Source organism: Cupriavidus cauae (assembly GCF_026210475.1).
GTDB lineage: Bacteria > Pseudomonadota > Gammaproteobacteria > Burkholderiales > Burkholderiaceae > Cupriavidus > Cupriavidus cauae.
In genome coordinates this window covers 1,361,794-1,473,836 of the sequence record NZ_CP080293.1, presented here as the reverse complement: position 1 = coordinate 1,473,836, position 112,043 = coordinate 1,361,794, and the positions used below count along the sequence as shown (strand labels likewise).

The window sequence follows — 112,043 nt, the reverse complement described above, 5'->3', positions numbered from 1 at the left end:
GCCGCCTGCTTCTCGGCGTCGGTCAGGTCGTCCCACCAGCCCAGCTTCTTGAGCAGCACGTGGTCGAACTCGGGATAGCCGGTCGTGATCTCCGCGCCCAGGGAGTGCGAGCCGTCCTCGGCCAGCAAGTTGACGCCGTCGCGCTCCACGCCGAAGTTGGCGCGGAAGTTGCCGCCGCCGTCCATCACGTGGCGCGTGGTGTCGTACAGGTTCGGCGAGCCCGGGTGCTTGAGCTCCGGCGTGCCGTAGCACGGCCACGGCAGGCCGAAGTAGTCGCCGGTCAGGTCGTAGCCGGTGGCCGCGTCCTTGCCGCCCTTGCAGCGCAGCGTCTTGACGTCGAACATCTGCATATTCTTCATATGCGCCTTCAGCCGTTCCGGCGACTGGCCGGTGTAGCCGATGGTCCAGTTCGACCTGTTGATCTCGCGCAGGATCGACTCGGGCTCCGGCTCCATCCAGGTACGGCCGGCGCGCTTGACCTCGATCATCTTGAAGTTGCGCGACAGCTCCTTGCCGAAGCCGAGCTTGTCGGCGAAGGCCTGCATGATCGTGTGGTCGGGCATCGATTCGAACAGCGGCTCGATGACCTTCTCGCGCCATTGCAGCGAGCGGTTCGACGCCGTGCAGGAGCCCGAGGTCTCGAACTGCGTGGCGGCCGGCAGCAGGTAGACGGCGCGGTTCGGATTGACCTTGTCGCCCTCGGCGGGCGGCATGTTGGCCATCGCCGCGGTGGCCGACGGATACGGGTCGATCACCACCAGCAGGTCCAGCTTGTCGAGCGCCTTCTTCATTTCCAGGCCGCGCGTCTGCGAGTTCGGCGCATGGCCCCAGAAGAACACGCCGCGGACGTTGTTGTCCTGGTCGATCAGATCGCTCTTCTCGGTGACGATATCGATCCAGCGCGACACCGTGGTGCCGGACTTCTCCATCATCGCCTGCGAGGGGAACTGCGACTTGATCCACTCGTAATCGACGTTCCACACCGCGGCGTAGTGCTTCCACGCGCCGGTGGCCAGGCCGTAGTAGCCCGGCAGCGAGTCCGGGTTCGGGCCGACGTCGGTCGCGCCCTGCACGTTGTCGTGGCCGCGGAAGATGTTGGCGCCGCCGCCCGACACGCCGATATTGCCCAGCGCCAGCTGCACGATGCAGGAGGCGCGCACCATCGCGTTGCCGATCGTGTGCTGGGTCTGGCCCATGCACCAGACCAGCGTGCTCGGCCGGTTCTTGGCCATGGTCTCGGCGACCTTGTAGACCTCGGCCTCGGGCACGCCGCAGGCCTCTTCGACCTTGTCGGGGGTCCACTTGGCGAGGACTTCCTCGCGCACCTTGTCCATGCCGTAGACGCGGGTGCGGATGTATTCCTTGTCTTCCCAGCCGTTGTTGAAGATGTGGTACAGCACGCCGAACAGGAACGGGATGTCGGTGCCCGAACGGATGCGGACATACTGCTCGGCCTTGGCCGCGGTGCGGGTGTAGCGCGGATCGACCACGATCACCTTGCAGCCGTTTTCCTTGGCATGCAGCAGATGCAGCATCGACACCGGATGCGCCTCGGCCGCGTTCGAGCCGATATACAGCGCAGCCTTGCTGTTCTGCATATCGTTGTACGAGTTCGTCATCGCACCGTAGCCCCAGGTATTGGCCACGCCCGCGACAGTGGTCGAGTGGCAGATGCGCGCCTGGTGGTCGGTGTTGTTGGTGCCGAAGAACGACACCCACTTGCGCAGCAGGTAGGACTGCTCGTTGCTGTGCTTGGACGAGCCGATGAAGAACATCGAATCCGGGCCGGTCTCCTGGCGGATCTGCTTCATCTTCGCGGTGATCTCGTCCAGGGCCTGGTCCCAGCTGATGCGCTGGTACTTGCCGTTGACGAGCTTCATCGGATATTTCAGGCGGTACTCGCCGTGGCCGTGCTCGCGCAGCGCCGCACCCTTGGCGCAGTGCGCGCCCATGTTGATCGGCGAATCGAACACCGGCTCCTGGCGGACCCAGACGCCGTTCTGCACCACCGCGTCGACCGCGCAGCCGACCGAGCAGTGGCCGCAGACCGTGCGGCGCACGACGATATCGCCCTTGCCGTTGCCGGCGGCCTTGCCGTCGGCGGCATCGGCCTTGCGGATCAGCGACAGTTGCGAGGCAGCCAGGCCCGCGCCCACGCCGATGCCCGAGCGCTTCAGGAAGCTGCGGCGGTCCATGGTCGGCATCGCGCCGGCGAGGCTCGTGGCCAGCCGCGCCGACAGGCGTGCGGACGAAGCGGCGGCCGGCTGAGCGGACGCGAGTCGATCAACGCGCTGCGCAGGGGCGCCGCCCTGGGCCGCGTGCTTGCGGGTCAGAATCATGTGTCACCTCGGGAAAGGTACGAAGCAGGCAAAGGCGATATCGCGAGAGACGGCCGCGCCGGCATCGCGGCGGGCCGGCAATCGCGCGGCTTATACCAGCGTCGTCCGGTAATACTTCCGTACGTGTTCAGAGACACGGTAACCGTTGCTGTCGGCAGGAGTGGGTTCCGGCGCGGGGATCGCACCGGCGGGGGCGGCGGGAGTGCGCGCGGTCAGGGCCGCGGCACCCGCGGCGGCAGTCACGATGCCAGCACCGGCGAGGAAATGGCGACGTGCGACCCGGGTTTCCTTCTCTTTCATGGGGGGCTCCTCGGTAATATTTACCGATTACCAATCTAGTTATGCATTCTTTTGCGTATTGTAGATCGATCTGTACGCAATGGCCATGCTGACCGCGGGTTTATCCTGATTTTCCGTAATCATGGCGCTGTGCATCAAATGTCTTGAGACATGTCTTTGCACGCCACGCGAACCCGCATCGCGACATCTCGTTCTGCACGCCAACTGCGTTTATCGGCTCACCGGGCCGTGGGCTTTAGCGCTGCCACGCAATCCAGGCAATCCGCGCAATTCAGGCAATTCAGGGAATTCACGCAATTCAAGCAATCAATGCATCTCCATCGCGACCGCCTCGACGGCCGCGAACGACTTCAGCAGTTCCGCCGCGCGCGCATAGAAGCGCGCGCCCGGATGGGCGATGACCGTATCGCACAGCGATTCGACCCACGGTTGCAGATGGCGCGCGAAGAAGCGCTGCTGCTCGCCGAGGTTGGACACCGCGACATCGTCGCCGGCAATCAGGAAGCGCATCACCTCGCATAGCGTCGCGATATGGTCCTCGGGTTCGCTGACGCCTTCATGACGTTCGAGCCCGTAGCGCGCCAGATCTTCGCGCACCGCCACCAGCGGGCGTTCATGCAGGAAGCCGGTCTGGTAGTACGAGCCGTACAGGAATACATCGGGCTTGCCGATGCCGACGAACAGTTGCTGGTACTCGTCGGCGGCCTCCGCCTCGGTGGTGCCCGCCGCCGCTTCGCCCAGCGCGTTCCACGCCTGGCCCAGCGGGCTGGCGGCATCGTCGGCATGGGCGCGATTGGCGGCGATATGGTGCAGCAACGCCGCGTCGGGGGCGCGATAGAACAGCGTGGCCAGCAGGCCGTAGAGGTCGGCGCGGGCGGTGTCTTCGGCCTGGTCCGCGGGGGCGGCCTGGGTCAGCTGGATAGGCTGGAAATCGGTCATCGGATCGCGGTGAGAGGTGGCAGTACTACGTCAAGGGCCGCATCGGCCTGCGGCATTGGCTCGTGGCAATGGCCTGTCGCATCGGCTCGTGGCATCGGCTCGTGGCATCGGCCTGCGGCATCGGAAAGCGGCGCCGGCTGCCGCCGGCGCCCTGCTCATTGCAGCGTCGCGCCGGTCGCGGCCCCGGTGTCCTTCTCGATCATGTCGACGACCCGGCAGTCGCTGCACATCTTCAGGCGATCGGCGGCGGCGCCGGCAAAGGCCGGATGGCCGGCCAGCCGTCCCAGCATGGCCTCGACCATCTGCGCGGTGCCGAAGGGCTTGGCGCAGCGGATGCAGTGGAACGGCCTGGTCTCGTGCAGCGTGACGGGCTGGCGCACGACATCGCCGGTCAGCAGGCGCGGCACCAGCGTGATCGCGTCTTCCGGGCAGGTCCGCTCGCACAGGCCGCACTGCACGCAGTTGCGCTCGAGGAAGGACAGCACCGGGCGCTCGCTGTTGTCGCGCAGCGCCTGCGACGGACAGGAGCCGACGCAGGCCATGCACAGCGTGCAGCGGCCGGTGTCGACCTGCACCGCGCCCAGCGGCGCGCCGGCCGGCAGCGGCACGGTCTCGGCCGGCAGCGGCGCATGCGCGGCCAGGTGATCGAGCGCGAAGCCCAGCGTTTCCCGCTTGGCCGCGGCGGCATGGAAGGCAGCCGGCGGCAGCGCGGCGCCCTTGGCAGCAACATTGGGCGACAAGCGCGCCAGCGCGCGATCGAGCGAGCCGGCATCGGGCGCGTCGATCAGCGTAAGGAATTCGCCGCGATAGCCCAGGCCAGTAAGGATGGCCTGCGCCACCGCCATCTGCTCGGCCAGCGCGGTGCGATATTGCGGCGCTTCGTCGCCGGTCAGCATCACCGCGACGCGGTCCGCGCCCCAGGCGATCGCCGCCAGCCACAACTCCAGGCCGACCGAGGCCGGATGGAACAGGCCGACCGGAATCACGTTCGGTGCGATGCCGTCGAGCCGGCCCGCGCGGGCCTCCCTGCCGAGCGCCAGGATGCGCGCATCGCCATGCTCCTGCCCATGCAGCAGCAGCACGGCATCACGCCCGCCCGCCTGCCGGTAGGTCGACAGCAGCGTGCGCAGGCGCCGGCCCTGATGATCGGGCTTCGGATAGGCATAGCTGATCGCGCCGGTCGGGCAGACCGTGGTGCAGGCCCCGCAGCCCACGCACAGGTTCGGCGCGACCTCGATGCGGCCCTTGCCGTCCTGCCAGCGCGAGCCGATCGCCTCGGCCGAGCAGACGTCGATACACGCCGAGCAGCCCGTGGTCCGGTTGCGGCCGTGCGCGCACAGCGATTCCTTGTACTGGAAGAACTTGGGCTTCTCGAATTCGCCGACCCGCTGCGTCGCGGCGAGCGCCATCCGTTCCTGGCGCAGCGGGTCCGCGCCCGCGTGCAGATAGCCCTGCGGCGGCGCGTGCCGGCCGAAGAAGGGGCTGTCGTTCAAGTCGAAGACCAGGTCGAAACGCTCGCTGACCGTGGCGGCGGGCCGGTCGAAATCGATCGCCGCGGCGGCGCCGCAGGCCTTCACGCAATCGCGATGGGCGGTGCAGCGGCTCAGGTCGATCTGGTAGCTGAAGTCGATCGCGCCTTCCGGGCAGGCCTCGATACAGGCATTGCAGCGCGTGCACAGGTCCAGATCGATCGGATTGGCGCGGCCCGCGCCGGTCTCCCAGCTGGCCTCGAAGGCGCCGAGCCAGCCGCTCAACTTGTCGAGCCGGCCGCTGTGGACCGGATAGTCGCGCGTCGCGGGCGGCGTCGCGCCATCGACGGCGCCGGTGCCAGGGCGGGTGCCCTTGGACCCGCCGAGCAGAACCGTCACCTGCAGGCCCGCCTCGCCGAGGCGGTCAGCCCACGGCAGCGCGCGCGCGGCCGGGCCGAACACCAGCACGCTGCCGGCCGAGCGGTAGTCGACCACCGGCACCGGGTCCGGGTCGGGCAGCGCCGCGGCGGCCAGCAGCGCGGCGATCTTGGCATTGACCGTGCGCGGGTCCTTGCGCGCGCCGCGCGACCAGCCGCCGGTCTCGCGGATATTGACGAAGCGCACCGGCGCGGTGACGACGCCGTCGGCCTGCGTCTTCGCGGCCAGTTCGGTAAACAGCGGGCGTTCCTGCGTGCAGGCGACGATCACGTCTTCGGTGCCGTCGAGCGCGGCGGTGAAGGCGCCGACCTCGCGGCGGCACAACAGGCGGTGGACTTTCAGCGGGGCGGCGCCCGGCTGGGTGGAGGCATCCGACAGTGCCGCCCCGTCAAGCGGCATGGTGTCGTTGCAATTGCAGATCAGCGTCGGCATGGTCGGTACAGCTGGCCGGCTTGCCAGCCCGCTTCTTTCGAGCGGGTCCGCGCCGGCGGTTTGTGGGGGAGTGACATTGTAGGCCCGACGCGGGGCCGGGGCTACGCAGGTTTGTCCGTAGCTGGTTCGGTATGCGGCACGGCGGGGGTGGCATCGCCCCCCGGCGCGGGCGTGGTTTGCGCCTTCACGCCGGCATCGGCGCCGTCGTCCGGGGCGATGTGCGCGCCGGCCTGTGCGGTGCCATCCGGCTCGCCGGTACCGTCCTCGGGGACATCAACGGACGATTCGGCCCCGGCTTGAGCTTGCGCTTCGTCGTCCGGAGCCGAGCCCTGACGGCCGGCAGCGGTGCCGGGCTCTTCCACTTCCTCGATCGGATCGAACAGGCCCAGCGTCTCGGACTGGCGCAGGCGCCGCAGCACGTCGGGCGGAATCGGGTCCGGCTTGCTGTAGTCGTCGATATAGATATCGAGCCCGTCCATCACATTGAAATGCGGGTCGGCGAACAGCGTCTTCAGCGCGGCGCGCTTGACGGTTTCGTCGACGCCCCGGGCGACGAAGCGGGCCACGCTGTCGCCGGGCTTGAGCATCGCCACGTCGGCCAGCGTCGGCGCGGGCGGGGCTTCGGCCTCGGGCGCGACGGCACCGGCCGTTGCGTCGGCCTTCACATCGGCCTTTGCCGGAACGGCGACCGGCGCGGCGGGCGACGCGGCAGGCGGCGATACGGGTTCGGCTGCCACGGCCTTGCCCTCGCGCACGGCGGCCTTGCGGCGTGACCAGCGGGACAGGAAGGACGTTTCGGTCGAATCGCTCATGATGGAAAGTCAGGCGGCAAAGAGACGGGTAACGACATCCCTGCCGCGGATTTCAATGGCGTGCTCAGCAACGCGTTCAGTGGAGTGGTGCGTTCGGCCGTGCGCTCAATAGCGCGCCCGGTCCTGCGGCGACTTGAACGACTCCGGCCGCCGGCGCTTCTTCGGCTCGGGCCGGTAGTGCTCGGCCACATAGGCCTGCAGCCAGGCCAGCTGTTCGGGTGCGAGCGGCACGTTCTCGACCGTCTCGCCGGCATCGAGCCAGCGCCCCGCCTCGTTGTACGACAGCGAGACGGTCACCGGCAGCGGCCGGCGCCCGTCTTCCGGCTGGGTCTCGTCCATGCGCCACAGCACGAACCAGCACGGCGCCGTGGAGCTCAGGTTCAGATAGTAGCCCTCGGCTTCGTCGCGGAACAGCTCGACGGGGTAGCCGGGATAGAGCCAGCGGGCGCCCTGCTCGTCCTCGTGCAGGCAGTGCGGCTCGGTACCGAACGCGCCAAGGTCCGGCACCACCGCTTCGAGCTCCCACTTCCAGGGCTGCCAGCGGCTCGCCAGCGCGATTCTGCGCATCACCACCGCCATCGTGACGGCGGGGCGGCCGCCGGCCGGCGGCGGAGCCTCGGACTGCATCGGTTCCATGGTCAGGTGTTCTGCACGACGATGCTGGGGAACTTGCTGGTCATGTCGCGCGCCTTGTCGGCGACCTTGATCGCCACCTTGCGCGCGATGCCGCGGTAGAGCTCGGCGATCGGGCTGTCGGGCTCGGCGACCACCGTGGGCCGGCCGGAATCGGCCTGCTGGCGGATCGACAGGTTCAGCGGCAGGCTGCCCAGCAGGTCGACGCCATATTGCTCGCACATCCGCTCGCCGCCGCCCTCGCCGAAGATATGCTCGACGTGGCCGCAGTTCGGGCAGCAATAGACCGCCATGTTCTCGACGATGCCGAGGATCGGGATGCCGACCTTCTCGAACATCTTCAGGCCCTTGCGCGCGTCCAGCAGCGCGATGTCCTGCGGCGTGGTGACGATCACCGCGCCGGTCACGGGCACCTTCTGCGACAGCGTCAGCTGGATGTCGCCGGTGCCCGGCGGCATGTCGACGATCAGGTAATCCAGTTCGTGCCAGTTGGTCTGGCGCAGCAGCTGCTCCAGCGCCGAGGTCACCATCGGCCCGCGCCATACCATCGGGTTGTCCTGCTCGATCAGGAAGCCGATCGAGTTGGCCTGCAGCCCGTGGCCCTCCAGCGGCTCCATGGTCTGGCCGTCGGCGGACTCGGGACGGCCGTCGATGCCCAGCATCATCGGCAGGCTCGGGCCGTAGATGTCGGCGTCCAGCATGCCGACGCGCGCGCCTTCGGCGGCCAGCGCCAGCGCGAGGTTGACGGCGGTGGTGGACTTGCCGACGCCGCCCTTGCCGGAGGCGACCGCGATCACGTTCTTGACGCCCGGCAGCAGCTTGACGCCGCGCTGCACGGCATGGGCGACGATGTGCATGGTCACCGTCACGCTGACATTGGTGACGCCAGGCAGGGCGCGCAGCGCCGCGATCACCAGCTTGCGAATCGGGTCGAGCTGGCTCTTGGCCGGATAGCCGAGTTCGACGTCGAGCGAGACATCGCCGCCATCGACACGGATATTGCGGGCGGAGCGCGTGCTCACCAGATCCTTGCCCGTGTTGGGATCGATCACGGTACGCAAGGCTTCGGTAACCTGGTCAACGGTAAGGCTCAAGACAATCTCCGCTACTTGATATGTGGGGGAAGGCGCGTACTGTATCAAAGAGTGGCCCCGCGGCTCGGCGAGGGCCAGGAAGGCTTCGATTATCCCTGTGGTGCACAAGGGATTACACGTGCTTACAACTTTCACAGCGTGGCGCTTGTGCACGGGGCGCCATCTCCCTATTGTAGTGCCCCGAAACGTCGGCTCGCCCCGGATCCCGCCCGAGACTTCGGCGGTGCCCGAAAGCAGCCTGAATCGCCACTTGGCGCTTGCATTTTTTGGAAGCTGCTGGCGCAATTAGGCCAGTGCGTCACAATGCCTCAACCCGAGGCGCAGGCAGCCGCAGTTGAAGCACAACAATCGACAGAAGGAGAAAGCATGAAACTCAAGCTCGTCAGCCTTTCGATCGTCGCCGCACTGGCCGCCGGCTGTGCGACCGAGCAGGGTACGCACACCGCCGTGGGTACCGGTGCGGGCGCCGCCGTGGGCGCCGGCCTGGGCAACCTGATCGGCGGCAACACCAAGGGCACCGTGATCGGCGCGGCCGTCGGCGCCGCCGCGGGCGGTGCGCTGGGCTACAACTGGAACGCGATCCGGGGCAAGCTGAGCCGCGATACCGCCGGCACCGGCACCCAGATCACCGAGCAGCCGGACGGCTCGCTGAAGGTCAATATCCCCAGCCAGGTGACGTTCGATACCGACAGCGCGACCATCAAGCCGTCGTTCCGCTCGGTGCTCGACCAGGTCGCACAGACGCTGAGCCAGCATCAGGACGTCAACGCCACGGTGATCGGCCATACCGACAGCACCGGCAACCCGACCTACAACATGCAGCTGTCCCAGCGCCGCGCCCAGAGCGTGGCCGGCTACCTGGGCGACCGCGGGGTCGCGCGCAACCGCCTGAGCGCCGAGGGCCGGGGCCAGTCCCAGCCCATCGCGGACAACGCCACCGAGGCCGGCCGGGCCCAAAATCGCCGGGTCGAAATTTTTTTGAAACCAATTCAAGGGTGATGGAGTCATAGAAACAGGTACCGCTTGCCACCGTTGCTGGCTCGCGATGGGTGGCTGACCTCCCGGGCGGTACCTGATTTCTCCTCCTTTTCCGTTGTGGAAAGCTGCGCCGGCTCAGACCGGCGCTTTTTTTTGGGCCGCACCTGGTCACGCACCGGGCCGCGCGTTTGCCCGCACGCGTGGCCGCGCGGTCCGCGCCGGCGCCGCGGCCGGTGGCCGCCTCCCCCGCTTGCTAGAATGTCGGTTTTCCGCGCCGGCCCCGCCCGCGCCGCGGAACACCGATATCCAACCGCTTCCCGACCGGCATCCCCATGACAGCACGTCGCATCCTCGTCACATCTGCCCTGCCTTACGCCAACGGCCAGATCCATATCGGCCACCTGGTGGAATACATCCAGACCGATATCTGGGTCCGCTTCCAGCGCATGATGGGCAACGAGGTTTATTACGTGGGCGCCGACGATACGCACGGCACGCCCGTGATGCTGCGCGCGGAAAAGGAAGGCATCACGCCGAAGCAACTGATCGACCGGGTGTGGAACGAGCACAAGCGCGACTTCGACAGCTTCCTGGTCTCGTTCGACAACTACTACAGCACCGACTCCGAGGAGAACCGGCTGCTGTGCGAGAAGATCTACCTGGCGCTGAAGGCGGAGGACCTGATCGCCGAGCGCGACGTCGAGCAGTTCTACGATCCGGTCAAGAACATGTTCCTGCCGGACCGCTTCATCAAGGGCGAGTGCCCCAAGTGCGGCGCCAAGGACCAGTACGGCGACTCCTGCGAGGTCTGCGGCACCACCTATGTGCCGACCGACCTGAAGAACCCGTACTCGGTGGTGTCGGGCGCCACGCCGGTGCGCAAGTCCTCGACCCACTATTTCTTCAAGCTGTCCGATCCGCGCTGCGAGAGCTTCCTGCGCGAGTGGGTGGCCGACCTGGCCCAGCCGGAAGCCAGCAACAAGATGCAGGAATGGCTGGGCGGCGACGGCGAGGCTTCGACGCTGTCGGACTGGGACATCTCGCGCGACGCGCCCTATTTCGGCTTCGAGATCCCCGGCGCGCCGGGCAAGTTCTTCTACGTCTGGCTGGACGCGCCGATCGGCTACTACGCCAGCTTCAAGAACCTGTGCGAGCGCAAGGGCATCGACTTCGACGCCTGGGTCGGCCCGCATTCGACCGCCGAGCAATACCACTTCATCGGCAAGGACATCCTGTACTTCCACACGCTGTTCTGGCCGGCGATGCTGCGTTTCTCGGGCTACCGCACGCCCACCAATGTGTTCGCGCACGGCTTCCTGACCGTCGACGGCGCCAAGATGAGCAAGTCGCGCGGCACCTTCATCACCGCGCAGAGCTATATCGACACCGGCATGAACCCGGAATGGCTGCGCTACTACTTCGCCGCCAAGCTGAACGCCAGCATGGAAGACCTGGACCTGAACCTGGACGACTTCGTCTCGCGGGTCAACAGCGACCTGATCGGCAAGTACGTCAACATCGCCAGCCGGGCGGCGGGGTTCCTGGTCAAGCGCTTCGACGGCCGCGTCGACGACGCCGCGCTGTCGCACCCGCTGCTTGAGCAGCTGCGCCAGGCCGCGCCGCAGATCGCGCAGCTGTACGAGGGCCGCGAATACAGCAAGGCGCTGCGCCTGGTGATGGAGCTGACCGACGCCGTCAACGCCTTCGTCGATGCCGAGAAGCCGTGGGAACTGGCCAAGGACGAGGCGAAACGCCCGGCCCTGCATGCCGCCTGCTCGGTGTCGCTGGAAGCGTTCCGCCTGCTGACGGTCTACCTGAAGCCCGTGGTGCCCAACGTCGCGGCCGGCGTCGAGGCCTTCCTCAATGTCGAGCCGCTGGACTGGCGCGCGATCGACCGGCAGCTGAGCAGCGCCAGCCCGATCAAGCCGTACTCGCACCTGATGACACGCGTGGACGCCAAGCAGATCGAGGCGCTGCTGGCCGCCAACCGCGACTCGCTGCAGGCCGCGCCGGCGGCCGGCGCGGCCGGAGCCGAGGCCGGCAATGCCGCCCCCGCCGGCATCGAGCCCATCGCCGACACCATCACGATCGACGATTTCGCCAAGGTCGACCTGCGCGTGGCGCGCATCGTCGAATGCAGGAAGGTCGAGGGCTCGAACAAGCTGCTGCAGCTGACGCTGGACCTGGGCGAGGGCAAGACGCGCAACGTCTTCTCGGGCATCCAGTCGGCCTACCAGCCGGAGCAGCTGGTCGGCAAGCTGACCGTGGTGGTCGCCAACCTGGCACCGCGCAAGATGAAGTTCGGCCTGTCCGAAGGCATGGTGCTGGCGGCCTCGGCGGCCGACGAGAAGGCGGCGCCGGGCCTCTACATCCTCGAACCGCATGCCGGCGCGGTGCCCGGCATGCGCATTCGCTGATCGCCTCGCGCGTGCGAGGGCGGCGTCAGCCGCCCTGCACCTTCGACGGATCGTCGCTGCGCGAGGTATGCGTGACGAGCCCGTCCGTGCCGAAGTGCACGTTGAAGAAGGCCTTGTCCTGCGAGGTCTCCCACCAGCGGTAGCCCCACACGGTTTCCTGCTTCAGGCGGAAGGCCTCGATCTTCGTGGGCTTGCCCAGCATGCGGCGGACGCTGTCCTGGCTCATGCCGGCACGCACGCGCTGGAAGTTCTCCGCCGTCAGCACCTGTTCGATCGCGCCGACCTTGCCGTCGGCGCCGATCGTCACCATCCAGGTGGTGGCGCCCTCGGGCCCGCGCGGATATTCGAGGCGGCGCGCACCGTTCTCCTCTTCCCAGACGATCTCGGGCCGGCCGGCCTGGCGGCGCACGTCGTCCTCGCTGGAGACGCCCGGCTCGATCCCCTTGAACAGCTGGCTGTCGGGCTGGACCGACTGCCAGGCCGAGCGCGCGGCGTCGCCCGCCTTGTTCAGCGCCTCGTCGACCTTGCGCTGGTCGCAGCCGAACAGCGCCAGCACCGAAGCGATCAGTCCCATCGCTGCCACTCCGCGCGCGGACCGGCGGCCCGCACCCACGCCGTTGCCTCGCTCATCGCTTGATGGCCTCGGCAGGCCCCTCCGGTGGCGTGGGCGGATTGTCGACGTCGCCGCCGGTGCTTCCCGTACTTGCATCCTGCTCTCTCCTGGCGCCCTCGCGCCGTGGTGACGATCCTGAAAATAGCTGGCTCCAGCTGTCGAAACGCCGGTTGAACAGCAGCGACAGCCCGTTGATGGTGCCGCCGCGCGCGATCAGCGACCAGCGCCGCGAGAAGGCCCAGGTCACCTTGGCGACGTTGGCCGCCGACGTCAGGCTCTGCTCGTAGCCGACCGAAATCTTCTCGCTGACCGCCTTGCCGACGCTGACCACCTGCTGCTCGTTCAAACCCGCGGTGCTCGGACCGATCGAGAATTCGTCGATGCCGAAGCGCTGCACCACGCCCTTGCCGGCCTTCGAGCCCAGCATGCCCAGCGCCGCGCCGCCCAGCGCCGCACCGCCCAGCGCCGCCCCGCTCAGTTGTTGTTGCTGCCCGGCCGTGCTGCTGTCGGCGCCGTAGCCGAACATCAGCCACGACAGCTTGTCCTCGTCCGGCACGTTGGGCTCGGACACCAGCCGCACGCGCGGCAGCCGTACCGTGCCGGTGACCTCGACGCCCGCCTCGACCTCCTGGTTCAGCCGCATCGCGCGGATATTCAGATTCGGATTGCCGACCGGGCCATTGAAATTGACGATGCCGCGCGTGATCTGCAGCCGCCGGCCGAAGGCCTCGTAGGTGCCGTCGACCACCCGCACGGTGCCGGTGACCCGCATCGGCGTCAAGGGCTCGCTGTTGACGCCCAGGCGCCCGGCCAGCAGCAGATCCGCTCCCGCGCCGCGGAAGCGGAAGCGGTCCCCCAGGTCCACCGACAGGTCGATGACCGGGGCGAAGCGGCTGGTCGGCTGCGACTCCGGCACCGCCGGCGTGGCGGCGGTGCGCACCTCGCGCTCGGCGCGCCGGTCCGACTTGCGCACGATCACCACGTCGTCGCCCAGCACCGGCGCGCCAGCCTTTGGCAGGTCGAACAACCCGCGATCGACGCGGAACTTGCCGCGGATCACGAACTGCCGGTTCTCGTTGGCCATGTCGGCGTTGCCGGACACCACCAGCGTGCGCTCGGGACTGGCGAACAGCTCCAGCCGGTCGGCGACGATGCGGGCACGCAGCGTCGGATCGGTTTCGCCGAGCCGCACGTTGCCGCTGGCGGTCAGCGTCCCGTCGCCGCCGCGGAACAGGACCTGGCGCAGCTCGATCACGTTGCGGTCGAGCACGATGCGCACGATGCCGTCAGTCAGGCGGATGCCCTGGTCGTACAGCGTGATGGCCAGGCCGTCGCCGTTGATGGTGCCGGTCAGCACCGGCGCGCCGATCGTGCCGGCCAGCTGCATCGCGGCCGCCAGCCGGCCGTCGAACGCGTATTGCGGACCGGTCAGGGCCTCCAGCGCCTTGAGCCGCGGCACATCGAAGGCGACCTGGCCGCCCAGCGCCGAGGCCGGCGTCACCGTCAGCACGCCCTGCTCGGGCATCAGGCCGGCGAAGGCGTCGACCCTGGCGGTACCCAGGCGCGACGACACCACGTTGCCGCGCAGCTGCAGGCGGGTGCCGGCGGCTTCGGCGCGCAGCACGGTGTCGCCCAGCCCCAGCGTGGTGTAGCCCCGGCCGGCGTTGACCGACAGGTCGCCGCTGCGGCGCCGTAGCTCGGCAAAGCCGGATGCGGTCTCGGCCAGGTTCAGGTTCCACTGGCCGTCCAGTATCAGATCCGAGCGCAGCGGTGGCGCATCGCCGGTGAAGGCCTCCGCCAGCGCGAGCAGATGGCCGACCTGCAGGCCATTGAGCGCGCCCTGGGTCCGGATGCGGCCGCGGTCCCAATCCAGGCGGTCCAGGGCAATGGTGCCGCGGGCCAGCTGCAGCCGCGTCTGCCCCAGGGTCAGCTTCTGCGCGCCGGCGCTGACGGCGACCGGCGTCAGCAGCTTCAGTTCGACGGTGCCGCGCTCCTCCAGCGTGCTGACCGTGCCGGTCCAGGTGCCGTTCTTCCAGCTGCCCTGCCCCGCGGCCTGCAATTGCAGCGGCCGGCGCCGCATGCGGCCCTCGCCTTCGACGTTGAAGCTGTGCCTGGCCTGCGTGCCGTCGAGGCTCGCCTGCAGCGTGCTCATCGACAATTGCGGACCGCGATAGCCGCGCGCGTCCAGCCGCAGCCGCAGCGGACCGTCGATGCCGCCGCGCAGATCGGCGTTGCCGCTGGCGCTCTCGACGCGGTGCGGACCCATCGACAGCGTGCGGGCATCGTAGGTTGCCGTGATTTCCGGCCGTTGCCAGGTGCCGCTGACCTGGGCGTCGAGCTTGAGCGTGCCGCCGACGCCGAACTTGAGCCGATCGAGCTGCGGCGCGTCGACGGCCACTGTCATGCGGTCGCCGCGCGCGCCGAAGCTGCCGCGCAGGTCGGCGCGGTTGCCGGCCATCGACAGCGTCGCCTCGCTCGGCAGCAGACGCTGTCCGGCCAGCCGGACCTTGCCGCCGCCGGTCATCGGCAGCCCCGCGTATTCGCTGTCGCCGATCGAGAAGTCCGCCGCCACGCGCGGCTCGCCGGCCAGCGTGCCGGAGGCGTCGAAGTTCGCGTTGATGCGGCCCTTGGCGACGCTCGCCAGCCGCGCCGGGTCCAGATCGCTGATGCGGCCCTTGAAGCTGAACGGCTGCTGGTCCTTCAGCCCGAGCCTGCCCTCGGCGTGCAGGCTGCCCTGCGCGACGCCCAGGCGCAGCGCGGCCAGCGTGACGGCGTCGGCATCGATGCGCGCGTCGGCGAACAGCTTCAGCTCGCCGCCGCCGAGGTCCAGCGCGACGCTCTGGCGGCCCGGCTCCAGCCGCACGATTACGGGGCCCGACAGCTTCGCGCTGCGCAGCTTGCCGTGCAGCGCATGCGGATCGAGCCGGCGCACGTCCAGATCGAAGCCGCCGCGGCCCTCGCGCAGCGAACCGCTGCCGACGATCTCGCCATTGCCGGCCAGCGCCACGCGCAGGTCGCGGACATGCTGGGCGGCCTCGCTCAGCTCGACCGTGGCGCGCAGCGACTGCACCGGCAGCCGCTCCGCGTCGAGCGGTCCGGGCTCGTGATTGCGGATGGAGACTTCGCCGGCCACGGTCAGCGGCGCGGCGGCCGGTGCCGCCGAGGGCGATGGTTGCGGGGCCGACGCCGCCGGAACGCTGGCCGCAGGGGTCGATCGCGCCGACGTGGCCGGAACACTGGCCGCGGGAGCCGATGGCGTCGACGCTGCCGGAACACTCGGAACACTCGCCGGAGGAGCCGAGGGCGCCGGCGCCGCCGGAACACTGGCCGGCGCGGACGCGGCCTCCGGCGCAGCGGGCGCCGCCGCGCCACCGCTGCCGTCCACCGGCCGCAACTCCGCATGCACCGACAGGTTCGCCTGCGGCGCGGCAGGGTTGAACAGCCGCGGATTGATGCGCTCGCCGTCTACCCGCAGGCGCGTGAACGGCACCTGCCCGAACGGCGTCAGTTCGATCTCGCCGCGGCCGCGCAGGCGGTCGCCGCTCGCCTCGACGTCCGCCCGCAGCGCCTCCAGCGTGCCGTCGGCGCGCGCGCTGACGTTGTAGGCCTCCTTCTCCCACTCGCCTTCGAGCAGCGCCTCGCCGTTCAGCGCGAACGGCGCCTCGCCGGCGATCTGCGCGTTGGCCGACAGCTTGCCGTAGGGCGTGACCAGCCGATCGACGGTCAGCCGGTGCCGGGTGCCGTCCGTATGCAGGGCCGCCGACAGATCGGAAAACACCAACGGCGACGCGGTGGCCTCCGGCCCGCGCAGGATCGACAACCGCGCCAGCGTCAGCGCATCGACATCGATCGCCAGCGGCAGCGACAGCGACTCGGGCAAGGTCGGCGGCGGCTGGTCGGGCTTGTCCTCGGACGGCGGCAGCCGCACGTCGACGTTGCCCAGCCGCAGCGCGGCCACGTGCAGCCGCGTCCGGCCGGGGCCGAGATGCCAGGCCAGCGACCAGCTGCCGTCGAGGCGGTCCACGCTGACGCGGGTGTCGCCCTGCGCGAACACCACGTCGCGCAGCTGCAGGCCGCGCGCGAAGGTGCCGCCCTGGTACTGGCCGACCAGTACGCCGGCCGACAGCCGGGTCGCCAGCGACCACAGCTCGCGCGAGCCGCGCTCCGTGCGCAGCGCCGCGCCGAGCACGACCGCCAGCAGCACGATCAGCGCCACCAGCGCGAGCAGCACGATGCCGAACACGCGCAGCCAGCGCCGGCGGCGCGGCTGCGGCGCGCGCGGCGTCTCGCTGCCGCGGGCGGGAACGGAAGGCAGGTCGGGCGTGCTCATGCGCCGGGACTCGGGAAATCGGCGGGGACGGGGGCGATCGCAGCGGCCGAAACCATCGGAGCCATCGGCGCCATCAGAGGCATCGAAGCCATCGATGCAACCGGAGCTATCGAAGCGATCCAGGCGCCCCCGACAATCGCCTCATGCGCCGGTGCCGGCCGGCACGAAGGACGCATCGCCATCAGAATGCCACTCCCAGCGAGATATGCGGGCGGAATTGCCGCTCCTGGATGCCGTAGCCCACGTCGAGCTGGACCGGTCCCACCGGACTGCGCCAGCGCGCGCCGATGCCGACGCCGTGGTAGATCCGCACGCCGTCGAGGTTGTTGGTGGCCGTGCCGGCGTCCCAGAAGATCGCCGCGCCCCAGTCCGGCTTGAACCAGTACTGGTACTCCAGGCTGGTGGTGGCCAGGTACTTGGCCGGCAGCACGCTGGTGCCCCGCCGCGTGCCGATGGACTGGAAGCCGTAGCCGCGGATCGAATCGGTGCCGCCGGCGCGGAAGCGCAGCGTGGCGGGAATCTTGTCGGCGCTGCCGCTGGTCAGGTCCGCGCCAAGCTCGAGCCGGGCGACGATCAGGTCGCGGGTGCGCACCGGGATGTATTGCCGGATGCGGCCGTACAGGCGGACGAAGCTCTGGTCGGTCAGCAAGCCCTCCACCGCCGCGCCGATCTGGGTGTTGATGATATTGCCGCGGCGCGGGAACACCGGATTGTCGACATCGCGGCGGGTCCACGCGTATTGCGGCACCAGCGCCTTGCTCAGCTGGCGCGGCTGGTCGTACGGCTGCAGGTCGTCGTAGAAGAAATCGAGCGACAGCGCGGTGTCGTAGCGCTCGCGCGTGCGGGCGCGGCGCACGCCGGTACGCCAGCTCCGGGTGTCGGTATTCTCGATATCCAGCGTGCGCTCGTAGCTGGCGTAGACGCTGTTGCGGTAGGTCTTGCTGTCGGGCGGCATCGCCACCTCGGCGAAGGCGTATTGCCGCTTCTGCTCGATGCGGGCCTGCGAATCGAAGATCCAGGCGCGGTTGAACAGGTTGTAGTACGCGTAGCGCCCCTCGACCTGCGCGCCGGTATCGGTGTTGTAGCCGACGCCGGAGACGATCCGATGCACCGGATACTCGCGCACCCGCACATTGACCGGCGCAGTCACCGTGTCGCCATTGCCGTCGGCGTCCGGCACCGGATCGCCGAGCTCGACCAGCACATTGGAGAAGTACGGCTGGTTCTGGATCGCCCGCTGCAACTCCAGCAGCCGCTCGACGCGATAGGGCTCGCCGACGTACAGCGGATTGACGTTGCGCACGATCTGCTCGGGATAGCGCCGCGTGCCGCTGACCACCAGCGCGCCCATGCGGTAGGCCGGGCCGCTGTCGTAGGTCGCGCTCAGATCGGCGGCGCGCTCCTCGGGCTCGATGCGCGCCTGCGAGGCGGCCAGCTTCGCGCCGTAGTAGGCGTTGCTCTGCAGCTCGACCAGCGCGTCTTCCTTGGCCTTGTCCCAGTCGGACTGGCGAAACGGATCGCCGACCGGCAGGCCCCACTTCTTGCGCATCGCCTCGACCTGCTCGGGCGATCGCGTGGCGGCGGGCCCGCGCACATCGACATCGACGTGGCGGATCAGCGTGCGGGCGCCCGGGTCGACCGTCACGTGGATCACGCGGCTGTCGCCGCTGCCCTCGACACGGGTGGTGGTCTGCGGATCGAACCAGCCTTCGGTGGCGGCGAAGGCCCGGACCTGGTCGCCAACCGTTTCGATCATGTACGCGATCTGGTCCTCGCCCAGGTCGGCCCGTTCGCGATAGCGGACCAGGTCCAGATGCTCTTCGAGGATGTCCTTCAGCGGCTCGGGCGCCTCCACCTGGACCCGGTAGGCCGCCTGGACCGGCGCCGGCAGCAGGACGAACAGCAGCACGAGCAGCGGGGCCAGCAGCGGGGCGAGCAGAGGAGTCGGCGGGCGAGCCGGCGGGGGAGGCAGGTGGGGAGCCAGGGAGGGTGCCGGCTGCGCGGCCAACCGCCGGGCAAACCACCGCGACGCCTGCGCGGACGCCACCGCGCCGCTGCCCCGGGGGCGGCGGAATCCGATGCGCATGATCCCGAGGTCCAATATCATCCGTCGTTGCGATCCGACAAAGTCGCTATTTGACCACACCCCACGGCCCGATCCCCAAACCCCGAGCGCCCCAGGCCGGCAAAGCCCGCCCCGGCATGGCAATACGGTAGAATCGCGGCAGTTTTCCATTCCCCTATAGCATTCTGTATAGCTTTCCTGCCATGGCCATGTACGAATCCGAGATCACCCAGTTCCTGAAGGCGCTCAAGCAGGAGCGCCCGTCGCTGGAGGCGGAACAGCGCCAAGGCCGCGCCCTGCTGTGGGACAAGGCCCCGATCGACCTCGAGGAGCGCCAGCGCGCCGAGGCATCGCGGGTCCCGCAGAAGCCCTACGTCTACTCGCTGGACTGATGCCGGCACGCATCCCGGCGCCGCGGCCCCGGCCGACCGCCGCGATGCGTGCGCAACCGCCCCACTCATGAACCATAGCGAACAGGACAAGCTCGCGCTCGCGCTCGAGCTGCCCAGCGTGGCGCCCGAGGGCGCCTCGCCGGACACGGTCGACGGCATGGCGTTCGCGCGCCTGTACGGCGAGCCGCTGTTCCAGCTGCCGCAGGATCTGTATATCCCGCCCGACGCGCTCGAGATCTTCCTCGAAGCGTTCGAAGGGCCGCTGGACCTGCTGCTGTACCTGATTCGCAAGCAGAACTTCAATGTGCTCGACATTCCGATGTCGCAGGTCACGCACCAGTACCTGGCGTATGTCGAGCAGATCCGCAAGAGCAATCTGGAGCTGGCGGCCGAATACCTGCTGATGGCCGCGATGCTGATCGAGATCAAGTCGCGCATGCTGCTGCCGGTCAAGAAGGCCGACAGCGACGAGGACGCCGAAGACCCGCGCGCCGAGCTGGTGCGCCGGCTGCTCGAATACGAGCAGATGAAGCTCGCCGCGCAGAAGCTCGATCAGGTGCCGCAGCTGGGCCGCGATTTCCTGCGCTCGCAGGTCTACATCGAGCAGAGCCTGGCGCCGCGCTTCCCCGACGTCGACACCACCGACCTGCAGGCCGCCTGGGCCGACGTGCTCAAGCGCGCCAAGCTGAACCAGCACCACAAGATCTCGCGCGAGGAACTGTCCGTGCGCGAGCACATGAGCCAGATCCTGCGCCGGCTGCAGCATGCCCGCTTCATGGAGTTCACCGAGCTGTTCGAGGATGCGATCCGCTCGGGCAAGGGCGTGCCGGTGGTGGTGGTCAATTTCATCGCGATGCTCGAGCTGTCGCGCGAGTCCCTGGTCGAAATCACCCAGGCCGAGCCCTATGCGCCGATCTACGTGCGCCTGGCCTATACCCCCGCATAGCCCCGGCATCGCCGCGCGCTTTTCCTGACGAGCAGTACACCGCATCCATGAAAGTCATTTCCTCCATTCACGAGCTGCGCGACCAGTTGCGCGGCCAGAACCGGATCGCCTTCGTCCCGACCATGGGCAATCTGCACGAAGGCCATCTGTCGCTGATGCGGCTGGCGCGCCAGCATGGCGATCCGGTGGTGGCCTCGATCTTCGTCAATCGGCTGCAGTTCGGTCCCAACGAGGATTTCGACAAGTATCCGCGCACGCTGCAGGACGACATCGAGAAGCTGCAGAAGGAAGGCGTCTACGTGCTGTTCGCGCCCACCGAGCGCGACATGTACCCGGAACCGCAGGAATACCGCGTCGATCCGCCGCACGACCTGGGCGACATCCTGGAGGGCGAGTTCCGCCCGGGCTTCTTCAATGGCGTCTGCACGGTGGTGATGAAGCTGTTCTCGTGCGCGCAGCCGCGCGTCGCGGTGTTCGGCAAGAAGGACTACCAGCAGCTGATGATCGTGCGGCGCATGGCAAACCAGTTCGCGCTGCCGATCGACATCGTGCCGGCCGAGACCGTGCGGGCCGAGGACGGCCTGGCACTGTCGTCGCGCAACCGCTATCTGTCGCCGGACGAGCGGGCCGAGGCGCCGATGCTCTACCGCACGCTGCATCAGGTGCGCGACCAGGTGCTGGCCAACGCCGGCCGCGGTCTCGAACTGACCGCGGTCGAGGCGCAGGCGCTCGATGCGCTGAAGGCCCGCGGCTGGAAGCCCGACTACGTGTCGATCCGCAAGCGCAGCAATCTGCAGGCACCGAGCCGCGATGAATACGCGGCCGGCGAACCGCTGGTGGTGCTGGCCGCCGCCAAGCTCGGCGCCACGCGCCTGATCGACAATCTGGAAATCTAGCGGGCGAGGCCGGCGGCGCCAGGCCCGCCGGCCCTGTCCCCCTTTCCGCCTTTCCCCCTTTCCCGCCTTCCCCGCTCCCGCTTTCCCGACTCCGTGTCAGCGCCCGTCCCGCGCGCGCAGGGACCGGCACGGCTGCTGCCGGCCGCGCCCGGGCGAAATCGCAAGGGCGCTGCACGGCGTCAGCGGCGTACTGCCTGCCGCTGCTCGGTCTTCTTCAGATGGCGCCGGTGGCCGCGCTGGCGCTTCCACCAGATCAGCACGCCGGTCAGCGCAAACAGCAGCGGCGCCAGCCCGAACGCGGAGATGAAGATGCGGCCCGGCATGCCGAACGCCTCGCCGGTATGCAGCGGATACATCCAGTTCAGCACGGTGTCGCCGGCCGGCGCGGCGAGCGGATCGCGCACGCCGAGGCGGGCACCGGTATAGGCATCGAGCCACAGCCGGGTCGCGCCGCTGCCCTGGCGCACCTCGCCCCGCTGGCGCAGCCGGATCTCGTAGACATCGGTCGGCTGGCGCGGGAAGGTCACGCGCGACACGATCGCCTCCGGGTACAGCGCCTGGGCTGCCTGCACGGCCTGCTGCGTGCCCATCGGCATGGCCCCCTCGTAGGGCGGCGTGGACGCCGGCCGTGCCGGCGCGGTGACCGTCATCACGCTGCCGACCAGCGGCGTGACCCACTTCGGCAGATTCAGATACCAGCCGGAAAACGCGATCGTCGCCAGCACCGGCGCGGCCAGGATGCCGCCGGCGCGATGCAGCGAATAGTTCAGCCGCCACCACGAGCCGCCGTGCGTGATGCGAAACGCCTGCAGGATCGCGCGCGCCTTCAGCTTGGGCCACCACAGCGCGATGCCGGCCAGCACCGTGAACAGCAGCAGCATGCCGCCCACGCCGGCCACGGTCTTGCCGGTATCGCCGGCGAGCAGATAGTGATGCAGATGGAAGAGCGTGGGCATCAGCAACGGGCGCGACAGCCCGGGCTCGCCCCAGACGCGTTCGCCCTTGATCGCCAGCGTGGCCGGATCGATCATCACCTGGCGCGAGCGGCCCGGCACCGGGGCGGCCTTGCCCGGCTCCTTGACGTGATACCAGGCGATGAAGACGTCGCGCTCCGACACCGGCAGCATCAGCATCCTCGGCTTGCCGTATTGCGGATCGGCCTTCAGCTTCGCGACGACTTCCTGCACGGCGTCGGCACGCAGCGGCAGCGACACCGGCGCGGAGGCCACCAGCAGCTCGGGATTGAGCGCGGCGTCGATCTCGTGGCGCCACGACAGCACGGTGCCCGTCAGGCCCAGCAGCACGAACAGCACGCCGAGCCACAGGCCGATATACAGATGGAGTTTGACGAGCAGGACGCGCAGGCGGCCGGTAACCATGGTGTGGAACGATGGCGCGGCCGGCCGATACCGGCGCGCACTACGAGGCTGACAAAGCCGACAAGTGTAGCAGGCCGGTCTTGCGGGACGTCGGCCGGCGCCTCGATCTGGGCGATGCCGGCGCCGCGCTCGGACCGCGCCCGTGGCTTCGGCCGGCGGCTGGTCTCAGTTGGCCGCCTCAGGTAACGGCTGGCCTCGGCCGGCCGCCGGCTTCTGCTCGCGGCTTGCCTGTCGGTGGCCGCTTCACCGCGCGGCGCGCTTCAGGCCTCGGGCCGACCTCAGCTTGCAGCCGGCCGCAGCGGCGCCAGCAAGGCGCTCAGGTCCAGATGCGCGGCCATCGTATCGGCGAGGCGTTCGAGCGATGCTTCGCGCAGCGCGGCCAGGTCGACTCCGTCGGCGCCATCCAGACCGGCCCAGCGCAGCAACGCTGCACAGCCCGCCGGATCGTCGAACAGCCCATGCAGATAGGTGGCCAGCACCTGGCCATCGTCGGACAGCGCACCGTCGGCGCGGCCGTCGTCAAGCCGCAGCGCGGGCCGCGCCAGCGCCGGGCCTTCGGTGACGCCCAGATGGATCTCGTAGCCGGCAACGCTGGCGTCCGCCTGCGGCAGGGCCAGCGTGCCGCGCGCCTGGCGCAACTGCTTGTCGGCGGCCAGCACGGTGGCGTAGTCGAGCAGGCCCAGCCCGTCGCTGCCGCCGGGCGCACCCTCCCTTCCGTCCGGATCCTCGATGCGGCGCCCCAGCATCTGCATGCCGCCGCAGATGCCGACGACCTTGCCGCCATAGCGCAGATGCCGCAGCAGCGCGCGGTCCCAGCCCTGCTCGCGCAGGAACGCCAGATCGGCGCGCACGCTCTTGCTGCCCGGCAGCACGATCAGATCGGCAGGCGGGATCGGCATGCCAGGGCCGATCCAGCGCAGGTCCACGCGTGGATGGGCGCGCAGCGCGTCGAAATCGGTATGGTTCGAAATGCGCGGCAGCACCGGCACGATCACGCGCAGGCGCGGCGCGCCCTCATCCTTGGCCGACTGCGTGGCGGCCACCGCGTCCTCGGCATCCAGATGCAGGCCATGCAGATAGGGCAGCACGCCCAGCACGGGCTTGCCGGTGCGCGCACGCAGCCAGTCCAGCCCCGGTTCCAGCAGCCCGATATCGCCGCGGAAGCGATTGATGATGAAGCCCTTGACGCGCGCGCGCTCGCTGGCCGACAGGCAGTCCAGCGTGCCGACCAGATGCGCGAACACGCCGCCGCGGTCGATATCGGCGACCAGCACCACCGGGCAATCGACCGCCTCGGCAAAGCCCATGTTGGCGATGTCGCGCTCGCGCAGATTGACCTCGGCCGGGCTGCCCGCGCCTTCGACCAGCACCACGTCGTAGCCCTCGCGCAGGCGCCGGTGCGAGGCCAGCACGGCCTGCATCGCGACCGGCTTGTACGCGTGATAGGCGCGGGCATCGAGGTCCAGCCGGGCGCGGCCATGGATGATGATCTGCGCACCGGTGTCGCTGCTCGGCTTGAGCAGCACCGGGTTCATGTCGGTGTGCGGCGCCAGCCCGGCCGCCTGGGCCTGCAGCGCCTGCGCGCGGCCGATTTCGCCGCCGTCGGCGGTGACGGCGCTGTTCAGCGCCATGTTCTGCGGCTTGAACGGGGCCACCCGTACCCCGGCACGCGCCAGCAGCCGGCACAGGCCCGCCACCACGGTGCTCTTGCCGGCGTCGGAGGTCGTGCCCTGGATCATCAGCGTGCCGCGCAACAGCGAGGCGTAGGGAATGGGGACGGCCGGTGCGTGGTAGGCGGCGTCGGCTGAGCCTGCTGCTTCGGGGGGATCGGTCGGATCGGGATAGGCTTGCATCGCGGCGATTATCGCATCGGCCCATGCCCGGCCATCGCCATCCTGCGCCTGGCCCTGGGGCCGACCGCCGCACCGGTCCCCACACCGATCCGCCGCATCGATCCGCCACATCGATCCGCCGCATCGATCCGCCACATCGATCCGTCACATCGATCCGCCACATCGTTCTGCCGCATCGATCCCTCGCCTCGGTCCCCGCACCACACCGAGCCCCGCGCCGATCCGCCCTGGCAGCACGCGATGCGCCCGCTACAATACCCGGATGGAACCCAAGGCCCCTCCTCACGCCGGCACCGGCCCCGCCGACACGCCGTCCGACGTCGCGCTGCCCACCGGCGAAGCGGCCATCGCGGTGGCCACCCAGACGGCCGTCGGCCTGCCCAGGCCCGGGCCGCGCGAGCTGACGCTGGTGCTGGGTGGCGCGCGCTCCGGCAAGAGCCACTTCGCCGAGCAGCTGGCCACCGATCACGCCCTGGCCACCGGCGGTCCGGTGACCTATATCGCCACCGCGCGCGAGGACCCGGACGACACCGACGAGGAGATGCAGCTGCGCATCGCGCTGCATCGCGCGCGGCGCCCCGCCGACTGGAACCTGGTCGAGGAGCCGCTGCATCTGGCCGACGCGCTGTACGCGCATGCCCGCCGCGAGGGCTGCATCCTGGTCGACTGCATGACGGTCTGGCTCAACAACCTGATCTTCCTCGACAAGCGTGCCTATCCCGAGCACGGCGTCATCACGCCGCCGCCGGCCTTCACCGAGGAGATGGACGCGCTGCTGGCCGCGCTGCCGACGCTGCCCGGCCACGTGATCCTGGTTTCCAACGAGATCGGCTTCGGCGTGGTGCCGATGGGCGCGATCACCCGCTTCTACGTCGACGAACTCGGCCGCCTGAACCAGAAGCTGGCCGCCGCCGCGGACCGCGTGCGCCTGCTGGTCGCCGGCCTGCCGGTCGCGATCAAGGGACCGGACCCGGCATGGTGAGTTCGCTGTGGCCCGCGGCGCCGCTGGCGCCGGGCGCCGCCATTGCGCTGACGGCCCTCGCAGGGGCGGGACTCGACCGCTGGCTCGGCGAGCCGCGCCGCTGGCATCCGCTGGTCGGCTTCGGGCGACTGGCCAATGCCGCCGAGCGCGCGCTGAACCGGCCGGGACCTCGCTGGCGCCAACGTGGCATCGGATTGATGGCCTGGTCCGTGCTGGTGCTCGGACCCGCGGCGCTGGCCGCGCTGCTGATCGCTGCCGCCACCGAACTTGCCGGTGCCTGGCTGGGCTGGCTGCTGCATGCGCTGGGCCTGTATGCCACGCTGGGCGCGCGCAGCCTGTGCCAGCATATCGAACCGATCGCCAGCGCACTGGCCGACGGGAACCTGCCGCAAGCACGCCAGCTGACCGCGCGCATCGTCTCGCGCGACACCGCGGACGCCGATGCGCCCGCACTGGCCCGCGCGGCCTGCGAATCGGCACTCGAGAACGGCAACGACGCGATCTTCGGCGCGCTGTTCTGGTTCCTGATCGGCGGCGCCCCGGCGGCGATCGCCTATCGGCTCGCCAATACGCTCGATGCGATGTGGGGCTACCGGACCGAGCGCCTGCTGCATTTCGGCTGGGCCGCGGCCCGCCTCGACGATCTGCTGAATCTGATTCCCGCGCGGCTGACCGCGCTGTCCTATGCGCTGCTCGGCTCGACCGCGCGCGCCCTGCGCTGCTGGCGCGTGCAGGCCCCGGCGTGGTCCAGTCCGAACGCCGGCCCCGTGATGGCGGCGGGCGCCGGTGCCCTCGGTGTCGCGCTCGGCGGTCCGGCCCGCTACCACGGCCAGTGGGAAGCGCGTCCGCCGCTGGGCGAAGGCCAGCCGCCGGGCGCCGCCGACGTACTGGCCAGCCTGCGGCTGGTGCGGCGAACGCTGTGGCTTTGGCTGGCCCTGGCCGTCGCGTACGGCATCGTCGCCCAGTGTTTGGCGCTGTCGCGATGAACCATCCGCATCCCTTGCCCCCTCCGATCCGCCACGGCGGCAATCTGCTGGCGCTGACGCTCGCCTGCGGCATCGTCGCCCAACGGCTGGCGCTGTCGCGATGAACCACCCGCATTCCCTGCCCCCTCCGATCCGCCACGGCGGCAATCTGCTGGCCGCGGTGCGCCGCTACGGCCGCGACCCGGCCGACTGGCTCGACCTGTCGACCGGCATCAATCCGGACGGCTATCCGGTGCCGCCGTTGCCGGCCGACTGCTGGCAGCGGCTGCCGCAGGACGACGATGGCCTCGCGGAGATCGCCGCCCGCGCCTACGGCTCGCCGCATGCCCTGCCGGTCGCCGGTTCGCAGGCCGCGATCCGCACGCTGCCCGCGCTGCTGCCGCCGGGCCGCGTCGGCATCGCCGCGCTCGGGTACAGCGAGTACGCGCCGGCGTTTGCCGCCGCCGGCCATCGCGTGGTGCCGCTGGACGAGGCTGACTTCTCGGATCTGGCCCTTGCCGATGGCCTCGACCATCTGGTGGTCGTCAATCCGAACAATCCGACCGGCCGCATCGTGCCGCGCGAGCGCCTGCTGGGCTGGCATGCCGCGCTGGCCGCGCGCGGCGGCACGCTGCTGGTCGACGAGGCCTTCGCCGATGCGTGGGTTACCGATGAAGGCGGTGGCTCGCTGGCGGCGGACAGCAACCGTGCCGGCCTGATCGTGCTGCGCTCGCTGGGCAAGTTCTATGGGCTCGCCGGGGTGCGCTGCGGCTTCGTGCTGGCGCAACGGGATCTGCTGCAGGCGCTGGGCGAGCGTCTTGGGCATTGGACCGTGTCCGGCCCGGCACGCGCGGTGGCACGGCTGGCGCTGTGCGACACCGATTGGCAGGCCGCCACACGGGCGCGGCTGCGCGTGGCGAGCGCCCGGCTCGATGCGCTGCTGCGCCGGCATGGCCTGGCGCCGGTCACCTTGCCGCTGTTCGCGTGGGTACCGCATGCCGATGCCGTGCGGCTGCATCAGGCGCTGGCGCATGCCGGCGTCTGGACCCGGCTGTTCGATGCACCGGTGGCGTCCTTGGCTTCGCGGGAGGCCGCCGGCGGTCGCGCCGGGGATTTCGCTGGCGGTCGCCCCGGGGATTCATCCGGCGATTCCACGGCCAAGTCCCCCAGCGATACCACCGACAATACCGCCAGGCTCCCGAGCCTGCGCCTCGGCCTGCCGCCCGATCGCGAGGCCTGCTGGCAGCGGCTGGCCGATGCCCTCGCCACCATTCTTCCGCTCTGACATGCCCCTGTTGCCGTTCCTGTCCCGCCGACGTCGGCCGCACGCCGCCACGCGTTCCGCCGCCACGTGTTCTGCCGCCACGCGTTCCGCCGGGCCTTCAGCCACGCGTTTTGCCACGCGTTCTGCCGCCCACGGTCTTGCCGCCATCGCATGCCTTGCCACGGCGTTAGCGGCCGCCGTGCCCATCGATGCGCGCGCCGCGGTCTCCGTCGTCGACGATGCCGGCCAGACCATCACGCTGGCGCAGCCGGCGCGCCGCATCGTGTCGCTGGCCCCGCATGTCACGGAGATGCTGTTCGCTGCGGGGGGCGGCGACCGCATCGTCGGCACCGTGAACTACAGCGACTACCCGCCCGAGGCGCGCGCAATCGTGCGGGTCGGCGACAACAAGGCGCTCGATCTCGAACGCATCGCGGCACTGAAGCCCGACCTGATCGTGGTCTGGCGGCATGGCAACGCGCAGAAGCAGACCGAACGGCTGCGCGCGCTGGGCCTGCCGCTGTTCCACAGCGAGCCGCGGCGCTTGATGGCGGTGCCCGACAACATCGAGAAGCTGGGCGTGCTGCTCGGCACCGGCCCGACCGCGCACGCCGCGGCCGAACGGCTGCGCGCGCGCATTGCCGCGCTGGGCAAGGCCCACGCTGCGCGTCCGCCGGTGTCGGTGTTCTATCAGGTCTGGCAGCAGCCGCTGATGACGCTGAACGGCCAGCATATGGTCAGCGACATGCTGGCGCTGTGCGGCGGCCGCAATGTGTTCGCCGACGAGACGCCGCTGGTGCCGACGATTTCGGTCGAAGCGGTGCTCGCGCGCAATCCCGAGGCGATGATCACGGCCAGCATGGGCGCGACGCAGGCGGACCGCCCGCTGGCGGATTTCGCGCAATGGCAGCGCTGGCAGCAGCTGACCGCAGTGGCGCGGGGCAATCTCTTCACGATCGACGGCGATCTCATCAATCGGGCCGGACCGCGCGCCATCGATGCGGCGGAGATCCTGTGCCGCCAGCTGGAGGTGGCGCGAAGCCGGCGGCCTGCGCAGTAGCGCGGCGCCGGGGCGGCCGCCGCCCGGCCCGCTCTGCGTCCCCCGCTGCGTCGGTCTCTGCGGTCTACCTGTGGGTCGGCTTGCGACGGCTATGCGCGGTTATGCGTCGACCTTTGTGTCGGCTTTGTGCGTCGGCTTTGTGCGTAGGGCTGTGCATCGTCCCTCAGCCGACCGTACGGTTCCACCACAACAGGCGCCCCGGCCGCGCCGCGCCCGGATCGAGCCGGAAGCCGCAGCTGGCGCCCCAGCCCAGTTGCCAGTCGAGCGTGACCGACAGCGGCAGACCTAGGCAATGCGCGGCAAGCATCCGCATCGGCCCGGCGTGGCCGACCACCCACAGGCATGATTCAGGCTCGGGCTCGGGCTCGGGCTCGGACACGGACACGGACGCGGGCGCGGGCGCGAGCACGGACGGAGACGCTTGCAGCGAATCCGCCCACCCGGCCACGCGGGCGTATGCCCTGCGCGCCGATTCGCCGCCATGCGGGCAGGCATCCATCAGGTCTGCCGCCCACTGATCGAGCCCCTCCCGCGGCACCGCGTCCCAGCGCTGGCCCTCCCAAGCGCCGAAGTCCAACTCGTGCAGCCGGGCATCGCTGTCGATCGTCGGCGCCGTTCCACCGGCTTGCGTCATGAACGCCTGTGCGATGCGCTGCGCGGTAGCGCGAGCGCGCTGCGCGGGGCTGCAGACGATCCGCGCCGGTGGCGGCACACCGTTGGCGCGAGCCGCCGCCGATGCGGCATTCAGGATCGCATCGGCCGGCGGCGACATCGGCTCGACCAGCGGCAGATCCAGCCGCCCATAGCAGACCCCATCGTCAACCGCGGGATGCGCGTGCCGGATCAGGACCAGATCCATGCCGCCGCCAGCAGATAGATCAGCAGTTCGCCGAGCTGCTGCGCCATGCCGAGACAGTCGCCGGTATAGCCGCCGATGCGGCGCACGAAATAGCGCCCAAGAACCAGCCGCAGCAGCGCCAGCGCGGCGATAGCCGCGACACCGAAGCCGGGCGCGACGGCCAGCAGCGGCAGCGCGCCGCAGGCGAGCACCAGCGCCAGGCCGCGCGGCGACAGCCGCTGCGCGACCGGCTTGGCCTTGCCCTCGGGACGCACGTAGTCGAGCGTCGCCAGATAGCTGACCGCCATCGCACGGCTGGCGGCATGCGCGGCCACCAGCACCAGCAGCAATTCGCGCAGCCCGCCGCGCTGGCCGAGCGCCAGCAGCAGTTGCCATTTCAGCAGCAGGGCCAGCACCAGCGCCAGCGCACCGAAGGTACCGATGCGCGAGTCGTGCATGATGCGCAGCACGTCCTCGCGCCGGTAGCCGCCGCCGAAGGCATCGACGCAGTCGGCCAGGCCGTCCTCGTGGAAGGCCCCGGTCAGCAGCAGCGTGGCGCCGATGCCGATCAGTACCGCGACCGCGGGCGGCCACAGCAGCCACGCGGCCAGCGTCGCCAGCGCGCCAATGGCGCCGACCATCAGGCCGACCAGCGGGAAATAGCGGGCGGCGGCATGCAGGTAGTGCGGGGCGAAGCCGACCCAGGCCGGCACCGGCACGCGGGTGAAATAGCCGACCGCGGTCAGCAGGTAGCGCAGCTCTTCGCAGGCGCGGTGCAGCAGTGGGTGGGCCGGCCGCCGCGGCGGCGCGGGCGTGGGCTCGGTCGGCATCGTCGTCATGGGCGGATGGCGGAGAGGATGGCGCCAGTCTATCGCGCGGACGCGTCGGCGCCGTCGTTCGCGTCCGCGGTCGCGCTGGCCGTGCTGACACCCGCCGCGCCGAAGGTCGCCATCTCGCGCAGGAAGGCCACCGCCGATACCACCAGCGGATACGCCAGCGCGGCGCCGCTACCCTCGCCCAGCCGCAGGTCCAGCGCCAGCAGCGGCCGCGCGCCGAAGTGCTCGAGCAGCGCGCGATGGCCCTGCTCGTGCGAGCAGTGCGAGAACACGCAGTACGGCAACACCTTGGGATCGAGGCGGCTGGCAACCAGCAGCGCCGCCGACGCGATGAAGCCGTCGACGAGGATCACCATGCGCTGCGACGCCGCGGCGAGGAAGGCGCCCGCCATCATCGCGATCTCGAAGCCGCCCAGGGCGGCCAGAGCATCGAGTGGTTCCACCGCATCGGCATGCCGCGCCAGCGCGCGCTCGAGCAGCGCCAGCTTGCGCGCGAGCCCGGCATCGTCCAGGCCGGTGCCGCGCCCGACGCAGGCGGCGATCGGCAGGCCGGTCAGCCGGCTGACCAGACAGGCGGCGGCCGAGGTATTGCCGATGCCCATCTCGCCAAAGCCGATCACATTGGTGCCCTGCGCGGCATGGTGCATCACGCGCGCGACGCCCGCCGCCAGCGCGGCCTCGGCCTGCTCGCGCCGCATCGCCGGTTCGTCGACGAAGTTGCGCGTGCCCGCATCGATGCGGCAGTCCACCAGACCCTGTGCCATGCCCGGCGGCACGCGCACGCCGGCATCGACCACCTCGAGCGCCATGCCGTGCTGGCGCGCGAACACATTGATCGCCGCGCCGCCGGCGGCAAAATTGCGGACCATCTGCACGGTGACGTCGGCCGGATAGGCGCTGACGCCGGCATCGGCGATGCCATGGTCGGCGGCAAACACGATCATCGCCGGGCGCCGCAGTTCGGGACGTGCGCTGCGCTGGATCAGCCCGATCTGCAGGGCCAGCGATTCCAGCCGGCCGAGCGCGCCGAGCGGCTTGGTCTTGTCGTCGATGGCCGCCTGCAGCGTCGGACGCAGCGCCTCGTCCAGCGGTGCGATCGTAGGGAGCGCGAAGTGCGAATCGGTGTTCAAGGCGGTGTTCGATGCGGTGTTCGATGCGGTGTTCGGCACGGTGTTGGATACGGACGTCATGGCTTACATCTCGATGCCGCGCTGGGCCTTGATGCCCTGCTGGAACGCATGCTTGACCGGCGCCATCTCGGTGACGGTATCGGCCGCCTCGATCAGCGCGGGCGGCGCGCCGCGGCCGGTGATCACCACATGCTGCATGGGCGGACGCGCGCGCAGATCGGCGATCACGGTATCGACGTCCAGATAGTGCAGCTTCAGCGCGATATTCAGTTCGTCGAGCAGCACCAGCCCGATCGACGGGTCGCGCAGCAGCCCGCGCGCGACCTCCCACGCGGCCTCGGCCTTGGCCACATCGCGCGCGCGGTCCTGGGTCTCCCAGGTATAACCCTCGCCCATCACGTGGAAGCGGCATTGCTCGGGAAAACGCCGCAGGAACATCTCCTCGCCGCTGGGAAACGCGCCCTTGATGAACTGCACCACGCCGGCCTGCATGCCGTGGCCGAGCGCGCGGATCACCATGCCGAAGCCCGAGCTCGACTTGCCCTTGCCGTTGCCGGTGGTGATCACGATCACGCCCCGTTCGTCCTGCGCGGCGGCGATCTTCGCGTCGACCACCGCCTTCTTGCGGACCATGCGGGCCTTGTGGCGTTCGTCGCGGCCGTCGATGTCGTTGCGGCCATCGATCGCGTTGCCGCCGCTGCTGCCGTTGTTGTCGTTATTGCCGTGGTTCTCGTTGTCGTCGTGGTCGGTTGTCATGGCGGTAAGCGGTAAGCGGCGCGGCCGTGCCTCAGGCCGGACCATTGGCGATCAACGCCGTATGCGCGCCCTGCGCGACGGCGATGATCGGCGTGCGCAGCGCGCGCGAGCAGTGGGCGGGCGTCAGAATCTCGTCGGCCGGGCCGTGCAGGCAGCTGCCGTCCTCGGCCATCAGCAGCGCGTGCGTGGCATAGCGGCGCGCCAGGTTCAGGTCATGCAGGATCAGCATGGCGGCTTGGCGGCCGGCGCGCGTCAGGCGCGCGAGCGTGTCCAGCACCAGGATCTGATGGCGCAGGTCCAGATGCGCCAGCGGTTCGTCGAGCAGCAGCAGCGGCGCCTGCTGCGCCATCACCGCGGCCAGCGACACCCGTTGGCGCTCGCCGCCGGACAGCGTCAGCACGTCGCGGCCGGCCAGGCCGGACAGGTCGAGCGCTTCGAGCAGCGCGGCCACCACCGCGTCGTCGTCGCGGCCGCTCCAGCCCCATCCCGACAGATGCGGGTGGCGGCCGACGGCGACCGCGTCGTGCACGGTCATCGAGAAGGTGTCGTGAATGGCCTGCGGCAGGTAGGCGCGCTGCCTGGCCAGGACCTCGGGCCGCTGGCGTGCCAGCGTGGCGAGCGGCTCGCCGTCGAGACGCACCTCGCCGCGCTCGGCAGGGCGCAGCCCGGCGAGCACCGCCATCAGCGTCGATTTGCCGACGCCGTTGGGGCCGAGCACGCACCACAGCTCGCCCGGGCGCATGGTGAAGTCGAGCGCGTCGAACAGCGTCTTGCCGCCCGCGCGCAAGCCCAGGCCGTGCAGCGACAGCCGCGGGCAAGGCACGGTGGGGACGGTCCAGTCGGCGGCGGTCGTCATTGCGGATCCTTCATCGGGGCCGGCGCAGCAGCAGGAACAGGAAGGTCGGCACGCCGAGCAGCGCCGTGATGACGCCGACCGGCAATTGCGCCGGCGCGATCACGGTCCGCGCGATCAGGTCCGCCGCCATCAGCAGCGTGCCGCCCAGCAGCGCCGCGGCGGGCAACAGCAGGCGCTGGTCGTTGCCCCAGGCGAGCCGCACCAGATGCGGCACCACCAGCCCGACGAAGCCGATCGAGCCGGCCGTGGTGATGGCCGCCGCAATCGACAGCGAGGCCACCAGGTAGGCCGACAGGCGTACCCGGCCGACGCGCACGCCCAGCGACTGGGCCACGGTCTCGCCGAGCAGCATCACGTTCAGCGCGCGCGCCATCGGCAGCGTCAGCAGCAGCGCCAGCACCAGCGTGCCGAGCGCGAGCCCGTAGCTGGCGGTGCCGCCCAGATCGCCGGTCAGCCAGAACAGCATGCCGCGCAGCCGGCCCTCGGGCGCGATGCTCAGGATCAGCGTGATGACCGCCCCCCAGCCCGCGGCCAGGATCACGCCGGTCAGCAGCAGCCGCGAGCCCGCCTCATGATGGCCGCCCTGGACCTGGGGATGCAGCAGATCGCGCCGCGCCAGCGTGGCGACCAGCACCATCGACACCAGCGCGCCGCCGGCGGCGCCGGCCTGCACGGTCCACAGCGGCGCCAGCGCCAGCATCGCCAGCAACGCACCGGTGGCCGCGCCGCCCGACACGCCGAGCACATAGGGCTCGGCCAGCGGATTGCGCAGCAGCACCTGCATCAGCGCGCCGGACAGCGCGAGCAGACCGCCGCAGGCGAACGCGGCCGCGGCGCGCGGCAGCCGCAGCTCGCGCACGATGGCCACGGCGGTCTGGCTGGCCCCGTCGGAATCGCCCGATGCATCGGTCAGCCCGAACAGCGCGTGCCAGACCTCGCTCGGCGACAGGCCGACGCTGCCGACCGCCAGCGACAGCAGGAACACCGCCACGGCGGCACCGGCCAGCAGCGCGCACACGGCCAGCGCGCGCCGCATCTCAGCCGCGCCGCGCATCGAACTGCCTGCCGTCGTACCCGCCGACGCCGCGGTCCGCATCATGGTCCCTGGTTCCGGCGATGCCGCTTAGCGCTGGCGCCAGCCGAGCGTGATGAAGCCTGCCCGGCCCTGCGTGTTGTAGGGATAGGCCAGCTGGTAGTCCTTGTCGAACAGATTCTCGACGCGGGCGGCGATGAACCATTGCTTGTCGATGTTGTAGCGCGCGTTGAGGTTGACGATACCGTATCCGCCCAGCGTGCGCGAGCCGCTGTCCCGGCGCGACGACGACACGATCCACTGTCCGCCGAAGCGCCAGTTGCCGATATCGCGGCCCAGGTCCAGCGCCGCATGCCGGCGCGCGCGGCGCATCAGCTGCGTGCCGGTCTGCTCGTCGACCGGATTCTGCATCGTGACGCTGGCGGTTACGTCGGTGCCGAGCAGGCGCGCGCGCCATGACGCCTCGACGCCCTCGACCTTGGCGCTGCTGACGTTCTGCGCCAGGAACATGCCATTGGGCTGCAGCGCGGACGTGATCAGGTTGTCGTATTGCGTGCGGAAGGCCGTCACGCGCAGCAGGCCGGCGCCCTTGCTGTCGTACTGCGCGCCGATCTCGACCGAGCGCGCCCGCTCCGGCTGCAGGTTCGGCTGGCCATAGTTCGGGTAGTACAGCTCGTTGAAGGTCGGCGCACGGAACGCGTTGCTCGCGTTCGCAAGCAGCTTGAACTGCTCGGTCACGTAGTAGCCGTAGCCGGCGAAATAGCTGCCCTTGTCGCCGAAGTCCGAATAGTGGTCGTTGCGCAGGTTCAGCTGCAGCTGGTGCTTGCCGATGCGGCCGTCGTAGCCGCCGAACACCGACACCACGTTGCGGCTCGGCGCGGCGTACGAGTTCGAGTCGAACTGCTGCTGCAGATATTCGGTGCCGAACATCAGCTGATGGCCCTTGGCCAGCGCGTATTCGTTCTGCCAGGTGAACTGGCGCGTGCGGGTCTTGAAGCGGCTGTCGAACACGCCGTTGAGCGTGTTGTCGCTGTCGTCCTCGCTTTGCGCGACCTTGAAGCGCGTGGTCCAGTCCGGAGCCAGCTTGCCGTTGACGAAGGCCGACAGCGTATAGAGCTCGCTGTCGCTGCGCCAGTCGTCGGTGGGCCGCCCGAAGGTGCTGTCGTACGACAGCTTGCTCTTGCTGTAGTAGGCCGCGACGCCCGCCTCCCAGTCCGCGCTGAAGCGATGCTTGATCTGGCCCGATACGCTCTTGTTCTCGTACGGGTTGTCGTTCGGATTGGCGCGCGGCTGCAGGCGCGTGTTCACCGCGGAGAAGCCGTCGGTCTTGAAGATCGAGCCGGTCAGGTTGAACGAGGTGTCGCCGACCTGGCCGCCGTACCCCACCGTCGCGCGGCGCGTATTGTCGCTGCCGTATTCGACCTGGGCGTTGGCCGCGGGCGGCTTGCCGGCGCCGCTCTTGGTGAAGATCTGCACCACGCCGCCGATCGCGTCGGAGCCGTACAGCGCCGAGACGTTGCCGCGCACCACCTCGATCCGGTCGATCTCGTCGGGCAGGATGTTGGCCAGTTGCGCGGTGCCGCTGCTGGCCGAGGCGATGCGCACGCCGTCGATCAGGATCAGCGTCTGGTTCGAATTGGCGCCCCGCATGAACAGCGTCGTGTTGGCGCCCATGCCGCCGGTGGCGGCCAGTTCCAGGCCGGCCTGCGTGCGCAGCAGCGAACGCAGGTCGGGCGCCTGGCTGTTGGCGATCTCCTGCTGCGTGATCACGGTGGTATGGGGCAGCGCCTCGTCCAGCGGCTGCGCGGTGCGCGTGGCGCTGACGACGACCGGCGCCAGCGTGGTGTCCGCCGACGGCGCGGGCTGCTGCGCCAGCGCGGGCCATGCGCACAGCGTGGCGGCGGACAACAGCGCGGCCTGCGCGGGCGAGCCGGGGGCGGCGCGCGCAATATCGCCGGCAAGATTGCGGGCAATATCGGCGGCAGGACTGCGGGCAATATCCCCGACAAGACGGCGGACGATGGCATGGGCGCGGACGCGCGCAGCGGGGCGCGGGCCTGGCAGTGCCAGGCGACGCGACCTCGAAGACGATGAAAGCATGGTGCTCGAGCGGAAGTGATAGCCTGGCCCGTTCCCCCGCGGACCGTCTGGCGGTGAGGCTGCGCGAGCGCGATGGCGACCGGCATGCCCGCATCCAGGCCGGTATCCGGGCTGGCGATCGGCACCGCCCGCCTTCCCGGACCATCGGTCCAGTGGCATGTGGGGCGGTGAGGCGAAGCCGGCGGGCGTGGAGCCGATCGTGCCGATCGGCTCGGGGCGCGGCGGCGATCGCAATCGCTTACCGTTGCGGGGGCAGCACAGGTTGGCCCGGCATAGCGCGGCGGCGTGGCGGACTCCCTGTTTCCCGTTTAACTGCAATCCGATGGGGACCGGATCGCGAGCACCTGAAAACGCGCGTGAGTGTAGGCAGTTTGGCGGCCCCCGTCAAATTGGCGGCGCCCTCGGCCCATTGCGCTGCAGCGTGCCCCTGGGGTGCGCTCATTGAGGCCATTGGCCGACGATCGATGCAACTTCGAGGGGAATGCACGGTCACAATCGCTTCCCGCAGTGATGACGCGGACCATGCATCGGCTAGAATCCCGTTACCTGACACCCTGAGAACACGACAGGCCCATGCTGACCGAACTCGAACAACTGGCCGCCAAGATCGGCCGCGTGCTGCACCACGCGGACACGCTGGCGGCAGAAAACCAGCGGCTGCGCGAGGAGATCGAACGCCTGCAGGCGGAGGCCGCGCAGCTGCGCAGCGATCGCGAGGCGATGGCCGCCGATCGCGAACTGCTGAACATCAAGATCGAGGAAGCGCAATTGCGCATCCAGTCGATCCTGGACAAGCTGCCCACGGCCACCGATGCGCGCCAGCTGGATCTGCTCGAGGAAGGGGAGCTTCCCGCCGAGCGCATCCAGGGCGAGCCGCGCGGCGCCCAGCCTTCCGGAGAACACGCATGAGCGGCAACAAGCAAGTCGAAGTCCATATCGCGGGGCAGCCCTACCGCTTCGCGATCGCCCCCGAGAACGAGGCCGCGCTGCTCGAAGCGGTGGCCCTGGTCGACGACCAGATGACGCGCATCAAGTCCGGCGCCTCGACCAAGGGCGTCGAACGGGTCGCGGTGATGGCCGCGATCAGCATCGCCTCGGATCTGCTCGCGCTCAAGCGCAAGCAGCAGGAGGACGGCGCGATTCCGGTGGACGCCGTGCGCGCCCGCATCCGCGAGCTGAACGAGCGCGCCGACGAGGCGCTGCGCCAGTACGCGCATGTCGGCACCAGCATGGGCGGCGGCAGTGTGGGCCATACCCATACCGGCCCTGCCCATACCGTTTCGCCGGCGCAGTCCTGACCCCTTGAATTGCACGCAGGGGCCCGCATATGGGCCCTTGTGCAAGGCCCTTCACCATAGCGATATAGGGCAAATGGACCGGATATGAAGGGCATGTGAAGACCGTGCCGCGGCTGCCACGCAAAATGTAACGACAAGCCAAGACGCGCTTGGTATGCGAGAAAGCCCGGTGTATAGTGGAGCCACTGCACGGGGGTACCAAGGTGCAGAAACATGGTCGGGTTATCGCGCCCGGCCGCCGTTTTCCTCCCATCCCAGTTTGAAACGGCAAACGTCTGACCTCCCCCGGACTTCGATGTCCGGGCCCAATTGGATAGTCAGACGTTTGACAGTTTCCCTGCCTGGTTCGCGAAGGTCATAAACTCCTTGAACCGATATGCATTGCATGGTGCGGGATGATGCCGTGTGGGCGAGCGCGTCACAGTGTTCATAGCGTAGGTCTCGAACCTGGGCTCCCTGAATAGGTGATGTACCCGAAATACGGCTTCCGCAGCCACACTGAACCTCACTTGGGTTCAGGATGCCGACCCAACGGCCGAGGCGGGGACCCTACAGCAAGAGGCGATGGTCTTTGGACCATCGCCTCTTTTTTTGCCGGCGTTTTTGCCCGCGTTTTCCCCCCGCATTTCCCCCGCATTTCCCCCGCATTTCCCCCCATTTCTGCCGCGCAGCCGCAGAGCTCCGTTGCCGGCGCAGTCCCCTGCCCTGTTGCGCGCGTTTATGCCTACGATGCCAATGCGGGCGACGAAGGCGCTTTCACGGTATGCTTGCCGCGTCGCGCCGCCGCTGCAAGGCCCTTGCCGCGTCTTCGCGATGCCGTTCCGACCATCCACGACGTGCGAGCATGAGTCCCTCCGACAAGAAGGCGGCCACCGAGTCCACCGCAAAATCGGCTGCAAAATCGGCTGCAAAATCGGCTGCTGAATCGGCTGCCAAATCGGCTTCCAAATCGGCCCCAAGGTCCGCAACGAAGGCCGCCGACAAGCCGGCCGCGGGTGCGTCCCGCGCGCGCCAGTACTGGCTGATGAAGTCCGAGCCCGACGAGGCCAGCATCGATACGCTGGCCGAGCAGGGACGGCTGCCCTGGACCGGCGTGCGCAACTACCAGGCGCGCAATTTCATGCGCGACGCGATGCGCATCGGCGACGGCGTGCTGTTCTACCACTCGTCGTGCCCGCAGCCCGGCATCGCGGGATTGGCCGAGGTCTGCTCGACGCCCTACCCCGATCCCACCCAGTTCGATCCCCACAGCAAGTACCACGACCCGGCCTCGAAGCCGGAGCATCCCCGCTGGGAGCTGGTCGACGTCAAGTTCGTCGACAAGTGCGAGCTGATCTCGCTGGCGCAATTGCGCGAGCATGAAGAGCTGGCCGACATGATCGTGCTGCGCCGGGGCAACCGGCTGTCGATCACGCCGGTCACGCCGCAGGAATGGCAGTTCATCACCACGCGGCTGATGGGACGCCGCTGAACCGCGTGCGATGCGCGTGGGCGGTACATCCACCGCCCGCGAGATAACCATAACGAAAAACATCACGAAGCGATCCACGCATGACTCTCTCCCTGATTCCCGCGCTGCTGCTGCTCGGCGCGTTCACCGGCTTCTGCGCCGGCCTGCTCGGCGTCGGCGGCGGCATGATGATGGTGCCGTTCCTGACGCTGACCTTCAGCTGGCTGGCCTTTCCCGAAGAAGCGATCGTCCACATGGCGATCGCCACCTCGATGTCCACCATCCTGTTCACCTCGCTGTCGTCGGTGCGCGCCCACCACAAGCAGGGCGCGGTGCGCTGGAAGATCGTATTGGCGCTGGCGCCAGGCATCCTGCTGGGCGGCATGATCGGCGGCGGCAAGGTGTTCGCCGCGCTGAAGACCGGCTGGCTGTCGCTGCTGTTTGCGTTGTTCGTCGGCTTCTCGGCCTCGCAGATGCTGCGCAATCGCAAGCCGTCGGCGACCCGGCAGCTCCCTGGCTTCCCCGGCATGTTCGGCGCGGGTTCGGCAATCGGCTTCCTGTCCAGCCTGGTCGGCGCCGGCGGCGGCTTTGTCTCGGTGCCGTTCATGACCTGGTGCAACGTGCCGATCCACCACGCGGTGGCCACGTCGGCCGCGCTGGGCTTCCCGATCGCCGCGGCCAGCGTGATCGGCTATGTCTGGAGCGGCTACCAGATGACCGGCCTGCCGGCCGGTTCGCTCGGCTATGTCTATCTGCCCGCGCTGGCCGTGATCGCGATCGCCAGCGTGCTGACCGCGCCGCTGGGCGCGCGCACCGCGCACCGGATGGAGGTGCGCAAGCTCAAGCGCATCTTCGCCGGCATGCTGTTCTGCCTGGCCACCTACATGCTGTGGAAGGCCTGGCAGACGTTCTGAGCAAGCTGGCCAGGGCGTGAGGTCCGCGCCGGTCCGCGCCAGTCCGCGTCGGTCCGCGTTGGCCCGTGTCGGCCACGTCCGCCCGTGTCGGCCCCGCGTCGGCCCGCGTCGGCCCGGTAATACGCCGATACAAGCGCCCGGCTACGCAAGGGAACCCGGCGCTGCCAGTGACCGTCTGATCACCATCACATTGTCATGGAGAACTCGATGAAGCAATTGCTCGCCGCTACCCTGCTCGGTACCACCGCACTGGCCGCCTCCGCACAGGGCGGACCGACGCCGCCCGAGGGATGGCAGCCGCCCGCGGGCGTGCTGTCGCTGTCGGCCGAGGCCGCGGCGGAAGTGCCGACCGACGTGGTGCGCGTGACGCTGGCCGCGGAGCAGGAAGGCGCCGAGCCGGCCGCTATCTCGTCGGCGCTGTCGGCCAAGGCGCAGCAGGTGATCGCGCGCGCCAAGCGCGAATCCGGCATCCAGGCGGAATCGGGCGGCTTCACGATCTATCCGAGCACCGACCGCAACGGCCGCATCAGCACCTGGCGCGGACGCGCCGAGGTCATCCTGCAGTCGCGCGATTTCAGCGCGGCCTCGAAGCTCGCCGGCGAGCTGGCCAGCCAGATGCAGGTGCAGAACATCAGCTTCTCGCTGTCGCGCGAGGCGCGACTCGCGGCCGAGAGCAAGCTGACCGAGCAGGCGGTCGCCGCGTTCCGCGACAAGGCGCAGACCACGACCAAGCTGTTCGGCTACGGCAGCTACACGATCCGCAGCGTGCAGGTCGGCGAGGCCGGCACCGTGACGCCGATGCCGCGCATGTACGCCAAGGCCGCGATGGCCGCGGAGGCGGCGCCGGTGCCGATGGAGGGCGGCAAGGCCCAGGTCACCGTGACGGTGAACGGCTCGGTGCAGATGCTGAAGTAAGGCGCGGCAGGCCCTGCGCTGCCTGATGCGTACTCCCTCTCCCCTGTGAGGGGAGAGGGTCGGGGAGAGGGAGGTGGTTTCAAACGGCGCGCGGCGCAACGACCAGCGCGTGCCCTCCCCCCGCTCCTCTCCCACGCGCGGGAGAGGGGCGCCAGACTCCCCCAGACCCAATCACCCGCTGAACCGCTCCCGCAGCAGGTTCTTCTGCACCTTGCCCATCGTATTGCGCGGCAATTCGCTGACCAGGTGAATCCGCTTGGGCACCTTGAAGTTGGCGATGCGGTGCTTCAGCGTGCCGATCATCGCCTGCTCGTTCAGCTCCGCCCCGGGCTTGCCGACCACCACGGCCACCACCGCCTCGCCGAAATCCGGATGCGGCACGCCGATCACCGCGCTCTCCTGCACCCCCGGCATCTCGTCGAGGAAGCTCTCGATCTCCTTCGGATAGACGTTGTAGCCGCCGGAGATGATCAGGTCCTTGCTGCGGCCGACGATGGTCAGGTAGTCGTCCGGCACCTTCCGCTCCCCGGACATGCCGACGATGGCGCCGCCGAAGCGTCCCATGTCGCCGGTCTTGAACCAGCCGTCCGCCGTGAATTCCTCGCGGGTCTTCTCCGGCATGCGCCAGTAGCCCTTGAACACATTGGGACCCTTGACCTCGACCGCGCCGATTTCGCCGGCGGGGCAAGGCTTGCCCTCGCCATCGACCACGCGCACCGACACGCCCGGCAGCGGACGGCCCACGGTGCCGCCGATCCGTTCGCCCTCGCTGGCGTCATAGGGATTCGACACCAGCATCACCGTCTCGCTCATGCCATAGCGCTCGAGGATCGTATGGCCGGTGCGCTCGCGGAACGCCTCGAAGGTCTCCAGCAGCAGCGGCGCCGAGCCCGACACGAACAGGCGCATGCGGCGGCAGGTGTCCTCGTCGAAGCGCTGGTCCTGCAGCATCCGCACGTAGTAGGTCGGCACGCCCATCATCACGGTCGAGCGCGGCAGGAAGCGCAGCACCTGCTCGATGTCGAACTTCGGCGCCCAGATCATCTTGGCGCCCGCCAGCAGCGCGCCATGCGAGGCGACGAACAGCCCGTGCACATGGAAGATCGGCAGCATGTGCAGCAGCACGTCGTCGCTGCGCCAGCCCCAGGCCTTGTGCAGCGTCTCCGCGTTCGACGACAGGTTGCGATGGGTCAGCATCGCGCCCTTGCTGCGGCCGGTGGTGCCCGAGGTATAGAGGATCGCCGCCAGATCGTCGGGCTCGCGCTGCACCGTGTCGAAGCGGTCCGGCTGCGCCGCGGCGCGCGCCAGCAGCGTGCCGCCACGATCGTCGTCGAGCGTAAACACATGGCCGGTGCCGTGGCGGAACGCCAGCTTCGACACCCAGCCGAAATTGGCGCTGCTGCAGACCACCACGGCCGGCTCGGCATTGCCGATGAAGTAGTCGATCTCCGCTTCCTGATAGGCCGTGTTCAGCGGCAGATAGACATAGCCGGCGCGCAGCGTGGCCAGGTACAGAAACAGCGCTTCGGGCGACTTCTCGACCTGCACCGCGACGCGCGCGCCTTCCGGCAGGTCGAGCGAGGCGAGCAGGTTGGCGAGCTTGGCGGTGGCGCGATCGAGATCGTCCCAGCTGTAGTACAGGCCGTCGTGCGTCTCGATGCAGCAGGCCTCGCGCTTGGCGGGGAAGCGGGATTCGAACAGGGCGAACAGATTGGCGTTCATGCGATCAGCGGATAAAAGCTTGGAGGAATAAGAAGAAAACGGGGAACGGCAGCGACGGCGCTAGGCGCCCTCCTGTCCGTCGAAACGGGGCGGCCGGCGCGCCAGGAAGGCGGCGACGCCCTCGGCATGGTCGCGGCTCGCCGCGTAAGAGAAATGGGCATCGAGCTCGCTCGCCGACAGCGGCGCGGGCTGCGGCGACAGGCGCGCGATGGTGGCCTTGTTGATGCGCGCGGCCAGCGGTGCGCCGGCGGCGATGCGGCGGGCGGTGGCCATCGCCTCGGCGGCGACGTCGCCGCGCGGCACCACGCGCGTCAGCAAGCCCTTGGCCTGCGCCTCGGCGGCATCGAACACGCGGCCTTCCAGCAGGATTTCCAGCGTCGCCGCGCGCCCGGCCAGTGCCAGCAGGCCCCGCAACTCGCCGGGCGCCATCGGGAAACCCAGCTTGTTGATCGGCACACCGAAGCGGCTGTCCGTTGCCGCGATGCGCAGATCGCAATGGCAGGCGATCTCCAGCCCGCCGCCGACGCAGACGCCCTCGATGCAGGCCACGGTCGGATGCAGGCAGCCCGCGATCGCGGCCAGCGCCGGCGCCAGCAGGTCGACGTGGTAGGCGCGCACCGAAGCGGGATCGCCGCGCAGCCGCGGAAACTCCGCGATATCGGCGCCGGCGGCGAAGTTGCCGTCGGCGCCGCGCAGCACCACGCAGCGCAGCGTGCGGTCGGCCGACAGGCGCGCAAAGCCATCCGTCAGCGCGCGCCACATCGCTTCCGAGATCGCGTTGAGCTTGCCCGGATTCGACAGCGTGACCAGCGCGATGTCGCCATCGCGCTCGAATCTGACCGCGCCGCTCACAGTACCCCCCGCGGATTCAACGCGGCCGTCGACGTCATTGTCGGCATCATCGCCATCAATCCATCTTGGCGCCGGACTGCTGCACCACCTGGGCCCAGCGCTTGATCTCGGCGCGCTGGAACTGGGCGAACTGGTCCGGCGTGTACGACGGCGTCTCTGAGCCGTTGTTCAGCCAGATCTGCTTGAGCTCCGGCGTATTGAGGGCCTTGTTGACCTCGGCGTAGAGCTTGTCGCTGATCTCCTTGGGCGTGTTCTTCGGTACCCACAGCGCATACCAGGTCGACACCTCGTAGTTCGGCACGCCGGCTTCGGCCGCGGTCGGCACGTCGGGGAAGGCCGGCGAGCGCTTGGGCGCGGCCACCGCCAGCGCCCGGATGCGGCCGCCGCGGATATGCTGGGCCGACGAACCGAGGCCATCGAACACCATGTCGACCTGGCCGGCGATCAGGTCGGACAGCGCCGGGCCCGCGCCCTTGTACGGGATATGCGTGATGAAGGTCTTGGTCTGGATCTTGAACAGCTCGCCCGCCAGATGGTGCGACGACCCGTTGCCGGCCGAACCGTAGTTCAGCTTGCCGGGATTCTGGCGCGCGTAGGCGATCAGCTCCTGCAGCGTCCTGGCCTGGACCTTGGTCGGGTTGACCACCACCACCTGCGGCGGCTGCGCGATCACGGTGATCGGCACGAAGTCCTTCTCGATGTCGTAGTCGAGCTTCTTGTAGAACGAGGGCGCGATCACGTGATGCGCGCCGCCGATGAAGATCGTGTAGCCATCGGGCGCGGCCTTCGAGGCGAGGCTGGCGCCGACCGTGCCGCCCGCGCCGCCGCGGTTGTCGATGACGAACTGCTTGCCCAGCTGCTTGGACAATTGCGCCGCCAGCGGGCGCGCAAAGGCGTCGGTGCCGCCGCCGGCCGGGAACGGCACGACGATGGTGACCGGCCGCGACGGCCAGGGCTCCTGCGCCGCCGCCGGGCCGAGCGCCATCATGGCGATGCCGCCGGCCACTGCCAGCATCCGCGCCGTCCGCTTGAACTGACTACGTTCCATGGTGTGTCTCCTCGCTTTGTCTTATGAAAATGCGATGTGAACTGCTGGTGTGAACCGCGTTGGAACTTCCCGTCGAAAAAGCACTGCGAAACTTGGTGATGCGGTGATGCGGTGATGCGGTGATGCGATCCGGTGATGCCATCCGGTAATGCCATCCGGTAATGCCATCCGGTGATGCGAGCCCTGCCGGCCGTGCTCCCTCAGGAGCGCGCCAGCAGCTTGGCGACCGACCGGCTGATGCGCGGATTGCCCTCGCCGAGCTTGGCCAGATTGTCGTCGAGCGCCTCCGGCACGTACAGGTAATTGACCATCATGCCGCACGACTGCGCGCGTCCCTTGCTCGACAGGTCCGCGCCCCAGTTCAGCCGCTCGACGCAGGCGCCGTTGCCGAGGTGGAAACGCGCCACCGGATCGGCAGGCAGCGCGCCGTTGCGGGCGTGCACGAGGAAGTGCGCGGCCAGCGCCAGGCCGCTGTCGCGCACCAGCGCGTCGTCCGAACCGGCGTTCAGCGCGGCCAGCCATTCGGCGCCGGTCGCCGGCACCGCCGGCGGCCTGGCTTCCCCGGCAGCCGGCGCACGTGCGCTCCAGCGCTGCATGCACTTGCCGCCCAGCACCTTGGCGACGGTATCGCCGTCCTGCTTGCGCAGCCAGTCGGCGAAACCCGGTATCGGCGACAGCGTGGCGAACTGCTTGACCTTGGGGAATTCGCGCTGCAATTCCTCGATGACGCGCTTGAGCAGGAAATTGCCGAAGCTGACGCCGCGCAGGCCCGGCTGCGTATTCGAGATCGAATAGAAGATCGCCCATTTGACGCGGCGCAGGTCTTCCTGCGGCGCCGCCTCGTCGAGCAGGCTCTGCACGTTGGCGGCCATTTCCGGCACGAATGCCACCTCGACGAAGATCAACGGCTCGCGCGGAATCCGCGGATGGAAGAAGGCGTAGCAGCGGCGGTCCGAATCGAGCCGGTTGCGCAGGTCGGCCCAGGAGGCGATCTCATGCACCGCCTCGTAGCGGATCAGCTTTTCCAGCAGCGACGCCGGCGAATCCCAGGTGATTGGCTGCAGCTCCAGCAGGCCGACGTCGAACCAGTTCGACAGCAGGCCCTCCAGGTCTTCGTCGAGCACGCGCAGGCCCGGGATCTTCTTGTACCAGCGCAGCATGTCCGCGCGCAGGTGAATGATGAAATGCAGGCCGCAGGCCGACGTCGCGCTCGGGCCGTGCAGCCCGGCCAGCCGCTTGAAGAAGCGGATGCGGGCGCTCGACAGCGCATGGGAGAGTCCCGAGCCGTTGCGCCCCGGCTTGCCGCCCTCGCCCGCCGTGCCGGAGGCCGTGCCCGTAGTCGTGCCCCCTGTCGCCCCTTCCGCGGCGCCGTCGCCCTGCGCACCGCTGTTGGCGACCTCGGCCAGCAGCGTCAGCATGGCCTGGCGGGTCGGCTCGTCGGCGGCCTCGTATTCGTTGCGCCAGGCCTGCGCGGCGGCGTTGGCGGCGCTGTCGGTCAGGCGGGCATCGAAGCACAAGCGCAGTTCCTCGCGCTGGCGGCGCTGCACACGCGCGCTCAGCGTGGCGGGCGCGGCCGTGCGGGTCTTGCCATCGTTGGCCGCGTTGGCCTCGGCCGGGGTCCCCTTGCGGTTCCACCAGCGGCCGAAGCGCGCCAGCAGCGTGCCGCCGGCGGCGTCGGGACGGGCGTCCCCCAGGGTTTCGCTGGCGCCGAGCGGCGCGCTGACGGTCTTGTCTCCGGTCTCGAAAGAAGTCATCGAACTACCTGTCGGGCAAAGGATGGAAGCGGAACTCGAAACGTTACGGTGCTGCGTGGCGAGGGTGAGTGAGAGTCGTCGATGGTCGGATCAGCGGTCGGTTAGCGGTCGTGTCAGCGGGGTCGGTTAGCCGTCGGTCAGCGCTCGGTCAGCGCTCGGTCTAGCGGTCGGAGGCGGCCTTGGCGGCGAGGCGAAGCCGGCTGTGGCGCCGTCGCGCCGGGGCCGCGGGTTCGGGCGCTGCCGCTTGCGCATCCGCGTCCAGCGCCTTCAACGCGGCGCGCTGGCGCAGCAGGTGGGTCTTCATCATCGCCTCGGCGCCTTCGGGATCGCGCGCCTTCAGCGCGGCAAAGACCGACAGGTGCTCGGCACAGGATTCGTCGATGCGGCCCGGCAACTGCAGGCTCTTGTGCCGCGACAGGCGCAGCACCTTGCGCAGGTCGCCGATCAGCCCGGACAGCCAGCGATTGCCGGCGAGCCGCTGGATCGCCTCGTGGATCTGGTAGTTCGCCTCGTAGTAGGCGTCGATCTGGCCGGCGCGGGCGTAGCGCGCCAGATCGCGATGCAGGTCCTCGAGCGCGTCGAGGTCGGCGGCGGTGGCGTTGCGGGCCGCCTCGTAGGCGCAGCGCCCTTCGAGCAGCGCCATCAGCGGAAAGATCTCGTCGAGGTCCTGTTCGGACAACTCGTTGACGAAGCAGCCGCGGCGCGGCTCCAGCCGCACCAGCCCTTCGGCGGCCAGCACCTTCAGCGCCTCGCGCAGCGGGGTGCGCGAGATGCCCAGCGTGGTCGCCAGGGCCGCCTCGTCGATCCAGGCGCCCGGCACGAGCGTGTGCTCGTCGATCATGGCGCGCAGGCGATCGGCGACTTCGAGATACAGCGCCTGCTGGACGATGCGCATGGAGGCCTCCCGGTGCGATGCATGGACATCGCGAAGGCCGGAGCCCCTTGGGAGGCCCTCGCAATAATTCATAATTATGAATAACGACGAGGGAATGGCAAGGCGTTTCGATGTTGCAGAGCGGCAAGTGCTGTAAGGGTTGCAGGGTGGCCCCCGGCGGCTCTGAGCGGCTCTGAGCGGCTTGCCGAAGGCTTGAGGCGGCTGGGAGCGCCTGTGGGGCCTCGCCTCGTAGGGCGCTTGCCTTGCAGGCGGCGCCCTGGGCAGGCGCCGAAGGACGGTCCGCCGCTTCAGCCGTCCGCCAGAATGCGCCGCGCCCGCTCCAGCACCGGGCGATCGACCATCTTTCCGTCCACCGCCACGGCGGCGCCATCGGCCGAGGCGGCCGCTTCGACCACGCGCCTGGCCCAGGCCAGCTCCGCTTCGGTCGGCGCGAGACCGGCGTGGACAGGGTCCACCTGCGCCGGGTGGATCAGCAGCTTGGCGCCGAAGCCGAAGGCGCGCGCACGCGCCGTTTCGGCGGCCAGCACCGCGGTATCGCCGAGCGCGGTGCAGACGCCGTCCACCGGCGCAGGTAGCCCCGCCGCGCGCGAATGCAGCACCAGCAGGCTGCGAAAGGCATGCAGCGGCTCGCCTTCATCGCCCACGCCCAGGTCGCCCATCAGGTCGATGCTGCCGAACAGCAGCCGCACCACGCCGGGCTGCGCGGCCAGCTCCGCAAGCTGGGCGAAGCCCGCCGCGGTTTCCAGCAGCGCGTGGCATTGCACCGCCGGCAGCGCCTGCCGCAGCGCCCGCATCGCTTCGGCATCGGCCTTGGGCAACACCAGCGTGTCGACGCCGAGCGCGTGGCACCAGGCGATATCGTCGTCGTGGTACGGCGTGCCGGCGGCGTTCACGCGCACCAGCAGCAGCACGCCGGCATCGACGGCCTGCCGCGCCAGCGCGGGCCAGGGCGCGCGCAGGCCCTCGCGCGCGGCGGCCTTGTCGGCCGGCGCCACCGCGTCCTCGAAATCGACGATCACCGCGTCGGCCCCGGCGGCGAGCGCCTTGCCGACGCGATCCGGCCGGTTGGCCGGAACGAACAGATAGCTGCGCGGCAGCCGCGTACCCGGAGTCGTCATCGCGTTCTCCGCCGTCATACCGCGCCGGCCGCGCGCATCGCGGCGATCTGCTCGCCCGCGATGCCCAGCTCGGCCAGGATCGCGTCGGTATGCTGGCCCAGGGCCGGCACCGGGTCCATGCGCGCGTCCGTCATGCCGGGCGGCAGCAGCGCCGGGATGGCGCCCGCCGGCGTGTCGACCTGGCGCCAGCGCTGCCGCGCGGCCAGCTGCGGATGCGCCCAGACGTCGGCCATCGTATTGACCTGCGCGTTGGCGATCTTCGCGGCGTCGAGCCGCGCGCCGACCTCCTCGGCGCTCCACTGCGAGAACGCCGCGACGATGCGCTCGCGCAGCGCGCCACGATTGGCGCTGCGCAGGCTGTTGCTGGCGTAGTCGGGATGCGAGATCAGCTCAGGCTGCTGCAGCACCGATTCGCAGAACACCGCCCACTCGCGTTCGTTCTGCAGGCCGAGCATCACGGTCTTGCCGTCGCCGGTCGGGAACGGCCCGTAGGGATAGATGGTGGCATGCGAGGCGCCCGCGCGAGGCGGCGGCGAGGCGCCATCGAAGGCGTAGTACAGCGGGAAACTCATCCACTCGACCATCGACTCCAGCATCGAGATATCGATGCGCTTGCCGCGGCCGGTCTGCCCGCGCTCGAGCAGCGCGGCCAGGATATTGCTGTAGGCGTACATGCCCGCGGCGATATCGGCGATCGATGCGCCGGCCTTGACGCCCTCCTCCGGCGTGCCGGTCACCGAGACGAAGCCCGACTCGCTCTGCACCAGCAGGTCGTAGGCCTTCTTGTCGCGATAGGGACCGTCGGCGCCGTAGCCCGAGATATCGCAGACGATCAGCCGCGGAAAGCGCTCGGACAGCGCGGCATGATCGAGCCCCAGCCGCGCCGCCGCACCCGGGGCGAGGTTCTGCACCAGCACGTCGGCGCGCGCCAGCAGCGCGTCGAGCACCGGACCCGCGCCCTCGTGCTTGACGTCCAGCGTCAGGCTCTCCTTGCCGCGATTGGTCCAGACGAAGTGCGAGGACAGGCCGTGCACGCGATCGTCGTAGGCGCGCGCGAAATCGCCGGCGCCCGGACGCTCGATCTTGACCACGCGGGCACCGAGGTCCGCCAGCTGGCGCGTGCAGAACGGGGCGGCGATGGCCTGTTCGAGGGAGATGACGGTGATGCCTTCAAGCGGTCGGGTCATGGCAGTGGCTTGGCGAAGGGAATGGGAGGGCCGGGATGGCGGGCGATGGCATCAATCTAGCCGCGATCGCCGCCGCGCGGAAATACGGATTCGCGAGCCAGCCATAAGTACAATCAATACCTTCGGCTTTCACTGGGTCATTGGGGCGGGACATGGATATCCGGGGCATGCGCTATTTCGTCGCGATCGTGGAGCACGGCAGCCTGACCCGCGCCGCCGAGGTCGCCCACGTGGCCCAGCCCGCCCTGAGCCAGCAGCTTGCGGCGCTCGAAGCGGAGCTGGGCGTGGCGCTGGTGCATCGCGGCGCCAAGGGCGTCAAACCCACGGAGGCGGGCCGCACGCTGTACCGGCATGCGCGCGCGATCCTCAAGCAGATCGACGTGGCGCGCGCCGACGTGAAAGTGGCCGGCGCGGACATCGCCGGCACCGTGGCGATCGGCCTGCCGACCACCGCCGCCGCGGCATTCGGCATGCCGCTGGTGCGCGCGGTGCGCCAGCGCTATCCGGGCGTCCGGCTGCAGCTGTTCGAGAGCATGAGCGGCTATATCGCCGAACTGCTGAACAACAACCGGCTCGACTTCGCCATTCTGTTTCGCGATACCCCATCGCGGGCGGTGGAACTGGAGCCGTTGGCCAGCGAGGCGCTGTACCTGGTCGGCACGCCGCCTGTCTCCGCGGCCTCGAAGCGGCATCGCGCCAGGTCGGGCAAGGAAGGAACCATTGCCCTGAAGGCGCTGGCCGATGTCCCGCTGGTGTTGCCGAGCGGGGCGCAAGGGCTGCGCGAAGTGCTGGAGCGGCATGCCAGCGGCGCCGGCATTCGGCTGCAGGTCGTGGCCGACCTCGACTCGCTGCCGATCCTGCTGCAGACCGCCCGGGAAGGGCTGGCCTGCACGATCCTGCCCGCGTCGTCACTGAGCCGCGAGCCGGATGACGATGCCCTGCCGACACGGCTGATTCTCCCCGAGCTCGACCGCACGCTGTCGCTTTGCTGGCCGCGTGCGCTGCCGCGGACGGCCGCCGCCGACGCGGTGGCCGAGGCCTTGCGCGAGATCGTCGCCGCGAAGATTGCGGAAGGCAGCTCGTTGAAGCCGGCTCGCGCGTAGCGCCGCCCTACTGCCCTTTCGGCGGATCCCGCCTCAATTGCCGCTCCATCGTCGCGATGCGTGCGGCGATGGATTGGGCGAAGAAGTGCATGGCTCGCTCGAGCGCCAGGTTCCGGAAAGTTCGCTGGAAAACGGAAGCGCACACGTCGTCCAATTGGCGGGCGAGCGCCGCCGCCTGGGCAATGACGGCGTTCCAGGCCTGGCTTGCCGCGGCGCGCCCGGAAGCATCCGGCAATTCGTCGAAGCCGATGCTGTTGTGGTCGTCGAACAGCGCGCGCAGTCCGGTCACGTTATTGCCCAGAAACCGGCCGCGTTCCATATACATCGTGACCGCGAGCTGATTCATCGCACCGGCCGTGGCAAAGCGGTCGGCATGGAGGCCCCCCATCTCCTCCAGCGCGAGCATCTCGCTGCGTACCTTTTCCAGAAGCTGGAAGGCGCAGAGATATTCGACCATGATGTCCTTCTTGTGCTCGGCCCCGTCGATACGGTCCGGAAGGGGCTGCGCAAGCGCGGTCGAAAGGTGTTGCAAGTATCGCGTCGCGGTGCGGATCCGGCCCTGCGCCCAGGCCAGGCTCTCCTCCCACTGTGCCTGCACGTCAACCGCGGGCGCCTGCACCGCCTGCGCCGACTGCACTGTGGAGGTACCTGCCGCGGCCGCCCCGGCATCGGGGCCCGCGTCGGCATCGGCGGCGGCGGGAGCGGCCGTCGGGGTGGCCGCCGCGGCGGGAAGAGGCTGCGAGGCACTCCCGCTCTTCCCAAGACCATAGGCCGACGCATCGTCCAACCCGTCCGGGCCCTCTTCCATGTACACCGAGTTGTACGACCCAATGCTCGAGGTGGATACGGTTCGGCTCAATGTGCGATCGCTGGCGGTATCGCCTGCATTGTCGACCGGTGTGTCCGCCGACGCCGCCTCCGCGGTGCAACCCGCCGCGTTCGGTGGACTCTTCCGCTCAAAGCCCAGGCGGCGCCAGAGCTGTTCGATCATCTGGTCGTTTTCCAGGACTTCGTCCCAGTCGCTGTCGTGGCTGCCGGCCACGTCCTCAGGCGCGTTGGCGCGAACGTTGGCCGACACGTTGGCCGGCACGTTGTCAGGCACGTTGTCAGGCACGTTGTCAGGCACGTCGGCCGCGCTCCGGTCGGGGACGATCGGCCGCGACGATACGGTGCGGGCCAGGCCGCTCTGCGCCGGCGCGCGCTCGCCAAATTGGTCGACCAGGCGCTTGGCGGCCTCGCACAGCTTGATGCCCTGCACTTCCGCGCAAAAGTGAGCCGCCCTGATCTCACCGCCACAAAGCTCCGACAGCACGTCCCACGCGAGCGGCTGCGAGAAATCCGAATTGGCCTGGAGCCAACGGCTCATCTGCTCGCCAATCTCGTGTATCAGGCCGGCGAGATCGGGTTGCCGGTCAGGAAAATGGCGGTAGGCCTCGGGCTTGGCGAACACTTCCCCTGCGCCGAAGATCGTGGCAAGCACGCCCACGGCGGCCGATGCACCGGTTCCCGCCGCACACGCCGCCGTCAGCAGGAAGGAGCCGCCCAGCGCAACGCCGGTCACGGCCACCGGCCACAGGATCACCGCCAGCGTGACGGCACCGGCAATGCCGAGCAGTGCGCCCACGGCGAGCGCGATGGCCTTGCCGACGCTGCGCTTTTGCACGTGGGGCGCGATGTCGTCCTGCAGCGACTGAAGCCTTTGCATCAGCGCCTGGCATTGCGTCGCGAGCTTCAGGTTGCGTGCCATCACCACGGCGATGTGTCGCTCCCGCGCGTGTGGGCCGGCCTCCCATGGCATGGTGGCACGATGCTCGAGCTGCGCGATGTCCCGTGCCGTGTTCAGCAGCGCCGTCAGGTCCTTGTCGCACGCATCGAGTTCCTGTCTCAAAGGCTGCTTCTGGCTGGCCGGAATGGCCAGCGCGTCAATCGTCCTTTTCAGTTGATGCAGATGCTGTGCGCAGCTCGCTGCCACTGTGTCCCCGATCGCGCCTTCCGCCTGCGGGACAGCGTCGACGGGCGCCTCGGCGGACCGGCCGGTCCGCCTGCCGACATCGTCTCGGATGCCAGGAGTCAGCGATGGAAAGAGGACGGTAGCGATGGCGGGAGCGGACAGGGGCGGCATGATGAATCCGGAAGCGGGCTGAACGAAGGGAAGCGAATGTGGCGACGGCCGCAGGAACGAAGGCGCGGACCAATGCCGATCGATGTCGGCACGGGTCGCATCGTCGGGGGAAGCGATCGCCGATGCGGCAGGATGGCGCAAGTAATGTGCAAAGGCTTTCATAAATCGACAGGCAACTCGCGATAAGTGACACATGTCTCTTGAGCCATGCCATGCCGTGGCCGCATGCTGTTCGACCGCTCTTTTCCGGAGAACATCATGTTCCTCGCCCCTCCCCCCACGAAACAACCCGTCGTGGTGCGATGCGCAGTGCCGGAGGCGCTGCGCAACCGTGACATGCGGCGGCTATTGCAAGCCCATGGCGGGTGGCTCCAATGTGGAAGCGATCGCTTCCGGATCCGTTGGGAAAATGGGCGGCTCCATGTCCGCAGCAAAACGGCTGCGGAGCCGCAACGGCAGGCGCTGGCGGCGCTGCTGGCCGACAGATACAGTGAACTGTTCGAGGATCGGTTCCACTGGCCACGCGGGACCAACCCGCGCGTGCGGCTCAATGGCGAGGTCTCCTTCGCGCGTGGACGCCCGTCCGGGCCGATTGCCTGCCGCCATCTGGCCGTCTTCTGGCTTGGCCTGTTCATCGATGGCCTGCCGCACGGCCCCGACTACTCCAGGCTGGGGACCGCACAGGCGCTGCGGGACAACATCCCGCTGCACTACGACTACAGGGTGGTACCGAACGCCGTGCAGCTCGGCAAGCTGCGGGTGGTGATGATCGGAGACTGGGGCGAGGAGTTCGCCGCGCGCCTGGCCGAACTCGAGGGCCGCGACGAAACGGCCACGACCCTGCTGATCCTGACACCCGATCACGCAATGGCCGTCGGGCTGCGCGTCGTGCCCCACCCGCATCGAACCCGCTACGTCGTCGCCTTCTACGATCCCAATATCACCGCCACGCATCTGGAAGCGTGCTTCGACGACATGGAAGGGGTACGTGAGCTGGAGGCGCGATGCTTCACCGAGTTCGCGCGCGACTACGATCCATTCCTTCGGCAGCACCGGACGCTGAACACGGTGGACGCCATGCTGATGGTCGAGCTCGACATGGCGACGCTGCGGCAGCTGCGCGAGATCGACGTGACCCTGCCCGAGCAGCCGCGGCAATTGTCGGGTGCGCTGCCGCCTCTGACTGCCGATGCGTTGTGGTATCTGCTGCGTTATGGCTGCGAGGACGCGGTCCGTCAGGTGGCACCGGCACTGCGCGCGCTGCCCCTACATGAGCGCATCCAGCGGCTAAGCACGAACCGCTCGACCCAGCTGTTCTACGACATCATGTCGCACGGGCTGCCATCGTCGGCGAGGCTGTTCGGGGAGCTGATCGCCGACCTTCCGCTGGAGCAGCGGATTCGCCTGCTGCGGTCGCAGGCGGACTGCGGCACGACGGCATTCGGTTATGCCGTGAAGGCCGGCCGCACCGAGATGTTCCGGCCATTTCTGGAACTGCTGCAGGCGCTGGTGCCCAGCGACCATCACTACGCCATGCTGGTGGCCGCCATGCCGGACGGAACCTCCGCGCTCTATCACGCCTGCAAGCACGGGTATTGCCATACGCCGCCGGCGTATGCCGCCGCCTTGTCGTCGTTGCCGCCCCTGCTTCTCGCTTCGCTGATGTGCGCGCGTTCGGCCGACAACGAAACGGGCCTGGAGGTGGCCGTGCGGAACAAGGATCTGAGCACCATCGGCAATTTCGCCAAGGTGTTCCCGCTGCTGCCGCCGCAAGCCTGCGTCTATCTGCTGAAACCGGCGTGGCGGTTGATTCGACGGATGAATGCCGAGGGGCGCAAGGACCCGATCATCGAGCAGATGATGCGATCGCATCTGGAGCGGTTCGCCCCGTCGCTGCTGTCGGGCGAGGGCGGCGACCGGGGCGGGCGTGCCAGGGCGGCCTCGAAAGGCTGGGTACGCTGGAAGTGGAAACTGGGCTGACGCGGGACGGCTGCCGGGCGATATCAGGCGCCGTCAGGCCCTGATATCGCCCGATTTCAGGCCGACAGCTGCGGCTGGCGCCGATACGCCCACCACATCATCGCCGCGCCCGCCACGATCATCGGCAGGCTCAGCCACTGACCCATCGAAAAGTTCAGCGCCAGCAGGCCGAGGAAGTTGTCCGGCTCGCGCGCGAATTCGGCGAGAAAGCGGAACACGCCGTAGCCCAGCAGGAAGGCGCCGGACACCGCGCCCGTCGGCCGCGGATGGCGGGCAAACAGCCACAGGATCACGAACAGCGCGACGCCCTCGCCGGCGAACTGGTACAGCTGCGACGGATGGCGCGCGATATTGTCGCCGGCCTGCGGGAAGACCATGCCCCACGGCAGATCGGTGGGACGGCCCCACAGCTCGCCATTGATGAAGTTGCCGAGCCGCCCGGCGGCGAGGCCGCAGGGAATCATCGGCGCGATGAAGTCGGTCACTTCCATCCAATGCCGGCCGCGCACCTTCGAGAACACCCACATCGCGATCACCACGCCGAGGAAGCCGCCGTGGAAGGCCATGCCGCCCTCCCACACCTTGAAGATATCCAGCGGGTGCGACAGGTAGAAGGACGGCTTGTAGAACAGCACGTAGCCGAGTCGGCCGCCGAGGATCACGCCGAGCACGCCGTAGAACAGCAGGTCGTCGATATCGCGCGCGGTCCAGCCCTGCGCCGCCACCTGCGGCTGGCGCAGCCGGATGCGGCCGAACCACATAAACATGATGAAGCCGGCGAGGTACATCAGCCCGTACCAGCGGATCGCCAGCGGGCCCAGATGGATGGCGATGGGATCGAAGTTCGGATGGATCAGCATGCGGGTCTATCGCTTGGCGTTGTCGGATGGGGTTGGTGGGATGGACGGGATCGAATTCAGGATCGGGATCGGCATCGGGCTCAATGCTTCGGCTTCGGCCCGGGATTCGGCCCGGGATTCGGCCCCGGATTCGGCCCCGGATTCGGCCCGGGCACGGTGGCGCGGCCCTTCGATGTGCCGCTGCCCGGGCGGGCCGCCGGCGCCAGCGCCGACGCAATCTCGATGAACGAGCGCAGCACCGGACTGGGTCCGGCCGCGCCGTTGTCGCGCCACGCCAGGCCCGTCTCGATCTCCGGCACCGCGCCGCGCAACGACAGATACGACACGCCGGTGCGCCGCAGGTTGCATAGCGAGGCCGGCACCAGCGCGACGCCGATGCCGGCCGACACCAGGCTGACGATGGTCTGCATCTGGATCGCTTCCTGCGCGATCACCGGGGCGAAGCCGTCGCGCGCATAGTAACCGGTAATGATGTCATGAAACGCCGGCGCGCTTCGGCGGGGAAACAGGATCAGCGGTTCGTGCGCGAAATCGGCCAGCGCGACGGCATCCGGCTGCTTCGCGCCGCCGCGCCGGCCCGGCGCGCGCCAGTCCTGCGGGACCGCCAGCACCAGCGGCTCGCGCACCAGCGGCAGGTACGACATGCCATGGGGCAAGGCGGGCATCTGCGGGCGGATCACCAGCCCCGCGTCGATCTGCCCGTCGGCCAGCGCATCGAGCTGGATATCGCTGGTGGCCTCGCGCAGCTGCAGCTGGACCTCGGGATGCCGCGCGCGAAAGCGCCGCAGCAGGTCGGGCAGGATGCCGTAGTCCGCGGTGCTGACGAAGGCCAGCGACAGCGTGCCGACCTCGCCGCGGGCCAGCCGCTGCGCCAGCGCGGGCAGGTTGGCGGCGTCGGCCAGCACCCGGCGCACTTCGGGCAGCCACTGCTGTCCGGCCGGGGTCAGCGCCACCGAGCGGCGCGTCCGCACGAACAACGGCACGCCGATCTCGTCCTCCAGCGCCTGGATCTGCTGCGACAGCGGCGGCTGCGTCATGGCCAGGCGCGCGGCGGCGCGGCCGAAGTGCAGTTCCTCGGCGACGGTGACGAAATAGCGCAATTGGCGCAGATCCACGCGGACTCCCGGTGCGGCGAGGCCGGCGACCGCCATCGATTCCCGGCGATCGCCCGCTTCTGTGACATGTTCTGTGATAGGAAAAACGACTCAATACAGCACGAATAATATATTTGACACTGCAAAACGCAAACGGCATGCTGTCGGCCACAACTACAGCGGCGCCCGGCCGGGCGCCACGCCAGTCCCCGGAGAGATACGCATGGCATACAACAAACGCTCGCAGAACATCACGCAAGGCGTGGCGCGCTCGCCCAACCGCTCGATGTACTACGCGCTGGGCTACCAGAAGGAAGACTTCGACAAGCCGATGGTCGGCATCGCCAACGGCCACTCGACCATCACGCCGTGCAACGCCGGCCTGCAGCGCCTGGCCGATGCCGCCGTCGATGCGATCAAGGCCTCCGGCGCCAATCCGCAGATCTTCGGCACGCCGACCATCTCGGACGGCATGTCGATGGGCACCGAGGGCATGAAGTACTCGCTGATCTCGCGCGAGGTAATCGCCGATTGCATCGAGACCGCCGCGCAGGGCCAATGGATGGACGGCGTGGTCGTCATCGGTGGCTGCGACAAGAACATGCCGGGCGGCATGATCGCGCTGGCGCGCACCAATGTGCCGGGCATCTATGTCTATGGCGGCACCATCAAGCCGGGCAACTGGAAGGGCAAGGACCTGACCATCGTGTCCTCGTTCGAGGCCGTGGGCGAGTTCACCGCCGGCCGGATGAGCCAGGAGGACTTCGAGGGCGTGGAGAAGAACGCCTGCCCGTCGACCGGCTCCTGCGGCGGCATGTACACCGCCAACACGATGAGCTCGTCGTTCGAGGCGCTGGGCATGTCGCTGCTGTATTCGTCGACGATGGCCAATCCGGACCAGGAAAAGGTCGACAGCGCCGCCGAATCGGCGCGCGTGCTGGTCGAGGCGATCAAGAAGGACATCAAGCCGCGCGACATCATCACGCGCAAGTCAATCGAGAACGCCGTCAGCCTGATCATGGCGACCGGCGGCTCGACCAATGCGGTGCTGCACTACCTGGCGATCGCGCATGCGGCCGAGGTCGAATGGACCATCGACGATTTCGAGCGCATCCGCCGCAAGGTGCCGGTGATCTGCAACCTGAAGCCGTCGGGCCAGTACGTCGCCACCGACCTGCATCGCGCCGGCGGCATTCCGCAGGTGATGAAGATCCTGCTGAACGCCGGCCTGCTGCACGGCGACAGCCTGACCATCACCGGCCGCACGCTGGCCGAGGAACTGGAGCACGTGGCCGACCAGCCGCGCGCCGACCAGGACGTGATCCTGCCGATCGACAAGGCGCTGTACAAGGAAGGCCATCTGGCCATCCTGAAGGGCAACCTGGCCGAGGAAGGCGCGGTGGCCAAGATCACCGGGCTGAAGAACCCAGTCATCACCGGCCCGGCGCGCGTGTTCGACGACGAGCAGAGCGCGATGGACGCGATCCTGGCCGACAAGATCCAGGCCGGCGACGTGCTGGTGCTGCGCTATCTCGGACCGAAGGGCGGCCCGGGCATGCCGGAAATGCTGGCGCCGACCTCGGCGATCATCGGCAAGGGCCTGGGCGAGTCCGTGGGCTTCATCACCGACGGCCGCTTCTCGGGCGGTACCTGGGGCATGGTGGTCGGCCACGTCGCGCCTGAAGCCTTTGTCGGCGGCACCATCGCCCTGGTCCAGGAAGGCGATTCGATCACGATCGACGCGCACAAGCTGCTGCTGCAGCTGAACGTCAGCGACGAGGAACTGGCGCGCCGCCGTGCCGCCTGGAAGCAGCCGACGCCCCGCTATACGCGCGGCGTGCTGGCCAAGTTCTCGAAGCTGGCGTCGACGGCCAGCAAGGGCGCGGTCACGGACTGAGCGACATCGTCCAGTAGGTCGGCGCCTGCGGGCGCCATGCCAAAGCCTGCGAGCGATCGCAGGCTTTTCTGTTTGTGGGATCGCCGCGCGCGGATCAGCGCGTCGGTTCACCCCCCGCTCAGCCCGCCGCCACGGTCCGCTCGATCAGCCGGACCATCGCGGCGCGGATCGCGGCCGGGTCGTCGCCGGCATCGATGGCAAGCGCGGCCCGGTCGAATGCCGCCGACAGCAGCGTCGCGAGCGCATCGACCGTCAGCGGCGGCGGCAGGCGCGGGCCGAGGGCCGCCGCCAGCCCCTCCCGCAGCGTGCGGCCGGCGTGGGCCTGGTCCAGCGCCAGGCTTTCGCCGGCGCCCAGCACCGCCGGACCGTCCACCAGCAGCAGCCGCGTGCGTCCGGCCACCGTCATCGCATCGAGATAGGCCTCGCTGCCGGCGATCAGCGCCTTGCGCGCCGAGCGCGTGGCGGGCGCCGCGCGCTCGATCTCGTCGGCCACCGCCCTTGCCTCCTCCTCCAGCACCGCGCGGAACAGCGCGCGCTTGTCATCGAAGTGGTGATAGAGCGCGCCGCGCGTGATGCCGGCGGCCGCGACGATTTCCGGGGTCGAGGTATCGGCATACCCCTTGTCGACGAACAGGGCGCGCGCGGCCGCCAGCAAGGCGCCGCGCGTGGCCTCGGTGCGTTCACGGTTGGTCCGTGGCATTTTTCTTTGCATACATACAGCCTGTATGTTATAACGACGAAAAAGATACAGACTGCATGTTAATGTCATCTGGCCATTTCCCCAAGCGGCCGCACCGAACGGAGTCCGTCATGAAGATCACCAGCTTCTACCCCGTCATCCAGACCACCGATGTGGCAGCCACGGCGGCCTTCTATCAGCGGCATTTCGGCTTCAAGGCGCTGTTCTCGAGCGACTGGTACTGGCATCTGCAGTCGGCGGACGATGCCGGCGTCAACCTCGCCGTGCTCGACTACCGGCACGAGACGATCCCCGTGGGCAGCCGCGCGCCGGTTGCGGGCACCATCCTGAACTTCGAGGTCGAGGACGTCGACACGCTGTACGCGCGGCTGCAGCAGGCCGGCCTGCCGATCCGGCTGGCGCTGCGCGACGAGCCCTTCGGCCAGCGGCACTTCATCACCGCCGATCCCAACGGCGTACTGATCGACATCATCAAGCCGATTCCGCCCTCGCCCGAGTTCGCCGCGCAATACGACCCGCAGGCCATGCCGGACTGAGCTGTCCTCCGGGCGGTATCATGGCCCGGTGATCGGCGGCCCCGGACAACGCGCGGGCACCGGCGGCCCTGGATACCGCAAGGAGGGACCATGAAGACAGTGATGTTGATTGGCGCGCCTACCGATGTCGGCGCCAGCACGCGCGGCGCATCGATGGGACCGGAGGCGATGCGCGTCGCCGATATCGCCGGTGCCCTGCTGCGCAATGGGCTCGACGTCGTCGATGGCGGCAATCTGTCCGGCCCGGCCAATCCGTGGCATCAGCCGATCGACGGCATGCGGCACCTCGACGAAGTGGTGGCGTGGAACCGCGGCGTGTTCGATGCCTGCTACGGCTGCCTGCAGGACGGACGCTTTCCGCTGCTGCTGGGCGGCGACCATTGCCTGGCGATCGGGTCGATCAGTGCGGCCGCGCGCCATTGTCGCGACACCGGCAAGAAGCTGCTGGTGCTTTGGCTGGACGCGCACGCCGACGCCAATACCGGCTCCACCAGTCCGACAGGCAATATCCACGGCATGCCGGTGGCGTGCCTGTGCGGCGATGGCCCCGCGCCCTTGATCTCGCTGAGCGGCACGGTGCCGGCGGTCAAGCCCGAGCACATCCGGCAGGTCGGCATTCGCAGCGTCGACGCCGAAGAGAAACGGCGGCTGCGAGACCTGAACCTCGCGGTCTTCGACATGCGCTACATCGACGAGAACGGCATGCGCCATACCATGCAGAACGCGCTCGCCGGCATCGGCGACAACACCCATCTACACGCCAGCTTCGACGTGGACTTCCTCGACTGCAGCATCGCACCGGGCGTCGGCACAACCGTGATGGGCGGCCCGACCTATCGCGAAACGCAGCTTTGCATGGAGATGATCGCGGACACCGGCCGGCTCGGATCGCTCGACGTGCTCGAACTCAATCCGGCTTGCGACGTGCGCAACCAGACCGCCAGGCTGATGGTGGATTTTCTCGAGAGCCTGTTCGGGAAATCGACGCTGATACGCCAGTGAAGCCTCGGGGAGTTGGGGGTCGCGTTCGCGAGACGTGCGCCGCGACCCAGGCGCCGGCGGGGCGGCCTCCGGCTAGCAGAGAAACACGTCATCCAGGCGTTGCGCGTATAGCACGCGACGCGCCCAGTCCTCGATCTGCTGCACCGACGCGGAAAGCACCTTGGCGGCGATGTCCTCGGGCAAGGGACCGAAGCGATGGTCGAGCAGTTTGATCAATAGCTCTGCCCTTACTTCGGCCTCGAGCTTGGCCTTGACCTTCCGCGTGATGTCGCGCTCCAACCGGCGCGCCCACTTTCCATAGCCTTGCGACAGTTCCATATCCAGCTCCATCAGGTTGTGCACTTCGTTGAGATCCAGCGCGGCGGCGCTGAAGTTGGCGGCTCGCGCCACGACCCATGCGGCCAGCGCGGTGTCGAGCGCGGCATTGCCTTGCGCCAGTTCCCTGGCAAGCCGCAACGGCGCAAACACGGCATCCACCGTCGTCGCCTGTTCGAGTCGCATCAGCACGGCGACAAGATTGCGCTGTGTTGCCAGTTCCGATTGGGTATAGGCGCTACGGTCGATCAGGCAGTACTGCAGACTGGGCTGATGATCTGCGACGCGGCCCGGTACGACCGGAATCATTGCGCCAATGTCCGTCGGCGCACGCCATCGCTCGGTGCCGTTGTAAAGCACGATCGGGAATACCAACGGATAGCGGTGCCGGTGCCGGCCCCGGCCGCGGCAGCGTCGGCTGACATCGCGATAGAACATGCCGACGTAGGCCAGCATGCGCGCGGCCATATGCGGGTCGTGGCTGCTTTGAAACTCGATCAGCAGGTGGACCGGCTGCTGCTGTCCCGGCACGCGCACCCGCCAGACCACATCGTTCAGGCCCACGCGCAGCCCGTCCGATACATGGTGCGTCGGCACCATCTCCATGGAATCGAAGTCTGCCGTCTGCAGCCACGGATCCGAGATGAAGTCGCGGATCAGGTCGCGGACGACCTCGCGAAACGCGAACACCAGCTTGTATGAGGCGTCGTGATGACGGCCGAGCGTTCGCAGCCCGTCCCCATTCGCCTCGTCGACGGGCTCGCGTACGTCGAGGCAGGTCGGCCCCGGCAGGCGGCACGGCAAGTGGAAGTCGTGACCGTCATGCCCGGGCGGGATGCGGGAATGGCCGGTGGGATAGCGCAGAGGACCGTACAGCGGATAGCGGCCGGCATGATCGGCAACATGGCGATCGACCGGGTTTCGGCCTGAATGGCGCGGCGGACGCGGCCGCGGCTGGCGAGCAGAGTAGTCGAGCATAGGGCAAGGACACCTGAAGGAAGGACAACGGAACACGGCGGAAGCCGATGCCGTAAGTTGCCAGCCTATGGGCTACGGTGCTTGCCTGAAATGCTGCGAAGTTAACTGGCGGAGACCACTATAGGAAGCGCTCGAAGGGAAGCGCTCGAAGGCGAGCGTTCGAAGGGAGCGCACGAAGCGAAGCGTTCGAAGGGAGCGCTCGAAGCGAAGCGTTCGAACGGAGCGCTCGAAGCGAAGCGTTCGGAGCGAGCGTTGGAGGGACCGCGCTACGCTGCCCCGAGGGAAGCCGACGCTAGGCGCCGGCGGCCTCGCCCTGATTGCGTTGCCCGATATCGTGGTGCATCAGCGGATAGCCCCGCTCGCGATATTGGCGATAGCGTTCGCGCCCGGCGGCGCGATCGTCGGCGTCGCCGCCGACCACTTCGATCATGCGTTCGAAGCTGGCGAACTGCAGCGGGATCCTCGTATCCAGATTGATCAGCAGTTCGTGGTGCGGCACCGCGTCGAGCGCGGCGGCCAGCACGATCGGCGTTTCCGCCGCGTGCGGGCTGTCGAGCCCGCAGTGCGGCAGGAAATCCAGCGCCGAGAAGGTCCACAGCTGCGCATCGAGCCGCGCCAGCATCGCTGGCTCGGCATGCACCACGATCTTTTGCCCGGCCCCGTAGGCCTTGCGGATCAGCCGGCAGACATAGCCGAGCTTGTCCGGCACGTTGCTGTGGAAGTCGATGCGCGTCATGGGAGTTGGGAGATCAGCCTGCGCGGTCCATCAGGAATTGCGTCAGCAGCGGCACCGGGCGGCCCGTGGCGCCCTTGGCCGCGCCGCTCTTCCACGCGGTGCCCGCGATGTCCAGGTGGGCCCAGTCGTACTTGTCGGCAAAGCGCGCCAGGAAGCAGGCCGCCGTGACGCTGCCGGCCGGACGGCCGCCGATGTTCGCCATGTCGGCGAAGTTGGACTTGAGCTGCTCCTGGTACTCGTCGTCCAGCGGCATGCGCCACGCGCCGTCCATCGCTTTGCGGCCGGCCTGCACCAGCTGGTCGGCCAGCGCGTCGCTGCGCGCGTACAGGCCGCTGTTGACGTGGCCGAGCGCGATGATGCAGGCCCCGGTCAGCGTGGCGACGTCGATCACCGCGGCCGGCTTGAAGCGCTCGACATAGGTCAGCGCGTCGCACAGGATCAGGCGGCCCTCGGCATCGGTATTCAGGATCTCGATGGTCTGGCCCGACATGCTGGTCACCACGTCGCCCGGCTTGGTGGCGGTGCCGCTCGGCATGTTCTCGCAGGTCGGAACCACGGCGATGACATTGAGCTTCAGCCCCATCTCGGCCACCGCCTGCAGCGTGCCGAGCACCGAGGCGGCGCCGCACATGTCGTACTTCATTTCGTCCATGCCCTCGCCCGGCTTCAGCGAGATGCCGCCGGTATCGAAGGTGATGCCCTTGCCCACCAGCACCACCGGCGCCTGGCGCGCGCCGCCGTCGTAGCGCAGCACGATGAACTGCGGCGGCTCGGCGGTGCCCTTGGTGACCGCGAGGAAGGCGCCCATCTTCAGCGCCTCGATCTGCTTGCGGCCCAGCACCTCGACCTTCAGCTTGAAGCGGCGCGCGATCGAGCGCGCGGTGTCGGCCAGATAGGTCGGCGTGCAGATATTGGAAGGCAGGTTGCCCAGGTCCTTGGTCAGCTCCATGCCGTTGGCGATCGCCACGCCGCGCACCACGGCCTGGTTCGCGGCCTTGGCCTCGGCCGCATCGACCGCCAGCACTACCTTGCGCAGGCCCAGGGCCTTGTCGTTGTTCTTGGCGCCGTTGCGCTTGAGTTCGGGATGGCGCTCCAGCAGCCGGTAGCCCGCCTCGCGGATCAGCGTGACGGTGGTGATCACGCGCCAGGCGATGTCGCGGGTCGCGCCCTCCGCGCCCTGCCCGGCGGCGCGCGGCGCCGGCTGCGCGAGGCACCACAGGACATTGGCGGCACGCGTGCCGCTCAACGCACGCAACGCGGTACGCACCGCATCGGCGAATGCCTTGTCGCCGAACTCCGCCTCCTTGCCCAGGCCCACCAGCAGCACGCGGGCGGCGCCGATGCCGGCAACCTCGTGCAGCATCAGCTGCGAATTGCGCTTGCCTTCGAAGTCGCCGAGCTTGATCAATCTAGCCACCAGGCCCCGGGTCGCGGCGTCCAGCGCCTTGGCGACGCCGTCCAGGCTCTGGCCCTCGAACACACCGACCACCAGGCAGTCGGTCTTGGTCGCCAGGAAACCATTCTGGCCCGCTTTGCTCAAATCCAGGGCTTTTGTGCTAAATTCCATCGCGCTTCCTTCCAGGGGCTCGTGTAGAACGAAAGCCTCCATTATCCGCGATTTTGCTTCGCGAACTTTTGGCAGTCACTTCCGCAGCGACTGGCCGCCGCTGGCCTGCAGCGCTGACGCCGTACCCTCCGTCAGCCGCCGGCGTGCGCCGCCGCCGCGCTGGCCGGCAGCCCGGAACCGACATCGCATGATTTTTCAACAAGCCTTGCGACGCGAGCTCGCCTACACCGCCGGCGCGGTGTTCCTGGTCATGCTGACCTTCATGCTGACCTCGCTCGTGATCCGTATTCTCGGCATGGCCGCCACCGGCCGTGCCAGCCCCAACGACGTGCTGATGCTGATCGGCCTGGCCGCGCTCGGCTACCTGGCGATCCTGCTGTGCGCGACGTTGTTCATCTCCACGCTGATCGTGCTGACGCGCTGGTACAAGGACTCCGAGATGGTAGTCTGGTTCTCGGCCGGCCTGTCCCTGCGCGACTTCATCAAGCCCGTGCTGCAGTTCGCGGCGCCCTTCGTGATATTGGCGCTGTTCCTGGGCGCCTTCGCCTGGCCCTGGGCCAACCAGCAGAGCGCACTGTTCCGCGACCGCTTCCAGCAGCGCGGCGTGCTGTCGATGATCGCCGCCGGCCGCTTCATCGAGCCGGCCAACGGCAACTACGTGCTGTTCATCGAGAGCATCGACGGCGATATGCGCCATGCGCGCAATGTCTTCGTGGCCAATGCCGAGGCCGGCAAGGTCGGCGTGGCGCTGGCCCATCAGGGCCAGTTCGAGACCATGCCCAACGGCGACCGGCTGGTGGTGATGGAGGACGGCCGCCGCTATGCCGGCACCCCGGGCAAGCTGGATTACCGCATCGTCGAGTTCGACCGTTATGCGGTCAAAGTCGACAGCAAGCCGCCCGAGAGCGATGCCAACCTGCCGGTCAAGAGCCGCGACACCATCGAGCTGCTGCGCAATCCGACCAATGAAAACCTGGGCGAGCTGATCTGGCGGCTGTCGCTGCCGATCCTGGCCTTCAACTTCGTGCTGATCGCGATCCCGCTGGCCTATGTCAACCCGCGCCTGGGCCGCTATACGCCGCTGGTGTTCGCCGTGCTGATCTACCTGACCTACAGCAACCTGATCAACCTGTCGCAGGCCTGGGTCCGCTCCGGCTCGCTGCCCTTCGGGCTCGCCTGGTGGCCGTTCCACCTGCTCGCCTTCCTCGGCGCGGTGATGCTGTTCCGCTACCGCCAGCGTTACAGCCTCGGTGGCTGGCGCGCGGTGTTCGGGCTGCGCCGCCGCACCCCGCAGGGAGACCCGGCATGAGGTTGCTGCACGTCTACGAGCGCTACTTCGGCCGGCTGATCTATGGCGTCTTCGCGTTCATCCTGTTCGCGGTGCTGGCGCTGTTCGTGTTCTTCGACATGCTCAACGAGCTGGAGAACGTGACGGCCGGCTACACCTCGCTGGTCGCCTTCTTCCACGTCGTGCTGCAGGCGCCGACCCGAATCTACGAGGTGCTGCCGATCGCGGCGCTGATCAGCGCGATCTATGTGTTCTCGCAGCTGGCGAGCCAGTCCGAATACACGATCTTCCGCGTGGCCGGTCTCAATACGCGGCAGGCGCTGTTCTCGCTGTTCAAGCTGGCGGTTCCGCTGGCGATCGCGACGTTCCTGTTCGGCGAGTTCATCGGACCCAAGACCGAGCAGTACGCGCAGAAGGTCAAGCTCGATTCGCTGGGTGCGACGGTGTCGTCGGGCTTCCGCTCGGGCGTCTGGGTCAAGGACCGCGGCAAGGATCCGGCCACCGGCGGCGAGCTGACCCGCTTCGTCAACGTGGCCGGCCTGAAGCCGGACCAGACCATCAACGGCGTGACGATCTACGAATTCGACGGCGACTATCGCCTCAGCGTGATCCGCGTGGCCGAGGAAGGGCGCTACCGCGGCGACCAGTCATGGCAGCTGTCGAAGGTCACGGAAACCCGCTTCGCCGAAGCGCCGCCGCCGGCCGGCGCGCAGCGCGACGGGCTGGCGCCGGCGTTCCGGGCCGAGCGCAAGAGCTTTCCCGACATGACGATGCATTCGGAGCTGACGCCGCAGATCCTGTCGGTGCTGCTGGTGACGCCGGAGCGCATGTCGACGCTGGACCTGTTCCGCTATATCCGCCATCTGCGCGACAACAAGCAGGACACCCAGCGCTACGAGATCGCGTTCTGGAAGAAGGTGGTCTATCCGCTGACGCTGTTCGTGATGATGGCGCTGGCGCTGCCGTTCGCCTATCTGCACGCACGCGCCGGCGCGGTCGGCATCAAGGTGTTCGGCGGCATCATGCTGGGGCTGTCCTTCCACCTGTCCAACACGCTGTTCTCGCACGTGGGCCTGCTGCACACCTGGCCGCCGATCGTTTCCGCGCTGCTGCCCGGCACGCTGTACCTGCTGGTCGCGCTGACCGCGCTGCGCTGGGTCGACCGGCATTGAGCGATGGCCTCGCGCGCCGACCTGCCCAGCGACAAGCCGGCCCGCCAGGCGCTGGTGCTGTTCGCCCACGGCGCGCGCGATGCGCGCTGGCGCGAGCCGTTCGACAGGCTGCATGCGCGGCTGACCGCGATGCTGCCCGATTGCGCGGTCCGGCTGGCCTTTCTTGAACTGATGACGCCGGACCTGCCCGACACGCTGACGCAACTGGCCGCGCAGCAGATCGACGACATCCTGGTGGTGCCGGTGTTTTTCGGCCAGGGCGGCCATCTGCGCCGCGACCTGCCGGCGCTGCTCGACGATTGCCGCGCGCGGCTGCCCGGCATCCGGATCCGCAGCGCCGCGGCGGTCGGCGAGGCCGACAGCGTGCTCGACGCGATCGCCGCCTATTGCGCGGCTGCGCTCGCCGGCGCGGCGGGCGATGGTTCTGCCAACGATACCGCCAGCGATTCCGCCAACGCCTCCGCCGGCGATTGCGCCGACGGTCCCGCCGACGCGTCCACCAACCCCTCCGCCGGCAAGAATTGACGCCGCGGCATCATCGCGTCGCCACGATGAACAGCCGCGGAAACGGCAGCAGCACCACCCCATCGACCTGCGCCGGATAGGCTTCGGCGATCGCCGCCGTGTAGCGCGCGAGAAACGCCTCCCGCTGCCCGGCGTCCAGCGGCTCCAGGAAAGGCCGCAGACCTGTTCCCTTCAGCCATTCGACCACGGCCGGCGCGCCCGCCAGCGTGTGGTGATACGTCGTGCGCCAGATATCGACGCGGGCACAGTGCGGCCGCAGCAGGTCGTAGTACCAGCCCGCCGGCGGCAGCGTGGTGCGCGCGGCCGCGGCCTGCGACAGCGCCTGCGCCCACGGACCGTCCCCCGCGACCTCGCGCATCAGCCGATGGGTCGGCTGATCGAGGTTGTCGGGCATCTGCACGGCCAGGCTGCCGCCCGGCGCAAGGCGCTGGGCCAGCGACGGGAACAGCCCGGCATGGTCGGGCACCCATTGCAGCGCGGCGTTGGCGAGCACCAGATCGTACGGCCCCGGATCGCGCCAGGCGCTGATATCGCCGAGCTCGAACTGGAACTGCGGCAGCCGCTTGCGGGCGGCCTCGATCATGTCCTGCGAGCTGTCGAGGCCGACGATCCGCGCGTCGGGATAGCGCGCGGCCAGCACCTCGGTCGAATTGCCGGGGCCGCAGCCCAAGTCGATCGCGCTGCGAACGGTTTGCGTCGGCACGGCGGCGATCAGCTCGCGCGCCGGGCGCGTTCTCTCGTCTTCGAATTGCAGGTATTGGCTGGAGGACCATGTCATGGCGGCGGGCTCCGTGTGGCTTGGCGGTCGAGAATGCCGCAACGATACACCTGGCGCCTCGCGTTCGCATGCGGCGCCAGCGGGGACGGCGGCCTCGCCGGAGCCCCAATGGCCCAAAGCCCCAAAGCACCAGGGGCCTCCAGGCCCCCCGCCAGCCCGCCCTGCCCGCTGCTGGCATAATCGCCAGCAAAAAACCAGGGAACACCATGACCACAACCCGCGCCGCGCCCCGTACCGGACGCGTTTACCGCTACTACGATCTGGTGATGGTGGCCTTCGTCACCGTGCTGTTGTGCTCGAACCTGATCGGCGCGGCCAAGGCGGCGCAGGTCACGCTGCCCTGGATCGGCCCGGTGACCTTCGGCGCCGGCGTGCTGTTCTTCCCGGTCTCGTACATCTTCGGCGACGTGCTGACCGAGGTCTACGGCTATGGCCGCGACCGGCGCGTGGTGTGGGCCGGCTTCGCGGCGCTGGCCTTCGCGACCTTCATGAGCCTGGTGGTGCTGTCGATGCCGGTGGCGCCGTTCATGGCCGACTATCAGAAGAGCCTGGAGGACGTGTTCGGCAACACGTGGCGCATCGCGCTGGGCTCGCTGATCGCCTTCTGCTGCGGCAGCTTCACCAACAGCTACGTGCTGGCCAAGATGAAGCTGTGGACGCGCGGCCGCTGGCTGTGGACGCGCACGATCGGCTCGACGCTGGCCGGCGAGCTGGTCGACTCGTCGCTGTTCTACGTGATCGCGTTCTACGGCATCTGGCCGCTGGAGAAGGTGGTGCAGGTGGCGGTCGCGCAGTACGTGCTGAAGACCGGCTGGGAGGTCGTGATGACGCCGGTCACCTATCGCGTGGTGGCCTTCCTGAAGCGTGCCGAGGACGAGGACTGGTACGACCGCGATACCGACTTCACGCCGTTCCGGTTGCGGGTATAGCGTGGGAGATTGCGCTCGGCAATAACGCCGCGGCACAGCGCTGGAAGTTGCGCTCCGGAATAGCGCCGCGGAATAACGCCGGGGAATAGCGCCGGAGGATAGCGCCGACCGGAATCGGCGCTGCCGTAAGTCACGGCACGCGCCGATCGACCTCGTCCAGCGTCAGCGTGGCCAGGTGGCTGACGTCGGCCCACTGCGCCACGGTCAGCCGATGGCTGTCGCTGCGCAGGCGATTGACGCTGGCATTGAGCAGCTCGTGCTCGCGCGGCGCTTCCAGCGTCATGCCGGTGGCCTCGCGATACAGGCAGTCGAGCACGCCACCGTGCGCGACCAGCGCGATGCGCTCGCCCGGATGACGGCGCACCAGCGTCAGCACGACCTCGACGGCGCGCTCGTGGAAATCGCGCAGCGACTCGCCCTGCGGCGGCGCGTAGTCCGGCACGCGCGCCTGCCAGCGGGCGAAGTCCTCCGGCCGCTGCTGCGCGACCTCGGCATAGGTCATGCCCTCGAGCGTGCCGTAGCAGCGCTCGCGCAGGCGCGGCTCGGACTGTACCGGCACGCCCAGCGCTTCGGACAGCGGCGCCGCGGTCTGCATCGCGCGCGACAGGTCGCTCGAATAGATCGCGTCGACCGGTTCGCCCGCCAGCGAACTGGCCAGCGCGCGTGCCTGCGCGTGGCCGGTATCGTTCAGCGGGATATCGAGCTGCCCCTGCAGCCGCCGTTCGCGGTTCCAGGCCGTTTCGCCGTGTCGGATCACGATCAGATGGGTGATGGCCAGCAGCGACTGCGGCCCGGGCGTGAACGTCATGCCGTTTCCTTCGCGCGCGCCGGGTGCGCGCTTTTTCTTGGTGTTGGGGCTGCGGCGGCGTCAGCCGGCCGACTGCTTCGCCGCCAGTTTGGGGTTCAGGGTATAGGTGCCGGTCAGGCTGGCCTGGTCGAGCACGTGGCCTTCGATCGCCTCGCGCACCTGCGCGCCGGTGAAGCGGCCCTCGAGCGGCAGGCGGTCCAGATCCAGCGCATAGATCGTGAACACGTAGTGGTGCACGATCGCGTCGTTCCACGGCGGGCACGGGCCGTCGTAGCCGTAGTAGTCGCCCGCCATGTCCTTGTCGCCGGCGAACCAGCTGGTGTAGTCGTTGACGCCGTGGCGCAGGCCGCCCGCGGCCGCGGTGCCGCCGGTCGCTTCCGGACCTGGCTTGCCGCGCGCGATCACGCCGTCGCTGTGCGAGCCGGCCGAGATCGTCGTCAGGCCCGGCGGAATGTCGACCAGCACCCAGTGGAAGAAGTCCACGCGCGGCAGGCTGGCCGGGACTTCGCGGCCTTCCTGGTTGACGTCGTCGCCGCGGCTGGGCACGTCGCGATCGTGGCAGATCAGCACGAACGAGCGCGTGCCCGAGGGCGCGCCTTCCCAGTGCAGGTCCGGATTGCGGTTGCCGGACAGCGTGATGTGGTTGGCGGCATCCGGCACGGCAAAGGCGAACTCGCCGGGAATCGGCGCCATGTCGGCAAAGGCGTTGCTCCAGAGTCTCATGCTTGTCTCCTTGCGCTCAAGGGTTGGCCGCGCGGGGCGGCGTGGATGACGGGGACGGCGGCGACGGTGGCGGCACCCGCAGCCAGAACGTGACCGGGCCGTCGTTGACCAGGCTGACCTGCATCATCGCGCCGAACTCCCCGGTCTGCACCTCGGGATGCGCGGCGCGCGCGCGGGCGACGAAATGCTCGTACAGGCGGCGGCCGTCCTCGGGCGAGGCCGCCGGCGTGAAGCTGGGCCGCGTGCCGCTGTTGGTATCGGCGGCCAGCGTGAACTGCGACACCACCAGCAGGCCGCCTGGCGTGCCCTTGCCGTCGATGTCGCGCACCGGCAGGTTCATCTTGCCGGCGGCGTCCGAGAACACCCGATAGCCGAGCAGCTTGGCCAGCAGGCGCTCGGCCTCGCTCTCGGTGTCGCCGCGTTCGGCGCAGACCAGCGCCAGCAGGCCGGCACCGATCTCGCCGGTGACCCGGCCATCGACCGTCACGCTGGCTCGCGCCACGCGCTGGATCAACGCAATCATCGGGGCCGCCTCAGGACAGCGTCACGCGCGCGAAACGGCGCTTGCCGACCTGGACCACATAGGTGCCGGCCTCGACCTTCAGCGCCTTGTCGCTGATCTGGGTGCCATCGATGCGCACGCCGCCCTGCTCGATATTGCGGTTGGCCTCGGACGACGACGGCACCAGGTTGGCCTGCTTGAGCAGCTGCGCGATGCCCAGCGGCGCGCCGGACAGGCTGACTTCGGGGATGTCGTCGGGCACGCCGCCGCGGGCGCGGTGGTTGAAGTCCTCCAGCGCCTTGCCGGCATCGGCCGCGCTGTGGAAGCGCGTGACGATCTCCTGCGCCAGCATCACCTTGCAGTCGCGCGGGTTGCGGCCGAGCGCCACTTCCTGCTTCATCAGGTCGATCTCGGACATCGGGCGGAACGACAGCAATTCGTAGTAGCGCCACATCAGGTCGTCCGAGATACTCATCAGCTTGCCGAACATCTCGCTGGGCGGCTCGGTCACGCCGACGTAGTTGCCCTTGGACTTGGACATCTTCTCGACGCCGTCCAGGCCGACCAGCAGCGGCATGGTCAGGATGCACTGCGGCTCCTGGCCGTATTCCTTCTGCAGCTCGCGGCCGACCAGCAGATTGAACTTCTGGTCGGTACCGCCGAGCTCCAGATCGGACTTCAATGCAACTGAGTCGTAGCCCTGCATCAGCGGGTAAAGGAACTCATGGACCGAAATCGGAATCCCAGACCGGTAGCGCTTGGTGAAGTCGTCGCGCTCCATCATGCGGGCGACGGTGTACTTCGCGGCCAGCTGGATCATGCCGCGCGCGCCCAACGGGTCGCACCACTCGCTGTTGTAGCGGATCTCGGTCCTGGACGGGTCGAGCACCAGGCTGGCCTGGCGGTAGTAGGTCTGCGCGTTGGCTTCGATCTGTTCGCGCGTCAGCGGCGGCCGGGTGCTGTTGCGGCCGGACGGATCGCCGATGGTCGAAGTGAAGTCGCCGATCAGGAAGATCACGTGATGGCCGAGGTCCTGCAGCTGGCGCATCTTGTTGAGCACGACCGTGTGGCCGATGTGGATGTCCGGCGCGGTCGGATCCAGGCCCAGCTTGATCCGCAACGGCACGCCGGTCGCTTCGCTACGCGCCAGCTTCTGCAGCCATTCGGATTCGATCAGCAGTTCGTCGCAGCCGCGCTTGGACACTTCCAGCGCGTGCATCACGGACGGTGTCAGGGGGTAGGAGGTCGCGGCGCCGGAGGATACGTCGGTCATGACTTAAGTCGTTGAAATACATGAACATTCGGGCGGACACCGGGGAAGTTTTTGGTATAATCCGCCGATTCGGCCGGCCGGGAGCCATCCCGTAGGCCAACCGCCATTGTAGGCGGCAAACGAAAGACAGCCCGCGCCGCACCTCGGGGGAGGAAGGCAGACACGCACAGATCGTCGCGGCAGCGGAGCCCGAACCAAGGCAGAATTTTACGTGATGTGGTCCAGACTCCGCGAAGTTTTCGCGCGTGAGCTCGTGGTGCTCGTCGATCCGACCCATGCGCTGCATGCGCGCCGCCGCAAGCAATTGACGGCGTCGGTCGCGACCGTCTTTACGCTCGGCATGGCCGCCGCCATGGGCGTGGCACCGCGCACCGCCTACGACGATCCCGACGCGCCCCGCGTGGTCCAGGGCATGCGCCTGCCCGACCTGCGCGACCAGCTCGAGCGCCTGACCGATACCAGCGCCACCTTCGTACGCCAGGAGCGCATGCAGCGCGGCGACACCATCGCCACGCTGCTCAAGCGGCTCGGCGTGGACGACCCCGACGCGCAGGCCTTCATCCACAAGAACCCGACCGCGCGCGGCCTGTTCAAGCTCGAACCGGGCCAGATCGTGCAGGCGGAAGTCGACCAGAGCAATCTGCTGGTCTCGCTGCAGGCCAACATGGGCGGCGACGTCTCGATCTCGCGCCAGCTGGTGATCGAGCGCGCCGGCGACCTGGCCGATCCGGAGTACAAGGCCCGCATCGAGGTCGTCAAGAACGAGCTGCACTACGAGATGGGCTCGGGCACGATCGGCACGGGCGGCTTCTTCAAGGCGATGGACGCGGCCAACGTGCCCGATGAGGTGGTCGACCAGATGATCTCGATCTTCTCGGGCGTGATCGACTTCCACCACGACATCGTCAAGGGCGACCGCTTCCGCATCGTCTACGAATCGGGCTATCGCGACGGGGCCTTCGTGCGCAACGGCCGCGTGGTCGCCATCGAACTGATCAATCGCAACCAGCTGCACCAGGCGCTGTGGTACGCGCCGGACGGCAAGAACGGCGCCTACTACACCTTCGACGGACGCAGCATGAAGCGGCCGTTCCTGCGTTCGCCGGTCGAGTTCTCGCGGATGTCGTCCGGTTTCGGCGGCCGCGACCACCCGCTGCACCATCAGTGGCAGCAGCACAAGGGCGTGGACTTCGCCGCGCCGACCGGCACCAAGGTGTTCGCCACCGGCGATGGCGAAGTCGATTTCGTCGGGCAGCAGAACGGTTACGGCAACATCGTCGTCATCAGGCACCACAACGGCTACTCGACCTACTACGCGCATCTGTCGCGCTTTGCCGGCATCCAGCAAGGGCAGCGCGTGATGCAGGGGCAGCTGATCGGCTACGTCGGCTCGACCGGCTGGGCCACCGGTCCGCACCTGCACTACGAGTTCCGCCACAACGACGTGCCGCAGAACCCGTTGACGATCACGCTGATGGAATCGCCGGCGCTGACCGGTCGCGCGCGCCAGCAGTTCCTGAGCTACACCAGCGACATGCTGAGCCGGATCAACGCGCTGCGCACCTACAACGTCGCCTCCAACGGCAACTGACGCGGCACCGAGCGCACCGCCCCACGCCGCGATGCCCGCCACGCGCCCCGAACTCCTGATCGGCCTGATGTCCGGCACCAGCATGGACGGGGCCGACGGCGTGCTGGTGGACTTCGCCGGGGCGCAGCCCCGGGTCCTTGCGGCCAGCCACCAGCCCTTCCCCGACGACCTGCGCGCCGCCTTCGGCGCGCTGCAGCAGCCCGGCGACGACGAGATCCATCGCGAGGCGCTGGCCGCCAATGCGCTGGCGCGCGTCTATGCCGACTGCGTGGCCGCACTGTTGCGCGACGCCGCCGTGCAGCCCGACGCCGTCGCGGCGATCGGCGCGCATGGCCAGACCATCCGCCACCGTCCCGGCCGCTACGACGGCATCGGCTATACGCGCCAGAGCCAGCATCCGGCGCTGCTCGCCGAGCTGACCGGCATCGACGTCATTGCCGATTTCCGCAGCCGCGATGTCGCCGCGGGCGGACAGGGCGCGCCGCTGGTGCCGGCCGTGCACCAGGCGCTGTTCGGCCTGGCCGGCGAGACCCGCGTGGTCTGCAATATCGGCGGCATCTCCAATATCAGCGTGCTGCCCGGCGATGGCGGGCCGGTGATCGGCTTCGACTGCGGCCCGGGCAATGCGCTGCTGGACCACTGGATCGCGCGCCATCGCGGCCAGCCCTTCGACGGCAACGGCGACTGGGCGGCCGGCGGCCGCATCGACGAGGCGCTGCTGGCGCGGCTGCTCGACGAGCCCTATTTCAAGCAAACCCCGCCGAAGAGCACCGGCCGCGACCTGTTCCATCCGGCCTGGCTGGACGCGCAACTGCAGGACGCCGAACGCGACCCGCAGCACGTGCAGGCCACGCTGGCGGCGCTGACCGCCGAAGCGATCGCCCGGGATATCCGCCGCCATGCGCCGGACGCGCGGCGCCTGATTGTCTGCGGCGGCGGGGCCCGCAACGGCTTTGTGATGGCGCGCCTGGCGGCCGCCCTGCCCGGCGTCACCGTGCAAACCTCCGACGATTTCGGCGTGCCGGTCCTGCAGGTCGAGGCGCTCGCCTTTGCCTGGCTGGCGCGCCAATGCCTGCGCCGCGTGCCGGGCAATATGCCGACCGTGACCGGCGCCGCCGGTCCGCGCGTACTGGGCGCGATTTACCCGCGCTGATCGCGCCGGCGACGCGGCGCGGTCGGCCTCACGCTTCTCGCGTACCGTGGACTGGCGGATTGGCCGACCGGCGGACCGGCGGACCGGTCTCAGCGGGCCGCGCCGGCCTGCCCCTCCTCGTGCAACGCCACGGCACCCCGTTCCAGCTCGACCCACCGAATGAAGGCCTCCGCCACCGGCGAGGGCCGGATCGATTCCGCCCGCGCCAGCACCACGCGCTGCGGCGTCACGGTCTCGCGCAATGGGCGGCAGGCGATCGGCGTACCGTCGTAGCTGCGATCGCCGGCCGGTCGCGTGCAGGACAGCGCCACGCCATAGCCGTGCGCGACCAGGCCGCGCTGCATCTCGAAGGTCTGCGTGTACTGATGCAGCTGCGGGTACAGGCCGTGGGCCCAGAACAAGGACAGGAAATACTCGCGCGTCTGCGCGATGTCCTCGAGGATCAGGCGCTCGCCGGCCAGCTCGGCAAGGCTGACGTCCGGCTGCGCGGCCAGCGGATGCTCGGCCGGCAGCAGCGCATAGGGGGCCAGCTCGGCAAGGCGCCAGCGCAGCACGCGGTGGTCGAAGCCGAGGTCGTAGGTCAGCGCAAGCTCGGCCTTGCCGGCGTGCAGCGTGCGCGCAACCGTGGCCAGATCCGCCTCGAACAGCGTCACGGCGACGCCGGGATGGCGGGCGCGAAAACCGGCCAGCAGCGCCGGCACATGGTAGGGACCGAGGTCCTGGAAGCAGACCAGCGACAGCTGGCCGCTCAGCGTCGCCGCCTCGCCCTCGTCGGCGCCGATGCCTGCCGCCAGCGCCAGGATGTCGCGGGCGCGCGCCAGCAGCCTTTGGCCCGCCGGGGTCAGCGCCAGTCCGCGGCTGACCTGCCGGCGGAACAGCGGCGTACCTAGGATCTGTTCGAGCTGGCCGATCGCCAGCGACACCGAGGGCTGCGACACATGCCGCACGCGCGCCGCGCCGCTGATGCTGCCCTGCTCGGCGACGGCGACAAAGTATTCGAGTTGGCGGAAGGAGAAGGCGATCATCGCGAGCGTGGCGGGCTGGGCCTGGGGGCCAGGGAGCCGGAACCCGGGACGGGCCCGGGGGGCGGGGTCGGGGTCGGGGTCGGGGTCGGGGTCGGGGTCGGGGTCGGGGTCGGGGTCGGGGTCGGGGTCGGGGTCGGGGTCGAGATAGGGGTCGGGGCCGCTTTATAGAGAGAGGCTATATTGAAGCATAGAAAATATATGCTTTCCCTATTCAGAGGGGCCCTCGATACTGTCGTCGCGGACCGATATCACTCAGGGGGAGCCATGGAAATCAGCGCCACGCAGATCGAGACCTACCAGCGCGACGGCGCGCTGGTCCTACGGGGTGCCTTCAGCGGCTGGGTCGAGCGGTTGCGCGAAGGCTTCGAGCAGAACCTGGCGTCGCCGGGGCCGTTTGCCATCGAGAACGTGCGCAGCGGCGAGAGCGGCCGCTTCTTCGAGGACTACTGCAACTGGCAGCGCATTCCCGCCTTCGCGGCCTTCATGCGGGAGTCGCCGGCGGCCGCGATCGCGGGGCAACTGATGCGCTCGCAGGCGGCCCAGGTCTTCCACGAGCACATCCTGGTCAAGGAACCCGGCACGGCCAAGCCGACGCCCTGGCATCAGGACCTGCCCTATTACTGCGTCGACGGCTGGCAGACCGCCAGCTACTGGATTCCGCTGGACCCGGTCACTACCGCCAACACGCTGCGCGTGGTGCTCGGCTCGCATCGCTGGCCCAGGCTGGTACGGCCCAAGCGCTGGGCCAGCAACGACAACTTCTATGCCGGCGACGACGCCTTCATGGAGATGCCCGACGTCGAGGACGGTTCGCACCGGATCCTGACGCCGGAGCTGGAGCCGGGCGACGCGGTGGTGTTCGATTTCCGCACCGTCCATGGCGCCGCCGGCAATACCGGCACCGGACGCCGGCGCGCGTTTTCCGCGCGCTTTCTCGGCGACGATGTGCGCTACATCGCCCGCCCGGGCCGCACCTCGCCGCCCTTCCCGGGCATCGGGCTCGCCGACGGAGAGCGCATGCGCGAGGACTGGTTTCCGGTGGTCTGGCGGGCGACGCAGTAAGACCCGCGGCCGCCGCCGGAAATTGGGGGTAACAGCAGGGGCTGACAGGAGGGGGCAACCGAAGCGGCAACCGAAGCGGCAACCGACCGAGCAACCGATGGAGCAACCGATGGAGCAATAAAGAGGGCAACAAAAAAGCGCACCGGCTGGTGCGCTTTTTCTTTGCCGAGGCGGACTGGCGTCAGACCGAGAACGACGAGCCGCAACCGCAGGTGGTCGTGGCGTTCGGGTTCTTGATCACGAACTGGGCGCCGTTGATGTCTTCCTTGTAGTCGATCTCCGCGCCAACCAGATACTGGTAGCTCATCGAGTCGATCAACAGGGTGACGCCGTTCTTGACCATCGTGGTGTCGTCCTCATTCACTTCCTCGTCGAACGTGAAGCCGTACTGGAAGCCGGAACAACCGCCGCCCTGCACGAAGACGCGCAGTTTCAGATCGGCATTGCCCTCTTCCTCGATCAACTGCTTGACCTTGTCGGCGGCGCTGTCGGTAAAGACGAACGGGGCCGGCACGTCCTCGGTAACGGGTGCCTCTGCGACTGCGTTCATGGGGTTCTCCTATTTAGATACGCCGGTATTCTAAGCGCACTGGAAAGATCGTGCCGATCCCCCATCGATTCAAGGGGCATGGTTCACGCGCATTTCCGGGCGCGCGGCCTCAGGCGCTTTCTTCGCTGCCTGCGGCCAGTTTCAAGTTGGGCAACTGCTTGGGCTCGGTGTTCCCGAGCGGAACCAGACGGCCCTCGACAATCGCGCCCTGGTGCATTTCCAGAGCCGCGTAATGCACTTCGCCCTGCACACGGGCCTGCGGCTGCAGTTCCAGCAACTCGGCCGCATGGACCGGACCGGTCACCGTGCCGTTCAGCACCAGATGGCCGACCTTGACCTCGCCCTCGACCACGCCGGTCTCGCTGACCACCAGCATGCTGGGCTGATCGGCCACGGCCAGAACGTTGCCGCGCACGCGGCCGTCGAGCCGCAGGCCGCCCGAGAAGTGGAGGTCGCCTTCGACGACGGTCTGGCGACCGATCAGGGTGTCGATCGTCAACCCTTTCTTCTTCGAAAACAGCATCGCGGCCTCACTGGGAAACTTGGGAAAGCGCCATTGTATCCATGACGATGCATTGTGCGGCCAACTGCCCGTACCACCGTGATGCGGCAACAACGCTGCTGGCAACGATGCTCCAAAGCAAAGGCGCACCAGGCAACGACGCTCCAGACGGCGACGCTACCAAAACAAAAACCGCACGACAGGCGTGCGGTTCTTGCTGGCTGCGCAATCCGGGACAGGATCCCGGCTTGCCCGGCGCATCAACGCTTCGAGAACTGCTTGCGACGACGTGCCTTGTGCAGACCGACCTTCTTGCGCTCGACTTCACGCGCATCGCGGGTGACGAAGCCGGCCTTGGACAGCGCGGACTTCAGCGTGGCGTCATAGTCGATCAGCGCGCGGGTGATGCCGTGGCGCACCGCACCGGCCTGGCCGGTTTCGCCGCCGCCGGTCACGTTGACCTTGATGTCGAAGGTCTGTGCGTGGGCGGTCAGTTCGAGCGGCTGGCGCACGATCATCAGCGAGGTTTCGCGAGCGAAGTACTCGTTGATGGGCTTGCCATTGACGACGATGTCGCCCTTGCCCGACTTGATGAAGACACGAGCCACAGCGCTCTTGCGGCGGCCAGTACCGTAGTTCCAATTTCCGATCATGGATGGCCCCCTTAGATTTCCAGCGCCTTGGGCTGCTGCGCTTCATGCGGATGCTCGGCTTCGGCGTACACCTTCAGCTTCTTGATCATCGCATAGCCCAGCGGACCCTTCGGCAGCATGCCCTTGACAGCCTTCTCCAGGGCGCGGCCCGGGAAGCGCTGTTGCATCTTGCCAAACGTGGTTTCGTAGATACCGCCCGGGTAGCCCGAGTGGCGGTAGTACTTCTTGTCGGTTTCCTTCGTGCCGGTGACACGCAGTTTGGCCGCGTTGACGACGATGATGTAATCGCCCGTGTCGACGTGCGGAGTAAATTCCGGCTTGTGTTTGCCGCGCAGACGGCGTGCCACTTCGCTGGCGACACGGCCGAGGACTTTGTCCGTCGCGTCAATCACGAACCAGTCGCGCTTTACCTCATGAGGCTTGGCGGAAAAGGTTTTCATGATCTTTCCTGAGACTTGTAGAACCTGCCCGTAACATGACTTTCGTCGTCGGCCGGCCCTTTGGACCTGACCTTCCTGCTTGTGTGTGCAGGCTCTCCCTGAGTTCTTCTTCCGCGGGCATGACGGAAAAGCCCTCGATTATACTTGCGGTTCGCCGCCCGGCACAAGCAAACAATGCGTTTGCCGTCAAGAGATCGGGGCATGCAGTGTCTCGCGGACCGCTTTTTCCAGGAAAGGAAGCGGCGCAGGGGCGAAAAAAAACCCAAGCCGCTGAGGCTTGGGTTTGAATCCACCAAAGGAGGAGGGTGGAGGAGACACTGGGAGAACAACGGGACGGGGCCGGCGGTGCGGGCTGGCGTCGGGAAACTGCCTCGGTCGCTTCGACCACCCTTCGCTTTCGCACTCTGGCGGGCCATCGGCGCGCCGTCGTTCAATGGTTGAAATTATACATGACGGCTTGTGCGATGCAAGAAAATTTGCAGTGCGAAATGGCATTTCGTAATGCAAAAAATTGTCACGGCGACGACAGCCAGCAGAAAAGCTTAAAATTCAACAACTTACGGATAGGCCGAGATGTCATCAAACTGACATCTTAGAGGTTTCCCTCGGTTTTCCGCCCGTTTGAGCGGCAAAGACACCACACGGCGCACGGAAAATTTGAGGAAAATGCAAGCGCTCGATGCACGCGCATCGCAGCATCGAAACGAAACATTGAGAGCAGGAACGAACGAAATGGAATGCAAGGTCACCTGGATGGGCAACGACGGCATGAGCTTCGTGGCGCAGACCGGCAGCGGTCACCTCGTCGCGATGGACGGTGCCCCGGAGGGCGGCGGCCACAACCTGGCGCCGCGGCCGATGGAGATGGTGCTGCTCGGCACCGGCGGCTGCACCGCCTATGACGTGGTGCTGATCCTGAAGCGCGGACGCCACGACGTGCGCGGCTGCTCCGTCACGCTGCAGGCAGACCGGGCCGCCGAGGATCCGAAGGTGTTCACCCGCATCCACTTCAAGTTCACGGTGACCGGCCGCAACCTGAACCCGGCGACCGTCGAACGCGCGGTGCAGCTGTCGCACGACAAGTACTGCTCGGCGTCGATCATGCTGGCCAAGACGGCCGAGATCAGCCACAGCGTCGAACTGGTCGAGGTGTAAGACCGGAAAGCTTGATACCGGCGCGTCGGCGCCTTTGAGGCGTTCCCGGCGCGCCGCACCGGGAAGCGAATTCGAAGCGAAGCAGGCCGATAAGCCGGATTCTGTGCGCGACGCACGGGCCTTGCGATCCGCGCGCGCGTGACAACCATTCCTCTAGGCCGACCGTTACCGGCCGGCTCCAGCTCCCTACCCGCAGACTCGGCGGGCCGCTTCATCGTCTGCCTATTTGGGATTGCTCCGGGTGGAGGTTACCGCGTTTCACCCTTCGCACCGGGCAAAACCCGGCGCGAAGACTCGTCTCTGTGGCCCTATTCCGCACGTTGCCGTGGATGGCTGTTAGCCACCACCCTGCCCTGTGGAGTCCGGACTTTCCTCCCCTCGCCCGTTGCCGGGCAAGCAGCGGTTGTCTGTCCTGCTTCGCGGGCCGCAGTCTAGCACCTTTGGGTCGATCCCGCCGGTCGCGCCGGCCTCGCCAGTACCGCTTGCATCGCCGATATCGTTGATACCGCCGGGACCGCTGATACCGCCGGGACCACTGGGACCACTGGGACCACTGGGACCGCCGGGACCGCGGCGGCCGGGGCGGAACACCGTGGTGTCGTCGTAGAAAGCGGGATCGGCATTGGCCGGCCACCAGTGCGGAATGCCGAGCACCGGCAGCGGCGCGAAGCTGCTTCGGCCCCGCAGCTGCGCCTGCGCGAGCATCTCGGCCAGCGGCCCATCCAGCGTCTGCGCCGTGGCCGGATGCGGATCGGCGAGCGAACGGGCGATCGGCCAGGCGTGCGCCGTGATGGACTTGTAGGGTGCGACCAGTTTTTCCAGCAGCGCATGGCCGAACGGCACCACGGCGCAGCGATCAGCCCACGCGCCGCGGCCGTCGACGAACAGTTCGCGCCAGCGAAATCCCCTTAGCGCCGCCTCCAGCCGCGGCTCGGCGCAGACGAACAGCACCGCGTTCTCGTCGAACAGCGTCGCCGCGTCGCGCAACGGCCCGCGCGTGGGCTGCACGCCGTGCGCGGCGATGGCCGTGGCCTGCAGCCGGTTCAGCATCGCCTTCGTGCGCGGGAAATGCAGCCAGATCAGGCCGTTGAAAAAGTCGTGCAGGTTCTCGCGGGTCGGCACCTCGCCGTGCGCGTGGATATGGGCCTCGTAGGCGCTGCCGGGCGGCAGCGTGTGCTGCGGGACGAAGCGCAGCGGCAGACCGGCGGCATTGGTCAGCCCCTGTGCGGCGGCAAAGGCATCGAGCGCCGCATGAACCGGCCGGCCCTGGCCGACCTCGGCCGCGATCGCGGCGCCCGCCCGCGCGAACGGTGCAAACCAGGGCCGGGACCAATCGACCCGGGCCAGCCGCTGCGCCAGGTCGACGGCAGGCGTGAGGCCCTGGACAGCAGGCTGCAGGCCCTCGACGGCCCGCTCAGCGCTGGGACCGCCCACCGCTCAGGCGGCCAGCGCGGCCTTCCATTGCAGCGTCTCGCCGCCCCGCAGCGGCACCAGCTCCGTCTCGCCGTACGGCAGCGCTTCGGGCAGCTGCCACGGCTCGCGCCGCAGCGTCAGCGTGCCGGTATTGCGCGGCAGGCCGTAGAAGTCGGGCCCGTGGAAACTGGCGAAGCCTTCCAGCTTGTCGAGCGCGCCGGCGGCATCGAAGGCCTCGGCATACAACTCCATCGCATGCAGCGCGGTATAGCAGCCCGCGCAGCCGCAGGCGTGCTCCTTCAGGCCGCGCGCGTGCGGCGCGCTGTCGGTGCCGAGGAAGAAGCGCGGGTTGCCCGATACCGCCGCGGCCACCAGCGCCTGGCGATGCGTCTCGCGCTTGAGCACCGGCAGGCAGTAGTAATGCGGGCGGATGCCGCCGATGAAGATCGCGTTGCGGTTGTACAGCAGGTGATGCGCGGTGATGGTCGCGCCGATCGGCCCTTCGGCCTCGCGCACGTAGTCGGCCGCGTCCTTGGTCGTGATGTGTTCGAACACGACCTTCAGCCCCGGGAAATCGCGGCGCAGCGGCGTCATCACGCGCTCGATGAAGACCGCCTCGCGATCGAACAGGTCGATCTCGCTGTCGGTGACCTCGCCGTGCACCAACAGCGGCAGGCCGACGCGCTGCATCGCCTCCAGCGCCGCGCTGCAGCGGCGGATGTCGGTCACGCCGGCATCGCTGTTGGTGGTCGCGCCAGCCGGATACAGCTTGACCCCATGGACGAAGCCGCTCGCCCTGGCGGCGACGATCTCGTCGGCCTGCGTGTTGTCGGTCAGGTACAGCGTCATCAGCGGCTCGAACGACAGGCCGGCCGGCAGCGCCGCCAGGATGCGGGCGCGATAGGCCTGCGCCTGCGCCACCGTGGTGACCGGCGGCTTCAGGTTCGGCATCACGATGGCGCGGGCGAACTGGCGCGCGGTATCGGGCAACACGGCAGCGAGGGCGGCGCCGTCGCGCAGATGCAGGTGCCAGTCGTCGGGGCGGGTGATGGTCAGGGTCTGGGTCATGACTTCGGCAAATCGAAAGCGTGGGATTGAGCGGTCGGCAGCGGTCCGCAGCGGCGGCGGCGGGCGGCGTGGACGATTGGCGATTACAGGATCAGGATGGCACGGTAGTCGTTGACGTTGGTGCGGGTCGGCCCGGTCACGACCAGGTCGCCGATCGCATCGAACAGGCCCCAGGCATCGTGCGCCTCCAGCTGGCGGCGCGCCGGCATGCCGGCCGCCTCGGCGCGGGCCAGCGTGCCCGGGTCGGCCAGCGCGCCGGCATTGTCCTCCGAGCCGTCGATGCCGTCGGTATCGGCGGCGATCGCATGCACGTCGGCCACGCCCTCCAGTTCGATCGCCAGTGACAGCAGGAATTCGGAGCAGCGGCCGCCGCGGGCGCGTCCGGCGCCGGCCTTGGGCAGCGTCACGGTGCATTCGCCGCCGGAGATCAGCGCCACCGGCGCGGCAAACGGCGCATTGTACGCGCGGATTTCGCGCACCAGCGCCGCGTAGACGCGCGCTACCTCGCGGGCCTCGCCCGTGACGGTATCGCCGAGGATCACCGGGGTCACGCCGTGCGCGCGGAACACCTCGGCGGCGGCCGCCAGGCTGCCGTGCGCGGTGGCGATCATGCGGTTGTCGACGCGCGCGAACAGCGGATCGCCGGGCTTCGGCGTCTCGGCATGCTCGCCGCGCGCGCCGGCCTCGAGATAGGCCTGCACCGCGGGCGGCACGCGGGCCTCGTAGCGGCGCAGGATCGCCAGCGCATCGTCGTAGGTGCTGGGATCGGCGACGGTCGGACCCGACGCGATGGCGCTGGGATCGTCGCCGGCGACGTCCGAGACGATCAGCGTGGTCACCGGCGCGCGGCTGGCCTGGGCCAGGCGCCCACCCTGGATGCGCGACAGATGCTTGCGCACCACGTTCATCTCGGTGATCGGCGCCCCGCAGCGCAGCAGCTCCTGCGTGGTGGCGCGCAGATCGGCCATCGACACGCCCTCGGCGGGCAGCGACAGCAGGCTGGAGCCGCCGCCGGAGACCAGCACGATCAGCCGGTCCTCGGGCCCGAGCGCCTGCACGCGGGCCAGGATTTCCGCCGCGGCGCGCTCGCCCGCCTCGTCCGGCACCGGGTGGCCGGCCTCGATGACTTTCACATGTTCGGTCGGCAGGCCATGCGCGTAGCGCGTGACGACCAGCCCTTCGAGCGCGACGCCGGCACCGGCATAGGCGCGCTCGACCGCCAGCGCCATCGACGCCGCGGCCTTGCCGGCGCCGACCACCAGCGTGCGGCCCTGGCGGCTCGGCGGCGGCAGGTACGCGTCGACGATGCGCAGCGGATCGGCGGCCGCGACCGCCGCATCGAAGCTCGCGCGCAGCAGCGCGCGCGGGTCCATGCCCGGCTTGGTGGTCTCGCTCACAGCGCTTCCGCGATCGCGCGGCCGAGGTCGGCGGTGCCGGCGTTGCCGCCGATATCGCGCGTCAGCGGCGCGTGCGCGGGCCCGGCGGCCAGCACCGATTCGATCGCGCCCAGCACCGCCGCGCCGGCATCCGCATGGCCCAGGTGTTCGAGCATCATCGCCCCGCACCAGATCTGACCGATCGGATTGGCGATGCCGCGGCCGGCAATATCGGGCGCGGAGCCGTGCACCGGCTCGAACAGGCTGGGATAGGTTCGCTCCGGATTGATATTGGCCGACGGCGCGACGCCGATGGTGCCGGTACACGCGGGGCCAAGGTCCGACAGGATGTCGCCGAACAGGTTGCTGGCCACCACCACGTCGAACCAGTCCGGATGCAGCACGAAGTTCGCGGTCAGGATGTCGATGTGGTACTTGTCGACCTTCAGGTCCGGATAGTTCGCCGCCATCGCCTCGACCCGCTCGTCCCAGTAGGGCATCGTGATCGAGATGCCGTTGGACTTGGTGGCCGAGGTCAGATGCTTCTTCGGACGCTTGCTGGCCAGCTCGAAGGCGAACTTCAGGATGCGGTCGACGCCGATCCGGCTCATCACCGTTTCCTGGATCACGACCTCGCGCTCGGTGCCCGGGAACATGCGGCCGCCGATGCTGGAATACTCGCCCTCGGTGTTCTCGCGCACCACGTAGAAGTCGATGTCGCCGGGCTTGCGGTCGGCCAGCGGGCTGCGGATGCCGGGCATCAGCCGGACCGGGCGCAGGTTCACGTACTGGTCGAAGGCGCGGCGGAACTGCAGCAGCGAGCCCCACAGCGACACATGGTCGGGTACCGTGGCCGGCCAGCCCACCGCGCCGAAATAGATCGCGTCATAGCGCGACAGCGTATCGAACCAGTCGTCCGGCAGCATCTTGCCGTGGCGGGCGTAGTAGTCGCAGCTGGAAAAATCGAAATGGTCCCACTGCAGGTCGATGCCGAAGCGACGCGCGGCGGCGTCCATCACGCGGACGCCTTCGGGCATCACTTCGGTGCCGATCCCGTCTCCAGGGATCACGGCAATCTTGTATTGGCTCATGGCGGAGGGCTCGATGTGGAGGCTGGTTGAGGCTGGTTGAGGCTGGTTGAGGCTGGTTGAAGCTCGTTGCAGCGAAGTAGCGGCTGGTGGAAGCGGATCGCCGGGCGATTCGGCTGCCTCGGGCTGCCACGCCAGCGCACCGCGCCGGCGGCCGCGGCCGTGCTTGGCAGAACGCCCGGCCCGGCGGGATAATGTCGCAATTCTATTGCAATCGGCCGGCCCTCACGCCGTCCCGGTCCCACGCCATGTGCCAGCTGCTCGGCATGAACTGCGCCACGCCGACCGACGTGACGTTCTCCTTCACCGGCTTCGCCGCGCGCGGCGGCGTCACGGATCATCATGCCGACGGCTTTGGCGTGGCCTTCTTCGAGGACAAGGCCTGCCGCCTGTTCATCGACAACCAGTCGGCGGGTACCTCGCCGGTGGCCGAACTGATCAAGAACTACCCGATCAAGTCGAAGAACGTCATCTCCCATATCCGCAAGGCCACGCAGGGCACGGTGCGGCTGGAGAACTGCCATCCGTTCATGCGCGAGCTGTGGGGCCGCCACTGGATCTTCGCCCACAACGGCGACCTGAAGGGCTTCGCGCCGTTCCTGTCTGGGGTCTATCAGCCGGTCGGCGACACCGACAGCGAGCTGGCGTTTTGCGCGCTGATGCAGGGCCTGCGCAAGCGTTTCCCCGGCTCGCAGCCGCCGCTGAACGAGCTGTGCCACGCGCTGGCCGACATCACGCGCGAGATCACGCTGTACGGTGTCTTCAACTATCTGCTGAGCAATGGGCAGGCGCTGTTCGCGCACTGTTCGACGCGGCTGTATTACCTGGTGCGCCAGTGGCCGTTCTCGACCGCGCATCTGATCGATGCGGACCTGTCGATCGACTTCGCCCAGGTGACCACGCCGGAAGACCGCGTGGCGGTGATCGCCACCGCGCCGCTGACCGACGATGAAGTGTGGACGCCGTTCGCGCCGGGGGAATTGATGATGTTCGAGGCCGGCCAGCCGACGATGACGCTGACGGTGCCGATTCCGCCCGAGGTGCAGGCGCGCAACGCGGCCAATTCGGCCTGTACTTGAAGGGGGGTGACGCCCCTCTCCCGCAAGCGGGAGAGGGGCCGGGGGAGAGGGAGCCCTCTGCTCAGTGCTGCAGGATCTTCGACAGGAACTGGCGCGCCCGCTCCGAACGCGCCTCGATATTGCCGAAGAACTCCTCCTTCGGCGTGTCCTCGACGATGCGGCCCTGGTCCATGAAGATCACGCGGTTCGCCACCTTGCGGGCAAAGCCCATCTCGTGGGTCACGCACATCATCGTCATGCCCTCGTGGGCCAGCTGCACCATCACGTCCAGCACTTCATTGACCATCTCGGGGTCCAGCGCCGAGGTCGGCTCGTCGAACAGCATGCAGATCGGATCCATCGACAGCGCGCGCGCGATCGCCACGCGCTGCTGCTGGCCGCCCGACAGCTGACCCGGAAACTTGTTGGCCTGGTTCTTCAGGCCCACGCGCTCCAGGTACTTCATGCCCTTGGCCATCGCCTCGTCGCGCGAGCGGCCCAGCACCTTGATCTGCGCGATGGTCAGGTTCTCGGTGATCGACAGGTGCGGAAACAGCTCGAAGTTCTGGAACACCATGCCGACGCGCGAACGCAGCTTCGGCAGATCGGTCTTCGGTCCGCCAACGGGGGTGCCGTCGACAAAGATCTCGCCCTTCTGGAAGGGCTCGAGCGCATTGACGGTCTTGATCAGCGTGGACTTGCCCGAACCGGACGGGCCGCACACCACCACCACTTCACCCTTGGCCACGCGGGTGGTGCAATCGGTCAGCACCTGGAAGGAGCCGTACCACTTGGAAACGTTATTGATTTCGATCATACAGCCACCTTTTTCTGGTATCGCTTGACCAGCAACGATGCGGAAAAACAGATCACGAAATAGACCAGACCCGCGAACAGCAGCATCTCGACGATGCGGCCATCGCGTTCGCCGATGCCATACGCCTGCCCGAAGAAATCGGCCAGCGCGCTGACGTAGACCAGCGAGGTATCCTGGAACAGGATGATGCCCTGCGTCAGCAGCAGCGGCACCATGTTGCGGAACGCCTGCGGCAGCACCACCAGCCGCATGGTCTGCCCATAGGTCATGCCGAGCGCCTGCGCCGCGTACATCTGCCCGCGCGACACGCTCTGGATGCCGGCACGGATGATCTCCGAGTAATAGGCCGCCTCGAACAGCGCGAACGCGACCAGCGCGGACGTCATGCGCAGATCGGTCGCGGGCGACAGATTGAAGATGCCCTGCAGCACCTGCGGAATGATCAGGAAGAACCAGAGCAGCACCATCACCAGCGGTATCGAGCGGAACACGGTGACGTAGCCCTGCGCAAACCAGTTCAGCGGCTTGACCGAGGACAGGCGCATCATCGCCAGGATGGTGCCCCAGACGATGCCGACCACCACCGCGGTGGCGGTGATCTTGAGCGACACCATCATGCCCTCGCCGAGCACGTGCAGCGTATCGGCGTTGATCGAGGTGAAATCGAATGAATAAGCCATCGCGTTCCCCTTACTTGCTGCCGATGAAGCCCGGCACGCGCGTGCGCTTTTCCACCCAGCGCATTCCCAGCATGACGACGATATTGATCAGCGCGTACATCAGCGTGACCGCGATGAAGGACTCGTACGGCCGCGCCGTGTAGTCGACCAGCTGGCGCCCCTGCGCCGCCAGTTCCAGCAGGCCGATCGTCGACGCCACCGCCGAGTTCTTGAAGATGTTCAGGAATTCGGAGGTCAGCGGCGGCACGATGACGCGGAACGACATCGGCAGCAGCACGTAGCGATAGGTCTGCGGCAGCGTGAAGCCCATCGCCAGGCCGGCGTTGCGCTGTCCCGGCGGCAGCGAGTTGATGCCCGAGCGCACCTGTTCGCAGATCCGCGCGGCGGTAAAGGTGCCGAGGCAGAACATCGCGGCCAGGAATTGCTGGGTGAACGGATTCATCTGCTTGATCGATTCGCCGAACGGCAGCAATTCGGGAACGACGAAATACCAGATGAACAGCTGCACCAGCAGCGGAATATTGCGGAAGATTTCGACGTAGGTGGCCGCGATACCCGACAGGAATTTATTCGGAACCGTGCGCAATACGCCGAGAATCGAGCCGATGATCAGGGCGATTACCCACGAAGTCAGGCCGAGCGCGATGGTGACCTTCAGACCGGAAATCATCCAGTCGAGATAGGTCTCGTTCATCGCGGCTTCTTCGAGGAAAACACCCCAATGCCAGTTGTAATTCATGATGCGTCCTCAAAAAGAAACGGAAGGACATGCCTTCGCGCACGCCTTCCGTTTCACACGCGTGACTGGAGCCGAATCAGTCGAGCGCCTTGTCGTTCGGGTTCTTGATGAGTGCCTTCATGTCGTCGGACATCGGGAAGTCCAGGTTCAGGCCCTTCGGCGGCACCGGCTGGGTGAACCACTTGGCGTAGAGGTTGTTGATCTCGCCGCTCTTCATCAGATTGGCGATCACCGTGTCGGCGACCTTCTTGAACGGGGCATCGTCCTTGCGCAGCATGCAGCCGTACGATTCGCGCGACTGCGGCTTGCCGGTGACGACCCAGTCGGCCGGGTTGCGTGCCTTGGCGCGCTCGCCGTACAGCAGCGCGTCGTCCATCATGAAGGCGGCGGCGCGGCCCGACTCCAGCGTCAGGAACGACTGGCCGTGGTCCTTGGTGCTGATGATGTTCATGCCCAGCTTCTGCTGGTCGTTCATCGTGCGCAGCAGGCGCTCGGACGTGGTGCCGGCGGTGGTGACGACGTTCTTGCCCTTCAGGTCGGCCCAGTCCTTGATCCCGCTGTCCTTCTTGGTCATGAAGCGGGTGCCGATGATGAAGATGGTATTGCTGAAGGCAACCTGCTTCTGGCGGTCGAGGTTATTGGTGGTCGAGCCGCACTCGATATCGATGGTGCCGTTCTGCAGCAGCGAAATGCGGTTCTGCGAGGTGATCGGAATTTCCTTGACCTGCAGATTCGGCAGCTTCAGCTGGTCCTTGATCGCCTCGACGATCTTGACGTTGATGTCATAGGAATAGCCGACGGTGCGGACGCCGCCGAGGTTATAGCTGAAGGGAATCGACGATTCCCGCACGCCCAGCGTAATGACACCCGTGTCTTTGATCTTCTTCAGCGTGCCGGTCAATTGCTCGGCCGCTTGTGCGGTACCGCACAGCACGCCTGCCGCAATCATCAGCGCAGCCAGTTTGGCAACCTTCATAACATCTCCTTGACCATGAGAGAAAGGCGGGACTCTAACAAGAAACGTGCCGCCGACGAAATAGTATTGCGCAAGCCGACGCTGCAATACAACGGGTATTTCCCTAGCCGCCGCTGTCCGGCAATCGGCTGCGCCACGCGGCTGTAATAAAAAAAGCGGCAGCCGGAATCTCCGGCTGCCGCCTCGCTTGTCGTCCGGACCCCGCCTTGGTGCATCGCAGCATGGCGCATGCCCCGGCGCGGGTCCGATTGCCCCGATTTCGCGCTGGGCGATCAGGGATACAGGCCGCGCATTTCGCGCGCCTGCAGGATACGGGTACAGGCAATGATGAACGCCGCGGTCCGCAGCGTGACCTTGTTCTCCTGCGCGACCTGCCAGATGGAGCGGAACGCCTCTTGCATGATCCGTACCAGCCGTTGGTTGATTTCCTCTTCGGTCCAGAAGAAGCTGGAGAAGTCCTGCACCCATTCGAAGTACGACACCGTGACGCCGCCGGCGTTGGCGATCACGTCCGGCGCCACCAGGATATTGCGCTCGCGCAGGATATCGTCGGCCTCGGGCGTGGTCGGGCCGTTGGCGCCCTCGATGACCATGCGGGTCTTGATGTGGGGCGCGTTGGCGGCGGTGATCTGGCCTTCCAGCGCGGCCGGGATCAGGATCTCGCTCTCGGTCTGCCAGAACTGCTCGGCGCTGATGGTCTCGGCGCGGAAGCCGTCGATGGTGCCGTTGTGCGCGACGTGTTCGATCAGCGCCGGCACGTCCAGGCCGGCCGGGTCGAACAGCGCGGTCTTGTGGTCCTGCACCGCGATGACCTTGGCGCCGGCCTCGTGGAACAGCTTGGCGGCGACGCTGCCGACATTGCCGAAGCCCTGCACGACGATGCGCGCGCCCTTGATTTCCAAGCCCAGGTTGCGCGCGGCCTCGGCGCCCACGACGAACACGCCGCGACCGGTCGCCTCGCGGCGGCCCAGCGAGCCGCCCAGCGAGATCGGCTTGCCGGTGACCACGCCGGTCGACGTGCTGCCCTCGTTCATCGAATAGGTGTCCATCATCCACGCCATCACCTGTTCGTTGGTGTTGACGTCCGGGGCCGGGATGTCCTTGTTCGGCCCGATGATGATGTTGATCTCGCTGGTATAGCGGCGCGTCACGCGTTCGAGCTCGGCGCGCGACAGCTTGCGCGGGTCGACGCGGATACCGCCCTTGGCGCCGCCGTACGGCACGTTGACGGCGGCGTTCTTGATCGACATCCAGGCCGACAGCGCCATCACCTCGGACAGGGTCACGTCCTGGTGGAAGCGCACGCCGCCCTTGCCCGGGCCGCGCGAGGTGTTGTGCTGGACGCGATAGCCCTCGAAGTGGGCGATGGTGCCGTCATCCATCTCGATCGGCACGTCGACCACCAGCGCGCGCTTGGGGCGCTTGAGCGTTTCGACCCAGCGGGCCAGCGAGCCCAGGTAGGGAGTCACGCGGTCGACCTGTTGCAGGTAGATGCCCCAGGGGCCGAGGTTGTCGGCGTTCAGATAGGAGGGGACGGAATGCGCGGAAGCGGTGATGATCGGCGAATCGGAAGACATCGTGGTTATCCGGAAATGGAATGGCGACAAGCTTAGGGGCGCCGCGCCGCGGAAATCCAATGCCGTTTGTTCATTCGGTCATGCCGGAAATGCATAACCTTGCGAGAGCGCGATCCACTCCGCCGAAGTGGGGTGCCGGGCGTTGCCGGGCGTTGCCGGGACGCCATGTGGGCGGCGCGTCCCCGCGCTCAGCCCGCCCCTTCTCCGAACTCCGCCCGCCCCGTCCCAGGTCTCAGCCCGCCCCGCCCTCGATCGGCGCCGCGCCGGCCGACAGGCTGGCCCAGATGCGGTCGACCAGCTCCCGCTTGCGGCGCAGCTGGCTGCCGCGCCGGTCGTTGCCATGCTCGCCGGGCCGCGCCCGGTACAGCCGGATCTCCATCTCGATCGACAGCGGCGCCGCGCGCGGGCCCTCTGCCCGCACCAGCCGGCCCTGCGCGACCTCCTCCCGCACCGCGCTCTCGGGCAGGAAGGCCAGGCCATGGCCGGCCAGCGCCATCACCTTCAGGGCCTCGGCCATATCGGTCTCGTAGCATTTGTCGAGCTTGAACGACTCGCTGGTGTCCGACAGCAGCATCTCGACCATCCGGCCGAGGAAAGCGTTGGGCGTATAGCTGAGGAAGGACACCGGCTTGCGGTCGGTGCCCGGCAGCCGGTACAGCGGCTTGCCGCTGGCATCGGGCACGCTGAACGGCGACATCCGCTCGACGCCGAGCACCAGCATGTCGTAGTGCGAGGGATCGAGCTGGATCGCCTGGCGCGGATGGTGGTAGACCATCACCAGGTCGCAGCCGCCCTCGACCAGCATCAGCACCGCGTCGTGCACGTTCAGCGCGCGCAGCCGGCAGGCCAGCGTGCCGACCTGCCGCTCCAGCGCCTTCAGCCATTCGGGGAAGAACGTCAGCGATAGCGTGTGCGGCACCGCGAATTCGAGCATCTGCGCGTTGGCCGAGCGCTGGCCGCGCATCAGCGCACGGGTCTCGCTGACCTGGGCCAGCATCGCCAGCGCCTGCTCGTAGAACACCTTGCCGGCCGGGGTCAGATTGGTTGGATAGCTGGAGCGGTCGATCAGCTCGGTGCCGAGCCAGGCCTCGAGCGACTGGATGCGGCGCGAGAAGGCGGGCTGGGTCACGTGCCGCAGCTCGGCCGAGCGCGAGAAGCTGTGCGTCTCCGCCAGGCTGACGAAGTCTTCAAGCCATTTGATTTCCATGGCGCATTATCTCCCGGCGGCCGCCGGCGCAAAAATATTCTAGAACGCTCGATCGAAGCGGAATATGATTCCCCACTGGATCGCTTCGGCACCACATTTTAGATCGGCTTGCTCGGCCCGGCTGGCTATGATCGGACCCATCCGCTCTCTTGCCCTTCGGAGTTTCCATGCCAAGCCTGCACGCCGAACCGCAGTCGCGCCTGTCGTCGCCCCAAGCCGCCGGCCCGCAAGCCGGCCTGCCGTCCTCGTGCGAACCGTCCGCACTGTCCGCGCTGTCGCCGGCGCTGGCACGGGTGTTCGACGACAGCGCGCGCAGCGTGGCGGCGCAGGTCCAGGCCTGCCTCGGCGACGATGCCGACGCGCTGCTGGCGCTGTTGCCCGCGGCCGCGCGTGCCGGCAGCCCGGACGGCTATACGCGCCACCTGATCTATGCCGACCCGATGGCGCGCTTCTCGGCGATGCTGCTGGTCTGGCGCCCGGGCCAGGCGAGTCCCGTGCACGGGCACCGCACCTGGTGCGCCTACCGCGTGCTGCAGGGCTCGCTGTACGAGCGGCACTACCGCTGGGACGAGGCGGCGCAAGTTGCGCGGCCGAGCGGCGGCGTCGTGCGGGAGCCGGGCGCGGTGTTCAGCGTGCCGGCGGGGCTTGGCCATATCCACTCGCTCGGCCATGCGGGCCGGGGCATGGACAGGGGCATGGCCCAGGACATGGACCAGCACGACGGCGAGGCCGGCGACATCGCCGTCTCGCTGCATCTGTACGGCGTCGAGGCCGCGCAGATCGCCACCGGCATCAATCTGCTGGTGGCGACGGGCTAGCGCAGCATCAGGCGGTGAGGCGCGGTGCGGCGCGGTGAGGGCGCAGCGAGGCGCGATGGCCGTGGTTGGGCGCGGTGGCGCCGCCCGTTCGCGATCCAACGAATCCCGCCATACCGATGGAGCCAGCACGATGGACCGATTTGACCGATACGACCGCCAGATCCTGGCCGAGCTGCAACAGAACGCCGACCTGCCGGTGGCCGAACTGGCCGAACGGGTCGGCCTGACCTCGACGCCCTGCTGGCGCCGCGTGCAGAAGCTGCAGGAGAGCGGCGTGATCCGCAAGCGCGTGGCGCTGCTCGACCCCGCCAAGCTGAACGTCGGCGTCACCGTGTTCGTGTCGGTCCGCACCAACCAGCACAGCGCGAAGTGGCTCAAGACCTTTCACGGGCTGGTGGCATCGATCCCGGAGGTCACCGAGTTCTACCGGATGGCCGGCGACACCGACTACCTGCTGCGCGTGGTGGTGCCCGACATCGCCGCCTACGACCGCGTCTACAAGCGGCTGATCCAGGGCGCCGAGCTGGCCGACGTCAGCTCGAGCTTCGCGATGGAGCAGATCAAGTACACGACGGCGCTGCCGCTGGAGTACGTTTGAGCATCGCCCCGGGGCCTCAGCCCCGATGTGCCCACCCGGTCATCCGCTTCTCCAGCACGGCAAACAGCTCGTACATCGCCATCGCCATCACCGCGATCACCACCAGGCCGGCGAAGGCCAGCGGCATCTTCATCGCCGAGCCGGCCGATACCAGCAGATAGCCGATGCCCTCGTTGGCCGCGTTCATCTCCGACACCGTGGTGCCGACGAAGGCGAGCGTGATGGCCACCTTCAGCGAGGCGAAGAAATACGGCAGCGCGCGCGGCAGGCCGACCTTGAACAGCACGTCGGTGCGCCGGGCGCCCAGCACGCGCAGCACGTCCTCCAGCTCCGGCTCCAGCGTCGCCAGCCCGGTGGCGATATTGACCATCACCGGAAAGAACGAGATCAGGAACGCCGTCAGGATCGCGGGCCCGGCGCCGAGGCCGAACCACACCACCAGGATCGGCACGAAGGCCGCCTTGGGCAGCGCGTTGAACGCGGTCATCAAGGGATAGCCGGCCGCATACGCGAGCCGCGACGAGCCCATCAGCAGGCCCAGCACCACGCCGACCGCGATGGCGATGCCGAAGCCCACCATCGTCGTCCAGAAGGTGCGCCACGCATGGACGGCGATCACGTCCCAGTAGTCGACCAGCGACACCACGATGGCTGCCGGGCTGGGCAGGATGAAGTCGGACACGTCGAAGATCATGCAGGCGCCCTGCCACAGCAGCAGGCAGGCGGCCAGCAGCAGCCAGGGGGCGACGCGCTCCACGCGCCGCTGGGTCGAATCGGTCAGCGTGGTCATCTCAGTGCTGGCGGACATGGCCGATCTTCTCGCGCAGCATGTGCACCAGATCGGCGAAGGGTTCGGTATAGGTCAGTTCGAGATCGCGCGGACGCGGCAGCTCGATCGGCTTGCGCATCAGGATGCGGCCCGGCCGCTGGCTCATCACGTAGACCGTGTCGGCGAGGAACACCGCCTCGCGCAGGTCGTGGGTGACCAGGATCACGTTGAAGCGTTGCGCCTGCCACAGGTCGCGCAGCACGCACCACAGTTCTTCGCGGGTGAAGGCGTCGAGGGCGCCGAACGGTTCGTCCAGCAGCAGCATGCGCGGCTCGTGGATCAGCGCGCGGCAGATCGACGCGCGCTGCTGCATGCCGCCCGACAGCTGCCACGGGTACTTGTCCTCGTAGCCCGCCAGCCCAACGGTGCGCAGCAGCGTGCGGGCGCGCTCGACGTATTCGTCGCGGCGGGCCCGCAGCGTGGAGCGGTAGGGCTCGACGATCTCCAGCGGCAGCATCACGTTCTGCAGCGTGGTGCGCCACGGCAGCAGCGTCGGCGCCTGGAAGGCCATGCCGACCATCTTCAGCGGGCCGGTCACCTTCTCGCCTGCGATCTTCACGACGCCGCGCGTGGCCGGCTTCAGCCCCGTCGCCAGCTTCATGAAGGTCGACTTGCCGCAGCCCGACGGGCCGACGATCGCGATGAACTCGCCCGGCCGCACCTGCAGCGAGATGTCCTCGACCGCAAACTCGCCCTGGCGGGCCAGCTCGTCGTTGTAGGCGAGCCAGACGCGATTGAAGTCGACGAAGGGAGCTTCGGCGTCGGCGGCGGGCGGTGCGGCCGGTGCCCCCGGCACGCCGCCGCAGACTGTGGTGGATACCGCGGCCGATGCTGTAGTCGATGCAGCAACCGATGCAGCAAGGTCGGCCGTCATCGCAGCACGTCCAGTTCCGCCGCCGACGGCAGATAGGCGTCGGTCCACAGCGCATCCGGATTGATCCGGCCCTTGGTGCCGAACGCATCGGCCACCTGCGAGGCCATCAGCGACAGGCGCGGCTTGTTGACGCGGCCGAAGCCGTCGGCGCGGGCATCGGGCGACTTGACCACGCTGTCGAGCGCGAGCTTCAGGCGCCGGACCTCGAGCTTTTCGTCGATGATGCCGTCGCGCGCCTTGACCGCCTTGATGCCCTCCTCCGGCCTGGCGATCACGTCGCGCGCTGACTTGGCGAAGGCCCGCAGGAAGGCCTTGACCGCCTCGGGGTTCTTCTTCAGGAAGTCCTCCGACGCGATCACCGCGTTGCCGTACAGCTTGACGCCGTATTGCGGGTACGGCAGCACCACGATGTCCTCGTCCTTCACGCCGCGCGCATTGAGGTTCAGGATCGAGGTGAACGAGAAGCCGGTGATCGCATCGAGATCGCCGCGCGTCAGCATGGTCTCGCGCAGCGTCGGGTCCATCGCCTGCCAGTTGAAGCTCGATGCCTGCAGGCCGTTGGCCTTGGCGAAGATCGGGAAGGCGCGGCGGCCGGCGTCGAATACCGGCGCACCGAGCTTCTTGCCGGCGAGGTCCTTCGGCGCCTTGATGCCGGACTTCTTCAACGCCAGCACGGCGGCCGGCGTGTTGTTGTAGACCATCATCACGGCGACCGGCTTGTTCTTCGCGTCCGGGTTGTTGCCGTAGAACTCCATCACCGAGGCGAGGTCGGCGAAGCCCATGTCATAGGTGCCGGAGGCCACGCGGTTGACTACATTGCCCGAGCCATTTCCGGCGTCGATCGACACATCGAGCTTCTCGGCCTTGTAGTAGCCCTTCTGCTCGCCGAGCAGGAACAGCGCCGATGGCCCCTCGAAGCGCCAGTCGAGCTGGAAGCGGACCTTGGTCGCCGCCTGTGCATGGGCCGGCGTGGCCCATTGTGTCGACAGCACCATCGCGGTGCCGAGCAGCGTGCCGAGCAGCGTGCCGAGCCGCAGCATCCGGCGCCGCAGCGGCGATGGCGCCGTGCCGGCCTGCGCCCCGCGTGCGCCCTCGCCCCGATGCATGTCCTGCGGCGCCTGCGGCTGCGTTTGCTGCTGCGGATCCTGGTGTTGCGACCTGTGGTGCGGCATGTTTGCTCTCCTGTTCGTGCCTGTTTTGCGCGAACAGTGTCTGCAAGCGATATGCCAGCCCAAACCGCATCAAGGCGGCCCCAAAGCGGGGCATGGCCGCGTCCGTTTGTCCAACCAAACTTGTGCATCGCGCCTGGCCACGCGTGATTGCACGCGGCCATTGTCGACAATGCGAGGGCGGCCGCCTGACGCGGTCTCAGGCGGCCATGGGCGATGTCAGGCGATCTCGGCCGATCTCAAGTGGCCTGCGGCTCGACCTCAGGCGTCCTGCGTCGCGTCGCCGAGGTCCGCCGCGACCGCGGCGGCGCCTTCGATGCGGGCCAGTTCGCCGCCGTTGGCATCAGCCGCCCCATCGGCCGTCCCGTCCGCCGACGTCGCGCCCTGCGCCGCGCTGCGCGCCTGGATGCGCCACATCTCGGCATAGCGTCCGTCGGCACGCATCAGCTCGGCATGCGTGCCGCGCTCGACGATGCGGCCGCGGTCCATCACCAGGATCTGGTCGGCATGCACCACGGTGGACAGGCGGTGCGCGATCAGCAGCGTGGTGCGGTTCTGCGCGAGCCGCATCAGTTCGGCCTGGATCGCCTGCTCGGTGCGCGAGTCCAGCGCCGAGGTGGCTTCGTCGAAGATCAGGATCGGCGGGTTCTTCAGCAGCGTGCGCGCGATCGCCACGCGCTGCTTCTCGCCGCCCGACAGCTTCAGCCCGCGCTCGCCGACCGGCGTGTCGTAGCCCTGCGGCAGCTCGCGGATGAAGGCGTCGATCTGCGCGGCGCGCGCGGCCTCGATGACCTCCTCGCGGCTCGCGCCCGGGCGGCCGTAGGCGATGTTGTAGTAGATGCTGTCGTTGAACAGCACCGTGTCCTGCGGCACGATGCCGATCGCGCGGCGCAGGCTGTCCTGCGTCACGGTGCGGATGTCCTGGCCATCGACCAGCACCGCGCCGCTGCCGACGTCGTAGAAGCGGAACAGCAGCCGCGCCAGCGTCGATTTGCCCGAGCCGCTATGGCCGACCACCGCGGTGGTGGTACCGGCGGCGATCGTGAAATCGACATCGTCAAGGATGCGCCGGTTGCTGTCGTAGCCGAAGCCGACATGGCTGAAGCGCACCTCGGCGCCCTGCACGGCCAGCGGGCGGGCATCGGGCGAATCCGCGACCTCGCGGTTGGTGCCGAGCAGCACGAACATCCGATCCATGTCCGTGGTGGCCTGCTTGATCTCGCGGTAGATCACGCCGAGGAAATTGAGCGGGATGTACAGCTGGATCATCAGCGTATTGACCAGCACCAGGTCGCCCAGCGTCAGCACGCCCTCGGCCACGCCGACGGTGGCGCGCCACAGGATCAGGATCAAGCCGATCGCGATGATGGCCTGCTGGCCGAAGTTCAGCAGCGACAGCGAGTTCTGCGAGCGGATCGCGGCGGTCCTGTACGTACGCAGGTTCTCGTCGTAGCGCGCGGCCTCGTAGGCCTCGTTGCCGAAGTACTTGACGGTCTCGAAGTTCAGCAGCGAGTCGATCGCCTTCTGGTTGGCGCGCGAATCCAGCTCGTTCATCTTGCGGCGGAAGTGCGTGCGCCATTCGGTCACCACCACCGTGAAGACGATATAGGCCAGCAGCGCGCCGCCGGTGATCGCGGCGAACCAGATGTCGTAGTGCAGCAGGAAGAAGCCCATCACCAGCGCCATCTCGACCAGCGTGGGAAGGATGCTGTACAGCGAATACGAGATCAGCGACTGGATGCCGCGCGTGCCGCGCTCGATGTCGCGGCTCATGCCGCCGGTCTGCCGGTCCAGATGGAAGCGCAGCGACAGGCTGTGCAGATGGCGGAACACCTGCAGCGCGATCTCGCGCACCGCGCTCTGCGTGACCTTGGAGAACAGGATCTCGCGCAGCTCGGTAAACAGCGTGGTCGACAGCCGCAGCAGGCCGTAGGCGACGATCAGCCCGGCCGGCACCGCCAGCAGCGCGCGCGGATCGCCGGGCGCGATGTTCATCGCGTCGATCAGGCGCTTCATCAGCACGGGCACGCCCAGGTTGGCGGCCTTGGCGGCCACGAGGCAGGTGAGCGCCAGCATCACGCGCCACTTGTAATGCCACAGATAGGGAAGCAGGTTGCGCACGGTCTGCCAGTCGCTGCGCTGGCCGCGCGCGCCGGAGAACAGCGGCGAGGACGGCGCCGTGGGGGCAGGCTCGTCCGTCGTGGAGTAGCGTCGCATACGTTAGAATTCGGGCGAATATGCGATTGTCGCAGAGTTCGGGGCGAGGGGTTTTCCGCCTGTGTTTCCGCTGTATTGCCCCAGTATTGCCCCAGTATTGCCCCTGCACGCGCCCGGCTTTTCCTTCTGCCCCGCCCGTTTTGGACCGGCCCTGATTCGGGCCCATGAACCGGGCTTGTTGAAGGGGCCTATGGATCTGGCCCATGAACTCGGCCTGTGAATCGGCCCCTACTGCCCTTGCTGCCCCTGCTGCCTTCCGGATTGACCATGAGCGAACCCCAGACCCTGTCGTCCCTGCCTCCCGGCAAGAACCCCGCGCTGCGCGTGGTGCCGATGCCCGCCGATGCCAACGTGCACGGCGACGTGTTCGGCGGCTGGATCATGGCGCAGGTCGACATCGCCGGCTCGATTCCCGCGGTCGAGCGCGCGCAGGGCCGCGTCGCCACGGTGGCGGTCAATTCCTTCCTGTTCAAGCATCCGGTGTTCGTCGGCGACCTGGTCAGCTTCTATGCCGACATCGTCAGGACAGGGCGGACCTCGATCACCGTCGAGGTCGAGGTCTATGCGCAGCGGATGCGCCATAGCAACGAGATCGTCAAGGTCACCGAGGCCACGCTGACCTATGTGGCGACCGACGAGGAACGGCAGCCGCGGGTGCTGCCGAAGGTCTAGGACGGGCGCCGCCGCATCGCGTGCACCCCGCCCTCTCCTCCAGCTCCTCTGGGAGAAGGGCAGGGAGAAGGGGTGGCCTGCCCCCTTCCCCGATCAATTGAACCGCGAGAAGTCCGGCTTGCGCTTCTCGAAGAAGGCCGTGAAGGCCTCCTTCGCTTCGGGCGACTGCAGCAGCCGGCGGAACACCGCGCCCTCCTGCGCCATCTGCGTCTCCATCTGCGCGGTATCCGCGCCCTTCATCAGCCGCTTGGTTTCCCGCAGCGACGACGCCGGCAGCGCCGCCAGCTTGCGCGCCTGCGCCAGCGCGAAGTCGTGCAGCTCGGCGCCGGCCACCACGCGGGTCACCAGCCCGATCTGCTGCGCCTCCTGCGCACTGAACGGCTCGCCCAGCAGCAGCTTCTCGGCCGCGCGCTGGTAGCCGGCCAGGCGCGGCAGCAGCAGGCTCGACGCGGCTTCCGGGCACAGCCCCAGCTGCACGAACGGCAGCGAGAAGCGCGCGCCCTCGGCCGCATAGACCAGGTCGCAATGCAGCAGCAGCGTGGTGCCGATGCCCACCGCCGGCCCGCTGACCGCCGCCACCAGCGGCTTGGCGGCATGGCTGATCTCGTGCAGGAACTGGAACACCGGCGCCTTGGCGGCATCCTCCTCGCTGCTCGGCGGCCGCTTCAGGAAGTCTTCCAGATCGTTGCCGGCGGTGAAGATCTCGTCCTTGCCGCGGATCACGATCGCCCGCACGGCGTCGTCGGTGGCCGCCGCGCGCAGCGCGTCGGCCATCTGCTGGTACATCGCCGCGGTGATCGCGTTCTTCTTGTCCAGGCGGTCGAACTCGATGGTCAGCACGCCTTGCTCGATGCGGGTCAGGATGCTCATGGTGTCTCCTTGGTGGTCGGTGTTCTCGTCGATGTTCTTGGCCGTGTTCCCGGCGATGTTCCCCTCTGTGCCGCCGCGACGGGAACCGCCCCGGGGGAAACGCGGTTCCCCGGAGCGGCTTCCCGGGGCAATCCCTGGGCTCGCCCTCTCGTCAAACCCGTTCGAAGATGCCGGCGGCGCCCATGCCCGTGCCGACGCACATGGTCACCATGCCGTACTTCAGGTTGTGCCGGCGCAGCGCATGCACCACGGTGGCCGAGCGGATCGCGCCGGTCGCGCCGAGCGGGTGGCCCAGCGCGATCGCGCCGCCCATCCGGTTCAGCTTTGCCGGATCGAGGCCCAGATCGCGGATCACCGCCAGCGCCTGCGCGGCGAAGGCCTCGTTCAGTTCGATCCAGTCGAGCTGGTCCTGCGTCATGCCGGCGGCCTTCAGCGCGGCCGGAATGGCCTCCTTCGGACCGATGCCCATGATCTCCGGCGGCACGCCGCGCACCGCGAACGACACGAAGCGGGCCAGCGGCATCAGGTTGCAGGCCTTCAGGATCTTCTCGGAGACCAGGATCAGCGCGCCGGCGCCGTCCGAGGTCTGCGAGCTGTTGCCGGCGGTCACGCTGCCCTTGTTGGCGAACACCGGGCGCAGCTTCGCCAGCCCCTCCAGCGAGGTATCGGGACGCGGGCCCTCGTCCAGCGACAGCGTGCGGGTCTTCAGTTCGACCTCGCCGCTGGCCAGGTTCGGCAGCTTCTCGACGATCTCGACCGGCGTGATCTCGTCGGCGAACTCGCCGGCCTGCTGCGCGGCCAGCGCCTTCTGGTGCGAGGCCAGCGCGAAGGCGTCCTGGTCCTCGCGGCTGACCTGCCACTTGCGCGCGACCTGCTCGGCCGTCAGGCCCATGCCGTAGGCGATGCCGACGTTCTCGTCGCGCGCGAAGATCGACGGCGACATCGACGGCGTATTGCCCATCATCGGCACCATGCTCATCGACTCGACGCCGGCGGCGATCATCACGTCGGCCTCGCCGACGCGGATGCGGTCGGCCGCCATCGCGACGGCGCTCAGGCCCGAGGCGCAGAAGCGGTTCACCGTGATGCCGCCGACCGAGGTCGGCAGGCCCGACAGCAGCGCGCCGATGCGCGCGACGTTCAGGCCCTGCTGCGCTTCGGGAATCGCGCAGCCGACGATGGCGTCCTCGATCAGCGCCGGGTCCAGGTTCGGCACCTGCGCCAGCGCGGCGCGCAGCGTGGTGGCCAGCAGATCGTCGGGCCGGTAGTGCTTGAACGCGCCCTTGGGCGCCTTGCCGATCGGCGTGCGGGTCGCGGCAACGATATAGGCGTCTTGCAGTTGTTTCATGATCGATTTCCTCGCGTGCCGATTAGTTGCGCACCGGCTTGCCGGTCTGCAGCATGCCCATGATGCGTTCCTGCGTCTTGGGGTTGCCGAGCAGTTCGATAAAGGCGCGGCGCTCCAGCGCCAGCAGCCATTCCTCGCTGACCAGCGCGCCCGCTTCGACGTCGCCGCCGCAGACCGCCTCGGCGATGCGCGAGGCGATCAGGAAGTCGTGCGCGGAGATGAAGCCGCCGTCGCGCATGTTGACCAGCGACGCCTTGATGGTGGCGATGCCCGAGCGGCCCGCCACCGGCACCAGCTCGCCCTGCGCGGGCGGACGGTAGCCGGCCTCGTGCAGCGCGCGCACTTCGCTGCAGGCGACATGCAGCAACTCGTGCACGTTGAAGACGATCGGATCGCCCGCCTGCAGATAGCCCATCTGCCGCGCCTCGAGCGCCGAGGCCGAGACCTTGGCCATCGCCGCGTTCTGGAAGCGCTGCGTCAGGAACTGCAGATAGTTGGTGCTGCCCGCCGCCTGCGCGGCGCGCGCGGCCGCCAGCGCGGCCTCCTTCAATCCGCCGCCAGCGGGCACCAGGCCCACCCCGACCTCGACCAGGCCCACATAGGTCTCCAGCGCCGCCACGCGCCGCGCCGAATGCAGCATCAGCTCGCAACCGCCGCCCAGCGCGATGCCGGACGCCGCCGACACCACCGGCACCGCGGCGTACTTGACGCGCATCATGCCGTCCTGGAACTTCTTGACGAAGGGCTCGACGCCCTTGGCGCCGCCCATCATGAAGGCCGGCATCGCCGCCTCGAGGTTCGCGCCGGCCGAGAACGGACCGCCCGGCGCGCCGAGCTGCAGCGAGGTCGGCTGCCACACCACCAGGCCCTTGTAGGCGCTCTCGGCCAGATCGATCGCGCGGATCAGCCCGTCGATGGTGTCCGGCCCGATCGTGTTCATCTTGCTGTTGAACGAGATCACCAGCACGTCGTCCTGGCCCTCGCAGACCCAGATCCGCACCGCGTCGTTCTGCTCGACGGTGCGGCCGGCCTTGCGCGGATCGACCGCGTCGCTGCCCTTCAACGCGGCGCGGAAGGCCTGGCGGCGATAGACCGGCAGCGCGCTGCGGCCGACGAACGACTGCGTGGCCGGCGACCACGAGCCCTGCGCCGAATGCACGCCCTGGTTGTCCGCCACCGGGCCGGCGAAGACCCACTCGGGCAGCGGCGCCTTCGACAGCGCCTTGCCGGCCTCGATGTCTTCCTTGACCCATTGCGCGACCTGCTGCCAGCCCGCGGCCTGCCAGTCCTCGAACGGACCGGAGTTCCAGCCGAAGCCCCAGCGGATCGCCAGGTCGACGTCGGCCGCCGAACCTGCGATCTGGTCGAGATAGACGGCGATGTAGTGGAACACGTCGCGGAAGATCGCCCACAGGAACTGCGCCTGCGGATTGCCCGACTCGCGCAGCAGCTTGATGCGCTCGGCCGGCTCCTTCTTCAGCATGCGCGCGACGATCTCGTCGGCCTTGCCGCCGGCGTCGACGTACTGGCCGGTCTTCGCGTCCAGCACCTTGATCTGCTTGCCTTCCTTGCGGTAGAAGCCGGCGCCGGTCTTCTGGCCCAGCGCGCCGGCATCGACCAGCGACTTGAGCACCGCGGGCGTCTGGTACACCGGCGCGAACGGATCGTCCTGCAGGTTGTCCTTCATGGTCTTGATCACGTGGGCCATGGTGTCCAGGCCCACCACGTCGGCGGTGCGGAAGGTCGCCGACTTGGCGCGGCCCAGCTTGCTGCCGGTCAGGTCGTCGACCACGTCGAACGGAATGCCGTACTTCTCGGCCTCGGCGAACACCGCCAGGATCGAGAAGATGCCGACCCGGTTGGCGATGAAGTTCGGCGTGTCCTTGGCGCGCACCACGCCCTTGCCCAGGGTCGTGGTCAGGAACGCTTCCAGGCGGTCGAGGATGGCCGGCTGCGTGGCCTCGGTCGGGATCAGCTCGACCAGATGCATGTAGCGCGGCGGATTGAAGAAGTGCACGCCGCAGAAGCGCGCCTTCAGCTCGGCGTCGAAGCCCTCGGACAGCGCGGTGATCGACAGGCCGGAGGTGTTGGTGGCGAAGATCGCATCGGTGCCCAGATGCGGGGCGACCTTCCGGTACAGGTCGTGCTTCCAGTCCATGCGCTCGGCGATCGCCTCGATCACCAGGTCGCATTCCTTCAGCAGCGCGAGGTCGTCCTCGTAGTTGGCGGCGCGGATCAGGCCGGCGTCGTCCTTGAGACCGAGCGGCGCGGGCGACAGCTTCTTCAGGTTCTCGATGGCCCGCAGCACGATGCCGTTCTTCGGGCCTTCCCTGGCCGGCAGATCGAACAGCACCACCGGCACGCGGGCATTGACGAGGTGGGCCGCGATCTGCGCGCCCATGACGCCGGCACCCAGCACGGCGACTTTCTTGACGATGAAATTGGACATGCGCGCTCCTCGGAGGTGAGCGTTGAAATGATGGATGTCCTCGGTTGCCTTCCCTCCCCCGCCTGCGGGAGAGGGAAAACCGGGAGGATGGTCTCGGTGTCTCGGCGGTGCCTCAGAACAGCTCGGCGTCCAGCGCCATCAGCGTGCTGGCGCCGGCGCGCGCCATGCGGATCTGCGCGGCGGTCTCCGGCAGCAGCTTGGCGAAATAGAAGCGCGCGGTGGCCAGCTTGGCGGTGTAGAACTTGTCGCCGCTGCCCTGCTTCTCCAGCGCGATCTTGGCCATGCGGGCCCAGAAGTAGGCGAACACCAGGTGGCCGACCACGCGCAGGTAGGGCACCGCGGCGGCGCCGATCTCGTCGGGATTGGCCATCGCCTTCATGCCGATCTCCATCGTCAGCTTCTGCACCTTGTCGCCGAGGTCCGCCAGCGGATTGATGAACTCCTGCATCGCCTCGTTGGTGCCCTCGGCCTCGACGAACTCCTGCACGATCTTGCCGAACGCCTTCATCTTCGCGCCCATGTCGCCGAGGATCTTGCGGCCCAGCAGGTCCAGCGCCTGGATCGTGTTGGTGCCCTCGTAGATCATGTTGATGCGGGCATCGCGCACGTACTGCTCCATGCCCCATTCGGAGATATAGCCGTGGCCGCCGAACACCTGCATGCCCTCGTTGGTGGCGATGAAGGCGTTGTCGGTCAGGAAGGCCTTGATCACCGGCGTCAGCAGCGCGACCAGGTCGCCGGCCTGCTTGCGCACGGCCTCGTCCGGGTGCGACAGCTCGCGGTCGATCTGCAGCGCGGTCCAGTAGCTGAAGGCGCGGCCGCCTTCTGCGAAGGCCCTCTGCGTCAGCAGCATGCGGCGCACGTCGGGATGCACGATGATCGGATCGGCCGGCTTGTCCGGCGCCTTGGGCCCGGTCAGCGAACGCATCTGCAGCCGCTCCTTCGCGTAGGCCACCGAGTTCTGGTAGGCGACCTCGGTCAGGCCCAGGCCCTGCATGCCGACGCCAAGGCGCGCGGCGTTCATCATCACGAACATCGCGTTCAGGCCCTTGTTGGGCTCGCCGACCAGCCAGCCGCGCGCGCCGTCCAGGTTCATCACGCAGGTGGCGTTGCCGTGGATGCCCATCTTGTGCTCGATCGAGCCGCAGACGATGCCGTTGCGCTCGCCCGGATTGCCGTCGGCATCGGGAATGAACTTCGGCACCACGAACAGCGAGATGCCCTTGGTGCCCTGCGGCGCGTCAGGCAGGCGCGCCAGCACCAGATGGATGATGTTGGCCGACAGGTCGTGCTCGCCTGCCGAGATGAAGATCTTGGTGCCGGTCAGGCTGTACGAGCCGTCGTCCAGCGGTTCGGCCCTGGTGCGCAGGATGCCCAGGTCGGTGCCGCAGTGCGGCTCGGTCAGGCACATGGTGCCGGTCCACTCGCCCGACACCAGCTTGGGCAGGTAGCGCTGCTGCAGCTCGGGCGTGCCGTGCGCGTGCAGCGCCTCGTAGGCGCCGTGCGACAGGCCCGGGTACATCGTCCAGGCCTGGTTCGCCGAGTTCAGCATCTCGAACAGCGCGTTGTTGACCAGGATCGGCAGGCCCTGGCCGCCGAATTCGGGATCGCACGCCAGCGCCGGCCAGCCGGCCTCGACGTACTGCCGGTAGGCTTCCTTGAAGCCCGCCGGCGCGGTCACGACGCCGTCGCCGTGGTGGGTGCAGCCCTCGCGGTCGCCGCTCTGGTTCAGCGGGAAAATGACTTCCGAGCAAAACTTGCCGGCTTCCTCGATGACCTGGTTGATGGTGTCCGCATCGACGTCGGCATGCGGCGGCATCGCCTTGAGCTCGGCCTCGACGCCGAGCAGTTCGTGCAGCACGAATTGCATGTCGCGCAGCGGAGCGGTGTACTGGCCCATCAAGATCTCCTTGGAGTTGGCGAAGCCGCCGCGCCGCTGGTGCTGTCAAGCACGCCATGCCCGCGACGGCATCAGGTACGGTAGGACTGAATCAGCTTGTTGAGCGCGACCATGGCAAGCTCGGCGCTGTCGGGCAGGCGCAGGAAGCGGGCATCGTGATGCAGCCCCAGCTCGAGGCTGTACATCTCGAACAGCATCAGCCGCGGATCGCAATCCGCGCGCAGATGGCCTTCTTCCTTGGCCTGTTCGATCGCGCGTGTCAGCGCGGCCCGCCAGATCGTGACGCTCTTGATCAGCTCGTCGCGCACCGGGCTTTCCGCGCGGTCATCGTATTCGACCGCCCCGCTGATGTAGATGCAACCGGTGGTGACTTCCTGGATCCGTTTTTCCATCCAGCGCCGCACCATCGACCACAGGCGCGGCAGACCGCGCGGCTCATTCAGCGAGGGATAGAAGACCTCCTGCTCGAACCGGCGGTGATACTCGCGCACCACCTCCACCTGCAGGTCTTCGCGCGAACCGAAATGCGCGAACACGCCGCTCTTGCTCATTTGCATGCGTTCCGCGAGCAGACCGATGGTCAAACCTTCGAGTCCGTCGCGGGACGACAATTCCAGTGCGGCGTCGAGAATCGCCACCCGCGTCATCTCCCCCTTGCGCATCGGGGTGGGAGAAGCGTTGGCGGCGGATTCGAGACGGGCTGACTGGTGTCGCATGATTTTTCTCCGTACTTTTTGCGGCATCGGTTCGCGATGCCGCGCTTGGCCCTGGCCTGTGATGTCGATCGCCGCGGCCCCGCCGGACAAGGCGGCGCCGGGTGGCGAATGCACGCAGTCTAAGCCAAAAAAGAACGGTCGTTCAGATTATTCTGGCCGCGCCTGCCGCTATCAAGTTTTTAATTAGACCTTCGTTTCTAAACCGAACTTGCACCGAACTGCGGTGCAACATCCGCCGGCCGGCGTCAGCGGCGAGGCCGATGTGCGGATGCGCGCCGCATTTTGCCGCAAGGCAGCACCGGCATGCCACGTTCAATAGCGGCCGGCCGCGCCGGCCACCATGACGCCGAAGCGCAACAGCATGTAGGCGGTCCAGTCCAGGCAGCGGCGCAGGCGGCCGCGGCGGGCATGATCCTCCGGCACGACCGGCGCGCTGCGCAGCGCGATCGCACGCTCCAGTTCGCGGCGCAGCTCGGCGGCGAAGGCCTCGTCGTAGACCGCCACATTGGCCTCGCGCGCCAGCAGCAGGCTGAACGGATCCATGTTGCTGGAGCCGACCGTCGCCCAGCTGTCGTCGACCACCGCAACCTTGGCGTGCAGGAAGCTCTCGGCGTACTCGTGGATCTCGACGCCGGCCTCGAGCAGCGTGGCGTACAGCGCGTGGGTCGCGTAATGCTGCAGCCTGTACTCGACCATCCCCTGCAGCAGCAGCCGCACGCGCACGCCGCGGCGGCGGCAGGCCAGCAGCGCGCGCCGCATCTTCGCGCCCGGCAGGAAATAGGCGTTGGCGATGATCACGTCGTGCCGCGCCGCGCCCAGCGCCTGCAGATAGGCTCGCTCGATGGTGCGGCGATTGCGCAGGTTGTCGCGCAGCAGCAGCGCCGCCCGCACGCCGCCCCCCGCGGCCGGCGCGGGCACCGGGGCCTGCGCAAGCGGAAACTCGCCGGCCAGGCCGGACAAGCCGCCAGCGATCCCGCCGCCCTGCATCTCGCCGCGCAGCGCGAGCCGCCACCACAGCCGCTCGGCGGTCAGTGCGACCTGGCCGGCCAGCGGGCCGGTGACGCGCACCGCGAAGTCGTAGCGGGGACCGAGCTGGGCCTCGTCGAAGGGGCCGTGATTGTGGTCGTCGATGATGTTGATGCCGCCGACGAAGGCGATGCGCCGGTCGATCACCGCGAGCTTGCGGTGCAGCCGGCGCAGATGCCGGCGCGCCAGGCGAAAGCCCCGCAGCGGCCGGTACACGCCGAGCCTGACGCCGCCCTGCTGCAGCCGCTCGACCAGTGGCGCGGGCATGTCGCCGGCGCCGAAGCCATCGACCAGCAGATGGACGCGCACGCCGCGCTCGACCGCGCGCACCAGCGCGTCGGCGACCGCCTGGCCGACCTGGTCGTCGGCATAGATATAGGTCTCCAGCGAGACCGACAGCACCGCCTGGTCGATCGCCGCGATCAGCGCCGGGAAATATTCGCCGCCGCCGCGCAGCAGCTCGACGCGGTTGCCGCCCACCGGCCGGCCGGGCCCGGTGTGCAGCAGGCGGGGGCCGTGCCGCCCTTCGGCGGCCGTGGCCGCCGTGGCAGCCGTCTCGCCTTCCACCGCATGGGCGGCGATCCTGGAGGACCGGGTGGGTTCGCGTGGGCTCTCGGACAAGGGCATGGCGGCATTATCGGTCACCTCGCGGCGGGAACGCCACCCGGCGGGCATTGGCGCCCGAAGTCGGGCCAGACCTTGGGCCGGACTTCGGACCAGACTTCGGACCAGACTTCGGGCCAGACCTCGGGCCGGACTTCGGGCCAGACCTCGGGCCAGACCTCGGGCCAGACCTCGGGCCAGACCTCGGGCCAGACTTCGGGCCAGACTTCGGGCCAGACCTCGGGCCGGACCTCGGGCAGGACTTCGTGGCCGGAGGGACGGGCCCGCGCCGACTCTGCTATCGTCGCGCTTTCTTCCCGACGTTGTTGCTGACATCGTCCCCACCGTCGCCCCGCGCACTCAGGTGCGCACCGCGTTGCGCATTGAACTGATTCGATCGTGAAGGTATTCGGTATCGCCGGCACTTCCGGCAGCGGCAAGACCACCTTGCTGGACCAGTTGATTCCCCGCTTCGTCGCCGCCGGGCTACGCGTGGCCGGCGTCAAACATACCCATCACGGGTTCGACCCGGACACGCCGGGCAAGGATTCGTGGCGGATGCGCGAGGCGGGCTGCGCCAATGTGGTGCTGGTCGGTGCGCGCCATCTGACGCTGATGCGCCGATACGAAGAAGGCGCGCCGCCGCCCGAACTGGCCGACGCGCTGGCCGTGCTGCCCGCCGATACCGACCTGGTGCTGGTCGAGGGATACAAGCACAGCGACGTGCCAAAGCTCGAGGTCTATCGTCCCGGCCACGGCCGGGCGCCGCTGTGGCCGGAGGTGCCCGGCATCGTCGGCGTCGCCACCGATGCGCCGGACGAAGTGGCCGCGCTGACCCGGCTGCCGGTGCTCGACCTGAACCGGATCGACGCCATCGAGGCCTTCGTGCGGGAACGGGCCGGGCTGTAGCGGAAGCGGACGCCTTGGCGCGGCCTCGCCGCCGGGCCGGCGGCCCCCGGGCGACTAGCCGGCCGCGCCCGCCGTCTCATCGCTGTGCCGCGGATTGGCCTCGGGCACCTGCGGCCGCGCCAGTTCGGCGACCAGCGGCACATGGTCCGAGCGCTGCGCCCAGTCGCGCCCGGTCAGCACGCGGGCGCGCTCGATCTCGAAACCGCGCACGTAGATCCGGTCGAGCTGCCACCACGGCATATGGCTCGGAAAGGTATGCAGCCGCGAGCCGCGCGCCTGCGAGGCCTCCAGCGCGCCCAGCGTGTTGCAGATCAGCGCATCGAGCCGGTGGTTCCAGTCGTTGAAGTCGCCGGCGATCACCAGCGGCGCGTCCGCCGGCACCACATTGCGCACGCGTTCGACCAGCGCCTCGGCCTGGCGCGCGCGGCTGCGCGCGAACAGGCCGAAATGCACGCAGATCAGATGCGCCTCGATGCCGTGGACGTCGGCGACCGCATGCAACAGGCCACGCTGCTCGAAGCGGTGGTCCGAGATATCGAGGTTCTCCGACATCAGGATCGGATGGCGCGACAGGATCGCGTTGCCATGGTGGCCGTGGTCGTAGACCGCGTTGCGGCCATAGACCGAGTGCGGATAGGCGTCGGTTGCCAGGTAGTTCAGCTGCGTGTAGTCGGAATCGAACAGGGAGGCGGCCACCAGGCGATCGTTGCGGTCCTGCACTTCCTGCAGGAAGACGATGTCGGCGTCGACCGTCTGCAGCCCGTCGCGGACATGCTGGATGCGCGGACGACGCGCGAAGCCGGTCAGCCCCTTGTGAATGTTGTAGGTGACCACGCGCAGCTTCATCGCGGCCCTCCGGCTTGGCCGGCGCCTGCTGCGTCCACGGCGGCGCCCCCAGCGTTCATGGCGCCCGCGCCGCAAGCAGTCGCCCCGGCCGCCGCTCGCCACGCCAGCTGGCGCACCGCTTCGGCGTTGCTCGACGAGAAGCAGCGCGCGGCCGCCTGCTCCCACGGCAGCCAGACCGATTGCAGATGCTCGCGCGGCGACAGCGTGACCGGCAGCGGCCGCTCGACGCACAGGCCGAACCAGTGCTCGACATTGCGCGTGACCCCGGGCGCGTAGCGATGGCGCCATTCGGGATAGATCTCGTATTCGATGTGGTGGCCCCAGTCCTGCAGGCGGTGCTCGCTCGCGACGATGCCGGTTTCCTCGGCCACCTCGCGGGCGGCCGTCAATGCCAGGGGTTCGTCGGGGGTATCGAGGCTGCCGGTGACGGATTGCCAGAAGCCGGGACGGTCGGCGCGCTCCAGCAAGAGGACCTGCAGATCGGTCGTATGGATCACGACCAGCACGGATTCGGGAATCTTGTAGGGCATGGGATCGGACGAGAACAGGCTGACAAGCTTAACGCAGTTGCCCGCCGGCGCCACCGGCGTTAGTCCGACAAGCCCGGAAGCCGTGGGGATGATGTGATGGCATGGGCACTGAGGACGCGCTGCGGCCGCGGCGCTCTCGACCCAGGATGTTCTTCCTCTCTTCCTCGGGGACGAGGATTGCGGAGGGGGGATGGTTCCAATGCGCCGTGGCCCGACCACCTGCCGCTACCCTCTCCGCCGCCCCTCTGCCGCTTGCGGGAGAGGGGAGAAAATCCGCGGTCAGGCGCGCTCTTCCCGGACGCCCGCTTCGCGCACCCAGCTGTCGAACACTTCCGGCGAGTCGCCGTGGCCCCAGGCGGCGCGCAGTTGCTGCATCAGCGGCGCCAGCGATTCGGTGTAGCGCGCGGCGGCGGCGTGCGCCTCGGTCGCCAGCGCTTCGGCGGCCTGGTTGGCGCGCGCCTGCATCTCGGTGCGCGCCTGCGCGACCTCCTTCTCGCGCTGGCCCAGCGCGTGGTACTTCTGGATCAGGAAGCGCTGGTAGTCGCCGCCCTCGCCATGCGGGGCCTGCGCGGCCTGCGCGTTCACCTGCTCGAAGCGCAGCACGATGCTGGCGGTCTCCTGCTCGATCTGCGCGGCCTCGGCGACCAGCGCCTGCGCCGCATCCTGCAGCGCCAGCGCGTCGCGGCGACGCGCCTGCAGTTGCGCGGCCATCGTCTCGAAGGTGCGCTGCGCGGCCAGATAGGCCTGCACCACCGGCTGCGGCGCGACCACCAGCAGCGGATCGGCGCCGCTGCCGCGGCGGCCCGTCAGCAGGGCATCCTCCGGCAGGCGCAGGTTGCCGACTTCCTCCAGCCAGCGCCCGCGCGCCATCACCGCGGCAACCGTATCGAGCGCCACGCGCCGCAGCGCCTCGGCGCGCTGCATCTGCACGGCGCCGCCTTCGGCCGCCGCGCTGCCCACCTGCGCGGCGTGCGCGATATCGGGGACGCAGGCGGCCACCGTGGTCGCCACCGATTCCGACATCGCCTGCGCGGACTTGCGCACCGCCCGGCGCAGCTCGAAGCGCGCCAGCAGCATCATCACCAGCCCGGCGACCAGCCAGGTCAGGATCGTCTCCGCGTGCTGCAGCAGGAATTGGCGGATCAGTTCGATATCCAGTGTCACCTTTGTTCTCCCCTTGTCAGGTGCGGCTGCCCGCGGCAGCCCGATGGATGACCTCGCGGGGTGGCCGATCGTTCCCATGGGAAACAATTGGAAACCTCGATCGCCCTCCCCAGCCTACACAAACAAAAAACGGCCGCGCTCGCGCACGGCCGTCGTCTCTCGCTACCTCGCCAGCGGCATCACGCCGAA

At 68.4% G+C, this 112,043-nt stretch carries 99 protein-coding genes, 1 other RNA gene, 1 pseudogene and 1 riboswitch (2 of these 102 only partly in view); of the genes and pseudogenes, 32 read left to right on the top strand and 69 right to left on the bottom strand.

What is annotated here, in order from left to right:
* From KZ686_RS06585 to apbC, 7 genes are all read right to left on the bottom strand, one after another.
* On the bottom strand, positions 1-2,339 hold the 5' portion of the coding sequence (locus KZ686_RS06585; RefSeq protein WP_149317723.1) for a molybdopterin-dependent oxidoreductase. The gene continues 691 nt to the left of window position 1, outside the view; the window shows 2,339 of its 3,030 coding nt (coding positions 1-2,339); the start codon lies at positions 2,337-2,339; the stop codon falls past the left edge of the window.
* A 90-nt stretch (positions 2,340-2,429) separates the two neighbouring features.
* The gene (locus KZ686_RS06580) at positions 2,430-2,639 is read right to left on the bottom strand and encodes a formate dehydrogenase (RefSeq protein ID WP_149317722.1); all 210 of its coding nucleotides are present in this window, start codon (positions 2,637-2,639) and stop codon (positions 2,430-2,432) included.
* A 306-nt stretch (positions 2,640-2,945) separates the two neighbouring features.
* The gene (locus KZ686_RS06575) at positions 2,946-3,578 is read right to left on the bottom strand and encodes a TorD/DmsD family molecular chaperone (RefSeq protein WP_149317721.1); all 633 of its coding nucleotides are present in this window, start codon (positions 3,576-3,578) and stop codon (positions 2,946-2,948) included.
* Between the two features lie 155 nt (positions 3,579-3,733).
* Positions 3,734-5,917, bottom strand: coding sequence for a 4Fe-4S binding protein (locus KZ686_RS06570; protein ID WP_265633266.1), 2,184 nt, complete (start codon positions 5,915-5,917; stop codon positions 3,734-3,736).
* Positions 5,918-6,018: 101 nt separating this feature from the next.
* The gene (locus KZ686_RS06565) at positions 6,019-6,729 is read right to left on the bottom strand and encodes a DUF3306 domain-containing protein (RefSeq protein WP_149317719.1); all 711 of its coding nucleotides are present in this window, start codon (positions 6,727-6,729) and stop codon (positions 6,019-6,021) included.
* A gap of 105 nt (positions 6,730-6,834) precedes the next feature.
* The gene (locus tag KZ686_RS06560; RefSeq protein WP_149317991.1) at positions 6,835-7,356 is read right to left on the bottom strand and encodes a DUF3305 domain-containing protein; all 522 of its coding nucleotides are present in this window, start codon (positions 7,354-7,356) and stop codon (positions 6,835-6,837) included.
* Positions 7,357-7,367: 11 nt separating this feature from the next.
* Entirely contained in the window at positions 7,368-8,456 is a 1,089-nt protein-coding gene (gene apbC, locus KZ686_RS06555; RefSeq protein WP_006578138.1) for an iron-sulfur cluster carrier protein ApbC, read from the bottom strand.
* 366 nt (positions 8,457-8,822) lie between these two features.
* On the opposite strand from apbC, the gene KZ686_RS06550 reads away from it, so the two are divergent.
* Both KZ686_RS06550 and metG read left to right on the top strand, forming a co-directional pair.
* Positions 8,823-9,455 carry an OmpA family protein gene (locus KZ686_RS06550; RefSeq protein ID WP_023263915.1) on the top strand — a complete coding sequence of 211 codons (633 nt, stop codon included), beginning with the start codon at positions 8,823-8,825 and terminating at the stop codon, positions 9,453-9,455.
* A 311-nt stretch (positions 9,456-9,766) separates the two neighbouring features.
* Positions 9,767-11,851 carry a methionine--tRNA ligase gene (gene metG, locus KZ686_RS06545; RefSeq protein ID WP_150084402.1) on the top strand — a complete coding sequence of 695 codons (2,085 nt, stop codon included), beginning with the start codon at positions 9,767-9,769 and terminating at the stop codon, positions 11,849-11,851.
* A gap of 25 nt (positions 11,852-11,876) precedes the next feature.
* Here metG and bamE read toward each other — a convergent pair whose 3' ends face one another.
* The 3 genes from bamE to KZ686_RS06530 form a co-directional block, all read right to left on the bottom strand.
* A complete protein-coding gene (gene bamE, locus KZ686_RS06540) occupies positions 11,877-12,425 on the bottom strand; it encodes an outer membrane protein assembly factor BamE domain-containing protein (RefSeq protein ID WP_150084404.1) in 549 nt (182 codons plus the stop codon).
* A 52-nt stretch (positions 12,426-12,477) separates the two neighbouring features.
* Complete coding sequence (locus tag KZ686_RS06535) at positions 12,478-16,794, bottom strand: translocation/assembly module TamB domain-containing protein (protein WP_265633265.1); 4,317 nt, start codon at positions 16,792-16,794, stop codon at positions 12,478-12,480.
* A 181-nt stretch (positions 16,795-16,975) separates the two neighbouring features.
* On the bottom strand, positions 16,976-18,703 hold the full coding sequence (locus tag KZ686_RS06530; RefSeq protein WP_223819796.1) for an autotransporter assembly complex protein TamA: 1,728 nt from the start codon (positions 18,701-18,703) through the stop codon (positions 16,976-16,978).
* 359 nt (positions 18,704-19,062) lie between these two features.
* On the opposite strand from KZ686_RS06530, the gene KZ686_RS06525 reads away from it, so the two are divergent.
* The 3 genes from KZ686_RS06525 to panC all read left to right on the top strand — a co-directional run bounded on the left by KZ686_RS06525 (position 19,063) and on the right by panC (position 21,093).
* On the top strand, positions 19,063-19,251 hold the full coding sequence (locus KZ686_RS06525) for a DUF3460 family protein (RefSeq protein ID WP_149317714.1): 189 nt from the start codon (positions 19,063-19,065) through the stop codon (positions 19,249-19,251).
* Positions 19,252-19,318: 67 nt separating this feature from the next.
* Entirely contained in the window at positions 19,319-20,197 is an 879-nt protein-coding gene (locus KZ686_RS06520) for a segregation and condensation protein A (RefSeq protein ID WP_149317713.1), read from the top strand.
* Between the two features lie 47 nt (positions 20,198-20,244).
* Entirely contained in the window at positions 20,245-21,093 is an 849-nt protein-coding gene (gene panC / locus KZ686_RS06515) for a pantoate--beta-alanine ligase (RefSeq protein WP_149317712.1), read from the top strand.
* Positions 21,094-21,272: 179 nt separating this feature from the next.
* On the opposite strand, the gene KZ686_RS06510 is transcribed toward panC, so the two are convergent.
* Both KZ686_RS06510 and KZ686_RS06505 read right to left on the bottom strand, forming a co-directional pair.
* Positions 21,273-22,472 carry a PepSY-associated TM helix domain-containing protein gene (locus tag KZ686_RS06510; RefSeq protein WP_265633264.1) on the bottom strand — a complete coding sequence of 400 codons (1,200 nt, stop codon included), beginning with the start codon at positions 22,470-22,472 and terminating at the stop codon, positions 21,273-21,275.
* 278 nt (positions 22,473-22,750) lie between these two features.
* Positions 22,751-24,325: a cobyric acid synthase gene (locus KZ686_RS06505; protein ID WP_407648519.1), complete on the bottom strand. Its 1,575-nt coding sequence runs from the start codon at positions 24,323-24,325 to the stop codon at positions 22,751-22,753.
* Positions 24,326-24,587: 262 nt separating this feature from the next.
* Here KZ686_RS06505 and cobU point away from each other — a divergent pair, with 262 nt between their 5' ends.
* The 4 genes from cobU (at position 24,588) to KZ686_RS06485 (ending at position 28,596) form a co-directional block, all read left to right on the top strand.
* Positions 24,588-25,307, top strand: coding sequence for a bifunctional adenosylcobinamide kinase/adenosylcobinamide-phosphate guanylyltransferase (gene cobU / locus KZ686_RS06500; RefSeq protein ID WP_150084411.1), 720 nt, complete (start codon positions 24,588-24,590; stop codon positions 25,305-25,307).
* The gene (gene cbiB, locus KZ686_RS06495) at positions 25,301-26,293 is read left to right on the top strand and encodes an adenosylcobinamide-phosphate synthase CbiB (protein ID WP_265633263.1); all 993 of its coding nucleotides are present in this window, start codon (positions 25,301-25,303) and stop codon (positions 26,291-26,293) included. Before cobU ends, cbiB begins: the two co-directional genes overlap by 7 nt.
* 100 nt (positions 26,294-26,393) lie before the next feature.
* Positions 26,394-27,557, top strand: coding sequence for a threonine-phosphate decarboxylase CobD (gene cobD / locus KZ686_RS06490; RefSeq protein ID WP_265633262.1), 1,164 nt, complete (start codon positions 26,394-26,396; stop codon positions 27,555-27,557).
* Between the two features lie 178 nt (positions 27,558-27,735).
* A complete protein-coding gene (locus KZ686_RS06485; protein WP_407648518.1) occupies positions 27,736-28,596 on the top strand; it encodes a cobalamin-binding protein in 861 nt (286 codons plus the stop codon).
* 163 nt (positions 28,597-28,759) lie between these two features.
* On the opposite strand, the gene KZ686_RS06480 is transcribed toward KZ686_RS06485, so the two are convergent.
* The 7 genes from KZ686_RS06480 to KZ686_RS06450 form a co-directional block, all read right to left on the bottom strand.
* Positions 28,760-29,455, bottom strand: coding sequence for a histidine phosphatase family protein (locus tag KZ686_RS06480; protein ID WP_265633261.1), 696 nt, complete (start codon positions 29,453-29,455; stop codon positions 28,760-28,762).
* Positions 29,440-30,264: an adenosylcobinamide-GDP ribazoletransferase gene (locus KZ686_RS06475; protein ID WP_407648539.1), complete on the bottom strand. Its 825-nt coding sequence runs from the start codon at positions 30,262-30,264 to the stop codon at positions 29,440-29,442. The genes KZ686_RS06480 and KZ686_RS06475 overlap by 16 nt, the downstream gene beginning before the upstream one ends.
* Positions 30,265-30,302: 38 nt before the next feature.
* Positions 30,303-31,460 carry a nicotinate-nucleotide--dimethylbenzimidazole phosphoribosyltransferase gene (cobT, locus tag KZ686_RS06470; RefSeq protein ID WP_265633259.1) on the bottom strand — a complete coding sequence of 386 codons (1,158 nt, stop codon included), beginning with the start codon at positions 31,458-31,460 and terminating at the stop codon, positions 30,303-30,305.
* A 3-nt stretch (positions 31,461-31,463) separates the two neighbouring features.
* Positions 31,464-32,156 carry a cob(I)yrinic acid a,c-diamide adenosyltransferase gene (gene cobO, locus KZ686_RS06465; RefSeq protein WP_265633258.1) on the bottom strand — a complete coding sequence of 231 codons (693 nt, stop codon included), beginning with the start codon at positions 32,154-32,156 and terminating at the stop codon, positions 31,464-31,466.
* 31 nt (positions 32,157-32,187) lie between these two features.
* Entirely contained in the window at positions 32,188-33,012 is an 825-nt protein-coding gene (locus KZ686_RS06460) for an ABC transporter ATP-binding protein (protein WP_149317705.1), read from the bottom strand.
* A gap of 10 nt (positions 33,013-33,022) precedes the next feature.
* Complete coding sequence (locus KZ686_RS06455) at positions 33,023-34,048, bottom strand: FecCD family ABC transporter permease (protein WP_149317986.1); 1,026 nt, start codon at positions 34,046-34,048, stop codon at positions 33,023-33,025.
* 87 nt (positions 34,049-34,135) lie between these two features.
* Positions 34,136-36,145 carry a TonB-dependent receptor domain-containing protein gene (locus tag KZ686_RS06450; RefSeq protein WP_265633257.1) on the bottom strand — a complete coding sequence of 670 codons (2,010 nt, stop codon included), beginning with the start codon at positions 36,143-36,145 and terminating at the stop codon, positions 34,136-34,138.
* A gap of 80 nt (positions 36,146-36,225) precedes the next feature.
* Positions 36,226-36,494, bottom strand: a riboswitch (cobalamin riboswitch).
* A 224-nt stretch (positions 36,495-36,718) separates the two neighbouring features.
* Between KZ686_RS06450 and KZ686_RS06445 the strand changes: the two genes are divergently transcribed.
* Both KZ686_RS06445 and KZ686_RS06440 read left to right on the top strand, forming a co-directional pair.
* Complete coding sequence (locus tag KZ686_RS06445) at positions 36,719-37,054, top strand: hypothetical protein (protein ID WP_006577387.1); 336 nt, start codon at positions 36,719-36,721, stop codon at positions 37,052-37,054.
* Complete coding sequence (locus KZ686_RS06440; protein ID WP_149317703.1) at positions 37,051-37,443, top strand: cell division protein ZapA; 393 nt, start codon at positions 37,051-37,053, stop codon at positions 37,441-37,443. The genes KZ686_RS06445 and KZ686_RS06440 overlap by 4 nt, the downstream gene beginning before the upstream one ends.
* Positions 37,444-38,199: 756 nt before the next feature.
* Here the strand turns inward: KZ686_RS06440 and KZ686_RS06435 are convergent.
* Positions 38,200-38,496 carry a hypothetical protein gene (locus KZ686_RS06435; protein WP_265633256.1) on the bottom strand — a complete coding sequence of 99 codons (297 nt, stop codon included), beginning with the start codon at positions 38,494-38,496 and terminating at the stop codon, positions 38,200-38,202.
* Between KZ686_RS06435 and KZ686_RS06430 the strand changes: the two genes are divergently transcribed.
* The 3 genes from KZ686_RS06430 to KZ686_RS06420 all read left to right on the top strand — a co-directional run bounded on the left by KZ686_RS06430 (position 38,468) and on the right by KZ686_RS06420 (position 40,722).
* The gene (locus KZ686_RS06430) at positions 38,468-38,914 is read left to right on the top strand and encodes an EVE domain-containing protein (RefSeq protein WP_226108477.1); all 447 of its coding nucleotides are present in this window, start codon (positions 38,468-38,470) and stop codon (positions 38,912-38,914) included. The two genes, KZ686_RS06435 and KZ686_RS06430, sit on opposite strands and share 29 nt — an antisense overlap.
* Positions 38,915-38,994: 80 nt before the next feature.
* Complete coding sequence (locus KZ686_RS06425) at positions 38,995-39,807, top strand: sulfite exporter TauE/SafE family protein (protein WP_149317700.1); 813 nt, start codon at positions 38,995-38,997, stop codon at positions 39,805-39,807.
* A 207-nt stretch (positions 39,808-40,014) separates the two neighbouring features.
* Positions 40,015-40,722 carry an SIMPL domain-containing protein gene (locus KZ686_RS06420; protein WP_149317699.1) on the top strand — a complete coding sequence of 236 codons (708 nt, stop codon included), beginning with the start codon at positions 40,015-40,017 and terminating at the stop codon, positions 40,720-40,722.
* A gap of 171 nt (positions 40,723-40,893) precedes the next feature.
* On the opposite strand, the gene KZ686_RS06415 is transcribed toward KZ686_RS06420, so the two are convergent.
* The 7 genes from KZ686_RS06415 to KZ686_RS06385 form a co-directional block, all read right to left on the bottom strand.
* Positions 40,894-42,444 (bottom strand): malonate--CoA ligase, encoded by a 1,551-nt coding sequence (locus KZ686_RS06415; RefSeq protein WP_226108479.1) that lies wholly within the window; start codon positions 42,442-42,444, stop codon positions 40,894-40,896.
* Positions 42,445-42,504: 60 nt separating this feature from the next.
* Positions 42,505-43,296, bottom strand: a complete 792-nt coding sequence (locus KZ686_RS06410; RefSeq protein ID WP_265633255.1) for an enoyl-CoA hydratase/isomerase family protein — start codon at positions 43,294-43,296, stop codon at positions 42,505-42,507.
* Positions 43,297-43,351: 55 nt separating this feature from the next.
* Positions 43,352-44,344: a Bug family tripartite tricarboxylate transporter substrate binding protein gene (locus KZ686_RS06405; protein WP_149317696.1), complete on the bottom strand. Its 993-nt coding sequence runs from the start codon at positions 44,342-44,344 to the stop codon at positions 43,352-43,354.
* Between the two features lie 200 nt (positions 44,345-44,544).
* The gene (locus KZ686_RS06400) at positions 44,545-46,098 is read right to left on the bottom strand and encodes a malonyl-CoA decarboxylase domain-containing protein (protein ID WP_265633254.1); all 1,554 of its coding nucleotides are present in this window, start codon (positions 46,096-46,098) and stop codon (positions 44,545-44,547) included.
* Between the two features lie 160 nt (positions 46,099-46,258).
* On the bottom strand, positions 46,259-46,993 hold the full coding sequence (locus tag KZ686_RS06395) for a GntR family transcriptional regulator (RefSeq protein WP_226108485.1): 735 nt from the start codon (positions 46,991-46,993) through the stop codon (positions 46,259-46,261).
* A 287-nt stretch (positions 46,994-47,280) separates the two neighbouring features.
* On the bottom strand, positions 47,281-48,111 hold the full coding sequence (locus tag KZ686_RS06390) for an HpcH/HpaI aldolase/citrate lyase family protein (protein ID WP_226108487.1): 831 nt from the start codon (positions 48,109-48,111) through the stop codon (positions 47,281-47,283).
* Between the two features lie 14 nt (positions 48,112-48,125).
* On the bottom strand, positions 48,126-49,298 hold the full coding sequence (locus KZ686_RS06385) for a CaiB/BaiF CoA transferase family protein (RefSeq protein ID WP_265633253.1): 1,173 nt from the start codon (positions 49,296-49,298) through the stop codon (positions 48,126-48,128).
* A 152-nt stretch (positions 49,299-49,450) separates the two neighbouring features.
* Between KZ686_RS06385 and KZ686_RS06380 the strand changes: the two genes are divergently transcribed.
* On the top strand, positions 49,451-50,401 hold the full coding sequence (locus KZ686_RS06380) for a LysR substrate-binding domain-containing protein (RefSeq protein WP_226108491.1): 951 nt from the start codon (positions 49,451-49,453) through the stop codon (positions 50,399-50,401).
* 7 nt (positions 50,402-50,408) lie between these two features.
* Here the strand turns inward: KZ686_RS06380 and KZ686_RS06375 are convergent, their stop codons facing one another.
* Positions 50,409-52,685 (bottom strand): hypothetical protein, encoded by a 2,277-nt coding sequence (locus KZ686_RS06375; protein ID WP_265633252.1) that lies wholly within the window; start codon positions 52,683-52,685, stop codon positions 50,409-50,411.
* Between the two features lie 63 nt (positions 52,686-52,748).
* On the opposite strand from KZ686_RS06375, the gene KZ686_RS06370 reads away from it, so the two are divergent.
* Positions 52,749-54,503: a ShET2/EspL2 family type III secretion system effector toxin gene (locus KZ686_RS06370; protein WP_265633251.1), complete on the top strand. Its 1,755-nt coding sequence runs from the start codon at positions 52,749-52,751 to the stop codon at positions 54,501-54,503.
* A 56-nt stretch (positions 54,504-54,559) separates the two neighbouring features.
* On the opposite strand, the gene lgt is transcribed toward KZ686_RS06370, so the two are convergent.
* Both lgt and KZ686_RS06360 read right to left on the bottom strand, forming a co-directional pair.
* Positions 54,560-55,363: a prolipoprotein diacylglyceryl transferase gene (gene lgt, locus KZ686_RS06365; RefSeq protein WP_226108498.1), complete on the bottom strand. Its 804-nt coding sequence runs from the start codon at positions 55,361-55,363 to the stop codon at positions 54,560-54,562.
* Between the two features lie 80 nt (positions 55,364-55,443).
* Positions 55,444-56,478, bottom strand: a complete 1,035-nt coding sequence (locus KZ686_RS06360) for a LysR family transcriptional regulator (RefSeq protein ID WP_265633250.1) — start codon at positions 56,476-56,478, stop codon at positions 55,444-55,446.
* A gap of 202 nt (positions 56,479-56,680) precedes the next feature.
* Between KZ686_RS06360 and ilvD the strand changes: the two genes are divergently transcribed.
* Positions 56,681-58,354 carry a dihydroxy-acid dehydratase gene (ilvD, locus tag KZ686_RS06355; protein ID WP_226108502.1) on the top strand — a complete coding sequence of 558 codons (1,674 nt, stop codon included), beginning with the start codon at positions 56,681-56,683 and terminating at the stop codon, positions 58,352-58,354.
* Positions 58,355-58,472: 118 nt separating this feature from the next.
* Here the strand turns inward: ilvD and KZ686_RS06350 are convergent, their stop codons facing one another.
* Positions 58,473-59,054 carry a TetR/AcrR family transcriptional regulator gene (locus tag KZ686_RS06350; RefSeq protein ID WP_226108504.1) on the bottom strand — a complete coding sequence of 194 codons (582 nt, stop codon included), beginning with the start codon at positions 59,052-59,054 and terminating at the stop codon, positions 58,473-58,475.
* A 110-nt stretch (positions 59,055-59,164) separates the two neighbouring features.
* Between KZ686_RS06350 and KZ686_RS06345 the strand changes: the two genes are divergently transcribed.
* A complete protein-coding gene (locus tag KZ686_RS06345; protein WP_265633249.1) occupies positions 59,165-59,590 on the top strand; it encodes a VOC family protein in 426 nt (141 codons plus the stop codon).
* A gap of 90 nt (positions 59,591-59,680) precedes the next feature.
* Positions 59,681-60,592 (top strand): arginase, encoded by a 912-nt coding sequence (rocF, locus tag KZ686_RS06340; protein WP_265633248.1) that lies wholly within the window; start codon positions 59,681-59,683, stop codon positions 60,590-60,592.
* Positions 60,593-60,664: 72 nt separating this feature from the next.
* Here the strand turns inward: rocF and KZ686_RS06335 are convergent, their stop codons facing one another.
* The 3 genes from KZ686_RS06335 to KZ686_RS06325 form a co-directional block, all read right to left on the bottom strand.
* Positions 60,665-61,885 (bottom strand): Rpn family recombination-promoting nuclease/putative transposase, encoded by a 1,221-nt coding sequence (locus KZ686_RS06335; protein WP_265633247.1) that lies wholly within the window; start codon positions 61,883-61,885, stop codon positions 60,665-60,667.
* Positions 61,886-62,177: 292 nt separating this feature from the next.
* Positions 62,178-62,621 (bottom strand): DNA polymerase III subunit chi, encoded by a 444-nt coding sequence (locus tag KZ686_RS06330; RefSeq protein WP_149317683.1) that lies wholly within the window; start codon positions 62,619-62,621, stop codon positions 62,178-62,180.
* Positions 62,622-62,634: 13 nt separating this feature from the next.
* Positions 62,635-64,188, bottom strand: coding sequence for a leucyl aminopeptidase (locus tag KZ686_RS06325; protein ID WP_265633246.1), 1,554 nt, complete (start codon positions 64,186-64,188; stop codon positions 62,635-62,637).
* Between the two features lie 187 nt (positions 64,189-64,375).
* Here KZ686_RS06325 and lptF point away from each other — a divergent pair, with 187 nt between their 5' ends.
* The 3 genes from lptF to KZ686_RS06310 are packed head-to-tail and all read left to right on the top strand — an operon-like array spanning position 64,376 to position 67,173.
* The gene (gene lptF, locus KZ686_RS06320) at positions 64,376-65,497 is read left to right on the top strand and encodes an LPS export ABC transporter permease LptF (RefSeq protein ID WP_149317681.1); all 1,122 of its coding nucleotides are present in this window, start codon (positions 64,376-64,378) and stop codon (positions 65,495-65,497) included.
* Positions 65,494-66,648: an LPS export ABC transporter permease LptG gene (gene lptG / locus KZ686_RS06315; protein ID WP_265633245.1), complete on the top strand. Its 1,155-nt coding sequence runs from the start codon at positions 65,494-65,496 to the stop codon at positions 66,646-66,648. Before lptF ends, lptG begins: the two co-directional genes overlap by 4 nt.
* 3 nt (positions 66,649-66,651) lie before the next feature.
* The gene (locus KZ686_RS06310) at positions 66,652-67,173 is read left to right on the top strand and encodes a sirohydrochlorin chelatase (RefSeq protein WP_265633244.1); all 522 of its coding nucleotides are present in this window, start codon (positions 66,652-66,654) and stop codon (positions 67,171-67,173) included.
* 10 nt (positions 67,174-67,183) lie between these two features.
* Here KZ686_RS06310 and tam read toward each other — a convergent pair whose 3' ends face one another.
* Positions 67,184-67,951 carry a trans-aconitate 2-methyltransferase gene (gene tam, locus KZ686_RS06305; RefSeq protein ID WP_265633243.1) on the bottom strand — a complete coding sequence of 256 codons (768 nt, stop codon included), beginning with the start codon at positions 67,949-67,951 and terminating at the stop codon, positions 67,184-67,186.
* 206 nt (positions 67,952-68,157) lie between these two features.
* On the opposite strand from tam, the gene KZ686_RS06300 reads away from it, so the two are divergent.
* Positions 68,158-68,880, top strand: a complete 723-nt coding sequence (locus tag KZ686_RS06300; protein WP_149317677.1) for a queuosine precursor transporter — start codon at positions 68,158-68,160, stop codon at positions 68,878-68,880.
* A gap of 130 nt (positions 68,881-69,010) precedes the next feature.
* Here the strand turns inward: KZ686_RS06300 and KZ686_RS06295 are convergent, their stop codons facing one another.
* From KZ686_RS06295 to tyrS, 4 genes are read right to left on the bottom strand one after another with little or no spacing between them, the layout of a single operon-like run.
* Positions 69,011-69,688 (bottom strand): histidine phosphatase family protein, encoded by a 678-nt coding sequence (locus KZ686_RS06295; protein ID WP_149317676.1) that lies wholly within the window; start codon positions 69,686-69,688, stop codon positions 69,011-69,013.
* A 60-nt stretch (positions 69,689-69,748) separates the two neighbouring features.
* Positions 69,749-70,411, bottom strand: coding sequence for a YbhB/YbcL family Raf kinase inhibitor-like protein (locus KZ686_RS06290; RefSeq protein WP_149317675.1), 663 nt, complete (start codon positions 70,409-70,411; stop codon positions 69,749-69,751).
* Between the two features lie 16 nt (positions 70,412-70,427).
* Positions 70,428-70,934: a D-aminoacyl-tRNA deacylase gene (gene dtd, locus KZ686_RS06285; protein ID WP_265633242.1), complete on the bottom strand. Its 507-nt coding sequence runs from the start codon at positions 70,932-70,934 to the stop codon at positions 70,428-70,430.
* 10 nt (positions 70,935-70,944) lie between these two features.
* Positions 70,945-72,186 carry a tyrosine--tRNA ligase gene (gene tyrS, locus KZ686_RS06280; RefSeq protein WP_149317673.1) on the bottom strand — a complete coding sequence of 414 codons (1,242 nt, stop codon included), beginning with the start codon at positions 72,184-72,186 and terminating at the stop codon, positions 70,945-70,947.
* Between the two features lie 214 nt (positions 72,187-72,400).
* On the opposite strand from tyrS, the gene KZ686_RS06275 reads away from it, so the two are divergent.
* Together KZ686_RS06275 and KZ686_RS06270 are read left to right on the top strand one after the other, a co-directional pair.
* Positions 72,401-73,777, top strand: coding sequence for a M23 family metallopeptidase (locus KZ686_RS06275; RefSeq protein WP_150084450.1), 1,377 nt, complete (start codon positions 72,401-72,403; stop codon positions 73,775-73,777).
* Positions 73,778-73,808: 31 nt separating this feature from the next.
* Entirely contained in the window at positions 73,809-74,930 is a 1,122-nt protein-coding gene (locus KZ686_RS06270; protein ID WP_265633241.1) for an anhydro-N-acetylmuramic acid kinase, read from the top strand.
* Between the two features lie 89 nt (positions 74,931-75,019).
* Here KZ686_RS06270 and KZ686_RS06265 read toward each other — a convergent pair whose 3' ends face one another.
* Positions 75,020-75,955 (bottom strand): LysR substrate-binding domain-containing protein, encoded by a 936-nt coding sequence (locus KZ686_RS06265; RefSeq protein WP_150084454.1) that lies wholly within the window; start codon positions 75,953-75,955, stop codon positions 75,020-75,022.
* A gap of 264 nt (positions 75,956-76,219) precedes the next feature.
* On the opposite strand from KZ686_RS06265, the gene KZ686_RS06260 reads away from it, so the two are divergent.
* Positions 76,220-77,017 (top strand): phytanoyl-CoA dioxygenase family protein, encoded by a 798-nt coding sequence (locus KZ686_RS06260; RefSeq protein WP_150084456.1) that lies wholly within the window; start codon positions 76,220-76,222, stop codon positions 77,015-77,017.
* A gap of 181 nt (positions 77,018-77,198) precedes the next feature.
* On the opposite strand, the gene erpA is transcribed toward KZ686_RS06260, so the two are convergent.
* The 4 genes from erpA to rplM all read right to left on the bottom strand — a co-directional run bounded on the left by erpA (position 77,199) and on the right by rplM (position 79,162).
* Positions 77,199-77,567, bottom strand: a complete 369-nt coding sequence (erpA, locus tag KZ686_RS06255) for an iron-sulfur cluster insertion protein ErpA (protein WP_149317668.1) — start codon at positions 77,565-77,567, stop codon at positions 77,199-77,201.
* A gap of 109 nt (positions 77,568-77,676) precedes the next feature.
* Entirely contained in the window at positions 77,677-78,090 is a 414-nt protein-coding gene (locus tag KZ686_RS06250; protein WP_149317667.1) for a bactofilin family protein, read from the bottom strand.
* Positions 78,091-78,329: 239 nt separating this feature from the next.
* Positions 78,330-78,722, bottom strand: a complete 393-nt coding sequence (gene rpsI / locus KZ686_RS06245; protein WP_006576929.1) for a 30S ribosomal protein S9 — start codon at positions 78,720-78,722, stop codon at positions 78,330-78,332.
* 11 nt (positions 78,723-78,733) lie between these two features.
* Positions 78,734-79,162: a 50S ribosomal protein L13 gene (rplM, locus tag KZ686_RS06240; RefSeq protein ID WP_006576930.1), complete on the bottom strand. Its 429-nt coding sequence runs from the start codon at positions 79,160-79,162 to the stop codon at positions 78,734-78,736.
* Positions 79,163-79,894: 732 nt separating this feature from the next.
* Between rplM and KZ686_RS06235 the strand changes: the two genes are divergently transcribed.
* Complete coding sequence (locus KZ686_RS06235) at positions 79,895-80,317, top strand: OsmC family protein (RefSeq protein ID WP_006576931.1); 423 nt, start codon at positions 79,895-79,897, stop codon at positions 80,315-80,317.
* Between the two features lie 74 nt (positions 80,318-80,391).
* Here KZ686_RS06235 and rnpB read toward each other — a convergent pair.
* The 5 genes and pseudogenes from rnpB to KZ686_RS06210 form a co-directional block, all read right to left on the bottom strand.
* Positions 80,392-80,736: RNase P RNA component class A (gene rnpB, locus KZ686_RS06230), an RNA gene on the bottom strand.
* A gap of 147 nt (positions 80,737-80,883) precedes the next feature.
* A pseudogene (locus tag KZ686_RS06225) lies at positions 80,884-81,715 on the bottom strand (DUF3025 domain-containing protein); the annotation flags it as partial.
* A 39-nt stretch (positions 81,716-81,754) separates the two neighbouring features.
* Positions 81,755-82,798, bottom strand: coding sequence for a dihydroorotase (gene pyrC, locus KZ686_RS06220; RefSeq protein ID WP_150084457.1), 1,044 nt, complete (start codon positions 82,796-82,798; stop codon positions 81,755-81,757).
* A gap of 83 nt (positions 82,799-82,881) precedes the next feature.
* Positions 82,882-84,171, bottom strand: coding sequence for a glycerate kinase type-2 family protein (locus tag KZ686_RS06215; RefSeq protein WP_265633424.1), 1,290 nt, complete (start codon positions 84,169-84,171; stop codon positions 82,882-82,884).
* A 20-nt stretch (positions 84,172-84,191) separates the two neighbouring features.
* A complete protein-coding gene (locus KZ686_RS06210) occupies positions 84,192-85,265 on the bottom strand; it encodes a tartrate dehydrogenase (protein ID WP_149317665.1) in 1,074 nt (357 codons plus the stop codon).
* 245 nt (positions 85,266-85,510) lie between these two features.
* Between KZ686_RS06210 and KZ686_RS06205 the strand changes: the two genes are divergently transcribed.
* Positions 85,511-86,341, top strand: a complete 831-nt coding sequence (locus tag KZ686_RS06205) for a class II glutamine amidotransferase (RefSeq protein WP_149317664.1) — start codon at positions 85,511-85,513, stop codon at positions 86,339-86,341.
* Between the two features lie 61 nt (positions 86,342-86,402).
* Here KZ686_RS06205 and KZ686_RS06200 read toward each other — a convergent pair whose 3' ends face one another.
* From KZ686_RS06200 to KZ686_RS06175, 6 genes are all read right to left on the bottom strand, one after another.
* Positions 86,403-87,137 carry an amino acid ABC transporter ATP-binding protein gene (locus KZ686_RS06200; RefSeq protein ID WP_149317663.1) on the bottom strand — a complete coding sequence of 245 codons (735 nt, stop codon included), beginning with the start codon at positions 87,135-87,137 and terminating at the stop codon, positions 86,403-86,405.
* Positions 87,134-87,817, bottom strand: a complete 684-nt coding sequence (gene gltK, locus KZ686_RS06195) for a glutamate/aspartate ABC transporter permease GltK (protein WP_149317662.1) — start codon at positions 87,815-87,817, stop codon at positions 87,134-87,136. Before gltK ends, KZ686_RS06200 begins: the two co-directional genes overlap by 4 nt.
* 10 nt (positions 87,818-87,827) lie before the next feature.
* Positions 87,828-88,556: an amino acid ABC transporter permease gene (locus KZ686_RS06190; RefSeq protein WP_006578983.1), complete on the bottom strand. Its 729-nt coding sequence runs from the start codon at positions 88,554-88,556 to the stop codon at positions 87,828-87,830.
* Between the two features lie 76 nt (positions 88,557-88,632).
* On the bottom strand, positions 88,633-89,532 hold the full coding sequence (locus KZ686_RS06185) for a glutamate/aspartate ABC transporter substrate-binding protein (protein ID WP_149317661.1): 900 nt from the start codon (positions 89,530-89,532) through the stop codon (positions 88,633-88,635).
* A 272-nt stretch (positions 89,533-89,804) separates the two neighbouring features.
* The gene (locus tag KZ686_RS06180; protein WP_149317660.1) at positions 89,805-91,109 is read right to left on the bottom strand and encodes a Glu/Leu/Phe/Val family dehydrogenase; all 1,305 of its coding nucleotides are present in this window, start codon (positions 91,107-91,109) and stop codon (positions 89,805-89,807) included.
* 232 nt (positions 91,110-91,341) lie between these two features.
* Positions 91,342-92,316 carry a LysR substrate-binding domain-containing protein gene (locus KZ686_RS06175; RefSeq protein ID WP_149317659.1) on the bottom strand — a complete coding sequence of 325 codons (975 nt, stop codon included), beginning with the start codon at positions 92,314-92,316 and terminating at the stop codon, positions 91,342-91,344.
* A 167-nt stretch (positions 92,317-92,483) separates the two neighbouring features.
* Between KZ686_RS06175 and KZ686_RS06170 the strand changes: the two genes are divergently transcribed.
* Both KZ686_RS06170 and KZ686_RS06165 read left to right on the top strand, forming a co-directional pair.
* Positions 92,484-93,134: a cysteine dioxygenase family protein gene (locus KZ686_RS06170; RefSeq protein ID WP_265633240.1), complete on the top strand. Its 651-nt coding sequence runs from the start codon at positions 92,484-92,486 to the stop codon at positions 93,132-93,134.
* Positions 93,135-93,264: 130 nt separating this feature from the next.
* The gene (locus KZ686_RS06165; protein WP_149317657.1) at positions 93,265-93,732 is read left to right on the top strand and encodes an Lrp/AsnC family transcriptional regulator; all 468 of its coding nucleotides are present in this window, start codon (positions 93,265-93,267) and stop codon (positions 93,730-93,732) included.
* 16 nt (positions 93,733-93,748) lie between these two features.
* On the opposite strand, the gene KZ686_RS06160 is transcribed toward KZ686_RS06165, so the two are convergent.
* From KZ686_RS06160 to KZ686_RS06145, 4 genes are all read right to left on the bottom strand, one after another.
* Positions 93,749-94,522 (bottom strand): ABC transporter permease, encoded by a 774-nt coding sequence (locus KZ686_RS06160; protein ID WP_149317984.1) that lies wholly within the window; start codon positions 94,520-94,522, stop codon positions 93,749-93,751.
* Between the two features lies 1 nt (position 94,523).
* Positions 94,524-95,435, bottom strand: coding sequence for an ABC transporter ATP-binding protein (locus tag KZ686_RS06155; RefSeq protein ID WP_226108525.1), 912 nt, complete (start codon positions 95,433-95,435; stop codon positions 94,524-94,526).
* Positions 95,432-96,607, bottom strand: coding sequence for an ABC transporter substrate-binding protein (locus KZ686_RS06150; RefSeq protein WP_407648517.1), 1,176 nt, complete (start codon positions 96,605-96,607; stop codon positions 95,432-95,434). The genes KZ686_RS06155 and KZ686_RS06150 overlap by 4 nt, the downstream gene beginning before the upstream one ends.
* 258 nt (positions 96,608-96,865) lie before the next feature.
* Positions 96,866-98,821 carry an ABCB family ABC transporter ATP-binding protein/permease gene (locus KZ686_RS06145; protein WP_149317656.1) on the bottom strand — a complete coding sequence of 652 codons (1,956 nt, stop codon included), beginning with the start codon at positions 98,819-98,821 and terminating at the stop codon, positions 96,866-96,868.
* Between the two features lie 267 nt (positions 98,822-99,088).
* Between KZ686_RS06145 and KZ686_RS06140 the strand changes: the two genes are divergently transcribed.
* Positions 99,089-99,493 carry an acyl-CoA thioesterase gene (locus tag KZ686_RS06140; RefSeq protein ID WP_149317655.1) on the top strand — a complete coding sequence of 135 codons (405 nt, stop codon included), beginning with the start codon at positions 99,089-99,091 and terminating at the stop codon, positions 99,491-99,493.
* A 93-nt stretch (positions 99,494-99,586) separates the two neighbouring features.
* Here KZ686_RS06140 and KZ686_RS06135 read toward each other — a convergent pair whose 3' ends face one another.
* The 6 genes from KZ686_RS06135 to clsB all read right to left on the bottom strand — a co-directional run bounded on the left by KZ686_RS06135 (position 99,587) and on the right by clsB (position 108,429).
* Positions 99,587-100,363 (bottom strand): enoyl-CoA hydratase, encoded by a 777-nt coding sequence (locus KZ686_RS06135; protein ID WP_150084461.1) that lies wholly within the window; start codon positions 100,361-100,363, stop codon positions 99,587-99,589.
* A 151-nt stretch (positions 100,364-100,514) separates the two neighbouring features.
* Positions 100,515-101,714, bottom strand: coding sequence for an acetyl-CoA C-acyltransferase (locus KZ686_RS06130; protein ID WP_265633422.1), 1,200 nt, complete (start codon positions 101,712-101,714; stop codon positions 100,515-100,517).
* 19 nt (positions 101,715-101,733) lie between these two features.
* Complete coding sequence (locus KZ686_RS06125) at positions 101,734-104,160, bottom strand: 3-hydroxyacyl-CoA dehydrogenase/enoyl-CoA hydratase family protein (RefSeq protein ID WP_265633239.1); 2,427 nt, start codon at positions 104,158-104,160, stop codon at positions 101,734-101,736.
* A gap of 112 nt (positions 104,161-104,272) precedes the next feature.
* Entirely contained in the window at positions 104,273-106,060 is a 1,788-nt protein-coding gene (locus KZ686_RS06120; protein ID WP_265633238.1) for an acyl-CoA dehydrogenase C-terminal domain-containing protein, read from the bottom strand.
* A gap of 71 nt (positions 106,061-106,131) precedes the next feature.
* The gene (locus KZ686_RS06115; RefSeq protein WP_006578334.1) at positions 106,132-106,722 is read right to left on the bottom strand and encodes a TetR/AcrR family transcriptional regulator; all 591 of its coding nucleotides are present in this window, start codon (positions 106,720-106,722) and stop codon (positions 106,132-106,134) included.
* A 366-nt stretch (positions 106,723-107,088) separates the two neighbouring features.
* Positions 107,089-108,429, bottom strand: coding sequence for a cardiolipin synthase ClsB (clsB, locus tag KZ686_RS06110; protein ID WP_265633237.1), 1,341 nt, complete (start codon positions 108,427-108,429; stop codon positions 107,089-107,091).
* A gap of 375 nt (positions 108,430-108,804) precedes the next feature.
* Between clsB and mobB the strand changes: the two genes are divergently transcribed.
* Positions 108,805-109,314 carry a molybdopterin-guanine dinucleotide biosynthesis protein B gene (gene mobB, locus KZ686_RS06105; RefSeq protein ID WP_265633236.1) on the top strand — a complete coding sequence of 170 codons (510 nt, stop codon included), beginning with the start codon at positions 108,805-108,807 and terminating at the stop codon, positions 109,312-109,314.
* A 54-nt stretch (positions 109,315-109,368) separates the two neighbouring features.
* On the opposite strand, the gene KZ686_RS06100 is transcribed toward mobB, so the two are convergent.
* From KZ686_RS06100 to aspS, 4 genes are all read right to left on the bottom strand, one after another.
* Complete coding sequence (locus tag KZ686_RS06100) at positions 109,369-110,160, bottom strand: endonuclease/exonuclease/phosphatase family protein (RefSeq protein WP_150084471.1); 792 nt, start codon at positions 110,158-110,160, stop codon at positions 109,369-109,371.
* Complete coding sequence (gene nudB / locus KZ686_RS06095) at positions 110,157-110,690, bottom strand: dihydroneopterin triphosphate diphosphatase (protein ID WP_150084473.1); 534 nt, start codon at positions 110,688-110,690, stop codon at positions 110,157-110,159. The genes KZ686_RS06100 and nudB overlap by 4 nt, the downstream gene beginning before the upstream one ends.
* A 279-nt stretch (positions 110,691-110,969) precedes the next feature.
* Entirely contained in the window at positions 110,970-111,854 is an 885-nt protein-coding gene (locus tag KZ686_RS06090) for a hypothetical protein (protein WP_149317646.1), read from the bottom strand.
* A gap of 179 nt (positions 111,855-112,033) precedes the next feature.
* Positions 112,034-112,043, bottom strand: partial view of an aspartate--tRNA ligase gene (aspS, locus tag KZ686_RS06085; protein ID WP_149317645.1) — the 3' end only. Its footprint extends 1,799 nt past the window's final position; 10 of the gene's 1,809 nt are visible here — the last part of the coding sequence; the start codon falls outside the window, past its right edge; the stop codon is at positions 112,034-112,036.

Excerpts from the sequence above, each read along its gene's own strand:
- KZ686_RS06580 (WP_149317722.1), bottom strand. The coding sequence starts at position 2,639 with ATGAAAGAGAAGGAAACCCGGGTCGCACGTCGCCATTTCCTCGCCGGT.
- KZ686_RS06575 (WP_149317721.1), bottom strand. The coding sequence starts at position 3,578 with ATGACCGATTTCCAGCCTATCCAGCTGACCCAGGCCGCCCCCGCGGAC.
- KZ686_RS06570 (WP_265633266.1), bottom strand. The coding sequence starts at position 5,917 with ATGCCGACGCTGATCTGCAATTGCAACGACACCATGCCGCTTGACGGG.
- KZ686_RS06565 (WP_149317719.1), bottom strand. The coding sequence starts at position 6,729 with ATGAGCGATTCGACCGAAACGTCCTTCCTGTCCCGCTGGTCACGCCGC.
- KZ686_RS06560 (WP_149317991.1), bottom strand. The coding sequence starts at position 7,356 with ATGCAGTCCGAGGCTCCGCCGCCGGCCGGCGGCCGCCCCGCCGTCACG.
- KZ686_RS06550 (WP_023263915.1), top strand. The coding sequence starts at position 8,823 with ATGAAACTCAAGCTCGTCAGCCTTTCGATCGTCGCCGCACTGGCCGCC.
- metG (WP_150084402.1), top strand. The coding sequence starts at position 9,767 with ATGACAGCACGTCGCATCCTCGTCACATCTGCCCTGCCTTACGCCAAC.
- bamE (WP_150084404.1), bottom strand. The coding sequence starts at position 12,425 with ATGGGACTGATCGCTTCGGTGCTGGCGCTGTTCGGCTGCGACCAGCGC.
- KZ686_RS06535 (WP_265633265.1), bottom strand. The coding sequence starts at position 16,794 with ATGAGCACGCCCGACCTGCCTTCCGTTCCCGCCCGCGGCAGCGAGACG.
- KZ686_RS06525 (WP_149317714.1), top strand. The coding sequence starts at position 19,063 with ATGGCCATGTACGAATCCGAGATCACCCAGTTCCTGAAGGCGCTCAAG.
- KZ686_RS06520 (WP_149317713.1), top strand. The coding sequence starts at position 19,319 with ATGAACCATAGCGAACAGGACAAGCTCGCGCTCGCGCTCGAGCTGCCC.
- panC (WP_149317712.1), top strand. The coding sequence starts at position 20,245 with ATGAAAGTCATTTCCTCCATTCACGAGCTGCGCGACCAGTTGCGCGGC.
- KZ686_RS06510 (WP_265633264.1), bottom strand. The coding sequence starts at position 22,472 with ATGGTTACCGGCCGCCTGCGCGTCCTGCTCGTCAAACTCCATCTGTAT.
- KZ686_RS06505 (WP_407648519.1), bottom strand. The coding sequence starts at position 24,325 with ATGCAAGCCTATCCCGATCCGACCGATCCCCCCGAAGCAGCAGGCTCA.
- cobU (WP_150084411.1), top strand. The coding sequence starts at position 24,588 with ATGGAACCCAAGGCCCCTCCTCACGCCGGCACCGGCCCCGCCGACACG.
- cbiB (WP_265633263.1), top strand. The coding sequence starts at position 25,301 with ATGGTGAGTTCGCTGTGGCCCGCGGCGCCGCTGGCGCCGGGCGCCGCC.
- cobD (WP_265633262.1), top strand. The coding sequence starts at position 26,394 with ATGAACCACCCGCATTCCCTGCCCCCTCCGATCCGCCACGGCGGCAAT.
- KZ686_RS06480 (WP_265633261.1), bottom strand. The coding sequence starts at position 29,455 with ATGGATCTGGTCCTGATCCGGCACGCGCATCCCGCGGTTGACGATGGG.
- KZ686_RS06475 (WP_407648539.1), bottom strand. The coding sequence starts at position 30,264 with ATGCCGACCGAGCCCACGCCCGCGCCGCCGCGGCGGCCGGCCCACCCA.
- cobT (WP_265633259.1), bottom strand. The coding sequence starts at position 31,460 with ATGACGTCCGTATCCAACACCGTGCCGAACACCGCATCGAACACCGCA.
- cobO (WP_265633258.1), bottom strand. The coding sequence starts at position 32,156 with ATGACAACCGACCACGACGACAACGAGAACCACGGCAATAACGACAAC.
- KZ686_RS06460 (WP_149317705.1), bottom strand. The coding sequence starts at position 33,012 with ATGACGACCGCCGCCGACTGGACCGTCCCCACCGTGCCTTGCCCGCGG.
- KZ686_RS06455 (WP_149317986.1), bottom strand. The coding sequence starts at position 34,048 with ATGCGGCGCGCGCTGGCCGTGTGCGCGCTGCTGGCCGGTGCCGCCGTG.
- KZ686_RS06450 (WP_265633257.1), bottom strand. The coding sequence starts at position 36,145 with ATGCTTTCATCGTCTTCGAGGTCGCGTCGCCTGGCACTGCCAGGCCCG.
- KZ686_RS06445 (WP_006577387.1), top strand. The coding sequence starts at position 36,719 with ATGCTGACCGAACTCGAACAACTGGCCGCCAAGATCGGCCGCGTGCTG.
- KZ686_RS06440 (WP_149317703.1), top strand. The coding sequence starts at position 37,051 with ATGAGCGGCAACAAGCAAGTCGAAGTCCATATCGCGGGGCAGCCCTAC.
- KZ686_RS06430 (WP_226108477.1), top strand. The coding sequence starts at position 38,468 with ATGAAGTCCGAGCCCGACGAGGCCAGCATCGATACGCTGGCCGAGCAG.
- KZ686_RS06435 (WP_265633256.1), bottom strand. The coding sequence starts at position 38,496 with ATGCTGGCCTCGTCGGGCTCGGACTTCATCAGCCAGTACTGGCGCGCG.
- KZ686_RS06425 (WP_149317700.1), top strand. The coding sequence starts at position 38,995 with ATGACTCTCTCCCTGATTCCCGCGCTGCTGCTGCTCGGCGCGTTCACC.
- KZ686_RS06420 (WP_149317699.1), top strand. The coding sequence starts at position 40,015 with ATGAAGCAATTGCTCGCCGCTACCCTGCTCGGTACCACCGCACTGGCC.
- KZ686_RS06415 (WP_226108479.1), bottom strand. The coding sequence starts at position 42,444 with ATGAACGCCAATCTGTTCGCCCTGTTCGAATCCCGCTTCCCCGCCAAG.
- KZ686_RS06405 (WP_149317696.1), bottom strand. The coding sequence starts at position 44,344 with ATGGAACGTAGTCAGTTCAAGCGGACGGCGCGGATGCTGGCAGTGGCC.
- KZ686_RS06400 (WP_265633254.1), bottom strand. The coding sequence starts at position 46,098 with ATGACTTCTTTCGAGACCGGAGACAAGACCGTCAGCGCGCCGCTCGGC.
- KZ686_RS06395 (WP_226108485.1), bottom strand. The coding sequence starts at position 46,993 with ATGCGCATCGTCCAGCAGGCGCTGTATCTCGAAGTCGCCGATCGCCTG.
- KZ686_RS06390 (WP_226108487.1), bottom strand. The coding sequence starts at position 48,111 with ATGACGACTCCGGGTACGCGGCTGCCGCGCAGCTATCTGTTCGTTCCG.
- KZ686_RS06385 (WP_265633253.1), bottom strand. The coding sequence starts at position 49,298 with ATGACCCGACCGCTTGAAGGCATCACCGTCATCTCCCTCGAACAGGCC.
- KZ686_RS06380 (WP_226108491.1), top strand. The coding sequence starts at position 49,451 with ATGGATATCCGGGGCATGCGCTATTTCGTCGCGATCGTGGAGCACGGC.
- KZ686_RS06375 (WP_265633252.1), bottom strand. The coding sequence starts at position 52,685 with ATGAAAGCCTTTGCACATTACTTGCGCCATCCTGCCGCATCGGCGATC.
- KZ686_RS06370 (WP_265633251.1), top strand. The coding sequence starts at position 52,749 with ATGCTGTTCGACCGCTCTTTTCCGGAGAACATCATGTTCCTCGCCCCT.
- lgt (WP_226108498.1), bottom strand. The coding sequence starts at position 55,363 with ATGCTGATCCATCCGAACTTCGATCCCATCGCCATCCATCTGGGCCCG.
- ilvD (WP_226108502.1), top strand. The coding sequence starts at position 56,681 with ATGGCATACAACAAACGCTCGCAGAACATCACGCAAGGCGTGGCGCGC.
- KZ686_RS06350 (WP_226108504.1), bottom strand. The coding sequence starts at position 59,054 with ATGCCACGGACCAACCGTGAACGCACCGAGGCCACGCGCGGCGCCTTG.
- KZ686_RS06345 (WP_265633249.1), top strand. The coding sequence starts at position 59,165 with ATGAAGATCACCAGCTTCTACCCCGTCATCCAGACCACCGATGTGGCA.
- rocF (WP_265633248.1), top strand. The coding sequence starts at position 59,681 with ATGAAGACAGTGATGTTGATTGGCGCGCCTACCGATGTCGGCGCCAGC.
- KZ686_RS06335 (WP_265633247.1), bottom strand. The coding sequence starts at position 61,885 with ATGCTCGACTACTCTGCTCGCCAGCCGCGGCCGCGTCCGCCGCGCCAT.
- KZ686_RS06330 (WP_149317683.1), bottom strand. The coding sequence starts at position 62,621 with ATGACGCGCATCGACTTCCACAGCAACGTGCCGGACAAGCTCGGCTAT.
- KZ686_RS06325 (WP_265633246.1), bottom strand. The coding sequence starts at position 64,188 with ATGGAATTTAGCACAAAAGCCCTGGATTTGAGCAAAGCGGGCCAGAAT.
- lptF (WP_149317681.1), top strand. The coding sequence starts at position 64,376 with ATGATTTTTCAACAAGCCTTGCGACGCGAGCTCGCCTACACCGCCGGC.
- lptG (WP_265633245.1), top strand. The coding sequence starts at position 65,494 with ATGAGGTTGCTGCACGTCTACGAGCGCTACTTCGGCCGGCTGATCTAT.
- KZ686_RS06310 (WP_265633244.1), top strand. The coding sequence starts at position 66,652 with ATGGCCTCGCGCGCCGACCTGCCCAGCGACAAGCCGGCCCGCCAGGCG.
- tam (WP_265633243.1), bottom strand. The coding sequence starts at position 67,951 with ATGACATGGTCCTCCAGCCAATACCTGCAATTCGAAGACGAGAGAACG.
- KZ686_RS06300 (WP_149317677.1), top strand. The coding sequence starts at position 68,158 with ATGACCACAACCCGCGCCGCGCCCCGTACCGGACGCGTTTACCGCTAC.
- KZ686_RS06295 (WP_149317676.1), bottom strand. The coding sequence starts at position 69,688 with ATGACGTTCACGCCCGGGCCGCAGTCGCTGCTGGCCATCACCCATCTG.
- KZ686_RS06290 (WP_149317675.1), bottom strand. The coding sequence starts at position 70,411 with ATGAGACTCTGGAGCAACGCCTTTGCCGACATGGCGCCGATTCCCGGC.
- dtd (WP_265633242.1), bottom strand. The coding sequence starts at position 70,934 with ATGATTGCGTTGATCCAGCGCGTGGCGCGAGCCAGCGTGACGGTCGAT.
- tyrS (WP_149317673.1), bottom strand. The coding sequence starts at position 72,186 with ATGACCGACGTATCCTCCGGCGCCGCGACCTCCTACCCCCTGACACCG.
- KZ686_RS06275 (WP_150084450.1), top strand. The coding sequence starts at position 72,401 with ATGTGGTCCAGACTCCGCGAAGTTTTCGCGCGTGAGCTCGTGGTGCTC.
- KZ686_RS06270 (WP_265633241.1), top strand. The coding sequence starts at position 73,809 with ATGCCCGCCACGCGCCCCGAACTCCTGATCGGCCTGATGTCCGGCACC.
- KZ686_RS06265 (WP_150084454.1), bottom strand. The coding sequence starts at position 75,955 with ATGATCGCCTTCTCCTTCCGCCAACTCGAATACTTTGTCGCCGTCGCC.
- KZ686_RS06260 (WP_150084456.1), top strand. The coding sequence starts at position 76,220 with ATGGAAATCAGCGCCACGCAGATCGAGACCTACCAGCGCGACGGCGCG.
- erpA (WP_149317668.1), bottom strand. The coding sequence starts at position 77,567 with ATGAACGCAGTCGCAGAGGCACCCGTTACCGAGGACGTGCCGGCCCCG.
- KZ686_RS06250 (WP_149317667.1), bottom strand. The coding sequence starts at position 78,090 with ATGCTGTTTTCGAAGAAGAAAGGGTTGACGATCGACACCCTGATCGGT.
- rpsI (WP_006576929.1), bottom strand. The coding sequence starts at position 78,722 with ATGATCGGAAATTGGAACTACGGTACTGGCCGCCGCAAGAGCGCTGTG.
- rplM (WP_006576930.1), bottom strand. The coding sequence starts at position 79,162 with ATGAAAACCTTTTCCGCCAAGCCTCATGAGGTAAAGCGCGACTGGTTC.
- KZ686_RS06235 (WP_006576931.1), top strand. The coding sequence starts at position 79,895 with ATGGAATGCAAGGTCACCTGGATGGGCAACGACGGCATGAGCTTCGTG.
- pyrC (WP_150084457.1), bottom strand. The coding sequence starts at position 82,798 with ATGACCCAGACCCTGACCATCACCCGCCCCGACGACTGGCACCTGCAT.
- KZ686_RS06215 (WP_265633424.1), bottom strand. The coding sequence starts at position 84,171 with ATGGACCCGCGCGCGCTGCTGCGCGCGAGCTTCGATGCGGCGGTCGCG.
- KZ686_RS06210 (WP_149317665.1), bottom strand. The coding sequence starts at position 85,265 with ATGAGCCAATACAAGATTGCCGTGATCCCTGGAGACGGGATCGGCACC.
- KZ686_RS06205 (WP_149317664.1), top strand. The coding sequence starts at position 85,511 with ATGTGCCAGCTGCTCGGCATGAACTGCGCCACGCCGACCGACGTGACG.
- KZ686_RS06200 (WP_149317663.1), bottom strand. The coding sequence starts at position 87,137 with ATGATCGAAATCAATAACGTTTCCAAGTGGTACGGCTCCTTCCAGGTG.
- gltK (WP_149317662.1), bottom strand. The coding sequence starts at position 87,817 with ATGGCTTATTCATTCGATTTCACCTCGATCAACGCCGATACGCTGCAC.
- KZ686_RS06190 (WP_006578983.1), bottom strand. The coding sequence starts at position 88,556 with ATGAATTACAACTGGCATTGGGGTGTTTTCCTCGAAGAAGCCGCGATG.
- KZ686_RS06185 (WP_149317661.1), bottom strand. The coding sequence starts at position 89,532 with ATGAAGGTTGCCAAACTGGCTGCGCTGATGATTGCGGCAGGCGTGCTG.
- KZ686_RS06180 (WP_149317660.1), bottom strand. The coding sequence starts at position 91,109 with ATGTCTTCCGATTCGCCGATCATCACCGCTTCCGCGCATTCCGTCCCC.
- KZ686_RS06175 (WP_149317659.1), bottom strand. The coding sequence starts at position 92,316 with ATGGAAATCAAATGGCTTGAAGACTTCGTCAGCCTGGCGGAGACGCAC.
- KZ686_RS06170 (WP_265633240.1), top strand. The coding sequence starts at position 92,484 with ATGCCAAGCCTGCACGCCGAACCGCAGTCGCGCCTGTCGTCGCCCCAA.
- KZ686_RS06165 (WP_149317657.1), top strand. The coding sequence starts at position 93,265 with ATGGACCGATTTGACCGATACGACCGCCAGATCCTGGCCGAGCTGCAA.
- KZ686_RS06160 (WP_149317984.1), bottom strand. The coding sequence starts at position 94,522 with ATGACCACGCTGACCGATTCGACCCAGCGGCGCGTGGAGCGCGTCGCC.
- KZ686_RS06155 (WP_226108525.1), bottom strand. The coding sequence starts at position 95,435 with ATGACGGCCGACCTTGCTGCATCGGTTGCTGCATCGACTACAGCATCG.
- KZ686_RS06150 (WP_407648517.1), bottom strand. The coding sequence starts at position 96,607 with ATGCCGCACCACAGGTCGCAACACCAGGATCCGCAGCAGCAAACGCAG.
- KZ686_RS06145 (WP_149317656.1), bottom strand. The coding sequence starts at position 98,821 with ATGCGACGCTACTCCACGACGGACGAGCCTGCCCCCACGGCGCCGTCC.
- KZ686_RS06140 (WP_149317655.1), top strand. The coding sequence starts at position 99,089 with ATGAGCGAACCCCAGACCCTGTCGTCCCTGCCTCCCGGCAAGAACCCC.
- KZ686_RS06135 (WP_150084461.1), bottom strand. The coding sequence starts at position 100,363 with ATGAGCATCCTGACCCGCATCGAGCAAGGCGTGCTGACCATCGAGTTC.
- KZ686_RS06125 (WP_265633239.1), bottom strand. The coding sequence starts at position 104,160 with ATGTCCAATTTCATCGTCAAGAAAGTCGCCGTGCTGGGTGCCGGCGTC.
- KZ686_RS06120 (WP_265633238.1), bottom strand. The coding sequence starts at position 106,060 with ATGGGCCAGTACACCGCTCCGCTGCGCGACATGCAATTCGTGCTGCAC.
- KZ686_RS06115 (WP_006578334.1), bottom strand. The coding sequence starts at position 106,722 with ATGCGCAAGGGGGAGATGACGCGGGTGGCGATTCTCGACGCCGCACTG.
- clsB (WP_265633237.1), bottom strand. The coding sequence starts at position 108,429 with ATGCCCTTGTCCGAGAGCCCACGCGAACCCACCCGGTCCTCCAGGATC.
- KZ686_RS06100 (WP_150084471.1), bottom strand. The coding sequence starts at position 110,160 with ATGAAGCTGCGCGTGGTCACCTACAACATTCACAAGGGGCTGACCGGC.
- nudB (WP_150084473.1), bottom strand. The coding sequence starts at position 110,690 with ATGCCCTACAAGATTCCCGAATCCGTGCTGGTCGTGATCCATACGACC.